Source organism: Actinosynnema sp. NPDC020468 (genome assembly GCF_040642015.1).
Lineage (GTDB): Bacteria > Actinomycetota > Actinomycetes > Mycobacteriales > Pseudonocardiaceae > Actinosynnema.
Genome location: NZ_JBFAEO010000033.1, coordinates 1 through 94,771 on the forward strand (window position 1 = coordinate 1; position 94,771 = coordinate 94,771).

The 94,771-nt window shown below is 72.3% G+C and carries 82 protein-coding genes, 1 tRNA gene and 2 riboswitches; of the genes, 35 read left to right on the top strand and 48 right to left on the bottom strand.

The window, feature by feature from the left end; translation table 11 throughout:
* Positions 1-679: 679 nt before the first annotated feature.
* Together AB0G50_RS22965 and AB0G50_RS22970 are read right to left on the bottom strand one after the other, a co-directional pair.
* Complete coding sequence (locus AB0G50_RS22965; RefSeq protein ID WP_360111966.1) at positions 680-1,171, bottom strand: carbonic anhydrase; 492 nt, start codon at positions 1,169-1,171, stop codon at positions 680-682.
* Positions 1,172-1,342: 171 nt separating this feature from the next.
* Complete coding sequence (locus AB0G50_RS22970; RefSeq protein WP_360111968.1) at positions 1,343-1,654, bottom strand: hypothetical protein; 312 nt, start codon at positions 1,652-1,654, stop codon at positions 1,343-1,345.
* On the opposite strand from AB0G50_RS22970, the gene AB0G50_RS22975 reads away from it, so the two are divergent.
* Complete coding sequence (locus tag AB0G50_RS22975; protein WP_360111970.1) at positions 1,647-1,946, top strand: hypothetical protein; 300 nt, start codon at positions 1,647-1,649, stop codon at positions 1,944-1,946. The genes AB0G50_RS22970 and AB0G50_RS22975 overlap by 8 nt on opposite strands.
* A gap of 19 nt (positions 1,947-1,965) precedes the next feature.
* On the opposite strand, the gene AB0G50_RS22980 is transcribed toward AB0G50_RS22975, so the two are convergent.
* Positions 1,966-3,069, bottom strand: a complete 1,104-nt coding sequence (locus tag AB0G50_RS22980; protein ID WP_360111972.1) for a LacI family DNA-binding transcriptional regulator — start codon at positions 3,067-3,069, stop codon at positions 1,966-1,968.
* A gap of 122 nt (positions 3,070-3,191) precedes the next feature.
* Positions 3,192-4,235: a LacI family DNA-binding transcriptional regulator gene (locus AB0G50_RS22985; RefSeq protein WP_360111974.1), complete on the bottom strand. Its 1,044-nt coding sequence runs from the start codon at positions 4,233-4,235 to the stop codon at positions 3,192-3,194.
* Between the two features lie 227 nt (positions 4,236-4,462).
* On the opposite strand from AB0G50_RS22985, the gene AB0G50_RS22990 reads away from it, so the two are divergent.
* The 7 genes from AB0G50_RS22990 (at position 4,463) to AB0G50_RS23020 (ending at position 11,420) form a co-directional block, all read left to right on the top strand.
* Positions 4,463-5,716, top strand: coding sequence for an extracellular solute-binding protein (locus AB0G50_RS22990; protein ID WP_360111976.1), 1,254 nt, complete (start codon positions 4,463-4,465; stop codon positions 5,714-5,716).
* Positions 5,717-5,732: 16 nt separating this feature from the next.
* Positions 5,733-6,650 carry a sugar ABC transporter permease gene (locus AB0G50_RS22995; RefSeq protein WP_360111978.1) on the top strand — a complete coding sequence of 306 codons (918 nt, stop codon included), beginning with the start codon at positions 5,733-5,735 and terminating at the stop codon, positions 6,648-6,650.
* The gene (locus AB0G50_RS23000) at positions 6,650-7,489 is read left to right on the top strand and encodes a carbohydrate ABC transporter permease (RefSeq protein WP_360111979.1); all 840 of its coding nucleotides are present in this window, start codon (positions 6,650-6,652) and stop codon (positions 7,487-7,489) included. The genes AB0G50_RS22995 and AB0G50_RS23000 overlap by 1 nt, the downstream gene beginning before the upstream one ends.
* An 82-nt stretch (positions 7,490-7,571) precedes the next feature.
* Positions 7,572-8,672: a sn-glycerol-3-phosphate ABC transporter ATP-binding protein UgpC gene (ugpC, locus tag AB0G50_RS23005; RefSeq protein WP_360111981.1), complete on the top strand. Its 1,101-nt coding sequence runs from the start codon at positions 7,572-7,574 to the stop codon at positions 8,670-8,672.
* Between the two features lie 188 nt (positions 8,673-8,860).
* Positions 8,861-9,772, top strand: a complete 912-nt coding sequence (locus AB0G50_RS23010) for a zinc ABC transporter substrate-binding protein (RefSeq protein ID WP_360111983.1) — start codon at positions 8,861-8,863, stop codon at positions 9,770-9,772.
* The gene (locus tag AB0G50_RS23015) at positions 9,769-10,584 is read left to right on the top strand and encodes an ATP-binding cassette domain-containing protein (protein ID WP_360111985.1); all 816 of its coding nucleotides are present in this window, start codon (positions 9,769-9,771) and stop codon (positions 10,582-10,584) included. Before AB0G50_RS23010 ends, AB0G50_RS23015 begins: the two co-directional genes overlap by 4 nt.
* A complete protein-coding gene (locus AB0G50_RS23020; RefSeq protein WP_360111987.1) occupies positions 10,584-11,420 on the top strand; it encodes a metal ABC transporter permease in 837 nt (278 codons plus the stop codon). The genes AB0G50_RS23015 and AB0G50_RS23020 overlap by 1 nt, the downstream gene beginning before the upstream one ends.
* A 207-nt stretch (positions 11,421-11,627) precedes the next feature.
* Here AB0G50_RS23020 and AB0G50_RS23025 read toward each other — a convergent pair whose 3' ends face one another.
* From AB0G50_RS23025 to AB0G50_RS23050, 6 genes are all read right to left on the bottom strand, one after another.
* Positions 11,628-12,866 (bottom strand): GGDEF domain-containing protein, encoded by a 1,239-nt coding sequence (locus AB0G50_RS23025; RefSeq protein WP_360112113.1) that lies wholly within the window; start codon positions 12,864-12,866, stop codon positions 11,628-11,630.
* 442 nt (positions 12,867-13,308) lie between these two features.
* Complete coding sequence (locus AB0G50_RS23030) at positions 13,309-14,517, bottom strand: MFS transporter (protein ID WP_360111989.1); 1,209 nt, start codon at positions 14,515-14,517, stop codon at positions 13,309-13,311.
* 378 nt (positions 14,518-14,895) lie between these two features.
* Positions 14,896-16,326: an MBOAT family protein gene (locus AB0G50_RS23035; RefSeq protein ID WP_360111991.1), complete on the bottom strand. Its 1,431-nt coding sequence runs from the start codon at positions 16,324-16,326 to the stop codon at positions 14,896-14,898.
* A gap of 258 nt (positions 16,327-16,584) precedes the next feature.
* Complete coding sequence (gene rlmB, locus AB0G50_RS23040) at positions 16,585-17,553, bottom strand: 23S rRNA (guanosine(2251)-2'-O)-methyltransferase RlmB (RefSeq protein ID WP_360111993.1); 969 nt, start codon at positions 17,551-17,553, stop codon at positions 16,585-16,587.
* A gap of 3 nt (positions 17,554-17,556) precedes the next feature.
* A complete protein-coding gene (gene cysS / locus AB0G50_RS23045; protein ID WP_360111995.1) occupies positions 17,557-18,942 on the bottom strand; it encodes a cysteine--tRNA ligase in 1,386 nt (461 codons plus the stop codon).
* Between the two features lie 45 nt (positions 18,943-18,987).
* Positions 18,988-19,599 carry an HAD family hydrolase gene (locus AB0G50_RS23050; protein ID WP_360111997.1) on the bottom strand — a complete coding sequence of 204 codons (612 nt, stop codon included), beginning with the start codon at positions 19,597-19,599 and terminating at the stop codon, positions 18,988-18,990.
* A 108-nt stretch (positions 19,600-19,707) separates the two neighbouring features.
* Here AB0G50_RS23050 and AB0G50_RS23055 point away from each other — a divergent pair, with 108 nt between their 5' ends.
* A complete protein-coding gene (locus AB0G50_RS23055) occupies positions 19,708-21,921 on the top strand; it encodes a toll/interleukin-1 receptor domain-containing protein (RefSeq protein ID WP_360111999.1) in 2,214 nt (737 codons plus the stop codon).
* A gap of 4 nt (positions 21,922-21,925) precedes the next feature.
* On the opposite strand, the gene AB0G50_RS23060 is transcribed toward AB0G50_RS23055, so the two are convergent.
* The 4 genes from AB0G50_RS23060 to AB0G50_RS23075 are packed head-to-tail and all read right to left on the bottom strand — an operon-like array spanning position 21,926 to position 24,015.
* Positions 21,926-22,321, bottom strand: coding sequence for a PPOX class F420-dependent oxidoreductase (locus tag AB0G50_RS23060; protein WP_360112000.1), 396 nt, complete (start codon positions 22,319-22,321; stop codon positions 21,926-21,928).
* A gap of 5 nt (positions 22,322-22,326) precedes the next feature.
* Complete coding sequence (gene ispF / locus AB0G50_RS23065; RefSeq protein WP_360112002.1) at positions 22,327-22,809, bottom strand: 2-C-methyl-D-erythritol 2,4-cyclodiphosphate synthase; 483 nt, start codon at positions 22,807-22,809, stop codon at positions 22,327-22,329.
* Positions 22,806-23,498, bottom strand: a complete 693-nt coding sequence (gene ispD, locus AB0G50_RS23070; RefSeq protein ID WP_360112004.1) for a 2-C-methyl-D-erythritol 4-phosphate cytidylyltransferase — start codon at positions 23,496-23,498, stop codon at positions 22,806-22,808. The genes ispF and ispD overlap by 4 nt, the downstream gene beginning before the upstream one ends.
* A 28-nt stretch (positions 23,499-23,526) precedes the next feature.
* Complete coding sequence (locus AB0G50_RS23075; RefSeq protein ID WP_012782996.1) at positions 23,527-24,015, bottom strand: CarD family transcriptional regulator; 489 nt, start codon at positions 24,013-24,015, stop codon at positions 23,527-23,529.
* A gap of 422 nt (positions 24,016-24,437) precedes the next feature.
* Between AB0G50_RS23075 and AB0G50_RS23080 the strand changes: the two genes are divergently transcribed.
* On the top strand, positions 24,438-25,067 hold the full coding sequence (locus tag AB0G50_RS23080; RefSeq protein ID WP_360112006.1) for a hypothetical protein: 630 nt from the start codon (positions 24,438-24,440) through the stop codon (positions 25,065-25,067).
* Between the two features lie 101 nt (positions 25,068-25,168).
* Positions 25,169-26,530, top strand: coding sequence for a DNA repair protein RadA (radA, locus tag AB0G50_RS23085; RefSeq protein WP_360112008.1), 1,362 nt, complete (start codon positions 25,169-25,171; stop codon positions 26,528-26,530).
* A gap of 197 nt (positions 26,531-26,727) precedes the next feature.
* Here radA and otsB read toward each other — a convergent pair whose 3' ends face one another.
* The 3 genes from otsB to AB0G50_RS23100 form a co-directional block, all read right to left on the bottom strand.
* Entirely contained in the window at positions 26,728-29,259 is a 2,532-nt protein-coding gene (otsB, locus tag AB0G50_RS23090; RefSeq protein ID WP_360112010.1) for a trehalose-phosphatase, read from the bottom strand.
* 52 nt (positions 29,260-29,311) lie between these two features.
* Positions 29,312-30,748 (bottom strand): trehalose-6-phosphate synthase, encoded by a 1,437-nt coding sequence (locus tag AB0G50_RS23095; RefSeq protein WP_360112012.1) that lies wholly within the window; start codon positions 30,746-30,748, stop codon positions 29,312-29,314.
* 148 nt (positions 30,749-30,896) lie between these two features.
* The gene (locus AB0G50_RS23100; RefSeq protein WP_360112014.1) at positions 30,897-32,252 is read right to left on the bottom strand and encodes a threonine/serine exporter family protein; all 1,356 of its coding nucleotides are present in this window, start codon (positions 32,250-32,252) and stop codon (positions 30,897-30,899) included.
* Positions 32,253-32,528: 276 nt separating this feature from the next.
* On the opposite strand from AB0G50_RS23100, the gene AB0G50_RS23105 reads away from it, so the two are divergent.
* From AB0G50_RS23105 to AB0G50_RS23125, 5 genes are all read left to right on the top strand, one after another.
* Positions 32,529-32,604, top strand: a tRNA-Thr gene (locus tag AB0G50_RS23105).
* A gap of 363 nt (positions 32,605-32,967) precedes the next feature.
* Positions 32,968-33,345, top strand: coding sequence for a GntR family transcriptional regulator (locus tag AB0G50_RS23110; protein WP_360112115.1), 378 nt, complete (start codon positions 32,968-32,970; stop codon positions 33,343-33,345).
* A 17-nt stretch (positions 33,346-33,362) separates the two neighbouring features.
* Positions 33,363-34,187, top strand: coding sequence for an ABC transporter ATP-binding protein (locus tag AB0G50_RS23115; RefSeq protein WP_360112016.1), 825 nt, complete (start codon positions 33,363-33,365; stop codon positions 34,185-34,187).
* Entirely contained in the window at positions 34,184-35,203 is a 1,020-nt protein-coding gene (locus AB0G50_RS23120) for a hypothetical protein (RefSeq protein ID WP_360112018.1), read from the top strand. Before AB0G50_RS23115 ends, AB0G50_RS23120 begins: the two co-directional genes overlap by 4 nt.
* 212 nt (positions 35,204-35,415) lie before the next feature.
* Positions 35,416-36,534: a glycosyltransferase 87 family protein gene (locus AB0G50_RS23125; RefSeq protein WP_360112020.1), complete on the top strand. Its 1,119-nt coding sequence runs from the start codon at positions 35,416-35,418 to the stop codon at positions 36,532-36,534.
* A 53-nt stretch (positions 36,535-36,587) separates the two neighbouring features.
* Here the strand turns inward: AB0G50_RS23125 and AB0G50_RS23130 are convergent, their stop codons facing one another.
* Positions 36,588-38,213: a vWA domain-containing protein gene (locus AB0G50_RS23130; protein ID WP_360112022.1), complete on the bottom strand. Its 1,626-nt coding sequence runs from the start codon at positions 38,211-38,213 to the stop codon at positions 36,588-36,590.
* Between the two features lie 179 nt (positions 38,214-38,392).
* Here AB0G50_RS23130 and mgrA point away from each other — a divergent pair, with 179 nt between their 5' ends.
* The gene (mgrA, locus tag AB0G50_RS23135; protein WP_360112024.1) at positions 38,393-39,418 is read left to right on the top strand and encodes an L-glyceraldehyde 3-phosphate reductase; all 1,026 of its coding nucleotides are present in this window, start codon (positions 38,393-38,395) and stop codon (positions 39,416-39,418) included.
* Here mgrA and AB0G50_RS23140 read toward each other — a convergent pair.
* From AB0G50_RS23140 to AB0G50_RS23150, 3 genes are all read right to left on the bottom strand, one after another.
* Positions 39,401-40,777, bottom strand: coding sequence for a HAMP domain-containing sensor histidine kinase (locus tag AB0G50_RS23140; protein ID WP_360112026.1), 1,377 nt, complete (start codon positions 40,775-40,777; stop codon positions 39,401-39,403). The genes mgrA and AB0G50_RS23140 overlap by 18 nt on opposite strands.
* A complete protein-coding gene (locus AB0G50_RS23145) occupies positions 40,774-41,475 on the bottom strand; it encodes a response regulator transcription factor (RefSeq protein WP_360112028.1) in 702 nt (233 codons plus the stop codon). Before AB0G50_RS23145 ends, AB0G50_RS23140 begins: the two co-directional genes overlap by 4 nt.
* 409 nt (positions 41,476-41,884) lie before the next feature.
* The gene (locus AB0G50_RS23150) at positions 41,885-42,925 is read right to left on the bottom strand and encodes an ADP-ribosylglycohydrolase family protein (RefSeq protein ID WP_360112030.1); all 1,041 of its coding nucleotides are present in this window, start codon (positions 42,923-42,925) and stop codon (positions 41,885-41,887) included.
* A gap of 189 nt (positions 42,926-43,114) precedes the next feature.
* Here AB0G50_RS23150 and AB0G50_RS23155 point away from each other — a divergent pair, with 189 nt between their 5' ends.
* Positions 43,115-45,901 carry a BTAD domain-containing putative transcriptional regulator gene (locus tag AB0G50_RS23155; RefSeq protein WP_360112032.1) on the top strand — a complete coding sequence of 929 codons (2,787 nt, stop codon included), beginning with the start codon at positions 43,115-43,117 and terminating at the stop codon, positions 45,899-45,901.
* Positions 45,902-46,164: 263 nt separating this feature from the next.
* Here the strand turns inward: AB0G50_RS23155 and AB0G50_RS23160 are convergent, their stop codons facing one another.
* The 7 genes from AB0G50_RS23160 to AB0G50_RS23190 all read right to left on the bottom strand — a co-directional run bounded on the left by AB0G50_RS23160 (position 46,165) and on the right by AB0G50_RS23190 (position 53,959).
* Positions 46,165-46,977, bottom strand: coding sequence for an SGNH/GDSL hydrolase family protein (locus AB0G50_RS23160; protein ID WP_360112034.1), 813 nt, complete (start codon positions 46,975-46,977; stop codon positions 46,165-46,167).
* A gap of 302 nt (positions 46,978-47,279) precedes the next feature.
* Entirely contained in the window at positions 47,280-48,275 is a 996-nt protein-coding gene (locus tag AB0G50_RS23165) for a BadF/BadG/BcrA/BcrD ATPase family protein (RefSeq protein ID WP_360112117.1), read from the bottom strand.
* 5 nt (positions 48,276-48,280) lie between these two features.
* Positions 48,281-49,555, bottom strand: a complete 1,275-nt coding sequence (locus AB0G50_RS23170; protein WP_360112036.1) for a 6-phospho-beta-glucosidase — start codon at positions 49,553-49,555, stop codon at positions 48,281-48,283.
* Positions 49,552-50,403, bottom strand: coding sequence for a carbohydrate ABC transporter permease (locus tag AB0G50_RS23175; RefSeq protein WP_360112038.1), 852 nt, complete (start codon positions 50,401-50,403; stop codon positions 49,552-49,554). The genes AB0G50_RS23170 and AB0G50_RS23175 overlap by 4 nt, the downstream gene beginning before the upstream one ends.
* Positions 50,400-51,389, bottom strand: a complete 990-nt coding sequence (locus AB0G50_RS23180; RefSeq protein ID WP_360112040.1) for a sugar ABC transporter permease — start codon at positions 51,387-51,389, stop codon at positions 50,400-50,402. The genes AB0G50_RS23175 and AB0G50_RS23180 overlap by 4 nt, the downstream gene beginning before the upstream one ends.
* Entirely contained in the window at positions 51,390-52,715 is a 1,326-nt protein-coding gene (locus AB0G50_RS23185) for an ABC transporter substrate-binding protein (protein ID WP_360112042.1), read from the bottom strand.
* A gap of 14 nt (positions 52,716-52,729) precedes the next feature.
* Positions 52,730-53,959, bottom strand: coding sequence for an ROK family transcriptional regulator (locus AB0G50_RS23190; protein WP_360112044.1), 1,230 nt, complete (start codon positions 53,957-53,959; stop codon positions 52,730-52,732).
* A gap of 127 nt (positions 53,960-54,086) precedes the next feature.
* On the opposite strand from AB0G50_RS23190, the gene AB0G50_RS23195 reads away from it, so the two are divergent.
* On the top strand, positions 54,087-54,728 hold the full coding sequence (locus AB0G50_RS23195; RefSeq protein ID WP_360112045.1) for a DUF3159 domain-containing protein: 642 nt from the start codon (positions 54,087-54,089) through the stop codon (positions 54,726-54,728).
* A gap of 91 nt (positions 54,729-54,819) precedes the next feature.
* Here AB0G50_RS23195 and AB0G50_RS23200 read toward each other — a convergent pair whose 3' ends face one another.
* Both AB0G50_RS23200 and AB0G50_RS23205 read right to left on the bottom strand, forming a co-directional pair.
* Positions 54,820-55,725, bottom strand: coding sequence for a BadF/BadG/BcrA/BcrD ATPase family protein (locus tag AB0G50_RS23200; protein WP_360112047.1), 906 nt, complete (start codon positions 55,723-55,725; stop codon positions 54,820-54,822).
* Positions 55,726-55,776: 51 nt separating this feature from the next.
* Complete coding sequence (locus AB0G50_RS23205; protein WP_360112049.1) at positions 55,777-59,028, bottom strand: S8 family serine peptidase; 3,252 nt, start codon at positions 59,026-59,028, stop codon at positions 55,777-55,779.
* A gap of 451 nt (positions 59,029-59,479) precedes the next feature.
* Here AB0G50_RS23205 and AB0G50_RS23210 point away from each other — a divergent pair, with 451 nt between their 5' ends.
* Positions 59,480-60,121: a hypothetical protein gene (locus tag AB0G50_RS23210; RefSeq protein WP_360112051.1), complete on the top strand. Its 642-nt coding sequence runs from the start codon at positions 59,480-59,482 to the stop codon at positions 60,119-60,121.
* A gap of 118 nt (positions 60,122-60,239) precedes the next feature.
* Here the strand turns inward: AB0G50_RS23210 and AB0G50_RS23215 are convergent, their stop codons facing one another.
* Positions 60,240-60,905 (bottom strand): FadR/GntR family transcriptional regulator, encoded by a 666-nt coding sequence (locus tag AB0G50_RS23215; RefSeq protein WP_360112053.1) that lies wholly within the window; start codon positions 60,903-60,905, stop codon positions 60,240-60,242.
* 196 nt (positions 60,906-61,101) lie between these two features.
* Between AB0G50_RS23215 and nagA the strand changes: the two genes are divergently transcribed.
* A complete protein-coding gene (gene nagA, locus AB0G50_RS23220) occupies positions 61,102-62,295 on the top strand; it encodes an N-acetylglucosamine-6-phosphate deacetylase (protein ID WP_360112055.1) in 1,194 nt (397 codons plus the stop codon).
* A 375-nt stretch (positions 62,296-62,670) separates the two neighbouring features.
* Here the strand turns inward: nagA and AB0G50_RS23225 are convergent, their stop codons facing one another.
* The 5 genes from AB0G50_RS23225 to AB0G50_RS23245 are packed head-to-tail and all read right to left on the bottom strand — an operon-like array spanning position 62,671 to position 68,253.
* Positions 62,671-63,714 (bottom strand): SIS domain-containing protein, encoded by a 1,044-nt coding sequence (locus AB0G50_RS23225; protein WP_360112057.1) that lies wholly within the window; start codon positions 63,712-63,714, stop codon positions 62,671-62,673.
* Between the two features lie 14 nt (positions 63,715-63,728).
* Positions 63,729-65,144, bottom strand: a complete 1,416-nt coding sequence (locus AB0G50_RS23230) for a glycoside hydrolase family 3 N-terminal domain-containing protein (RefSeq protein ID WP_360112058.1) — start codon at positions 65,142-65,144, stop codon at positions 63,729-63,731.
* A gap of 3 nt (positions 65,145-65,147) precedes the next feature.
* Positions 65,148-65,969, bottom strand: a complete 822-nt coding sequence (locus AB0G50_RS23235; RefSeq protein ID WP_360112060.1) for a carbohydrate ABC transporter permease — start codon at positions 65,967-65,969, stop codon at positions 65,148-65,150.
* On the bottom strand, positions 65,966-66,958 hold the full coding sequence (locus AB0G50_RS23240) for a sugar ABC transporter permease (RefSeq protein WP_360112062.1): 993 nt from the start codon (positions 66,956-66,958) through the stop codon (positions 65,966-65,968). Before AB0G50_RS23240 ends, AB0G50_RS23235 begins: the two co-directional genes overlap by 4 nt.
* 8 nt (positions 66,959-66,966) lie before the next feature.
* Positions 66,967-68,253, bottom strand: a complete 1,287-nt coding sequence (locus tag AB0G50_RS23245; protein ID WP_360112064.1) for a sugar ABC transporter substrate-binding protein — start codon at positions 68,251-68,253, stop codon at positions 66,967-66,969.
* A gap of 228 nt (positions 68,254-68,481) precedes the next feature.
* On the opposite strand from AB0G50_RS23245, the gene AB0G50_RS23250 reads away from it, so the two are divergent.
* Both AB0G50_RS23250 and AB0G50_RS23255 read left to right on the top strand, forming a co-directional pair.
* Positions 68,482-69,243, top strand: coding sequence for a GntR family transcriptional regulator (locus AB0G50_RS23250; protein WP_360112066.1), 762 nt, complete (start codon positions 68,482-68,484; stop codon positions 69,241-69,243).
* A gap of 176 nt (positions 69,244-69,419) precedes the next feature.
* Positions 69,420-70,877 carry an MFS transporter gene (locus AB0G50_RS23255; protein ID WP_360112068.1) on the top strand — a complete coding sequence of 486 codons (1,458 nt, stop codon included), beginning with the start codon at positions 69,420-69,422 and terminating at the stop codon, positions 70,875-70,877.
* Here the strand turns inward: AB0G50_RS23255 and AB0G50_RS23260 are convergent.
* The gene (locus tag AB0G50_RS23260; protein WP_360112070.1) at positions 70,874-71,794 is read right to left on the bottom strand and encodes a threonine/serine dehydratase; all 921 of its coding nucleotides are present in this window, start codon (positions 71,792-71,794) and stop codon (positions 70,874-70,876) included. The genes AB0G50_RS23255 and AB0G50_RS23260 overlap by 4 nt on opposite strands.
* A 620-nt stretch (positions 71,795-72,414) precedes the next feature.
* On the opposite strand from AB0G50_RS23260, the gene AB0G50_RS23265 reads away from it, so the two are divergent.
* A complete protein-coding gene (locus AB0G50_RS23265) occupies positions 72,415-73,470 on the top strand; it encodes a S1 family peptidase (RefSeq protein ID WP_360112072.1) in 1,056 nt (351 codons plus the stop codon).
* Between the two features lie 114 nt (positions 73,471-73,584).
* Here the strand turns inward: AB0G50_RS23265 and AB0G50_RS23270 are convergent, their stop codons facing one another.
* Together AB0G50_RS23270 and thiE are read right to left on the bottom strand one after the other, a co-directional pair.
* Entirely contained in the window at positions 73,585-74,343 is a 759-nt protein-coding gene (locus AB0G50_RS23270) for a class III extradiol ring-cleavage dioxygenase (protein WP_360112074.1), read from the bottom strand.
* Complete coding sequence (thiE, locus tag AB0G50_RS23275; RefSeq protein ID WP_360112076.1) at positions 74,343-75,002, bottom strand: thiamine phosphate synthase; 660 nt, start codon at positions 75,000-75,002, stop codon at positions 74,343-74,345. Before thiE ends, AB0G50_RS23270 begins: the two co-directional genes overlap by 1 nt.
* Before the next feature lie 44 nt (positions 75,003-75,046).
* Positions 75,047-75,158: riboswitch (TPP riboswitch) on the top strand.
* On the opposite strand from thiE, the gene AB0G50_RS23280 reads away from it, so the two are divergent.
* The 4 genes from AB0G50_RS23280 to AB0G50_RS23295 all read left to right on the top strand — a co-directional run bounded on the left by AB0G50_RS23280 (position 75,144) and on the right by AB0G50_RS23295 (position 77,801).
* Positions 75,144-76,322 carry an FAD-dependent oxidoreductase gene (locus AB0G50_RS23280; protein WP_360112078.1) on the top strand — a complete coding sequence of 393 codons (1,179 nt, stop codon included), beginning with the start codon at positions 75,144-75,146 and terminating at the stop codon, positions 76,320-76,322. (Overlaps the previous riboswitch by 15 nt.)
* The gene (gene thiS / locus AB0G50_RS23285) at positions 76,319-76,519 is read left to right on the top strand and encodes a sulfur carrier protein ThiS (RefSeq protein WP_360112119.1); all 201 of its coding nucleotides are present in this window, start codon (positions 76,319-76,321) and stop codon (positions 76,517-76,519) included. The genes AB0G50_RS23280 and thiS overlap by 4 nt, the downstream gene beginning before the upstream one ends.
* Before the next feature lie 4 nt (positions 76,520-76,523).
* Complete coding sequence (locus AB0G50_RS23290; RefSeq protein WP_360112079.1) at positions 76,524-77,285, top strand: thiazole synthase; 762 nt, start codon at positions 76,524-76,526, stop codon at positions 77,283-77,285.
* 84 nt (positions 77,286-77,369) lie between these two features.
* Positions 77,370-77,801, top strand: coding sequence for a MarR family transcriptional regulator (locus tag AB0G50_RS23295; protein WP_360112081.1), 432 nt, complete (start codon positions 77,370-77,372; stop codon positions 77,799-77,801).
* Positions 77,802-77,847: 46 nt separating this feature from the next.
* Here the strand turns inward: AB0G50_RS23295 and thiD are convergent, their stop codons facing one another.
* Together thiD and thiC are read right to left on the bottom strand one after the other, a co-directional pair.
* Positions 77,848-78,663, bottom strand: coding sequence for a bifunctional hydroxymethylpyrimidine kinase/phosphomethylpyrimidine kinase (thiD, locus tag AB0G50_RS23300; RefSeq protein ID WP_360112083.1), 816 nt, complete (start codon positions 78,661-78,663; stop codon positions 77,848-77,850).
* Positions 78,660-80,318: a phosphomethylpyrimidine synthase ThiC gene (thiC, locus tag AB0G50_RS23305; RefSeq protein ID WP_360112085.1), complete on the bottom strand. Its 1,659-nt coding sequence runs from the start codon at positions 80,316-80,318 to the stop codon at positions 78,660-78,662. The genes thiD and thiC overlap by 4 nt, the downstream gene beginning before the upstream one ends.
* A riboswitch (TPP riboswitch) is annotated at positions 80,309-80,423 on the bottom strand. (Overlaps the previous gene by 10 nt.)
* A gap of 102 nt (positions 80,424-80,525) precedes the next feature.
* Here thiC and AB0G50_RS23310 point away from each other — a divergent pair.
* On the top strand, positions 80,526-81,278 hold the full coding sequence (locus AB0G50_RS23310) for a hypothetical protein (protein ID WP_360112087.1): 753 nt from the start codon (positions 80,526-80,528) through the stop codon (positions 81,276-81,278).
* On the opposite strand, the gene AB0G50_RS23315 is transcribed toward AB0G50_RS23310, so the two are convergent.
* Together AB0G50_RS23315 and AB0G50_RS23320 are read right to left on the bottom strand one after the other, a co-directional pair.
* On the bottom strand, positions 81,165-81,761 hold the full coding sequence (locus AB0G50_RS23315) for a LysE family translocator (RefSeq protein ID WP_360112088.1): 597 nt from the start codon (positions 81,759-81,761) through the stop codon (positions 81,165-81,167). The two genes, AB0G50_RS23310 and AB0G50_RS23315, sit on opposite strands and share 114 nt — an antisense overlap.
* A gap of 46 nt (positions 81,762-81,807) precedes the next feature.
* Complete coding sequence (locus AB0G50_RS23320; protein WP_360112090.1) at positions 81,808-82,389, bottom strand: peptide deformylase; 582 nt, start codon at positions 82,387-82,389, stop codon at positions 81,808-81,810.
* A gap of 113 nt (positions 82,390-82,502) precedes the next feature.
* Here AB0G50_RS23320 and AB0G50_RS23325 point away from each other — a divergent pair, with 113 nt between their 5' ends.
* Positions 82,503-82,799 (top strand): DUF3263 domain-containing protein, encoded by a 297-nt coding sequence (locus AB0G50_RS23325; protein ID WP_360112092.1) that lies wholly within the window; start codon positions 82,503-82,505, stop codon positions 82,797-82,799.
* The gene (locus AB0G50_RS23330; protein WP_360112094.1) at positions 82,796-83,455 is read left to right on the top strand and encodes a LytR C-terminal domain-containing protein; all 660 of its coding nucleotides are present in this window, start codon (positions 82,796-82,798) and stop codon (positions 83,453-83,455) included. Before AB0G50_RS23325 ends, AB0G50_RS23330 begins: the two co-directional genes overlap by 4 nt.
* Positions 83,456-83,493: 38 nt before the next feature.
* On the opposite strand, the gene AB0G50_RS23335 is transcribed toward AB0G50_RS23330, so the two are convergent.
* The 5 genes from AB0G50_RS23335 to glp form a co-directional block, all read right to left on the bottom strand.
* Entirely contained in the window at positions 83,494-85,680 is a 2,187-nt protein-coding gene (locus AB0G50_RS23335; protein ID WP_360112096.1) for an AAA family ATPase, read from the bottom strand.
* A gap of 16 nt (positions 85,681-85,696) precedes the next feature.
* Positions 85,697-86,665: a CDP-diacylglycerol--serine O-phosphatidyltransferase gene (gene pssA / locus AB0G50_RS23340; protein ID WP_360112098.1), complete on the bottom strand. Its 969-nt coding sequence runs from the start codon at positions 86,663-86,665 to the stop codon at positions 85,697-85,699.
* Positions 86,666-87,376 carry a phosphatidylserine decarboxylase gene (locus tag AB0G50_RS23345; protein ID WP_360112100.1) on the bottom strand — a complete coding sequence of 237 codons (711 nt, stop codon included), beginning with the start codon at positions 87,374-87,376 and terminating at the stop codon, positions 86,666-86,668.
* Positions 87,377-87,529: 153 nt separating this feature from the next.
* The gene (locus AB0G50_RS23350; RefSeq protein WP_360112102.1) at positions 87,530-88,972 is read right to left on the bottom strand and encodes a M48 family metallopeptidase; all 1,443 of its coding nucleotides are present in this window, start codon (positions 88,970-88,972) and stop codon (positions 87,530-87,532) included.
* Between the two features lie 86 nt (positions 88,973-89,058).
* Positions 89,059-90,264 carry a gephyrin-like molybdotransferase Glp gene (gene glp, locus AB0G50_RS23355; RefSeq protein ID WP_360112104.1) on the bottom strand — a complete coding sequence of 402 codons (1,206 nt, stop codon included), beginning with the start codon at positions 90,262-90,264 and terminating at the stop codon, positions 89,059-89,061.
* Between the two features lie 57 nt (positions 90,265-90,321).
* On the opposite strand from glp, the gene AB0G50_RS23360 reads away from it, so the two are divergent.
* The 4 genes from AB0G50_RS23360 (at position 90,322) to groL (ending at position 94,430) form a co-directional block, all read left to right on the top strand.
* Positions 90,322-90,966, top strand: coding sequence for an AIM24 family protein (locus tag AB0G50_RS23360; RefSeq protein ID WP_360112106.1), 645 nt, complete (start codon positions 90,322-90,324; stop codon positions 90,964-90,966).
* Between the two features lie 80 nt (positions 90,967-91,046).
* Complete coding sequence (locus tag AB0G50_RS23365) at positions 91,047-91,253, top strand: cold-shock protein (RefSeq protein ID WP_033432301.1); 207 nt, start codon at positions 91,047-91,049, stop codon at positions 91,251-91,253.
* Between the two features lie 87 nt (positions 91,254-91,340).
* A complete protein-coding gene (locus AB0G50_RS23370) occupies positions 91,341-92,588 on the top strand; it encodes a serine/threonine-protein kinase (protein ID WP_360112109.1) in 1,248 nt (415 codons plus the stop codon).
* 219 nt (positions 92,589-92,807) lie between these two features.
* On the top strand, positions 92,808-94,430 hold the full coding sequence (gene groL / locus AB0G50_RS23375) for a chaperonin GroEL (RefSeq protein WP_360112111.1): 1,623 nt from the start codon (positions 92,808-92,810) through the stop codon (positions 94,428-94,430).
* Positions 94,431-94,771 lie beyond the last annotated feature (341 nt).

Below are 94,771 nucleotides of genomic sequence, written 5' to 3' on the forward strand. Positions count from 1 at the left end.
AGTCGCCCACCGCCGCGACGGCCGGGATCTGCGCCAGCGCCTTGAGCCCGAACACCACCAGGTTCACCGTGCTCGCCAGCTGCTGCCGCCGCCGCTCGCCCGCCGCCGCTCGCCCGCCGCCGCTCGCCGGCCACCGACCACCGCCGCCCGCCGGGCTGAGTGGGGCTGGGTCGAGTTGGGCCGGGTCGAGCTGGGCTGGGCGAAGGTGGGGCGATTAGAGCCGTGGGGTGGGTGGGTCGTGCGGCGGCGGTGTGCGACAGCGGGGGGCGTCGGTGGCAGCGGCGGCCATTGGTGACTGGCGGTGACTGGCGGTGGTGGTGACTGGCGGTGGTGGTGGTGGCCGAAGTTGGGAACGGGTGCGGGGTGATGGTGGTTGTTCGGGGGCCTGGTGATTTTGGAAGGTGGGTTCGTGGTGAGGCGTCGGCGTGGCCAACTCCCGTACGGACGCTGCCTGTCTGAAACTCGCCGCGTCGTGCCCGCTGGGCCGCGCTGCGTGCGGTGGGGGATTGTTGGATTGTAGGACGATCTTGTGGTTCAACGAGGGAGTGTGTCTTTTGTTGAACAAGAGGGCAAAGTAAAAGCCACGCGGGTCGTGGGATTGTTGAACAATCCTACGACCCGCGTGGTGGGAGTGAGAAGAGCCGCAGTGGGGCGCGGAGGGCCTGGCGGCGTGGGGGAGTTACACGACCTCGGTGAGGGCGCCGGTGTGGACGTCGTAGACGAAACCTCGGACCTGGTCGCGGTGGGGGAGGAACGGGCTGTGGCGGACTCGGTTCATCGAGCCCTTCACCGAGTCCTTCGCTTCGCGGAAAGCTTCCACCGACCACATCGGGCGCAGACCCGAGTCCGACTCGAGTTCGTCCTTGAAGTCGTCCTCCGTGACCATTTCCAGGCCGCAGTTCGTGTGGTGCACCAACAGCACCTCGCGCGTGCCCAGCTTCCGCTGGCTCAGCGCCAACGACCGGATCACGTCGTCGGTCACCACACCGCCGGCGTTGCGCAGCACGTGCGCCTCACCCTGCTTCAACCCGAAGATCTCGAACACCCTGATCCGGGAGTCCATGCACGTCAGGATGGCCACCTTCAACGACGGCCGGGCCGTGGAGCGATCACCCGCGATGGCGTCGCCCAGAAGCGAGTTGCGGCGTAGGAGCTCGTCGATCGACGTCATTTCCACCTCCAAGTCCCCAGGATTGGAACCTCTGCCCGGGGGGTCGGCAATAGGTTCGATACGGGGATCACGTTCACCACATCGGGTTACTACCGCCTGCGTACGAAAAGACCAACGCCCGGTTACCTTCGGTCGCGTGACCGAGCCCACAGGCCCGCATCCGCCGACCGTCTACTGGCGCCGCCGCGTCGTCGCGATCGCCCTCGGGGTGGTCGCGCTCGTGGCCGCGGTCTGGACGACGGCGGCCCTCGTGGGGCGGGGCGAGCCGGGGTCCTCCCCACAACCGGGCGGCACCTCGAACCCTCCCACGCCGAGCAGCACCGTGCCCGCCACGAGCAGCAGCAGCACCACGAGCCCGGCACCGACGACGGCCACGCCCACCCCGCCGCCGGGGCCGCCGCAACCGTGCGAGGACAGGCAGTTCAAGGTCACGGCCGAGGCGAAGACCGAGCGGCAGCCGGAGTTCAGGATCGTGGTGACCAACACCGGGACCCTGCCGTGCACCAGGGAGATCGGGCGGCACGTCCGCGAGCTGAAGGTCATGACGGCGGACGGCGGCACGCGCCTGTGGTCGAGCAACGACTGCTACGACACGGAGGGCTCGGAGGTCCGGGTGATCAAACCCGGCGAGCGGTTCGAGTTCGGGCTCACCTGGCTCGGCACGACGTCGGAGCCGGGGTGCGGGCCGCGGACCAGGCTCGGTCCGGGCGACTACCTACTGGTGGCGACGGTCGCGGGCGTGTCGAGCGACCCGGTGGTCTTCCGCACCACGTGAACACCACCGGGTCGAACCGTCAGGGACCGAACCAGCGCTCTTCGGCGACGCCCTTGGGCGAACCCGCCGTGGAGCCGACGACCAGCTCCGTCGCGAGCAGCACCTGCCGCGGCCGGGTGCGCTCCGCCGAGTCCATCAGCAGCTTGCCCGCCGCGCGACCCTTCTCCAGCACGGGCTGCCGCACGGTGGTCAACCCGGCCTGCTCGGCCTCGCGGATCCCGTCGAACCCGGTCACCGTGAGGTCGGCCGGCACCCGCAGCCCGCGCCGCCGCGCCTCGTTCAACGCGCCCAGCGCCAGGATGTCCGACGTGCAGATCAACGCCGTGATCTGCGGGTCGCGCTCGAGCACCTGCCCGGCCGCCGAGGCGCCCGAGGACATCGTGTGGTCGAACCGCTCCGCGACCGGCACCGTGCTCCAGTCCACGCCCGCCTCGGTGAACGCCTGCTCCAGCCCGGCGAGCCGGGACCGCTGCACGTGGAAGTGCGCCGTCCGCTGCCGTTCCGGCGTGACGAAACCGTCGTTGCGGTCCCGCCCGAGCCGCATGCACACGACCCCGATCCGCCGGTGCCCCAACGAGATCAGGTGCCGGGCCAGCTCGGTCATCGCGGCCCGGTCGTCGATGCCGACCCGGTCGACGTTGCCGAGGTCCGGCTGGTCGCACACGACCGTGGGCACCGGGCGCTCCAACACCGCCGCCAGGTGCGGGTCGTCGTCCGGGACCGAGTACACGACGAAGCCGTCCACACCTGCCCGGTGGACCGCCGCGACGTCTTCCCGCTCCGGGTTCGCCGGCACCAGCAACAACCCCGTGCCCGCGTCCTCGCAGGCCAGCGCCAGGCCCTCGAGGAAGCCGAGCGCGGCGGGGTCGCGGAACGCGTAGGACAGGTTCTCGGTGAGCAACAGGCCCACCGCGCCCGCCTTGCGTGTCCGCAGGGAACGGGCCACCGGGTCGGGGCCCGGGTACCCGAGTCTTCTCGCTGTCTCCAACACCCGGCGTCGCAGCTCAGGGGAGAGCTGGTCGGGACGGTTGTACGCGTTGGACACCGTTGTCCGGGAAACACCCAGCTCGGCGGCCAAGGAGGCCAGCGTCGCCGGGCGTCGCACATGCATCGACCGCGCCATGAAGTGACCGTAACGGTTCAGAACCAATTACAGAAGTAGGGGTGACCGGCGTCCCTCAAAAATTCCATAACCGCAGGTCAAGGTGGGTCAACGGTCAACGCTTTGGTCCAGACCAATCGGCCTTAACGCGGTGGCGCAGACGATTCCCTGACCACGAGTCGCGGTCGGAACACCCGCGTGTAGTTGCCGGAGTGCCGACGCCGCCGATCGGGGTCCAGCCGGTGCACCAGTTCGTCCACCGCGGCCACCGCCATCTCCTCGATCGGCTGGGCCAGCGTGGTCAACGACGGCGAGCAGTAGGACGCCAGCGGGATGTCGTCGAAGCCCACCACGGACAGCTCGCCCGGCACCGACAGCCCGCGCCGGTGCGCCTCCCGCAGCACGCCGATCGCCATGTGGTCGGACGAGCAGATCACCGCCGTCGGCCGGATCGTGTCCAGCAGCGCCGCCACCGCCGCCGCGCCGCCCTCCGGCCCAAACGGCGCGTGCGCCACGAAGTCCGACTCGGCGGGCAGCCCGTCCTCCTCCAGCGCCGCCGCCCACCCGGCGCGCTTGAGCCGCGACGGCAGCGAGCGCGCCGGTCCCGACACGAAGCCGATCCGCCGGTGCCCCAGCTCCACCAGGTGCCTGGTCGCGGCGTACCCGGCGTGCTGCTCGTCCACCGTCACGTCCGGCACGTCCAGCGACGGTGTCGCGCCGTTGAGGAACACCATGTGCACCCCGTCGGCCAGCAGCTTCGCGTAGTACGACGGCCGCGGCGCCTGGCCGAGCGGCACCTCGACGTTGGTGATCTCCGGCGACACGAACACCATGCCCTCGACGCCGCGCGCGAGCAGCATCCGGACGTACTCCTCCTCGCCCATCGCCGCGTTGCCGGTGGCCCGCGTGTTGCACAGCAGCGACGAGTAGCCCAGCCGCGCCGCGCGCACCTCCAGCGCCTCGGCGAACGCCGGGAACACCGGGTTGGACAGCTCCGGCACCAGCAGCCCGATGACGCCGGTGCGCTGCAACGCGCCGAGGCCGCGCGGGGTGTAGGGCATCTCGGCGAGCACGGCCAGAACCCGCTGGCGGGTTTCGTCGTTGACACCGGGACGCCGGTTGAGGACCCGGCTCACCGTGGAGATGCTGACGCCCGCCGCCCTGGCGATCTCGGACAGACCGGGCACGGGTGCCTCCTCGGGTCGCTGATCGGTGACGTGCAGCCTGCCGGTGTCGGCAAATTTTTGCAACGGCCGGCCGGATTTCGCCCGTTCGCACGCCGCCATTACGGCGTTGTCGCGGCGCTTCCCTTGACGCGCAACCGGTCACGGGTATGCACTCCGCGGCAACGTTTTCGCAAGTTCTTGCACCCCACCTCGTCCGACGAGGTCCGCAGGAAGGGACGACAGCGACGATGCGCCGAACCCTCTTCACCGCCGTGGCGGCCGGTTTAGCCGGCACCCTCGTCCTCACCGCGTGCGGCGGTGGCGGCGGGGGCGCACCCGACTCGGGCGAGGTGACCTTCTGGGACACCTCCGGCCCGAACGAGAGCCCGGTGTTCGCCAGGATCGCGCAGGACTGCGCCGGCAAGGGCGGTTTCCGGGTGAAGACCGAGACGGTCGCCTTCGACCAGGCTCTCAACAACTACAAGACCGCGGCGCAGGGCGGACAGGGGCCGGACGTGTTCCGCGCCGAGGTCGCCTGGGTGCCCCAGCTGGCCAAGCTCGGCTACGTGCGGGACCTGACCGGCACCGACCTCCTCGCCGACACCGCCGACTTCCTGGGAACACCACTCGGTTCCACGAAGTACGAGGGTCGCGGGTACGGCGTGCCGCAGGTGACCGACTCGCTCGCCCTGTTCTACAACCGGAAGCTGCTGGCCGCGGCCGGCGTCGAACCGCCCCGGACGTGGGCCGAGCTCAAGGCCGCGGCACCGAGGCTCGGCGGCGAGAAGGCGTTCTTCGTCAACAACGACGCCTACTACGCGCTGCCGTTCCTCTACGGCGAGGGCGGCGACCTGGTCGACGCGGCGGCGAAGCGGATCGTGGTGAACTCGGCGGCCAACGTGCGGGCGCTCGAGACCGCGAAGGACCTGCTGACCTCGAAGTCGGCCGGCACCGCGCTGGACCCGGGCAACTCCTACTCGAACATGCAGGCCGCGTTCGGCGCGGGCGAGGTGGCCATGGTGGTCAACGGGCCGTGGTCGGTCGCCGACTACCTCAAGGGCGCCGCGTTCGCCGACGCCGCGAACCTCGGCATCGCGCCGGTGCCCGGTGTCACGGCGGGCAAGGGCTCGGCGCCGGTCGGCGGGCACGACTACGTGATCCGGCAGGGCAGCAGGGCGCCGGACTCGGCGGTGAAGTTCGTCGCCTGCATGAGCGGCACCGGGGCGCAGGCCGCGGTGGCGCGGGAACTCGGGCTGCTGCCGACCCGGAAGTCCGCCTACGACGATCCGGGCGTGCGGGCGAACGCGGTGGTGTCCGCGTTCCGACCGGTGGCCGACGCGGCGCACCCCCGGCCGTGGATCCCGGAGGGAGGCCAGTTGTTCGACCCGCTCAAGATCGCCTACGCGGACGTGCTGGCGGGCCGCGAGGACGCGAAGTCCGCGCTGGACGCGGTCGCGAAGGCCTACAAGGACCAGATCCTGCCCGAGTACTCGATCGGCTGACCCGGGGAGGGCTTCGGTGCGCAGGTTCCTGGAACGGCACTGGTACGCCTACGCGATGGTGCTGCCGGTCGTGGTGGTCGTCGGGGCGCTCGTGCTCTACCCGCTCGCGCAGGGCGTCTACTTCACCTTCACCGACGTCAACGAGGCGTCCATCGCGAACCCGGTGCTCGACCGGCCCGCGACCTACGTCGGCGTCGGGCTGCGCAACTACCTGAACGTGCTGTCCGGCGACCCCGCCTACGGCTCGTTCTGGTCGACGCTGGCGCGCACGCTGGTGTGGACGTTCGGCTGCGTGTTCTTCCACTACACCATCGGGTTGGCGCTCGCGCTGCTGCTGAACCGGCCGGTGCGCGGCCGCGCGGTGTACCGGGTGCTGCTGATGCTGCCGTGGGCGGTGCCCGCGTTCATCAGCGCGTTCGCCTGGAAGTACCTGTTCAACGCGAAGTACGGGCTCGTCAACCAGGCCCTGGGCGCCCTCGGCCTGCCGGGACCGGTGTGGCTCGGCCAGTCGGACTGGGCGCTCGTCGCGGTCGTGATCGTGAACGTGTGGCTGGGCGTGCCGTTCATGATGGTCGCGCTGCTGGGCGGGTTGCAGGCCATCCCGGGCGATCTCTTCGAGGCGGCCGAGGTCGACGGCGCGTCGGCGTGGCAGCGGTTCCGGCACGTGACGCTGCCCGGGCTGCGGTCGGTGTCGTCCACGGTGGTGCTGCTGGGCGTGATCTGGACGTTCAACATGTTCGCGGTGGTCTACCTGGTCACCGGCGCCAACCCGAACACCCGGATCCTGGTGACCTACGCCTTCGAGCGGTTCTTCTCCGGCGCGACGAGGGACTTCGCGATCGCGTCGACCTACGGCGTGCTGATCCTGTCGGTGCTGCTGGTGTTCGCCGCCGCCCACCGGCGCGCGCTGCGGGCGGGCGGGGAGGTGTGGTGATGGCACGACGGCGCAGGCTCGCGTCGGTCGGGTTGCACGCGGCGCTCGGGACGGCGTCGCTGATCGCGGTGTTCCCGGTGTTCTGGGTGCTGGTCACGTCGTTCAAGCCGGACGCGCGGGCGGTGGGCACCTCGCCGAGGCTGCTCGACGAGTCCACTGTGGACAACTACGTCCGGGTGCTGTCCGGCGAGAAGGGCGATTTCCTCGCCTGGTTCGGGAACTCGGTGCAGATCGCGGCGCTCACCACGGTGCTGTCGGTGTTCCTGTCCGCGACCACGGGGTACGCGGTGTCCCGCTTCCGGTTCCCGGGCAAGCGGTCGCTGATGCTGTCGTTCCTGGTGGTGCAGATGTTCCCGTTCGCGGTGCTGATCGTGCCGCTGTACGACATCCTGCTGGCGCTGGGGTTGCAGGGCACGTCGCTCGGCCTGGTGCTGGTGTACTGCACGACCGCGGTGCCGTTCTGCACCTACCTGCTCAAGGGGTACTTCGACACCATCCCGACCGACCTGGACGAGGCGGGCCGGGTCGACGGGCTCTCGCCGTTCGGCGTCTTCTGGCGGCTGATCCTGCCGCTGGCCAGGCCGGGGCTCGCGGTGACCGCGTTCTACGCGTTCCTGACCGCGTGGGGCGAGGTGGCGTTCGCGTCGGCGTTCCTGTCCGCGGCGGACGGGTCGAAGACGCTCGCGGTGGGCCTCCAGGTGTTCGTGCAGCAGAACCGGACCGAGTGGGGTCACCTCGCCGCCGCGTCGATCCTGGTGGCGGTGCCCGCGGTGGTCGTGTTCTACCTGGTGCAGCGGCACCTGGTGGCCGGCCTGTCGGCGGGCGCGGTGAAGGGGTAGTGGACTAGACCAATGGGGGTGTTCCCGTAAGCGCTTGCAATGCCTAGCGTTGCCCGAAAGCGTGTTCTCGAAAGGTGTGGCGATGGCTGAGGTCTCCTACGTCAAGGCTTCGCGGGTCTACTCCGGCAACCCGCCGGTGCGCGCGGTCGACGAACTGTCCCTGGACGTGCCCGACGGCGAGTTCCTGGTGCTCGTCGGCCCGTCCGGCTCGGGCAAGTCGACCGCGCTGCGGATGCTCGCGGGGCTGGAGGACGTGGACGAGGGCGCCATCCACATCGGCGGCAAGGACGTCACCAACGTGCCGCCGAAGGGCCGGGACATCGCGATGGTGTTCCAGTCCTACGCGCTGTACCCGCACATGACCGTGGCCGAGAACATGGGCTTCGCGCTCAAGCTGCGCGGCGTGAACAAGGCCGAGGTGCGCAAGAAGGTCGAAGAGGCCGCGGGCATGCTCGACCTGAACAAGTACCTGGACCGCAAGCCGAAGGCGCTCTCCGGCGGTCAGCGGCAGCGTGTCGCGATGGGTCGCGCCATCGTCCGCGAGCCCTCCGTGTTCCTCATGGACGAGCCGCTGTCCAACCTGGACGCCAAGCTGCGCGTCGAGACCCGGGCCAACATCGCCGCGCTCCAGCAGCGCCTGGGCACGACGATGATCTACGTGACGCACGACCAGATCGAGGCCATGACCATGGGCCACCGGGTCGCGGTGCTCAAGGACGGCCTGCTCCAGCAGTGCGACACCCCGCGCGCGCTCTACGACCGGCCGGCCAACGCGTTCGTCGCGGGCTTCATGGGCTCGCCGGCGATGAACCTCAAGACCGTGCCGCTGACCTCCGAGGGCGTGAAGCTCGACGGTCTCGTGGTGCCGCTGGACCGCCGCGCGCTCGACCGGGCCGCCCGCGAGGGCCTGCGCGAGGTCACGTTCGGTGTCCGCCCCGAGTCGCTCGCGCTCGTCCCGGCGCACGAGTACGGCATGGACATGACCGTCGAACTGGTCGAGGAACTCGGCGCGGACGCGCTCGTGCACGGCGCGGTGCGCATCGGCAACGCCTCCGAGCGCTTCGTGGTCCGCGTCGACGGCCGGACCCCGCCCGCCCTGGGCAACCGCGTCAAGGTCGCGGTGCGCGGCGCCGGCGAGATCCACCTGTTCCACCCGGAGTCGGGCCTTCGGCTGACCGACTGACCGTCGGGTCGACCCGCACATGTCAGGGCCACCCCCGTGCGGCCGGGGGTGGCCCTGACGCGTGTCCGGGAGCACGGATGTGGCAACGAGAACACCCGGTCGGTGGACAAACCGGCAGCACAGCGTTCTAAACTGAACTCGACAACGGTTTCCATTGCCTGTTGATCCGCCTGTCGAGGAGTGGGTAGATGACTGTCCGTAACGCGTTGCTCGGCGCGGTGGCCGCCGTGACCGCCGTCGCCCTGACCGCCTGCGGTCAGTCCGCGCCCACCGCCGCGAGCGGGAAGATCAAGGTGGTGTCCTCCACCAACGTGTGGGGCAGCGTGGTCAAGGCGGTGGGCGGCGACGAGGTCGACGTCACCGCGATCATCAGCGACCCCTCCGGCGATCCGCACTCCTACGAGGGCAAGCCGTCCGACGTGACCGCCGTGCACGACGCCAAGCTGGTGATCTTCAACGGCGGCGGCTACGACGACTTCTTCGCCACGCTGCTCGACGCCCAGACCGAGGACGCCCGCAAGATCGAGACGTTCGTGCTGTCCGGCAAGGCGGCGGGCCACGACGACCAGGGCGAGAAGCACGAGGTCAACGAGCACGTCTGGTACGACCTCGCGACCGTCCACAAGGTCGCCGACCAGGCCGCGTCCGACCTGTCCGAGATCGCGCCCGACCGCAAGGCGACCTTCGAGGCGAACGCCGATCGGTTCGGGCGCAAGCTGGACGAGCTGAAGACCGAGCTCGAGGGCAAGGGCAAGGACCGCAAGGTGCTCCAGACCGAGCCCGTGTCGCACTACCTGCTCGACACGGCCGGCGTGGACGACGTGACGCCCGCGTCGTTCAGCGAGGCCGTCGAGTCCGAAACGGACATCCCCGCCGCGGCGCTGGCCGACGTGCTGGGACTGGTGGGCCGCAAGGAGGTCGTGGCGCTGGTGAACAACGTGCAGACGGAGAACGCGGCGACGAACCAGGTCGTGGCGAAGGCGAAGGAGGTGGGCGTGCCGGTGGTCGAGGTCACCGAGACGCTCCCGGCCGGCGCCACCGGTTACCTTGACTGGATGACGAAACAGGTGGACGCGCTCGTGGTCGCGCTCGGCGCATGACCACGCGGGTGGCGGCCCGGGTGGACGCGGCGGTGGCGCTGCGCGGCGCGCGACTGTCCTACGGGGACCGGGTGCTGTGGGACGGCCTCGACCTCGACGTCGCGCCGGGCGAGTTCATCGCGGTGCTCGGGCCCAACGGGTCGGGCAAGACGAGCCTGATGAAGGTGCTGCTCGGCCTCCAGCCGCTGGCCGCCGGCACCGTCGAGGTGGTCGGCGGGCCGCGCCGGATCGGCTACATCCCCCAGCAGCGGGCGCTCGACGCCACGCTCACCCTGCGCGGTCGCGACCTCGTCGGCTTCGGCCTCGACGGGCACCGCTGGGGCATCGGGTGGCGTGGCCGCGCGGTGCGCCGGGAACGGGTCGACGCCGCGCTGGAGGCCGTCGGCGCGACCCGGTACGCGGACTCGCCGATCGGGCTGCTGTCCGGCGGCGAGCAGCAGCGGCTGCGGGTGGCGCAGGCCCTCGTCGGCGACCCGGGCGTGCTGCTGTGCGACGAGCCGCTGCTCTCGCTCGACCTCGCCCACCAGCGGGTGGTCAGCGACCTGATCGACCGGCGGCGGCGCGAGGCGGACACCGCCGTGCTGTTCGTGACGCACGAGATCAACCCGGTGCTGCCGCTGGTGGACCGGGTGCTGTACCTGGTGGACGGCCGGTTCCGGATCGGCACGCCCGCCGAGGTGATGACGTCCGCGACGCTGTCCGAGCTGTACCGCACGAACGTGGAGGTGGTCCGCGTGCGCGACCAGATCCACGTGGTGGGCGCCCAGCACGTGTGCGAGGACGAGCCGCACCACGTCGAGGAAGAGGGCTGATGGGGGAGTTCTTCGACTGGGGGCTCACCGCGCAGCTCCTGGGCTACGGGTTCGTGCAGCAGATGCTCGTGGCGGGCGCCGTGCTCGGCGCGGTCGCGGGCCTGCTGGGGCCGCTGGTCGTGACGCGGAAGATGGCGTTCGCCGTGCACGGCACGAGCGAGCTGGCGTTCACCGGCGGCGCGGCGGCCCTGCTGGTCGGCGTCGGCGTGGGGTACGGGGCGCTGGCGGGGTCCGTGGTGGCCGCGCTGCTGCTGGGGCTGCTGTCCCGGCGCGACTCGGACCGGGACTCGGTGATCGGCGCGATCCTGGCGTTCGGGCTCGGGCTCGGCGTGCTGTTCCTGTACCTCTACAAGGGCCGCTCGGCGAACAAGTTCGGGTTGTTGACCGGGCAGATCGTCAGCGTCGGCTCGACCGACCTGTGGCTGCTGATCGGCGCGTCGGTGGTCGTGCTCGGCGTGCTGGCGGCGATCTACCGGCCGCTGCACTTCGCGTCCGTGGACGCCGCCGTGGCGACCGCGCGCGGCGTGCCGGTGCGCACGCTCTCCGTGGTGTTCGCGGTCCTGGTGGGCATCGCCACGGCGCTGAGCGTGCAGATCGTCGGCGCGCTGCTGGTGCTGTCGCTGATGATCACCCCGGCCGCCGCGGCCGCCCGGGTGACCGCCTCGCCGGTCCGCGCCACGCTGCTGGCCGTGCTGTTCGCCGAACTCGCCGTGGTCGGCGGGATCCTGCTCTCCCTGGCGCCCGGCGTGCCGGTGAGCGCGTTCGTCACGGCCATCTCGTTCCTCACCTACCTGCTGTGCCGGGGCTTCGGCACGCCGCAAACCAGGACCGTCTAGAAAACTTCGCCCGATCGGGTTTGGCCGGGTTCGCAGCGGGTAGCCCACCCTCGACCGACCTACCCGGGGTTGGCGCTGCGCTGAATCGAGCGCCGGATGCCGAGGACACGAGCACCCAGCACGCCGGTGATCGCGCGTCCCCACTGTGAACACCCTGCGTTACACCGCGACGACGGTCCGTGCCCGGTGTCCGGGTGGGACGGTCGGTCAGGCGGAGCGGGTGACCTCGGGCTCGTCCACCCGCGGCGCCGGCAGCCTGCGGGGGTGGAAGTCGACACCGGCCACGCGGACCTGGTTGCGGCCGTTCTCCTTGGCCGCGTAGAGCGCCGCGTCGGCGCTGTGCTGGCCCGCCGCCAGGGTGTCGCCGTTCTCCGGCAGCACGGCGACGCCGATCGACGCGGAGATGGCGCGCACCTCGGGGCCGTCGGCGTTGAGCGGCAGGTTGCGGCCGCGCAGCGTCACGTTGTTGCGGTGCTTGTCGGTCGTCTCGACGGTCATCTCGCCGATCGCCTCGCGCACCCGCTCGGCGATCGCGGTGCCCGCGGCGACGCCCGTGTCGGCCAGCACGACCACGAACTCCTCGCCGCCGTCCCGACCCGCCACGTCGCCCGGGCGCAGCTTCTCGCGCAGGATGCGGCCCACCTCGGCCAGCACCGCGTTGCCCGCCGGGTGGCCCCAGGTGTCGTTGATCTTCTTGAAGTGGTCGAGGTCGATCGCGAGCACGGTCACCTGGGTGCCGTCGCGGCCGCACCGCTCGGTCAGCCGGGACGCGTACTCGTTCAGGCCCGTGGTGTTCAGCAGGCCGGTGCGGAAGTCGGTGTGCGCGTCCTCGGTGAGCCGGGCCTGGACCTGCTCCTGCTCGCGCAGCAGCCGCTCGAGGTGCGCCCGGCGCTCGGCCGCGTGGTAGAGCAGCGAGTTCACCAGGATGACCGGGAACACCAGCAGCAGCGGCCCGACCCAGTGCGTCGTCATCAGCATGCCGAGCATGGCGCCCGCGCCGAGCGTGCTCAGCTCGAGCATGTTGTCCGCGCGCGAGCCGAGGAACTCGACGATCCGGGTGTGCGGGGTGACGATCTTCAGCGCGACCGCGATGTTCATGCCCTGCGCGGACCAGTTCAGCACCGCGGCGGCGATCAGCACGAGCACGAGGCTCAGGTCTTTCCACACGTTGCCGGTCGCCAACAACGTGAATCCCGACAGGTGGACCACGGCCCACGCGAGCAGAGTTCCACCGAGGATGCTCGCCGTGCTGAACACGAACCGGTGCGGCTGTCGGCGGGCGATCGGCTGCACCAGGATGCGCATCCAGATCGTCACCAGCACGACCAGCGCGCCGGGCAGCGCGATGGCCGCCGCGAAGGTCCACACCGAGGTCAGGTCGATGTGCGGTCCGGACGATTCGTCACGACGCGACTCCTCTGCGCGACGAACGATCGTCAAGTGCACCGTGATGGCGAACATGACGGCGCCGAACCGCATCCAATCGGCTTGCCCGATCGTTCCCAGAGATGTCAGCAGCCAAATGGCCGCACCGCCTACCGCCGATTCGATCACCAGGAAGTAGGCGAGCGCAGCAGGCCGCAGCGACCAGAGATCCCAGTTCCGAATCGAGGCCCAGCCGACTGCCCGGGATGCCTTTCCGTCAGTCAAACTGTTCTCCACCACGACCCCCTACCCGGCAGGCAACGTGACGCCGCGCGCGCTCGCGAGGCCGGTCGCGGCTCCACGCCGAACCGCACAAAGGAGGCGTTCGCCATGCGCAACCGCGACATGTGAGACCACCTTCTCCTCATCCGGTCCGAATGTTCACCGTACGTGCCCGCTCACTGGCGGGCCGCAGCCGAGGGGCCCTTCATGTTTGACAATCGCGACATGTGATGACTCCGTTTCAGATCGCCACCGCCTCCGGGCCATTCCGGACGCGTGCCCGTCGCCAGGCTACGGTCGCCTGGGTGGCGAGCAGGAGGCCGATGCCTCCGGCGCCCGCGATCGTCGCGGTGACCGATCCGATGGAGTGCGCCACCACGCCGGCAACCGCCATGCCGCCGCCCTGCGAGGAGCGCAGCGCGGCACGGCCGATGCCGTAGGCCCGACCCCGGTAGGCGTCGGGCAGGATCCGCATCCACGCCGAGCGGGCGGGCGTGTGGTACGCGCCGGCCATCCCCGCGATGACCAGCAGCGCGATGGTCCACGTCAGGTTCGGGTTCAGCGCGAACATGATCAACGGCGCCAGTGACAGGATGGCGAGCGGACCGATCAGCCGCTCGCGCTTCGCCGGGTCGCGGACCAGGCGGAACAGCACGGCCACGCCCAGCACGTTCGCCGCGGGTTCGATGGCCAGGATGAGCCCGACCGCCCAGACGGCGCCGAGGTCGGCGGCCAGCGGCACGGCGAGACCCTCGGGCACCATCGCGAGTCCGGCGAGCAGCCGCATGCCCATCAGCGAGCGCAGCCGGGGCTCCGTGACCAGCAGTGTGAACGCGCCCTTGGGACCTTCGGGATCCCGATTCCGGCTCCCGTGCGGGTCGGCGGCCGGCCGGAACCTCACCGACAGCTGCACCAGGACCGCCACGAGCACGAACGACGCGGCGTTCGCGGCCAGCGCCACGTTCGGCCCGGCCGCGGTCACCAGGAAGCCCGCGCCCGCGAGCCCGGCCATCTGCGCCACGTCCACCGAGGTGCCGAACAGCGCGACGCCATCGTCGTACCGGTCGCCCGGCAGCACCGAGGGCAGGCTCGCCTCCTGCGCCGCGAGGAACGGCGAGGAGATCATCAGCACCGACACCAGCAGCACGATCATGGCCCACAGCGGCACGCCCGGCACGGCCATCAGACCCATCAGGGCGGCCTGGAGCCAGGCGCAGCAGATCATCACCGTCCGGCGCGGGTAGCGGTCGGCCACCCAGCCCAGCAGCGGGCCGGAGACCAGTGGCGGGAACAGCGTCAGCGACCACGTCAGGGCCGTCCAGGCGGCCGACTGCGTGCGCTCGAACACCAGCAGCGACAGCGCGACGGCGGCCAGCTGGTCGCCCGCGGTCGACACCGTCGAACCGATCCACAGCCCGCGGAACTCGCGGTTGCCCACGAGCGCGCGCACCGCGCCACCCGGCGTCACGACGACCCCGGGAGTTCAGTCCCCGATGAGTGAGTCACGTTACCCCCACCCGAAGTAACAATTTCCTCGGTTAGCACGGTAGAAGCTGCTGGTTGTGCAATCTCTGTCCTACCACAGTGTGTACCCGAACGGACCAGATCAGTTACATAAAGTAGTTACATCGGCAAAAAGACTGCTGTCCATTCTTGACAGTTGACCGTACGTGCCCCGGCGCGAGCAATGCCCGCCTACCCTACGTCAGGGTGACCTCCATTGGCTCCGGGACCGCTGGGCCGACCGGTCCAGTGCGTTCGTGCGTGCCGACGAGTCCCGTTGGGCCGCCCGATCGGCAATTGTTGCGGCGCCGACCGGTGCCGATCTTCAGAACTGGTAGTACAGGAACGGGCTGAACGTCCCACCCGCGACCAGGATCGCGGAGTAGGCGACACCCGCCGTCATCAGGGACACCCTAGCGGCCGTGGCGACGCGGTCGCGTGAGGACTCCAGGTATGGCCCGGTCACCGGGTGGTCGGGCAGCACCAGAATGATCAACCCGATCAGCAGGAGCACGATCCGCTGATTCGTGGCGGCCGCCGAGACGGTCTCGCCGAGACCGCCGAAATCGGGGACCAGAAGATGACCGATCATGGTCAGCGCGGCACCGAGGTCGGCCGACCGGAAGAACACCCAGCCGATTACCACGAGCAACGTCGTGAGCGCCCGCCGGGCAATTGCCGGGCCTTTCCGGCGCGGTCCCGAATCCCAGCCGAAACGCCGTTCCACGATCAACAGCGCGCCGTGGAACAAACCCCAGACGAGAAACGTCCAGTTCGCGCCGTGCCAGAAACCGGTGAGCACGAATACGATTCCGAGGTTCCGGTAGGTGCGCGCCACGCCGTGCCGGTTGCCGCCCAGCGGGATGTAGACGTAGTCCCGGAACCACCGGGACAGCGACATGTGCCAGCGCCGCCAGAACTCGGTGATCGTCACCGACGAGTAGGGCCGGGCGAAGTTCTCCGGCAACCGGAATCCCAGCATCCGGCCGAGCCCGATCGCCATGTCCGAGTAGCCGGAGAAGTCGAAGTAGAGCTGGAGCGTGTAGCCGATCGCGCCGATCCAGGCGATGCCCGAGGTCATCCGGTCGCCGGGGGTGGCGAAGCACGCGTCGACCAGCGGCGCCAGCGAGTCGGCGATCACGACCTTCTTGCACAGCCCGAGCGCGAACCGCGGGAAGCCCGCCGCGATGTCGTCCAGCCGGTGCGTGCGCCGCTGCGGCAACTGGTCCGCGATCTCCCGGTACCGCACGATCGGGCCCGCGATGAGCTGCGGGAACATCGCGATGTAGGTCACGAACGACACGGGGTCGCGCAGCGCGCGCCGCTCGCCCCGGTACACGTCCACGACGTAGGAGATGTGGTGGAACGTGTAGAACGAGATGCCGATCGGCAGCGCCAGGTGCACCACCGGCAGGTCCGCGCCGACCAGCGACGCGATCGCGTGCGCCTGCTCGGTCGCGAAGCCCAGGTACTTCCACACCACCAGCACGGCCAGGTCGAACACGACCACGCCGACCAGCAGCCCGCGCCGCGAGCCCTCGGGCCGGGTGTCGTCGGGCTCCAGCCGCCGCCCGGCCAGGAAGTTCACCACCACGCACGCCAGCAGCAGGAACGTCGTGCCGCCCGCGCCGGTCGCGTAGAACAGCACACTGGCGATCGCCACGACCAGGTTGCGCCGGTTCCGGGGTGCGGCGAGGAGTGCCGCCAGCACGAGCGGCAGGAACAACCACAGGAACAGGGGCGAGGCGAACGACATCGCCCGTGACCCTATCCGGCGACCGAGCGCGATGTCTCGAACACGGCGCGAAGAGCGCACCACGACCCGGAGTCGCCACCCGACCCCGCTCGGTGGCGTGCGGGCGGCCACGGTGGCGTTCGGGGCCGGTTGCGGTGCCCTGGGGGCGAGGTGCCTCAGGGCGGGCACGCCACCGGGGTCGGCGTCGCACGTGATCCCGGTCGGTGATCACGTGCGACGGTCCGAAACTGCTACGCCCGGACTTCTACGCCCGGACTGCTAGCCGCGGGCGGCGACGCGGCGGCGGCGGGCCACCTCGGCCAGGACCACGCCGGCGGCGACCGAGGCGTTCAGCGACTCCACGCCCGGCGACATCGGGATCGACACCGTCTGGTCGCACGTCTCGCGCACCAGCCGGGACAGCCCCCGACCCTCCGAGCCGACGACCACGACCAGCGGACCGGTGGCGAGCTCGAGGCCGTCCACGTCCACGTCGCCGTCCGCGTCCAGGCCGACGACCATCAGCCCGGCCTCGGCCCACTCGCGCAGCTGGCGGGTCAGGTTGGTGGCGATCGCGATCGGCATCCGCGCCGCGGTGCCCGCGCTGGTGCGCCACGCCACGGCCGTGATGCTCGCCGAACGCCGCTGCGGCAGCACGACGCCGTGCGCGCCGAACGCCGCCGCCGACCGCACGACCGCGCCCAGGTTGCGCGGGTCGGTCACGCCGTCCAGCGCGACCAGCAGCGGCGGGTTGCCCGACTGCTGCGCGGTCTTGAGCAGCTCGCGCGGCTCGGCGTACTCGTACGGCGGCACCTGGAGGCCGAGGCCCTGGTGCATCGCGCCGCCGGTGATCCGGTCCAGCTCGCCGCGCGCGACCTCGAGCACCGAGATGCCCCGGGTCGCGGCCAGCCGCACGGCCTCGGCCACCCGGTCGTCGCTGTCGATGCCCAGCGCCACGTACAGCGCCGTCGCCGGGATCTCCGCGCGGAGGCACTCCACGACGGGGTTGCGGCCCGCCACGGTCTCCGGCTGGTTCTCCGCGACACGACGGCGCTGCGTGCGCGCCTGCTCGACCTTCGCGGTCGCCTGCGCGCGCTTGTAGGCCGGGTGGTTCGGCCGGTCCGACGCCTTGGGCGTCGGACCCTTGCCCTGCAAGCCCTTCGACTTCTGCCCGCCGGACCCGACGACCGCGCCCTTCTTGGAGCCCGGGTTGCGCATCGCACCCCGGCGCTTGGAATTCCCTGCCACGGTCTAGTCGTCCTTCAACGTCCAAAGCGGACCGTCGGGGGTGTCCTCGACGGCGATCCCGGCCAGGAGCAGGTGGTCGCGCAAGGCGTCAGCCCGCGCGAAGTCCCGGTCCCTGCGGGCTTTCTGGCGTTCCTCGAGCAACTGCTCGACCAACGCCGCCAGCGCCTTGCGGCCACTGTCGTCCCGGGCCGAATCGGTCCACGACAACGGGTCGAGGCCCAGCACCCCGGTCATCGCGCGCACCGACGAGGCCGCCGCGCGCGCGGTCAGGTCGTCGCCCGCCTCCAGCGCGGTGTTGCCCTCGCGGACCCGCTTGTGGATCGCGGCGAGCGCGCCCGGCGTGCCCATGTCGTCGTCCATCGACGCCACGAACGCCGGGGTGTACGAGCCGTCGTCGGAGACCGAGCCGGTCCGCTCGACCACCCGGCGCAGGAACGACTCCACCCGCCGGTAGCCGGAGACCGAGTCCTCCAGCGCCGTCTCGGAGTACTCGATCGTGGACCGGTAGTGCGGCCCCACGAGGTAGTAGCGCAGCTCGGCCGCGCGCACCCGCTTGAGCATCTCCGGGATCGACACCACGTTGCCCAGCGACTTGGACATCTTCTCGCCGCTCATGGTGACCCAGGCGTTGTGCATCCAGTACTCGGCGAAGTGGTCGCCCGCCGCGCGCGACTGCGCCTGCTCGTTCTCGTGGTGCGGGAAGATCAGGTCGATGCCGCCGCCGTGGATGTCGAACCGCGGCCCGAGGTACGCGGTCGCCATCGCCGAGCACTCCAGGTGCCAGCCCGGCCGGCCGGGGCCCCACGGCGTCGGCCACGACGGCTCGCCCGGCTTCGCCGCCTTCCACAGCGTGAAGTCGCGCGGGTCGCGCTTGCCGGTGGCCGCCGACTCGCCCTGGTGCACCTCGTCCAGCTTCTGGCCGGACAGCGCGCCGTACGCCGGGAACGACCGCACCGCGAAGTACACGTCGCCGTCCGCGGCGTACGCGTGGCCCTTGTCGATCAACCGCGCCATCAGGTCGACCATCTGGGTCGTGTGACCGGTCGCGCGCGGCTCGTAGGACGGCGGCAGGCAGCCGAGCGCGGTGTAGGCGTCGGCGAACGCGCGCTCGTGCGTCAGCGCCCACTCCCACCACGGCCGGCCCGCCTGCGCCGCCTTCGCGAGGATCTTGTCGTCGATGTCGGTGACGTTGCGCACCAACCGGACGTCCGCGCCGTCGCGCGCCAGCCAGCGCCGCAGCACGTCGAAGTTCAGCCCGCTGCGCACGTGGCCGATGTGCGGCACGCCCTGCACGGTCGCCCCACACACGTAGATCGACGCCGTTCCGCTGACCTGCGGGAGGAACTCCCGCGTTGACCGGGTCGCGGTGTCGAAGAGGTGGAGGCTCACACGCAGATGGTACGGGCGTTGGCCACAGAGGGTTGAATCGCCTTATCAGATGTGCTTGCGCAGCACTTCCAGCAGGGCGTCGGGGCGTTCGCCGGTCGGGTCCGGCGGCACGATCTCGACCCGGCAGCCGACCGCCGCCGCGCCGCCGTCGGCCTCCTCGCTGTCCCCGACCATCAGAGCCTCGGAGGGGTGCACGCCGAGCCGCTCGCAGGCGATCCGGAAGATCTTCGGGTCGGGCTTGACCACGCCCTCCTCGTAGGAGAGCACGTACTCGTCGACCAGGTGGCGCACGCCGTGCCGGTCGAAGACGCGCCGGATGTCCCACCCGATGTTGCTCACCACGGCGGTCGGGATCGCGGTGCCGAGCGCGGCCGCGGTGTCCGGGTAGGGCTGCCAGAACGGCGGGCTGATCAGGTTGTCGTAGAAGCCGTGCGGGTCGGCCGCGCCGGCGTTCGCCAGGGCGGTCACGTGCAGCGAGCGGTGCAGGTCGGCGTCGAGGTCGCGGCGTTCCCACTCCTCGGGCGACACGTCGAGGCCCTCGACCACGCCCACGGGCGCGGTGAGCGCCCGCATCAGTTCGGCGTGCTCGTGCAGCGAGTCGTGCTCCAGGCGGAAGAGGGTGCCGGAGAAGTCGAAGAGGACGGCGCGGATCGTCACCCCACGAACCTACGTGGTCTGGACCTTTCCGTCGACCAGCCGATGGTGACCGCCACGTTCCGCAAATGTGCGCTTACCGGGTCGCCCCGGTGCCGTTGGATGGCAGGGGTGTCGACGGCGGATTTCTTCGTGTCCTACACCGGCGAGGACCAGTCCTGGGCCGACTGGGTGGCGTGGCGGCTGGAGGCGGACGGCCACACCGTGCTCATCCAGGCCTGGGACATGCTCCCCGGCCGCAACTGGGTGCACCGGATGGCCACCGGGGTGCGGGAGGCGGAGCGCGTCGTCGTGCTGCTGTCCGAGGCCTACCTGGCGTCGGTGTGGGGCTCGCCGGACTGGCGGGCGGCGTGGCGCGACGACCCCCTGGGCGAGCGGCGCAAGCTGGTCGTGCTGCGGGTGGAGGACTGCCCGACGCCCGGCGCGCTCGGCTCGGCGCCCGGCGAGGACCTGTTCGGCGTCGGCGAGGGCGTGATCCGCCGCCGGCTGCACGACGTGGTGCGCGGCGCCCTGGCGTCCCGACCCGAGCGCGACGCGGCCCCGACCTTCCCCGGCGGCGCGCCGTCGTTCCCCGGCGCGCTGCCGGAGATCTGGGACGTGCCGCCGCGCAACCCGCTGTTCGTCGGCCGGGAGGCGGAGCTGGCGCTGCTGGACCGCGCGTTCCGCCGGGTCGCCCGACCGCAGGTGCTTGTCGGTCCGACCGGCGTCGGCAAGTCCGAACTGGTGGTCGAGTACGCGCACCGGCACTCGTCCGCGTTCGACGTGGTCTGGTGGGTGCCCTCGGCCGAGCCCGCGCTGGTGCCGGACCACCTGGCCCGGTTGCGCCGCAGGCTCGGCGGGCGGCGCCACGACGGGTGGCGGTCGCTGATCGTCTTCGACGGCGCCACCAGCCCGCTCGCGCTGCACGACCACCTGCTCGACCACGACCGGGTGGTGATCACCACCCGGTCGACGGAGTTCGGCTCGCTCGGGCGCGTCGTGCCCGTCGGCCCGTTCGACGTCGACACCTCGATCGCCCTGCTGCGCCGCCGGTTGCCGTCGCTCGACGGCGCGACCGCCGCCCGGTTCGCCGAGCAGTGCGGCGGCCTGCCCGCCGTCATCGCCACCGCGACCCAGCTCGCCGAGCAGTACGGGTCGGCGGACCCGGCCGCGCGGCTGGCCCGCCTCGAGCGCGCCCACCCGGCCGCGTTCCTGCTGGTGTGCCTGCTCGCCCGGCTCGCGCCGGACCCGGTGCCGATGGACCTGTTCACCCGGCACGCCGAACTGCTGCCCGCGCCGCTGGCCGACGTCGCGGCGAGGCCCGAGCAGTTCGTGGACGTCGTGGGCGTGCTCGTGGAGCACTCGCTGGTCACCCGCACCGCCGACCGCGTCACGCTGCTCGACACCGGGCTCCGGGAGGCCCTGCGGGCCCGGGAGGACCACGCGGCCGTCGTGCCGGCGCTGCTCGCCGCGGACGTGCCCGCCCGGATCACCGGCGAACCCGCGCACCGGCCGCGCTGGCAGCTGCTGCTGCCGCACGTGCTGGCCGCGTGCGGCAAGGGCACCGGCGTCAGCCCGGTGTGCGGGTGGCTGCTCGACCGCGCGGCGACGTTCCTCCAGACCCAGGGCCAGCTCACGGCCGCGCTCGAGCTGTTCGAGCGGGCGCTCGCGATCGTGGAGGTCGTCTACGGGCCCGAGCACCCCGACCACGCCACCTGCGCCACGAACCTGGCCCGCGCGCTGCGCGAGTCCGGCCGGCCCGAACCGGCCGAAGCCCTGCTGCGCCAGGCACTCCTGGTCGCGCCCTGCTGGTTCGCGCACAACGAGCTGGGTCTGGTGCTGTTGGACCTCGGCCGGCCCGCGGAGGCGTTGGCGAGCCTGGAGGCGGCCGGGCCGTGCCGGCGGGACCCGGAGCGGTTCGTCGCGTACCTGAACAACACCGGCGCCGCGCTGGCCGCCGTCGGCGACCTCGCCGAGGCGCGGGCGCGGCTGGGCAAGTCGTTGCGGCTGGCCGAGCAGCACTACGGCGTGGGCGACCCGGAGGTGGCCGTGCGCCTGCACAACCTGGGCCGGGTGCTGCTCGCGCGGGGCAGGCCTGCCGAGGCCGTCGAGCTCCTGCGCGCCGCCGTGGAGATCAACTCGGCGTGCTTCGACCCGACCCACATCAGGGTCGGCGTGTCGCTGGAGGGACTCGGCACGGCGCTCGTCGCGGCCCGCGAGCACGCCGAGGCGGGCCCGCTGCTGGAACGGGCGCTGGAGGTGTTCGAGAACGCCTACGGACCCGGCGACCACCGACTGGTGCCGTGCATGGAGGGCTTGTCGGAGGTGCGCCGGGCGCTCGGCTAGCCGCTCAGGTGGTGTGGCCGGTCACCCTGTCCACCGAAACCCGGAGCACGACCCGCACCGAACCGGGCGCCTCCTCGGGGAAGGGCTTGCCGGTGTACTTGTGCGCCAGCGCGTCCTTCACCGCGCCGCCCTCGTCCTCGGTGATCGTCACGGTGCCGCGCAACTCCGCGTAGGACTCCGGGCCGTCCTGGTCCCAGACCGACACGCTCACCCGCGGGTCGCGCCGGAGGTTGCGCTCCTTCTTGCGGCCCTGGAGCGTCGAGAACAGCAGGTCCTCGCCGTCCCGGGTGATCCACATGACCGCGCTGTGCGGGCTGCCGTCGGCGTTGACCGTGGAGATCGTGGCGAAGTTGCGGCCGTCGACCAGGGCCTTGACCGCCTCGCTGAGAGTAACCGCCATGGTGATCAGGCTACGGGGACCAGCAGGGCCGTCGCCACGGCCGCGATCCCCTCGTTCCGCCCCGTGAGACCGAGCCCGTCGGTCGTCGTGCCGCTGACCGACACCGGCCCGCCGACCGCCGCCGACAGCACCTCCTGCGCCTCGGCCCGCCGCCTGCCGACCTTGGGCGAGGTGCAGATCACCTGCACGGCCGCGTTGCCGACCCGGTAGCCGGCCTCCTCGACCAGCCTGCGCACCTCGGCCAGGAACTCGACGCCGTGCCGGCCCGACCAGCGCGGGTCGCTCGTGCCGAAGATCGCGCCGAGGTCGCCGAGACCGGCCGCCGACAGCAGCGCGTCGCACAGCGCGTGCGCCGCCACGTCGCCGTCCGAGTGGCCCGCGCAGCCGTCCGCGTCGTCCCAGCGCAACCCGGCGAGCCAGCACTCCCGGCCGGCTTCGATCGGGTGCACGTCGGTGCCGACGCCGACCCTGGGCGTGCCGGTGGTCATCGTCCGTCCTCCGGGAACAGTGCCCGCGCGACCGCGAGGTCGAACGGGGTGGTGATCTTCAGGGCGTCCTGGTGGCCGGGCACCGTCAGCACGGGCACGCCCAACCGCTCCACGAGGCCCGCGTCGTCGGTCGCGTGCAACCCGGACTCGTGCGCCCGCAGCAGCACGTCGGCCGCGAAACCCTGTGGTGTCTGCACGATCCGCAGTCGCGCCCGGTCCGGAGTGGACGTCACGACACCCCGGTCGTCCACTTCCTTCACCGTGTCGGTGACCGGCAGCACCGGCACGACCGCGGGGTGTCCCGCCTCGACCGCGTCGACCACCGCGGCGACGACCGCCGACGGGGTGAAGGCGCGCGCGGCGTCGTGCACGAGGACGACGGTGGTGCCGGGGATCTCGCGCAGCGCGTACTCCAGCGCCAGCCGGACCGAGTCCGACCGCTCCGCGCCGCCCGCCACGACGTGAACCGCCCCGCCGGCCGAGGCCGACGGGGCGGTGACGGTGCTCACGACATCGACATCGGCGGGCGGCGCCGCGACGACCACGTGCCGCACGCGGCCGGAGTCGAGCAGACCGCGCACCGCGCGCACCAGCAGCGGGACGCCGTTGACCGGCACGAGAGCCTTGGGCATCCCGTAGCCCAGCCGTTCACCACGGCCCGCCGCGGGCACGAGCGCGACTACACCCATGTCCGTGTGTCAGTTTTTTCGAATCGGATCAGGACGCGGTGGCGAGGACCTCGTCGAGGAGGACCTCGGCCTTGTCCTCGTCGGTGCCCTCGGCGAGCGCCAGTTCGCTAACCAGTATCTGTCGAGCCTTCGCCAGCATCCGCTTCTCACCGGCGGACAGTCCGCGATCCTTCTCGCGCCGCCAGAGGTCGCGCACCACTTCGGCCACCTTGTTCACATCGCCGGAGGCGAGCTTCTCCAGGTTGGCCTTGTACCGCCGGGACCAGTTGGTCGGCTCCTCGGTGTGGGGAGCACGCAAGACCTCGAAGACCTTGTCGAGACCCTCTTGGCCCACCACGTCGCGCACGCCGACGATCTCGGCGTTGTCTGCGGGGACGCGAACCGTGAGGTCACCCTGGGCGACCTTGAGGACGAGGTACTTCTTCTCCTCGCCCTTGATCACGCGGGTCTCGATCGCTTCGATGAGAGCGGCACCGTGGTGCGGGTAGACGACGGTCTCTCCGACCTTGAAAACCATGTGTCCTCTGCCCCTTTCGCTAACCCCATCCTAACACGTCGAGCAATCCCCTCTTCGGCGTCCGGAGATCGGTTCGCGCTGGTCAGGGTCCTGGTGGGGGTTGACAAATCACCTGTTCGCATGCAACGCGCCGAGCCGATCTTGATCCACAGTGGACGGCGCGATCACTTGTGGGGCACCACGTGCCGCCGGGTCGCGGGCACCCGGTTAGGCTCCATCACCGGTGGTCGTGCCCCTTTCCGGGGAACGGCCCGGCCAGCCAGCACACCGGAAGGATCCGAGCAGCCGTGGGTCGCGCAGAGCACAAGACACCAGCGCCTCGCCGACTGGCCGTGGCGGCCGCGGTCGTCGCCGGCTTCGGTCTGGCCGCAGCGGGCTGTAGCGCAGGGCAGATCACCCAGACGGACCGCCAGGTCGCCGCGGTGAACGGCGCGAGCGGTCAGGCGGGGCAGATCGCCGTGCGCGACGCGCAGCTGAAGTTCCCGGTGGGGGACGGGCTGTACCGCTCCGGCGCCGACGCGCCGCTGGTGGTCACGATCGCGAACAACGGCCTGGACGCGGACAAGCTGGTCGAGGTGACCAGCGAGGAATCCGGCAAGGCGGCGCTGGAGGGCGACGTCGAGCTGGAGCCCGGCACCGCCGTCTCCGCCGGTGCGGACCAGGACGACGAGGGCAGCCACCCCACCACGACCACGACGGGCGCGAAGCCGTCGTCGTCGGCGTCCCCGTCGTCCGCCACCACGACCACCGTCGCGCCGACGTCGTCCCCCTCGGACTCCGGCACCCCGTCGACCACGGGTTCGGCCTCGGCCTCGGCCTCGGCTTCGGCGTCGGTGTCCGCGTCCGCCTCGGTGTCGGCCTCCAAGTCGGTCTCGGCCGCGCCGACCGTGCCGGGCAAGCTGAAGATCACCCTGAAGGGCCTCAAGAAGGAGGTCCGGCCGGGTGAGACGGTGAAGGTCACCTTCCTGTTCGAGAAGTCGGGTCCGGTCACCCTGACGCTGCCGATCGGCGCGACGCCGGAGCCCCGCAAGGAAGGCGCCTCCGAGCACTAGCCCCACCCGCTCCACCCCCGAAGCCCACCCGCCGCGCGGGTGGGCTTCGCCACACCTCGGGTGCGCGGGGGGTGTCAGTGGGTGTCAGTAGCCTCCACGCCGTGGTGAAGAGTGCGCGGACCGCTCGGGTGACCTACCGGTGTGCCGAGTGCGGGAACGAGGTCGCCAAGTGGGTCGGGCGGTGCCCCGAGTGCCAGGCGTGGGGCACGGTCGAGGAGCGGGGTGTCGCGCCGCAGCGGTTGGTGGCGGGCGCGCCGAGCTCGCAGGCGCGGCCCATCGGGCAGGTCGACATCGAGTCGGCCCGCGCGCTGCCGACCGGTGTCGGCGAGCTGGACCGGGTGCTCGGCGGCGGGTTGGTGCCGGGCGCGGTCGTGCTGCTGGCCGGCGAGCCCGGTGTCGGCAAGTCCACCCTCCTGCTGGAGGTCGCCCACCAGTGGGCCGCCACGGTCGGCCGGTGCCTGTACGTGACCGGTGAGGAGTCCGCCGGTCAGGTGCGGCTGCGCGCGGACCGCACGGGCAACCTGCACGACGAGATCTACCTGGCCGCCGAGAGCGACATCTCGGCCGTGCTGGGCCAGGTCGACCAGGTCCGGCCGAGCATGATGATCATCGACTCGGTGCAGACGATGTCCAGTCCCGCGGTCGACGGATCGCCCGGCGGGGTGAGCCAGGTGCGCGCGGTGACCAGCGGGTTGATCGCGGTCGCCAAGGAGCGGAACCTGCCGGTCGTCCTGGTGGGCCACGTGACCAAGGACGGCTCGGTGGCCGGGCCGCGGGTGCTGGAGCACCTGGTGGACGTGGTCCTCCAGTTCGAGGGCGACCGGCACTCGTCCCTGAGGTTGTTGCGCGGCATCAAGAACCGGTACGGCGCGGCCGACGAGGTCGGGTGCTTCGAGTTGCGCGACGACGGCATCGTCGGCGTGCCGGACCCGTCCGGCCTGTTCCTCAACCGGCGCGACCAGGACGTCACGGGGTGCGCCATCACGGTCGTGGTGGAGGGCAAGCGCCCGCTGCTGGGCGAGGTGCAGGCGCTCGTGACGCCGACCAGCCTGCCCGCGCCGCGCCGCGCGGTGAGCGGCCTGGACTCGGCCCGGGTCGCGATGATCATGGCCGTGCTGGAGAAGCGCGGCCGCGTGCCGTCGGGCAACAAGGACGTGTTCACCGCGACCGTCGGCGGCATGAGGCTGACCGAACCCGCCGTGGACCTCGCGGTGGCGCTCGCGGTGGCCTCCGCGGCCCTGGACCACCCGCTGCCGCACGACCTGGTCGTGGTGGGGGAGGTGGGGCTGTCCGGCGAACTGCGCCGCGTGACGGGCGTCGGGCGCAGGCTCAGCGAGGCCGCCAGGTTGGGCTACACGCGGGCGCTGGTGCCGCCGGACTCGGGCAAGCTGCCCAAGGAGACCAGGGCGCTGGTGGCCAACGACCTGGGCGAGGCGCTGAAGTTGCTCAAGCTGAAGCAGTGACGGCCGGGTGCGGCGGAGGTGTTCGGGCCGCGTGACGGTGCGGGCGCGCTCGGAGCGGCGGGGGGTTGGCCGCTCGCGTCGACCGCGCCCGGCGGCCGGATTTCGTGGCTGTGCACGGCCAAGGCCCCGCCTCCGGGTGGGAGGCGGGGCCTTGGCCGGGCTACTGCCGGTCCCCGCTGCGGAACAGGGCCGGTCGGCTAGCGGGCGGCCAGCAGCTGCGCGCAGCGGATCAGGCCGAGGTGGCTGTAGGCCTGGGGGTGGTTGCCCAGCGAGCGCTCCGCGATCGGGTCGTACTCCTCCGGCAGCAGGCCCGTCGGGCCGGCCGCGTCGACCATCTGCGCGAAGAGCTCCTCCGCCTCCGTGCGGCGGCCGGTGAGCAGGTAGGACTCGATCATCCACGCCGCGCACAGGTGGAAGCCGCCCTCGTCGCCGGGCAGGCCGTCGTCACGCCGGTAGCGGTACACCGTCGAGCCCGAGCGGAGTTCGGCCTCGATCGCCGTCACGGTGGCCTGGAAGCGGTCGTCCGTCGGGTCGATCAGGCCGGACAGGCCCACGTGCAGGGACGCCGCGTCGAGGTCGTCGCCGTCGTACGCCGTGGTGAACGACTGCGCCTCCTCGCTCCACCCGTGCTTGAGCACGTCGTTCGAGATCGTGTCCCGCAGCACCGGCCACGACGGGTCGACGTCGCGGCCGTAGGTCTCCGCCAGCCGCACCGCGCGGTCCAGCGTCACCCAGCACATGACCTTCGAGTACACGTGGTGGCGCGGCGCGTGCCGCTCCTCCCAGATGCCGTGGTCGGGCTCGTGCCAGCGCCGGGCGACGGCCTCGGCCATGGCCTGCACCATCGCCCAGTCCGGGTCGGTCAGCGCGCCGCGCGCGGCGGCGAGCTGCACCACCAGGTCCACCACCGGGCCGAACACGTCGAGCTGCACCTGCTGGTTCGCCAGGTTGCCGACGCGCACCGGCCGCGAGCCCGCGTACCCCGGCAGCGTGTCGATCACCGCCTCGGCGCCCAGCATGGTGCCCTGCAACGTGTACAGCGGGTGCAGCCGCTCCGGGCCGGGCAGCGTGGCCAGCACGCCGTGCACCCAGCCCAGGAACGCCTCGGCCTCGCCGACCGAGCCCACCGACACCAGTGCCTGCGCGGTCAGCGCCGCGTCGCGCAGCCAGCAGTACCGGTAGTCCCAGTTGCGGATGCCGCCCAGCTCCTCGGGCAGCGAGGTGGTGGCGGCGGCCATGATCGCGCCGGTCTCCTGGTGGACCAGACCCTTGAGGGTCAACGCCGACCGCAGCACCAGCTCCGGCTCGACGGTGGGCAGCTTCAGCGCCGCCGCCCAGTCCGACCAGTACGACCCGGCGCGCGCCCGCCGCTCCGGCTCGCCCACGGTGGACTCGGACAGGTCGTCCGTGCCGCAGCGCAGCTCGAGCAGGATCGGCGCGGACTCGCGCGGCCGCACGACCGCCGTGGCGGTCTCCTGGATGCCGTCCGAGGTGATCTGCCAGTCCACGCCCGGCGAGCGCAGCACCATCGGGTCCGACGTGCCGACGACCCGCAGGCCGTCGCGCTCGCGCAGCAGCCGCACCGGCACCTGGCCGAACTCCGGCCGCGGCGCGAACGTGATCAGCGCGTTGGTGGACCCGGAGATCCGCCGCACCAGGTCGGTGCGGTGCGAGGCCAGGTCGTGGTCGAGGTAGTCCGTGACGAGCAGCCGCGACCAGCGCGTCTCCACCGTCATGGTGCCCGGGATGTAGCGCTGGCCCAGCGGCAGCGAACCGTGCTCGGGCTTGATCGAGAAGTGCCCGGCCGACGGTCCGCCGAGCAGGTCGGCGAACACGGCCGCCGAGTCCGGCTCGGGGTGGCACAGCCAGTTGACCCGGGCATCCGGGGTCAGCAGCGCCACCGAGCGCTCGTTGGCGAGCATGGTCAGCCGCTCGATCGGCACGGCCTGGTCGCCGTGCAGCCAGGCGCGCCGCTCCTCGAGCAGGAACGCCAGCACGGTCGCGACGTCGCCGGTGTCCGACACCCGGTACTCGGCCAGCGACTGGCCGTCGCCGACCTTGATGCCCAGGTCGGGACCGGAGATCCGGGCGAAGGCCCGCTCGTCGGTCACGTCGTCGCCGACGAACACCGCCGCGGTGGCCGACACGCGGTGCCGCAGCACGTCCAGGGCGTGGCCCTTGTCCGACTGCACCACGGCCAGCTCGACCACGGCCTTGCCCTCGGTCACCTGCACGCCCGCCCAGGTGCACGGCCCCTGCCGCACCACCTCCAGGACCCGGTCGCCGACCTCGGCGGCGGCCCGGCGGACGTGCACCGCGATGCTCGCGGGCTTGACCTCGAGCGCCACACCCTCGTGGCCCTCGACGATCTTTTCCAGCTCGGCTTCCAGCCGGCGGTGCAGCGCCCTCGCGTCGTCATCGATGGCGTGCACGAAGCCGACGTCGAATTCGGAGCCGTGCGAGCCGACCAGGTGCACCTCGGAGGGCAGCCTGGACAGTGTCGCCAGGTCCCTCAGGGCGCGCCCGGAGATCACGGCGGCGGTCGTCTCGTGCAGTCCGGCCAGCGAGCGCAGCGCGCCGACGGACTCTGTCGAGGGGCGTGCGTCCTCGGGGTTCGCCACGATCGGAGCCAATGTCCCGTCGTAGTCGCAGGCGACGAGCAGCCGCGGTGTCCGCGCCAGCTGGACGATCGCACGACGAAGTTCGGCGGGGAGGGCTTCGGCGGTCAACGCCCCTCCTCAATGCTCGGTGGGACAGGTCGGTAAACTGGTCTGAACTGATTCAGATCGAGCTTTGCGCGCCCAAGGCATCAAGGAACGAACGAGCCCAGCGGTCGACGTCGTGCGTGAGGACTTGGCGGCGCAGCGCGCGCATCCTACGGCGGCCTTCGGCCGGATCCAGCTTCAGGGCCGCGTCCAGGGCGTTCTTCACACCGTCGAGGTCGTGGGGGTTGACGAGGAACGCGGAGGTCAGTTCGGCCGCCGCGCCGGCGAACTCGGACAGCACGAGGGCGCCGCCGAGGTCGTAGCGGGTGGCGACGTACTCCTTGCACACGAGGTTCATGCCGTCCCGGACCGGGGTCACGACCATCACGTCCGCGGCCGTCATGAACGCGGTCAGCTCGCGCCGGTCGACCGATTGGTGCAGGTAGTGGACGACGGGGTGGCCCACGGTGGAGAACTCGCCGTTGATCCGGCCCACGATCTGCTCGATCTCGGCCCGCATGTGGATGTAGTGCTCGACCCGCTCGCGGCTCGGTGTCGCGAGCTGGATCATGGTGACCTCGCTCGGGTCGACGCGGCCGTCGGCGAGCAGTTCGTGCAGCGCGCGCAGCCGGACGTCGATGCCCTTGGTGTAGTCGAGCCTGTCCACGCCGAGCAGAATCTTCTTCGGGTTCCCGAGGTCTTCACGCAGTTTTCGGGCGTGCTTCTGGACCTCCTTGTCCCGGGCGAGCGCGTCGAGGCCCGCCGAGTCGATGGAGATCGGGAACGCGCCGACCCGGACCGTGCGGTCGCCGACCTGGACCACGCCGGGACGGGTGCGCACGCCGACCGCGCCGCGGCTGGGCTCGAGGCCGACCAGCCGGCGGGCCAGCCAGAGGAAGTTCTGCGCGCCGCCCGGCCGGTGGAAGCCGACCAGGTCCGCGCCGAGCAGGCCGCGGATGATCTCGGTCCGCCACGGCAGCTGCATGAACAGCTCCACCGGCGGGAACGGGATGTGCAGGAAGAAGCCGATCCGCAGGTCCGGGCGCAGCTCGCGGAGCATCGCGGGCACCAGCTGGAGCTGGTAGTCCTGCACCCACACGGTCGCGCCCTGCGCGGCCACCTTCGCCGTCACGTCGGCGAACCGCTGGTTCACCCGGACGTAGGTGTTCCACCAGTGGCGGTGGAACGCGGGCCGTTCGACCACGTCGTGGTAGAGCGGCCAGAGCGTGCCGTTGGAGAAACCCTCGTAGTAGTCCTGCACCTCGGTGGCGCTCAAGGTCACCGGGTGCAGCTGGAGGCCGTCCTCCTCGAACGCGTCGACCTCGGCGTCCGCGATGCCGGGCCACCCCACCCACGCGCCGCTGTGCGACCGGAGGAACGGTTCGAGCGCGCTCACCAGGCCGCCGGGGCTGTGCTTCCAGCGCTGCGTGCCGTCTTCGAGGCGCTCCAGGTCAACCGGCAGGCGGTTGGCCACGACCAGGAAGTCCGCGCCGTTCTCGCCGATGCTGCTCACCGGGTAGCGCCTCCTTTGGGGGATTCGTCTCGCCCACGTCGAAGGTTAGTGGGAACGCGCAGGCGGGATGCCCGGTCGTCGGCCCCGTCACACTGTGTTGACTTGACGAAAGTAGTCGAGGTGGGCGAAGTCACCTGGAAAGCGCGAGCTACCGGCGGCGGGCGCCGAGGCGGGTCAGGCCCGACCGCACGGGTCGTCCGAGGTGTTCACCCAGAACGACTCCCGCCGCCAGGGCGAGCGCGGTGCCGGCCGCCAGCACGAGGGTGGACAGGCCGGCCGCGTCGTCCTCGATCGTGAGCTGGTAGAGCGCCCGGTAGGTGAGCCAGCCGGGCAGCAGCGGCACCACGCCGGCCATCGCCACGACGAGCGGCGGGGTGGTGAGCCGGCGGGACAGGATCGCGCCGCCGAAGCCGATGGCGGTGGCCGCGATCGCGGCGCAGGTGATCGCGTTCGTGCCGGTGAGCGTGAGCAGTCCGTAACCGGCCGTGCCGGTCGCGCCCGCCGCCGCGGCCACCAGGACGGCCTTGGGCGGCGCGTACCCGGCCAGCGCGAAGAACGCGGACGTGGCCGCGCCCGCCGCGAACTGGAGCGGCACCGCGGAGATCAGCGGTGGCAGCGGGTCCGACACCGACGTGCGCACGCCGAACTGCACGCCGACGCGCAGGGTCAGCGCGACGCCCGCGATCAGCCCGGCGGTGAGCAGCGCGGCCTCGACCGTGCGGCCGGCGGCCGTGACGCTGTACCCGGTGATCGCGTCCTGCACGGTGCCGACCAGCGACAACCCGGACAGCAGCACCACGATGCCGACCGCGACCAGGAGCGAGGGCCGCACGCTCGGCAGCAGGTCGGTGGCGTAGATGGCCACCGCCACGGTGGTCGCCAGCGCGCCGCCGACGACCTGCTGGAAGAAGAACGGGAGCCGGCGCCGGTTGAGCAGCCGGCCGACCCGGTCCACCACCGCCGTCACCAGCGCCGCGGTGAGCGCGAGCAGCGCCGTGCCGCCGACGAGCAGCGCCACGCTGCCCGCCATGCCCGCGCGGGCGAGCGTGGCGACCCAGCGCGGGTACGGGTGGCCCGCGTTGACCACCTGGTCCAGCTCGGCGTAGGCCTCGCCCGCGTCGAGGCCGCCCGCGGTGATCCGGCGGACCAGCTCCTCGACGCTCGCCAGCCGCGTGTAGTCGATGCCGCGACCGCGGACCACGCGCATCGAGGTGATCGGCGCGGCCCGGTATCCGCGCCGGTGGGACACGGTGATGGAGGTGTAGGTGACGTCGACCTCGGTGTGCGGGAGTCCGTAGGCCGCCGTCACGTCGAGCATGGTCGCGGTGACGTCCGCGGCGCCCGCTCCGGACGCCAGCTGGGCTTCGCCGACGCGCAGCGCGAGGTCCAGTACGAGGTGGACGGTGGAGTCGTCCGGAAGGGACGGTCCCTCGGCGGGTCGGTACAGGTCAGGACGTGTTCCGGGGTCTCGGTACCGCCACCGCCGCGGGTTCACCGGCGTCATCTCCTCGCTGGTCGGGTGTTCGCCACGCCCGACGGTGCCACAACACGACCTGTGGCGTGCGCCACCCCCTGAAGGGGTACCCACCGAGGGTGATTCGATCTTGCTCGGCGCGACTCTGTTTACGCGCCTGACCTGGCCATATATGGTTTCCGGGCTCCGCTCGGCGGGTAGGGTTGCCTGCCGTACGGATCAATGTGAACCCGGCTTGAGAAGACCGTTCGCCGCAGGTAACACCCCGGGCGGGGATTTACGATGTTCCAGGTCTTCGACGGCCGTGCCGGTGTAGCTCAATTGGCAGAGCACTCGCCTTGTAAGCGAAAGGTTAGGGGTTCAAGTCCCCTCACCGGCTCCACGAGCCCTTGATCGGCCGCCTTCGGCCGGTCAGGGGTGGAGTCGATCGCGGCGCGCCGTTCGACCGGGGTGTTCCGGCGCGGTGCACATGATCATCTACCCCGGCGGCGCGTTCCGCAACTTGCCGCGCTCCCGTCCCGCTACCCTCGCACCCCGTTCGGCGAGTCCGGGTGGTCGCCGACCGCGCCGCAGTCGCCCGTGCTCCCGTCCGGCTACCCTCGCACCCCGTTCGGCGAGTCCGGGTGGTCGCCGACCGCGCCGCAGTCGGCCGTGCTCCCGTCCCGCTACCCTCGCACCCCGTTTGACAGCGGCCTGACGTGAGCGTATCAGTGGTTTCACTAGTCAGATAGTGAAAGGGTTGAGGTTGATCGAGTTCCGGATCGACCGGCGGTCCGGGGTCGCCACGTACCTCCAGCTCGTGCACCAGGTGAAGCAGGCGCTGCGCCTGGGCCTGCTCGGGCCCGGCGACCGGCTGCCCACCGCGCGCGAAGTGGTGGAGCAGACCGCGATCAACCCCAACACCGTGCTGAAGGCGTACCGCGAACTGGAACGCGAGGGGCTGGTGGAGCCACGCCCCGGACTGGGCACGTTCGTGCGCCGGTCGCTCGTCACGCCGGGCGTGGCCGAGGACTCGCCGTTGCGCGGCGACCTGCTGGAGTGGATGGAACGGGCGCGGGGTTACGGCATGGGCCGGGAGGACGTCGAGGCGTTGTTCCGCTCGGTGCTGGACCAGCGTTTCTGACGTACCAAACGGGAGACATGGTGAGCGTTGCCGTGCTGGCGCGCGGGCTCGGCCTGCGCCGTCGACGGGGAGAGGCGTCGCGGGACTGCTCGTTCGAGCTCGCGGCGGGTCGGGTCGCGGCGCTGGTCGGCGCGAACGGCGCGGGCAAGTCCACGCTGCTCAAGGTGCTCGCGGGACTGCTGCGGCCGGCCGCGGGCGTGGTCGAGGTGACCGGCGAGGTGGGTTTCGTCGCGCAGGAGAAGCCGCTCTACCGCTCGTTCACCGTCGCCGAGACGCTGCGGTTCGGGCGGGTCGCCAACCCCGGCTGGGACGCCGACCGCGCCGACCGGCTGGTCGAGGAGGCGGGGCTGCCGCGCGAGGCCCGGGTGACCCGGTTGTCCGGCGGTCAGCGGGCCAGGCTGGCGGTGGTCGTCGCGCTCGCCCGCCGGCCGGACGTGCTGCTGCTGGACGAGCCGCTGTCCGAAATGGACCCCGTCGCCCGGCAGGAGACGTTGCGCGCCATCATGGTCGCGGTCGCCGAGACCGGGATGACCGTGGTGCTCTCGTCGCCGGTGATGGGTGAGCTCGAGGGCGTGTGCGACCACCTGCTGCTGCTCGACGACGGCGCCGTGCGGCTCGCGTGCGACGTCGAGACCCTGTTGGCGGACCACCGGATCGTCGTCGCGCCGCTGGGCGCCGACTTCGGGGCGCACCGGGTGGTCGAAACCCGCGAGGGCGAGCGGCAGGTCACCGCGATGCTGCGGGTGACCCCCGGGCTCGACCTGCCCGCCGGGCTGGTGTCCGAGCCGAGCCTGGACGAAGTCGTCGTCGCCCACCTGCGCCGCGCGGGGGTGGCCGCGTGATCTGGTTCGCCTGGCGGCAGCAGCGCCTGGCCCTGCTCGCCCTCGGCGGGTACGCGCTGGTGGTGGTCGCGGTGATGGTCCACCACCGGTTCACCATGCCCGGCAGGTTCGGCGACGAGGAGCTCCGGGCCTGCTTCGCGAGCCTGGCCTCGTCCTGCGGGATCACCGAGGACGGGTGGAACGCGAGCAGCGCGATCCGGGAGACGGCCGCCGGCCTGCGGTTCGGCGTGCTCGGGTTCGTCGCGCTGGCGGCGGTGTTCGCGGGCGCGCCCTCGCTGTCGCGCGAGTGGGAGCAGCACACGCACCTGCTGGCGCTGAGCCAGTCGGTAAGCCCGCGCCGGTGGTTCGCCGCGAAGGTCGGCGTGGTCGCGGTGCCGGCGGTGGTCCTCGCGGCCCTGCTCGGCGCGACCTACGCGTGGTGGACCTCCGGGCTCGGCGCCCTGATCGGGGCGCAGCAGCGGTTGCAGACCGGCAGGTTCGAGGCCCAGCCGCTGGTGATGGCCTCCTACGCGCTGTTCGCGGTGGTGCTGGGCGTCGTGGTGGGTCTGGTGGTCCGCCGCGTGGTGCCGGCGATGGCGGTGACCCTGGTCGGCTGGCTCGGCGCGCTGTACGCGGTGCGGTGGTACGTGCGACCGCACTACGCGACGCCGGTCGTGGAGCGGCTGGGCAACGGCGTCGCCGACGGCCGGTGGACCCTGCTCACCGGGTTCCTCGACCGGTCCGGCGGGTTCGTGGAGCAGGCGGTCGTGGACGGTCCGCTGCGGGCGTGCGCGCAGGGGGCGGGCAACCGGTTCGAGTCGTGCCTGGCCGAGCAGGGTCTGGTCGGGCGGGCGGTGCTGGCGCACCCGGCCGACCGGTTCTGGCTGTTCCAGGGCGTCGAGGCCGGGCTGTTCGCGGCGCTGGCCGGGGTGCTGCTGCTCGGCGCGTTCCGGTGGCTGCACCACCGTTACCGACAGCCGATCTCCCACCGACCGCCGTCCCGCGGACCACTGTCCCGCCAACCGGTTCCCCGATGACCCGCACCGCGCCCCGTCCGCCGATCGCCGCCCGGGAGGCCCGTTCCCGCCGCCCGCCCGCGCGGTCCGCGCCGATCTCCCCCTGACTTCCTCTCCGACCTCGTCCCCCTGATCCGCCCGCCGACCCGTGCCCCGCTCTGCCCGGGCGCGTGTCGAGCGCGGTTTTCGCAGGTCCCCATTCCACTAAGCAACTAGTGAAATAGGTAAGGCTGATGCTGCTGCTCCCCGCCCTGAAGACGCCGACGCGGCCCGTGCGGTCGGCCGCGGTCGCGGTCGTCGGGTCCCTCGCCCTCTACGTCACGCAGGCCGTCCTCTGGCCCGGCGAACGCTGGTACCTGTACGACCTGGAGATCTACCGGCTCGGCGGACGGGCGCTGCTCGACGGGACTTCGCTCTACACGGCCAGGTTCAACGGCCAGCCGTTCACCAACACCCCGTTCGGCGCGCTGCTCTTCGCGGGCTTCGCGCTCGTGCCGATGGACGTCGCCCGGCTGCTGATGACCGCGCTCACGCTCGCCGCGCTCGGGGTGTCGGCGTGGTGCGCGGCGCGGTTGACCGGGCGGGCGCTGCCGGTGGCGGCGGGCGCGGCGGCGCTGGGGCTGTGGCTCGAACCGGTGCAGGCGAGCCTCACCTACGGCCAGGTCAACGTCGTGCTGATGGCGTTGGTGCTGCTGGACTTCGCGCGTCCCGGCCGCTTCCAGGGCGTCGGGATCGGGCTCGCGGCGGCGGTGAAGCTGACACCCGGGCTCTTCGTCGTCTACCTGCTCGTGACGCGGCGGTTCCGGGCGGCGGCGGTCGCGGCGGGCACGACGGCGGCCACCGTCGCGGTGGGTTTCGCGGTCGCGCCGACCGAGTCCGCGCAGTACTGGGGCGGGGTGTTCCTGAAGTCGTCGCGGATCGGCGGCGACGTGTTCTACCTCGGCAACCAGTCGCTGCACGCGTTCCTCGGCCGGGCGGGCGAGGACGTGCTGTGGCTGCCGGCGGCGGTGCTCGTGGTGGTGGTCGGTACGCGGGTCGCGCTCCGGCTGCACCGGGCCGGCGACGAGTTGGGCGGCGTGCTCGTGTGCGCGCTGACGGCGCTGCTCGTCTCGCCGATCTCCTGGCACCACCACTGGGTCTGGTGCGCGCCGCTGCTGGTGCGGCTGTGGCCGAAGGTCGCGCTCGTGGTCGTGCCGCTGCTCGCGTGGCCGCTGCCCGGCGCGGCGGACTTCCCGCTGCCGCGCGGACTCCTGTGGATCGGCGGCCCGTTCGCGGACCTCTACACGTGGCTCGGCGTGCTCGCGCTCGGCCTGGCCTGGTGGACCTCCGACCCGGCGCGGAGGCGGGGGTGACCCGCGACGGGGCGGGACCACGTGCAGGTGGTCCCGCCCCGCCGCTTCGTGGATCAGCCCTTCTCGACGTTCACCTCGTAGGCGACGCCGCCGATGTCACGACCCTCCGAGTACTGCTGGACGGTCGTCACGTACGCGCCGGGCTCGGTCTGCGCGCCGGGCGTGAAGGTCAGCTCGACCTGGTACTGGTCGTCCGGGTTGATCAGCAGGCCGTGCAGCGCCGACTGCCTCGGGTCGGCGATCTCCACGCTGGTCTCGCCCACCTGCTTCACGCCGTCGGCCTGCGCGCCGCCCTGCCGCCACAGGTCGAACAGCTTCGGCCCGAGGTCGACCACGAGCCGCCCGCCGGTGGCCTGCAACGGCTTCTCGCCGCCGCGGAAGACCAGATCGCCCTTGATCGTGCGACCGGTGCCGTTGCCCAGGGTGAACCAGGACTTCACCGGCTTGGTCGGGACGGTGTGCGTGATGATGTAGTTGCGCCACGCGATGTTGTTGTTGTTGGCCGTGTTCAGGCCGATGTCCGTCGTCTCGGCCACCGACATCGGGTCGGTCGCCGACACCCAGCGCGCCACCAGGCAGAAGTGGCCGGGGCCGGGCACGTTGTTCCACGGGATCTTCGCCACCGTCACGCCGGCGGGCACGGTCAGCGTCTGCTGGCCGATGTAGGTCCACGCCGACTGCCACGGGATCGAGCCGCTCGCGTTGGCGAAGTACAGCTTCACCGAGCCGGTGCCCGGGCCGCTGCCGTACGGGCCGTTGTTGTTCAGCCGCACGTGGATGTAGACGTTCTGGCCGCCGGCCGGGGTGATGCCGTTGACGCCGCAGTCCGCGGTGGTCGGGCAGACCTTGATGTCCGGGCTCGCCCACAGGACCGGGTTGGTGCTCGGCTCGGTGCCGTTGTCGCCCGCCGTGTCCTTGATGAAGACGTCGGTGCGCTTGCAGTTGCGCAGGAACTCCTGGATCGCGGTCGCCACGCCGGTGCCGTTGGCCGCGGCCTGGGTGTACTGGCCGCCGGTCGTGGTGGCGTAGTTCTGCATCACCGGCGTGATCTGCGGGCTGTACGTGGTCGACGTCGGCACGTACACCGCGGAGATCTTGATGCCGTTGGTGACCGCGTTGTTGGCGTAGGTCGCCGCGTTGGCCGCGTCCGCCGCCGTGTAGGTGTCGTCGAAGCCGCCCGGGCGGGCGTCGGTGACCAGCACGACGAACTTCGTCGCGGTGGCGCGCCAGCCGCCGAAGTTGCCGACCTGCGGCCGACTCGCCGCGGGCAGGCTGTTGACCGCGGTGTTGACCGACTCGTCGGACGCCTCGGGCTCGTTGCCGCCGCCGCTCGCGGCCAGCGCGTTGACCGAGGTGGTGACCGGGCCCGCGTTGCCCGGCGCCAGGTTGTTCTTGACGGTGACGTTGTCCTTGAACGTGATCAGGCCGAGCTGGTAGTCACCCCCCGAGTTCACCTGGACGTCGTTGATGATCGTGTTGATGCCCGACTTCAGGTTGGTGATCGCGCCACCCATGCTGCCGGTGTCGTCGATCACGAACGCGACGTCGAGCGGTCCGCATCTGCTCGGCGCGGCCGGGGCAGGGGCTGCCGCGACGGCGGATCCGACCTGGAACGTGGACGCGGCCAGGGCCGCGACGGCGAAGGCGACCAGCGCGCCGCGCCGGCGGGAGGAATGCATCGTGGATGTCTCTTCTCGCTCGCACTGCCGGGCGCAGGGGAGGCCCGGGCGACCGGACGGCGATGTCCGTTCACACCAGGCGGAGCGTTTCGCCGCGGAACCGAATACATGCCGCGAAGAGCAACTTCGGGGCCTGTTTTTGTCCGGCGATCGGCCGCCGCGCGTGCCAGGGTGGTGAGATGAGCTACCAGCCTGACCAGTCGCGATACGACCGGATGACCTATCGGCGCTGTGGGCGCAGCGGACTGCGGCTGCCCGCGGTCTCCCTCGGTCTGTGGCACAACTTCGGCGACGACAAGCCCTACGAGCTCGGTCGGGCGATCGTGCGGCGGGCGTTCGACCTCGGCGTCACCCACCTCGACCTGGCGAACAACTACGGCCCGCCCTACGGCTCCGCCGAGCGCAACTTCGGCCGGATGCTCGAGCAGGACCTGCGGCCGTTCCGGGACGAGCTGGTGATCTCCACCAAGGCGGGCTACGACATGTGGCCCGGACCGTACGGCGAGTGGGGCTCGCGCAAGTACCTGCTCGCGTCGCTCGACCAGTCGCTGGCCCGGATGGGCCTGGACTACGTGGACATCTTCTACTCGCACCGGTTCGACCCGGACACCCCGTTGGAGGAGACGGTCGGCGCGCTCGTCAGCGCGGTGCACCAGGGCAAGGCGCTGTACGTGGGCATCTCGTCCTACTCGGCGGTCCGGACCCGCGAGGCGGCCGAGCTGCTGCGCTCGGCGGGCGTGCCGCTGCTGATCCACCAGCCGTCCTACTCGATGCTCAACCGGTGGGTCGAGGACGAGCTGCTCGACGCGCTGGGCGAGATCGGCGCGGGGTGCATCGCGTTCTCGCCGCTGGGTCAGGGGCTGCTGACCGACCGGTACCTGGCGGGCGTGCCGGACGGCTCGCGCGCCTCCCAGGGCAAGTCGCTGTCGACCGACCTGCTCGGCGAGGAGAACCTGGCGCGGGTGCGCGCGCTGGACGAGATCGCCTCCGGTCGGGGGCAAACGCTTGCGCAGCTGGCCCTGACCTGGGTCCTGCGCGACCCGCGCGTCACGTCGGCGCTGATCGGGGCGAGCAGCGTGCGGCAGCTGGAGGACAACGTGGCCGCGCTGGACGGTCCGCCGCTGACCGACGACGAGATCGCCGCGATCGACGTGCACGCGGTCGAGTCGGGCATCGACCTGTGGGCCTCATCCCACGCGGGGTAGCCGGATGGTGAACGTGGTGGAGCCGGGCCTGCTGTCCAGCTCCACCGTGCCGCCGTGCGCCGCGACCAGCGAGTGCGCGACCGACAGCCCGAGCCCGCTCCCGCCGCGGTCGCGGGTGCGGGAGTCGTCCACCCGGTGGAAGCGGTCGAAGATCCGGGACTGGTCCGCCGACGGCACGCCCGGCCCGGAGTCGCTCACCCGCAGCACCGCGTCGTCGTCCTCGACCGCCACCGACACGGACACCGCCGTGCCGGGCGGGGTGTGCAGGGCGGCGTTGGCGAGCAGGTTGTCGAGCACCTGGCGCAGCCGCAGCGGGTCGAACGACAGGAGCAGCGCCTCCGGCGCGGTCACGGTCAGCGGGTGGGTCGGGCGGGCCGCCTCGAACGCGTCCGCCGCCTCCCGGACCAGCGCGACGAGGTCGCCGCGCACCGGCCGCAACGGCGTCTCGGCCTCGGCCGCGTCCAATCGGGCGAGCAGCAGCAGGTCGTCCAGCAGCACGCTCATCCGGGCCGCCTCCGAGCGCAGCTTCTCCAGGTGCGCCTCGCGTTCCGCCGGCTCGTTCGCCGCCGCGTAGCGGAACAGGTCGGCGTACCCGCGGATCGAGGTCAGCGGGGTGCGCAGCTCGTGCGAGGCGTCCGCGACGAACCGGCGCAGCCGCTGCTCGGCGACCGTGCGGGCGGCCAGCGACGAGTCGATGTGGTCGAGCATGGTGTTGAACGCGGTCCGCAGCTCCTCGACCTCCACCCCCGCGTTGCGGCCCTCGGCGCGCAGCGGCAGGTGCGAGCTGAGGTCGTGCGAGGTGATGTCGTGCGCGGTGCGCGCCATGTCGCTCAACGGCCGCAGCCCGCGCCGCAGCAGCGCCCGGCCGAGCACCACCAGCGCGATCAGCGCCAGCAGGAACGCCACCCCCTCGACCAGCGCCAGCTGCCGGACCGTGGTGTCGATGTCGTCCATCGGGGCCGCGCTGACCAGCACCGCGCCGTCGCCGAGCGGGCAGCCGCGCACCCGGTACGTGCCGTCGCCCGCGAGGTCGGCGGTGCGGAACACCGCGTCCGTTCCGGTCACCAGCAGCGCGACCGAGGCCAGCTCGTCCTCGTCCTGCGGCAGGTCGCCGCCCGCGCGCGGGGTCGCCACGCCGTCGCGCACGTCGTACACCGCGGCGAACCAGCCGTACGCCGAGCGCCGCAGCGTGCCGCCCGCGACGTCCTTCTCCAGCTCGACCTGGGTGGTGCGCATCTGCTCGTCCAGCTTGTGCGCCAGGTACTCCCGCATGGACGTGGTCAGGACCGTGCCGACGACCGCGAAGACCACCAGCGCCAGCACGCCGAGGCCGAGCGCGAGCCGGGTGCCGAGTCTCACGTGGAGGCCCGGCGCAGCGCGTAGCCGACGCCGCGGACGGTGTGGATCAACGGCTCGTGCCCGTCGTCGAGCTTGCGCCGCAGGTGCGACACGACCAGTTCGACCACGTTGGACCGCCCGCCGAAGTCGTACTCCCACACGTGGTCCAGGATCTGCGCCTTGGTCAGCACGGCGGGCGAGCGGCGCATCAGGTACCGCAGCAGCTCGTACTCGGTGGGCGTGAGCGTCGCGAGCCGACCGGCCCGGCGCACCTCGCGGGTGTCCTCGTCCAGCGCGAGATCCGACACCTTCAGCACGGACCGCCGCGGCGCGCCGCCGGTGGTGCGCCGCAGCACCGCGCGCAGCCGCGCCATCAACTCCTCCACCGAGAACGGCTTCACCAGGTAGTCGTCGCCGCCCCTGGTCAACCCGGCCACCCGGTCCGCGGTCCCGTCGCGCGCGGTCAGGAACACCACCGGCACCATCGCGCCGGCGCCGCGCAGCCGGTCGAGCACGGTGAACCCGTCCACGTCCGGCAGCATCAGGTCCAGCACCACGATGTCCGGTCGGAACTCCGCCGCGGTCTCCAGCGCGGCCGTGCCGCTGGCCGCCGTCACCGCGCGCCACCCCTCGTAGCGCGCGACCGTCGCGACGAGGTCGGCGATGTGCGGCTCGTCGTCCACGACGAGCAGTCGGACCGGGTTCTCCACGGTCCTCATGGTGCGGTACGGCCCGGCGCCGCGCCGAGGTCGTGCGGGTCCGGGGCGCCGATCGACAGGAACCCGACAGCTTTCCGACAGCCCGTCGAGTGGGATCGGTCACATCCGTCGGGTGTGGTCGGTCGACTTCGGACGCGCGGCGGCTCCGGTTCGCGCGGAAACGGTGCTGTGGTCGGGTTTTCGCGGTCGCGCGGGTCCGGCGGGCGGGTCGACGGGCCGGACCTTTCGCAGCACGAAGGACGTGACCCCCCTGTCACCGGGCCGCAGCGCTCTGTTAGGGTCTTCGCCACGGGTAACCCCGCTCCACGCAGGTCAGCCGGGTTTCGCGCTCGGGGCGTGCCCCGGCGGTGATCACGTGGAGAGGCGGCCTCGGTCGCACGCATTCGGGAACGTGCGGCCGAGGCCGTCTTCACGCGTAGCGGTGCTCGTCGAACTCCAGACCCACCGCGGACCGGCCGAGGTCCATGCCCAGCCGGGTCAGCACGTCCGCCAGTTCCAGGGTCGCCATCCAGTCGCGGGGCAGTCCGGCCGTGCCGTGCAGCGCGCCCAGGATGTTGCCGGTGAGCGCGGCCGTCGCGTCGCTGCCGCCCGAGTGGTTCGCCGCGGCGCGCAACGCGTCCACGAACTCCGCGCGCCGGGGGTAGACCAGCACCGTGTGCACCGCGATCGCGAGCGCCTCCGGCCCGGTCCAGCCGCTGCCGAGCCGGTCGACCCGCACCGAGTCGAAGCCCAGCTGGTGGTGCTCCTCGGCGAACACGACGGCCCGGTTGAGGGTGTTCGCGGTGTACGGGTCGTCCCGCAGCACGCGCCCGATCACCTGGTCCACCGCCTCGCGGAACGGCCGGCCGCGCACCGCGACGAGGTGGATCAGCAGCGCGAACGCGCCGCCCGCCACCCAGCCGCCGGTGCCGCCGTGGGTCAGCGCGGCGAACCGGCACCCGAGGTCGTAGGCGATCTCCGCGCTCGGCGCGAAACCGGCGGGCGCGGTGCGGGTGACGCCGTTGCAGCCGGAGGACTCGTTGTGCGGCTCCTCCGGCGTGGGCGCGACGTCCGAGGCCAGGGCGCGCAGGCAGGTCAGACCGGGCGAGCGGCTCGAGTAGAGCCGCTCGTCGCCGAGCAGGCCCAGCGCGCCGAGTTCGGGCGCGGCGACCTGCTGGGTCACGAGCCAGCGCCGGTAGCTGTGCCACACCGTCTCGACCGGCTCCCACTCGCCGGTGGTGCGACCGCGCACCCAGGCGCGCAGGTAGCCGTCCGCGGTGAACAGGGTCAGCTGCGTGTCGTCGGTCACCAGGGCCGGTCGCGGCGGTTCGAGCACACCCTCCGGGCCGTGGTCTCGTTGGATGTCCGTCCACCCCAGGTACTGGACGGGTGCGCCAAGGGCATCGCCCAGCGCGCCGCCGAGCAGGCAGGCGGCGCCACGGTCGACCACGCTCATCGGCTCGCGCGGCACTTGCCCTCCTGCACTCGCCCAGTACCCGGCTGGGACCCTCCGGGGTCAAAACCCTAGCCGTCGCAAGGTCGTCCGGTCATGGGAGCACGTCTGTTTGACGAAACAACAACTACCCACAGGTATCCACCGGTCTACCGGCAGTACCTGATCCAGTGACCGGGGCAAGACGCAGGACGGCGGGGGAGGGGCATGGCTGAGAGCAGGAGCGGCCTGGAGTTCGGCGTGCTCGGTCCGTTGCAGGTGCTCGCGGACGGACGGCAACTCGTCATCGGTCGCAAGGGGATGCGCGGTCTGCTCGCCATGCTCGTGCTGGAGGCCAACCGGGTCGTGCCGATCGACGAGATCGTCGACTGCCTGTGGGCCGACGACCCGCCCGCGACCGCGCGGACCATCGTGCACGGCTACGTGTCGCGGCTGCGGCGGATGCTGGAGCAGGCCGACCCGGCGGGCTCGGCCCGGATCCTGACCACCCCGCCCGGTTACCAGCTCGCGGTGGACCCGTGGCGGCTGGACTTCCACCGGGCGCGCCAGTTGGTGTCCTCGGCGCGGGGCAAGCCGGCGCCGATCCGGGCGCAGTTGCTGCGCGAGTCGCTGGGGCTGTGGCGCGGGCAGGTGCTGGCGGACGTGCCGGGCGAGCCGATCACCACCGACCTGGAGGAGCTTCGGCTTGCCGCAGTGGAGGAGCGGATCGAGGCCGAGCTGGAACTGGGGCGCCACCTGGAACTCGTGGGCGAGCTCAGGCAGCTGGTCGGCGAGTACCCGTTCCGGGAACGGCTGGTCGCGCACAGCCTGCGCGCGCTGTACCGGTCCGGGCAGCGGGCCGACGCGCTGGAGGCCTACCAGCGGTTCCACCGCCGCGTGGTGGACGAGCTCGGCATCGACCCCGGTCCGGAGCTGCGGCTGCTGCACGAGCAGGTGCTGCGCGACGACCCGGCGCTGTCCTCGGCGCAGGAGCCGGTCGCGCTCGTGCCGCCGCGCGCGGGCGTGGTCGTGCCGGCGCTGCTGCCCGCCGCGGCCACCGGGTTCATCGGCCGGGACGAGGAGTTGGCGTGGCTCGACCGGTTGTGCGACTCGCGCGACCCCAACGCCACGACCATCGCGGTGCTCAGCGGCGCGCCGGGCATCGGCAAGAGCGAACTCGCGGTGACCTGGGGGCACCGGCGGGCCGAGCAGTTCCCGGACGGGCTGCTGTTCGCCGCCCTGAACGGGTTCTCGCCCGACCGGGACCCGGTGGAGCCCTCCGAGGTGTTGTCGCGCTTCCTGCTGGCGCTGGGGGTGCCGGCGGACGGCGTGCCGCGCGAGGTGGACGACCGCGTGGGGCTCTACCGGTCCGTGCTCGCCAAGCGGCGGGTGCTGGTCGTGCTGGACGACGCGTGGGAGCCCGAGCACGTGCGGATGCTGCTGCCGCCGGGCGCGGGTTCGGTGGTGCTGGTGACGTCGCGGCGGCGGATGGAGTCGCTCGTGGTGTCCAACGGCGCGCGGTTGCTGACGCTGGACACGCTGCACGAGGACGAGTCCGTGCGGCTGGTGGACCAGGTCGTCGGCAAGCCGGTGTCCGAGCAGGAGCCGGTGGCCGCGCGGATGCTCGTGGAGCTGTGCGGGAACCTGCCGCTGGCGCTGCGGATCGCGGCCGCGAAGCTGGTGTCCAGTCCGGAGTGGACGGTCGAGGCGCTGGTGGCCCAGCTGTCCCGGGACGACCTGCGACTGCGCGCGCTCGACCTGCCGGACACCGGCGTCGGCGTCGGCCGCGCGCTCGCGGTGTCCTACCGGAACCTGCCGCCGGAGCTGGCCGAGACGTTCCGGGCCGCCGGGCTGGTGCCCGGCAGGTGGGTGTCGCCGCACGCGGTGGCCGCCGTGTGCCGGGTGGACCTGGGCACCGCGGCGGGCCGGCTGGCCGACCTCGCCGACGCGCACCTGGTGGTCGAGCAGTGGCGCGGCGGGTACGTGCTGCACGACCTGGTCCGGTTGTACGCGCGGGAGGTCCTCGGCGACGGGCGGCCCGACCTGCGCCGGCTCGTCGACCACTACCTGGCGGCGTGCGACCACGCGCGGCGGCTGGTGCGGCCCGCGTCGGACGGGTTGGACTTCGCCTTCGAGAACGGGTCGGCGCGGCCGGCGACCGCGGCGCAGGCGTTGTCGTGGTTCGACAAGGAGTGGCCGAACCTCATCGCCCTGGTGCACGCCGGCGCGGAAGCGGGGCTGCACAGGGAGGTGTGGCAGCTGGTCCGTTTGGTCTACACCTATTGCGTGACCAGGCTGGTCGGCCGGGAGTGGCACGCGATCGCCGAGTTCGGGCTGGTGTCGGCGCGGGTCAGCGGCGACCGGCGCGGGGAGATGCTGGTGCTGCACGCGATGCACGCCATGAACCGCCGGCTCGGCACCGTGCGCGGCACGCTGCCGGATGCCTTGCTGGCGCACGAGATCGCGGTGTCGCTCGGCGATTCCCGTTACCTGGTCATGACGTTGGACCAGGTGGCGAGCGCGCTGTCGGCGGAGGAGCGGGACGCGGAGGCGTTGCGGTACCACCGGGAGGCCGTCGAGATCGCGCGCCGCGAGGGCGACGCGCTCGGCGAGGCGACCGTGCTGAACAACCTGGCGCAGGTGGAGCAGCGGCTCGGGCACCTGGAAGCGGCGGTGCGCCACCAGTTCCAGGCGATGGAGGTGCACCACCGCAACGGCGACGAGCGCGCCTACGCGTTGGCCGTGGACAACCTGGCGGAGCTGTACGCGGAGCTGGGGTTGACCGCCGAGGCGGAGGACCACGCCCGACAGGGTGTCGAACTGGCGCGCGGCGGCTCGATGCAGTTCGAGGAGGCGTTCGGTCGCCAGGTGCTCGGTTCGGTGCTCGCACAACGCGGGGAAACCGTTGCGGCGCAAGCGGAACTGGCCGAATCGCTTCGCCTGTTCGAACGCCTCGGCTCGCCGCGCGCGATGTTGGTCCGAACGGCTCTTGAAGCGTTGACCTCCGAGGTTTAGCGGCTGTTTAGCAGCGGGACCGCATTTCGTGGGAAGTTGTCCTTGCGCTGATCAAGATCGGCGCACCCGGGTGGTACTTGGAGGGGAGAGCCAGGGGGGAATACCACCCGACCGGCCGGCCGGCATTCGGGGGAGAGTGCCGGCCGGTCCGGTCACTTTCCGCGTTCCGGGCCGGCTGAGGCTGTCCCGGGCGGCACGTCCTCCCACCGCCCCGCGGGGTGTCGAACACTGTCGCGAGGCGCCGGGGTCCCGGTTCGCGCGGATCAGTCGTTGCCGCACACGGGGAGCAGTTCGGGGCGCTTGGGCGCCAGTCCGTCGCCCATGGACTCGCCGCGCAGGGTTCGGGCGATCCACGGCATCACGTGCTCGCGGGCCCACTTCAGGTCGTGGCGGCGCTGGGTCATCCAGTCCTCGTCCACGGTCGGGGGCCACGGGGTGTCCCAGCGCTCGCGGGTCGGCACGCCCAGGACCTCCGCCGCGCGCAGGGCCACCCGCTGGTGGCCCTCGCTGGACAGGTGCAGGCGGTCCTCGCTCCAGGCCCGGCGGTCGTGCAGCACCGGCATCGACCACAGGTCCACGACCTTGCAGTGGTAGCGCTCGGCGACCGACCACAGGTGGCTGTTGTAGATGGCGATCTTGCCGCGCAGCGAGCGCAGGATCGGCGTGTGCTTGGGGTCGAAACCGGTGAAGATGACGACCTCCGCGCCCGCCGCCCGCAGCTCGGCCACCGCGATCTCGTAGACCTCGGCCGTCGCGTCGGCGTCGGAACCGGGCACGAGCAGGTCGTTGCCGCCGCCGCAGAACGTCACGAGCTTCGGCTTCAGCGACACGGCCAGCGGGATCTGCTCGTCGATGATCTCCTGGAGCATCTTGCCCCGGATGGCCAGGTTCGCGTACCGGAAACCGCGGTGGCGCTGGGAGATCATCGCGGCGAGCCGGTCCGCCCACCCCACGTACCGGCCGTCCGGCGCCGGGTCGTCCAAACCCTCGGTGAAGCTGTCACCCACCGCGACGAAGCTGTCCACAGTCTCTGCTCCCCTCGGTCGCCACCCCCGTGAAACCGCGCTGAACAGCATGCCTCTCCGGGTCGACTCCGCGCCACCAGGTTGACGGGACGGCGTTACCGGCACGTCACTCGGTGGTGGTCAGTCCTGTCCTCAATGGGTGATTCGTAGCGGTAAGCGCCACTTTCCAGTGCGGGACATCACAAACGTAGACCCCCGGTGGTGCCGGGCGCGTGGCACCACCGGGGGTCGCACCCGTCCGCCGGTGCGGCCGCCGCCGACGAGCCGGCGGACGGGGGTCGTCGGCCGATCGCAGGGCCGCGCGCGGTCCGATCGCGCGGCCGGATCGATCACCCGGAGTGACCGGGGTCCGCTCAGGAGCCGGTCGGCGCCTCCAGCGGTTCGTACGCGGTGCGCAGGCGCAGTTCGGCGCCGGGCTCGGCGCCCAGCGCGTCCAGGCCGAGCAGCGCCGCGCCCACCACCGGCGGCACGTCCACCACCCGCACCGCGGCCAGCGGCGCGACCTCGGCGAGCCCCCGGGTCACCGCGTCCACCACGACGCCGGCCGAACCGGTCAGCACGCCGCCGCCGAGCACGACGTCCACCGGCTCGTCCAGCAGCGCGAGCCGCCGCAACGACACCGAGGCCAGCAGCACGACCTCCTCGACCATCCGGTCCACCACCGCCTTCGCCACCGCGTCACCCGACGCCGCCACCGCGAACAGCACGGGGCACAGCGGGTGCGGGTCGAACTCGACGTCGCCGAAGTGCAGCCGCTCCACCGCCTCGGCCAGCGTCGGCGTGCCGTAGTGCGCGATCAGCGCGGGCAGCAGCCCGGTCGGCGCGCCGCGACCGTCCTCGGCCCGGACGGCCAGCCACAGCGCCTCCGACCCGATGTGCCCGCCACCGCCCCAGTCGCCCGAGATCCGGCCCAGCGCGGGGAACCGGTGCGTGCGGCCGTCCGGCGCCACGGCCACGCAGTTGATCCCCGCGCCGCACACGACCGCCACCCCGATGCCGTCCGCCGTGCCCGCGCGCAGCAGCGCGAACGTGTCGTTGCCGACGACCGTGGTCTCCGACCAGCCGAGACCGGCGATCGCGGCCCGCAGGTCCTCCTCCTCCTGCGGCAGGTCCGCGCCCGCGAGGTAGGCGGCGGTGTGCGTGGCGATCCGCTCGTCGCGGCGCAGGCCCGCCCGCCGCGCGACGTCGCGGGCCAGGCCCTCGAACACCTCCAGGCTGCGCGGAAGGCCGACGTTCTGCGGCGACGCGCCGGGACCGCGCACCTGCGCGAGCACCCGTCCCTGCACGTCCACCAGCGCCACGGCGGTTTTGCTGTTCCCGCCGTCGATGGCGAGGACCCGGTCCGTCATGCCGCTCAAGCGCCACGACCCTTCGCCCACGGCAGGAAGTCCGCGTTGCGGGCCACCAGCTCGTCGGCCAGCCGGTCCGCGATCGCGTGCTGCCCGACCAGCGGGTGCGCGAGCAGCGCGTCCGCCACCCGGTCCCGACCGCCGCGCACCGCCGCGTCCAGCGCCAGGTACTCGTACGCCGTGACGTGCGAGATCAGGCCGGAGATCGTCGGCGGCACGGGCTCGACCGGCAGCGCGACCGCGCCGGCGGTGGTCACCTCGGCGGGCAGCTCCACCACCGCGTCGTCGGGCAGGAACGGCAGGGAACCGTTGTTGCGCACGTTCACCACGTGCTGCTCGGCGCCCTGACCGCCGGTGAGCGCGTGCACGAGCTGCACCGCCGCCTCGGAGTAGTACGCGCCGCCGCGCTGGGACAGCTGCTCCGGCTTGGTGACGACGTCGACGTCGCCGTAGACGTCGAGCAGTTCCTTCTCCACCGCCGCGACGACCTCGGCCCGGGGCGGTGCGGTCTTCTGGTGGGCCACGACGTCGTCGTGGTCGTAGAAGTACTTCAGGTAGTACGACGGGACCATGCCGAGTCTGCGCATCAGGTCGGCGGGCAGCCCGATGTGCGCGCCGAGCGCGTCGCCGTGCCGCTCCACGAGTTCCGGCAGCCGGTCGACGCCGTCCACGAACACGCCGGTCTCCCAGCTGAGGTGGTTGAGGCCCACGTGCCGCAGCCGCACCGCCGACGGGTCGACGCCCAGCAGCGCGGAGGTCCAGCGCTGGAAGGTGATCGCGACGTTGCACAGCCCGACGGCGCGGTGCCCGGCCTCGAGCAGCGCCCGCGTCACGATGCCGACCGGGTTGGTGAAGTCGACGATCCACGTGTCGTCGCCCGCGATCCGGCGCACCCGCTCGGCGATGTCCAGCACCACCGGCACCGTGCGCAGCGCCTTGGCCAACCCGCCCGCGCCGGTCGTCTCCTGCCCGACGCAGTCGCAGACCAGCGGGAACGTCTCGTCCGACGCGCGCGCGGCCTGGCCGCCGACCCGCAGTTGCAGCAGCACGGCCGACGCGCCGTCGACGCCGCGCTCCAGGTCGGACGTGGTGGTGATCTTCGCCGGGTGCCCGGCGTGCGCGAGCAACCGCTGCGAGAACGCCCCGACGGTCGCCAGGCGGTTCTCGTCCGGGTCGACCAGCACGATCTCGTCGACCGCGAGGCTGGTGCGCCTGCCCGCGATGCCGTCGATGAGTTCGGGCGTGTAGGTGGACCCGCCTCCGACAACGGTGAGCTTCATCCCTTGACTCCAGTGAAGGTGATGCCCTTGACGAACGAGCGTTGGGCGAAGACGAACAGCACCACGGCGGGGACCATGATCAGCAGCGTCACGGCCATCGCCAGGTTCCACTGCACGTGGTGCATTCCCTTGAACGACGACAGCGCGAGCGACAGCGTCCACTCGTCGGGCCGCTCGCCGGTGTAGAGCAGCGGGCCGAAGTAGTCGTTCCAGGTGTAGAGGAAGCAGAACAGCGCGGTCGCCGCGATGCCCGGACGCGCCATCGGCACGACGATCCGCACCAGCGCCTGGAACTCCGAGCACCCGTCCACCCTGGCCGCGTCCACGTAGGACTGCGGGATGGTCAGGATGAACTGGCGCAGCAGGAAGATGCTGAACGCGTCGAACAGGAAGTACGGGATGATCAACGGCCACAGCGTGCCGGTCAGGCCGAACGAGGACCAGGTGTCGTACAGCGGCACCGCGACCACCTGCGGCGGCAGCATCATCGCGCCCACCACGAGCAGGAACGCCACGTTGCGCCCGCGCCAGCGCAGCTTCGCCAGCGCGTAGGCCGCCGGTATCGAGGACAGCAGCATGCCCGCGGTCGCGAGCAGCGAGTACAGCAGGCTGTTGCCCAGGTACCGCAGCAGCGGCGCCTTGTCGAACACCTCGACGAAGTTGCCCCAGTGCCACTCGGTGGGCCACAGGTCCTTGGTGAACGCCTGGCTGTCCGACATCACCGCGGTCAGGAAGACGAACACGATGGGCAGCGCGAACATCAGGCCCAGCGCCAGGCCGAGCGCGTGCACCGCGACCCAGTCCAGCCACGCCCTGGTGCCGCGGGGTCTGTCCGCCACGGTGCTCACGCGCCGGGACCCCCTTCCTCCTGGTGCGAGCCCTTCCTCATGCGCTGCACGAGGAACGCCGTCGCGATGAACGAGATCACGAACAGCACGGTCGCCATCGCGGCCGCGTAGCCCATGTCGAAGTACCGGAAACCCTGCGTGTACAACCACACCGGGAAGGTCAGCGTCGAGTTCTCCGGGAAGCCCAGGATCCTGGTGCTGCCCGTGACGTCGGCCGAGCCGCTCGCCGCCGAGCCCGCCACCACGGCCTGGGTGAACAGCTGGAGCGCGAGGATGATCGAGTTCACCACGCCGAACAGCAGCACCGGGGAGATGGACGGCAGCGTGATGTGCCACCACCGCCGCACCGGACCGGCGCCGTCGAGCTCGGCCGCCTCGTACTGCTCCTGCGGCACGTCCAGGATCGCGGCCAGGATGATGATCATCAGGTCGCCGGACACCCACAGCATCACCGCGGTGATGCCGGGCTTGGACCAGTCCGGGTCGGAGAACCACAGCGGGCTGTCGACGCCGAACCAGCCGAGGAAGCCGTCCACCGGACCGCTGGGGCGCATCACCAGGAAGAACACCAGGGTCGCGGCCACCGGCGGCGCGAGCGACGGCAGGTAGCACAGCGTCCGCACCAGGCCCGCGCCGGACTTGAGCCGGGCCACGATCGACGCCACGCCGAGCGCGAACACCACCCGGGCGCCCGTCAGCACCACCACGAGCCACAGCGTGTTGTACACCGACGTGCGGAACAGCTTGTCGGAGAACATGTACGTGTAGTTCTCGACGCCGATGAACTCGGGCGGGTTGATCAGGTCGTACTTGGTGAACGAGAACACGACCGTGGCGACCAGCGGGTAGCCGAAGAACAGCAGGAACCCGAGGCCGGCCGGCGCCAGGAACGCCAGCACGGTCAGCCGGTTGCGGGCACGGGCGCGGGACCGCCCCTTCGCGGGGGCGGTCCGGCCGGGTGCCACGCCGTCGAGCGTGGCCGTCATCTACTTGCCGCTCTTGGCGATCTGGTCGTCGATCTGCTTGTCGACGTCCTTCAGCCCGGCCGCCAGGTCGGAGACCTTGCCCGACTGGTAGGTGGCGATGAAGTCGCCGACGGCCTTGATGTGCGCGTCGCCGATCGGGGTCACCGGGTTGCCCTGGAGCTTGCCGTTGCCCGCCATGTCGATGAACGTCTTGAAGTTCTCGTCCACCTCGAGCTTCGGGTCGGCCAGCGCCGCCTTGGTGTGCGGGATGTTCTTCAGGCCGTTGGCCAGCTGCACGATGGTGTCGGTGTCGAACGACAGGAACTTGACCAGCTCCCACGCCGCGCCGGTGTTCTTGGCGCCCTTGGGGACGCCGACGATCGTGCCGGTGGTGAAGCCCGTGCCGTACAGGTCCGGCTTGCTCGTGGGGAACGGCGCGGTGCCGTACTTCACGGTCGGCGCCTGGTCCTTGAGGAACGCGGTGCGGAACTCGCCGTCCACCATCATGGCGACCTTCTGCTGGTGGAACGCGTTGTCCGCGGAGTACTCCTGGCCAAGCCCCGAGCGGAAGCGCTCCAGGTTGTCGTAGCCGTAGAAGTCGATGAGGTCCTTCTGGAACTTCAGCATCTCCTGCCACTCCGGCGAGGAGACCGACGACTTGCCGTCCGCGGTCTGCCACTTGGCGCCGAAGACCGGTGCCCACATCTGCGGCCGGTTCTCGTAGAACGTGCTGGAGGGGATGAAGCCCGCGACCTCGATCGAGCCGTCGGCGGCCTTCTTGGTGGTGCGCTTGGCGAAGTCGAGCAGCTCGGCGGTCGTCTTGGGCGGCGCGGTGATGCCCGCGGCGGCCAGGATGTCCTTGTTGTAGTACAACCCGTACACGTCGCTGAGCACCGGCATCGCGCACCGGTTGCCCTTGTACTCGGTGTAGGAGCGCACCGCGTCGGGGATCTGGCCGAGGTCGACCTTGTCGCGGTCGATGTAGGGCTTCAGGTCCTGGAACGAGCCGCTGGAGCAGAACTGGCCGATGTTGTCGGTCGTGAACGACAGCGCGACGTCCGGCGGGTTGCCGCTGCGGATGCCCGCGGTGATCTTGTCGTCGTCCTGGCTGCCCTCGTGCTTGATCTCCGCGTTGGGGTACTTCTTCTTGAAGTTCTCCAAGGCCTTGGTGACGACGTCCTGCTCCCGGCCGGAGAAGTTGCTCCACACCGTCAAGGAGAACTTGTCGTCCTTGCCTGGTGCCGCCGCGGTTCCGGACTGGTCGCTCTTGCCCGCGCCTGCCGAACAGGCGGTCAGTGAGACCGCTGCGGCAACGCAAAGCAACGCTGCGCGGGAGATCTTGCGCATGTGCTCTCCTTCGATCAACGTGCGGACGGTGACGTTGGTGCGGTGCGCGACTCGTGTCGCGGACCGCGGAAGGGTTCGGTCGTGGCGGCGGGCAGACCGAACACCTGTTCCCTGGCGACCGAGAGAGCCGAGTGCAGTGCGCCCGAGCGCACCGGCTTCCCGGTCACCATGGCCGAGTGGACCGGGGTGCGGGGCACCACCAGTCGACGCAGCTCCGACGCGACCAGGTCGGCGAGCGTGGCGCCGCCTGCCTGGGCGATGTCGCCTGCGAGCAGGACCAACTCCGGGTCCAGCACGGACACGACGTTGGCGACGCCGGTCGCGACGCGCCTGGCCAGGTCGACCAGGAACTCGCGGCCCGCGGGGCCTTCACCGAGGGCCTTGCGCACGGCCGCCTGACCGGTGCGCGCCGAGACGCCGTGCGCGCGGGCGAGCCGGACGATGGCCGCGTTGTCGAGCAGGTCGCCGTAGCGACCGCCGGCGCGGGTGGTGCCGGTGTCGGCGTGCGCGTGGTCGGGGATCTGCATGGCGTCGATCTCGCCCGCGCCGCCGGTGTGGCCGCGCAGCAGGACCCCGTTGACCACGACCGCCGCGCCCACCGCGTCGGCGGGCCACAGCAGCACGAAGTCGCGCACCCCGGTGGCGCGGCCGGCGATCATCTCCTCCAGCGCCACCAGGTTGACGTCGTTCTCCACGGTGACCGGCGCGCCGATCAGCTCGTGCAGCCGGCCCGGGATGTCGAAGCCCTCCCAGCCGGGCATGTGCGGCGCGTAGGACAGCCTGCCGGTGGCCGGGTCGACCGCGCCGGGGCTGCCGACCACCACGTGGTGCAGCTCGTCGGGGCTCAACCCCACCTGGCCCGCGGCCTTGGCGACCGCGCCGTGGAACGGCTCCAGCACACCGGTGCGGGGCATCGGCGCGCTGTGCTCGGTGAGGATGGTGCCGGAGATGTCGGCGATCGCCACGTCGACCTGGTCGGGTGTGAGGTCGATCGCGGCGACGTGGGCGAGTGCGCCGTTGACGGTCCACAACTGCGCTCGCGGACCGCGTCCGCCTCCTCGCAGACCGTTGCGCAGCACGGTTCCCTCGGTTTCCAGCCGGGTCAGCAGCTGGGCCGTCGCGGGCTTGGAGAGACCGATGATCCCCTCCAGCTCCGCCCTGGTCAGGGGGCCGTTGCGGAGCAGCGCCTCGATGGCGGCGCGGTCGTTGATCTCGCGCAGCAGTCGGGGGCTACCGGCTCGCATCGTCTCTCCTGTCTGTTAACTTTCCAGACGATTTCGTGAGGACGGTAGTGAGCGCGGTCACTCGGGTCAATGGGCCGATGCCGGCCTGTTACCTGTGGTAAGGAAAGGCTAAGGCAAGCTGGAGGGCATGACCGACACGCGTGAGTCGCTTGGCCAGTTGCTGGGTGGCCGTGGTGGCGCCGTGGACGCGTCGCTGCCGCCGTTGGCCTTCGCCCTCGGCTGGCTGCTCGCGGGCCAGTCCGTCGAGTGGGGCGCGCTCGCCGCCGTGGCGTGCGGGCTGGTGATCGCCGTGATCCGGGTGGTGCGCGGCGACAAGCCGCGCGCCGTCGTGGTGAGCGTGGCGCTGATCGTGCTGGCCGCGTACGTGGCGCTGCGCACCGGCCGGGCCGAGGACTTCTTCCTGCTCCAGGTGTTCGTGAACGCGGCCAGCGCGCTGGTCTGGACCGCGTCCATCGTGGTGCGGTGGCCGCTGCTCGGCGTGGTCGTCGGCCTGCTGACCGGGCAGAAGTTCCGCTGGCGCCGCGACCCCGACCTGATGCGGGCCTACCGGGTCGCGTCCTGGCCGTGGGTCGGGCAGTACGTGGTGCGGGTGCTGGTGTTCGGCGCGCTGTGGGCGACCGGCCAGGTGGTCGCCCTCGCGGTCACCCGGGTCGTGCTGACGTGGCCGCTCCAGGTGCTGTGCATCGCGGTCAGCTGGTACCTGCTCCGCCGCTCGCTGCCTGCGGACCACCCCGGTCTGCGGCACCCCCGCGAGTCCGCGCCGTCCTGAGTCCCGGTGGTCGAGCCGGACGCGCGGTGCCGCGAGGCGCGACCGCCGCGGCACCGGTCGGGTCGCCGCGGGATCAGGTGTCGGACACGCCTCAGGCGGGGCGCGGCGCCTGCGCGCCCAGGGTGGCCACCGCGGCCAACCAGGCCGCGCCGGGCGCGCCGTTCGTGGTGGTGGTGATCGGACCCGGGCCCCGGCGGGCCAGGGAGCGCCGCAGTGCCGCGCCCAGCGGGTGGGCGTGGATCAGGCTGCCGGTCAGCACCAGGGGTGTGCCCGGGGTGTGGCCCGCGAGCGCCAGCGCGGTCAGGTGGGCGACCGCGGCCGAGATGATCGCGTCGGCCGCCGGGTCCGCCGCGTTCGCGGTGACCAGCGGGGCGTAGGTGGCGAGGACGACGGGCGCGACCGCGTTGACCGCCGCGATCAGCTGCCGCCGGGTGGTCGCCTTCGCCCGGCCCAGCACGGCTTTCGTCAACGGGCTCTCGGTGCCCGCCTCCAACGCGCGCAGGGTCGCGCGCACCGCCTCGCGGCCGAGCCAGTAGGCCGAACCCTCGTCGCCGAGCAGCCAGCCGTCGCCGCCGGTGGTCGAGGTCAGCCGGTGGTCCTCGATGCGCGCGCCGATCGAGCCGGTGCCGGCGATCAGCACGGTGCCGTCGGGCGCGGGGGAGCCGGACGCGAACGCGGCCTCCGCGTCGGTGATCACGCGCATCGGGCAGCGCAACCCCGAGGACGCCCAGGCCTGCTCGAACAGCACCGACACCCGCGGGTCGGCCATCCGACTGGTGCCCGCCATGCCCAGCACACCGGACTGGACCTTGCGCGCGTCCAACCCGTCCAGCGCGGCGCGCAGGGCCTGCTCCACGTGCTCGGCGGCCTTCTCCGGCGGGTGGGAGTGCGGGTTCGCGCCGCCCGCCACCCCCGCGCCCAACCGTGAGCCGTCGACGTCCAGCACCAGTGCCCTGGTGGCCGTGCCGCCCGCGTCAAGACCGACGAAGAAGCCCATTCGAGCGAGTATTCCGCCAAGAAACCGGAACCGGCACGTCCAAAGGGGTTGTCAGTCCGTCACGACCTGTGCCCGCGACCCGGACGCGTTGTGGTGCTGGAGCACCAGGAACCGCGCCGACGGCCCGTCGAGCGCCAGCGCCTCCTCGTCCCGCACCACGTCCAGCGCCACGCCCGACCTGCCGACGAACGACAGCGCCGCCGCGCCCGCCGCCCGCACCGACAAGCCCGGCCGCAGCACGTCGAACGAGAACGTGCCCGGGATCCGGTCGACGTACCCGCCCTCGTTGCCCGGCGCGGGGTAGGAGCCCGTCGTGCCGACGGTGTAGGAGATCCGGGCCGACGGCGCGGTCGGGTCGAGGCCCAGCGCCGCCACGCCCACCGGCAGCACCACGACGTCGGTGTCCATCACGTTGGTGTCGACGTTGCCGTACTGCCCGTTCAGCGGCTGCTGGTCGACCACCGCGCCGTCGGACAGCCGCACCGTCTCCGCGACCCACACGTCCGCCGTCACGTTCCCGGTCGGGTCGGTCGGCTTCGCCGCCTTCACCGAGAAGTCCGGCAGCCCGTCGCCGGTCGTGTCGATCCGCACGTCCGGCGTGTTGCCGACGCCCAGGGTGTACCAGTCGCCCCAGGTCGCGATCCCGAACGCCAGCAGCGGCCTGGCCTCGTCCACCGGCGCGGTCGAGGACACGCCCACGTAGCGCAGGTCGCCGCCCTTGGCCGAGGTGTTCACCGCGCAGTCGGTCTTCACCTCGTCCGAGCAGTCCGGCAGCCGCGGGCTCTCGCCCTGCAACTCGAAGACCGACACCAGCGACCGGTACGCCTCGGGCCCGCTGCCCTGCGCCAACCCCTCGCCGCGCAACCGCAGCTTCCCGCCCACCAGCACCGCCGACAGGTCCGACACCGGCTTCGGCGCGGCGTACACCGGAACCCGCAGCACCGTCGCGCCCGAGGACACCAGCACCCGCCCGGACACCTCGGCCAGGAACTGCCGCGCCACCCCGTTCTGGGTGCGCTCCACCGTCGGGTCGCCCACCTTGCGCAGGTCGCCGCCGGTGAGCCGGAGTGTCACGGTCACCTCGGCCGACCCGCCCGCCGGCACCCGCACCGCGGCCGGCGTCACGTCGACCACCGCGCCCGGCACCTCGGTCGCGGCCTCGTACCGCAGCGTCACCTCGCGGTCGGCCGACGACTTGTTCACCAGCCGGACCGCCTTGTGCGGCAACGCGTTGCGCGCCACCTCCACCGGTCCGAACGACACGCCGACGGCGCCGCGCGAGTCGGTGACCATGGCCAGCAGGTCGGTGCCGAGCGCGTCCACCGCGTCCACCCGGCCCGCGCCGACCCGCATCGGTGCCTCGGGTTGCCCGGTGCCGTGGTCGTCGCCCGAGGTCACGCCCGCGCCGGCGGTGTTCATGATCGCCGCCTTGACCTCCTCGGGCGTCCACCCCGGGTGCGCCTGCCGCACCAGCGCGCCGATGCCCGCCACGTGCGGCGAGGCCATCGAGGTGCCGCCCTTGGACAGCGCGCCGTTGCCGGTGCCGACGCCCGCGGACACGATGGTGTCGCCCGGCGCGGCCACGTCCGGTTTCGCCGCCTCCCGACCGCGGGCGCCGCGCGCCGACGACGGCGTGAGGGTGTCCGCGAGCGTGGGGTTGCGCGTCGGCACCGAGTTGCGCAGCTTGCCGGTCAGCCGGACCCGCAGCGTCCCGGCCTCCAGCGCCGGTCGCACGGCCGCCGTCGCGGTCGCGGTGAACTGGAACGTCGGCACCGCGTCGTTGCCCGCGATGGCCGCCGAGAACACGTCCGCGGTCGAGGACAGCAGCACCCCGTCCGCGCCCGCGTCGCGCGCGTGGTCGGCCCGGATCGCCGAGCCGCACTTGCGCGTCACGTCGTCCTCGTCCCACTCCAGCCACACCAGGCTGCCCTTGAGGTCCTGGGTGATCGGCGCGCAGCCGTCCGCGTTCGCGGTGTCCGCCACGGTCACCACCGGCCGGGTCAGGTCCAGCGCGGGGTAGGCGGTGAAGTTCTGGCCGTACTGGCCGGGCAGGTCGCCGATCCCCTCCGCGTTCGCGCCGTCCAGCAGCGCGTAGGCGTCCCGGGTGTTGGCGACCGCGAGCACCTCGGGGGTGTTGCCGGGCGCGCCGCCCACGTCGTAGAAGTCGCCGCCGTTGCCCGCCGAGGCCACCACCAGCACGCCGTGCTCCACGAGCTTGCGGGCGAACAGGCCGTCCGGGTCGTCCTGGCCGCCGTAGTCGGTGCCCAGCGACATGTTCACCACGTCGAGGTGGTCGGACGGGTCGCCGTCGCCGTCCGGGTCGAGCGCCCAGTCCATCGCCTGGCCGGACAGGTTGGTGGAACCCTTGCAGCCGAACACCTTCAGCGCGTAGAGCGACGCGCCCGGCGCCGTGCCCGGCCCGATCCGCATGGTGTCCAGCTGCGCGTCGGTCAGCGTCGTGTGGTCGCCGGTGAACGTGCTGCCGTCGGCGTTCTCGCCGTACCCGGCGGCGGTGCCCGCGACGTGCGTGCCGTGACCCTGGCAGTCCAGCGGGTTCGGGTCCGGCTTCGGGGTGGCGTGCGCCGGGTCGAGCGCGTCGTACTCGTCGCCCGAGAAGTCGTAGCCGCCGACGACCTTGCCGGTGGGCGTCCACGGCCCGGACCGGTCGACCGCGTCGAACGCCTCCGTCGTGCCGGTGCCGCCGAAGTCCGCGTGCGTGTAGTCCACGCCGGTGTCGATGATCCCGACCCGCAGGCCCTGCCCGGTCTTGCCGGTCTGCCGCCAGATCCGCGCGGCCCGGGTGAGCTGCACCGCGCTCGCGTTCTGCACGGACTTGGGCACGGCCAGCCGCACCGACCTCACCTCGGGCAGCGCGGCCAGTTCGCGCACCTTCGCCGCGTCGGCGGTGACCACCACGCCGGGCACCGCGTTGGCCGTCTTGGCCACCTCGCGGGTGCCGGCGTCCTTGCCCCGCAGCACGTCCACGACCTTGTCGGCCACCTCGCCGGTGTCCGCGCGGCTCTCCCGGGCCGAGGACGCGGCCTGCGCGTCGCCCGCGCCGCCCGCCTTCTCGTCGGCGAACACCTGGGACGCGGGCGTCGTGGCCAGCTCCACGAACGCGGTGACCGCGCCGGTCGCCGCCGCCAGGGTGGTGCCGATCCGTTCGGACGACCCGCTCGCGGGCGCCGGCAGCGTCGAGGCGGCCAGCGGTTCGGGACGTTCGTCGTCCGCGCCCGCCACACCCGACGCGGCGAGCGTGGCGACCAGGGCCGCGGCCAGCAGGGCCACGCGGTGTCGCTTCATCGACTTCCTTCGTTCGGGCATCCCACTCATCGGACGACTCGGCCCGTCCGGTCTGGACGACGACATCGGAACGGGCTATACATCCGATGTATGTCCGTACTTTCCCAGGAGGACCAGCCTTGCAGTTCCCGCGGGTCGGAACACCGGGTTCGCCACGTCCCGCCGGCCGCGCGACCGGCGGCACGACGGGCCACCGCGCCTCGCCGACCGCCGTCGCCGGCGGGCCGGAGCAGGATTCTTCCAGCCTGGACGTGATCTTCGGAGCCGCCGGGCCGGTGCGCTACCCGACCCGGTGCACCGTCCCTCGTCCTGGTGACGACTTCACCCCTGGCGTCGCGACCGGAGTCGCTCCCGGTCATCCGAAACCGCTGTCGCTCCGCCGAGCGGGTGACGCGGTCGAGCGGGAAATCGAGGGACCGGTCATGCGACGACACACCCCCGGACGCGGCTGATGGCCCGCGTGGTGGCGCTGGACGTGGCGGGCGAGCAGGTCGTGCTGCGGACCGACGAGGGGCCCGACGGGTACGGGCGCGCGCCGGAGGGCGTGGACTGGCAGGCGCTCGCGCCGCACGTGGTGGGCAGGCACGCGCCGGAGCGGCCGGACCAGCTCGTCGCGCTGCGGGCCGACCTCGCGGGCGCGGACGACGCGGCGTTGGCGGCGGTGGTCAACGCGGCGTGGGACCTGGCGGCCCGGCGGGCGGGCGTGCCGCTGTGGCGGTTCCTGGCCGGGTTGTCGCCGGAGGAGGTGGTGGCCCTGGTGGACTTCGCGCCGCTGTCCGGCCTGCTGACCCGCGAGGAGGCCCTCGACATCCTGCGCCGCGCCGAGCCGACGCGGGCCGAGCGGACCGCGATCCTGGCGCTGGAGGGCCTGCCCGCGGTCGGCGACGACGACCACGTGCTGCCGCTCGACGCGTCGGGTGTGGACGGGAACCTCGCCCTGCTGCTGCTCGCGGCGAAGTCCGGCGTGCCGGTGCGCGGCGTGCACGAGTGGAGCGGGCACCTGTCGGCGTTCGACTACGTCGCGGTGTCCGGCGCGGACTCCGGCGGCGTCGGCGACCGGTACCGCGCGCCGACGGAGCCCGGACTGTCCTGAGTGGACGGTCCGGGTCGGACGCGCGGGCACCCACCCGTGCGTCCGGCCCGGACCGCCGACACCGGTGCGTCCGGACGCGATCCGCGAGCGGATCATCCGACTACTGGCCGGGACCGCGCTAGGACAGCCAGTGCTCCACGCTCGCCACGTGCACCGTCGACCACGAGCGGGCCAGGTCGGCCTGGCGGTCGGCCAGGGCGTCCACGATCGCCCGGTGCTCGGAGACCGTCCGCTCCACCGCGCCGCCCTCCGCGATGCCGCGCCAGATCCGGGCCCGGACGGTGGGGCCCGCCATCGTGTCCAGCAGCTGGGCGAGGTAGGCGTTGCCCGAGCACCGCGCGATGGCCTGGTGGAACTCCAGGTCGTGCCGGACCAGGTCCTCGACCGACCGGGTGGTCTCCGCCTCGTCGCACAGCGCCCGCAGCGCGGCGACCTCCTCCGGGCCGACCCGCTGCGCGGCCATCGCGGTCGCGGCCGGCTCCAGGATGCGCCTGACCTCCAGCACCTCCAGCACGGACTCCTCGCCCCGGTGCAGCTCCAGCACGAACGACAGCGCGCCCAGCAGGTCGTCGGCGCGCAGGCTGGACACGTAGGTGCCGTCACCCTGGCGCACGTCCAGGACCCTGACCAGGGACAACGCCTTCACGGCCTCGCGCAGCGAGTTGCGCGACAACCCCAGCCGCTCGGCCAGGTCGGCCTCGCGCGGCAGGCGGTCGCCCGGCTTCAGCTCCCCGGTCACGATCATTTCCTTGACGCGCAGGATCGCGTCGTCGGTCACTGCCACGCCGAAACCTCGACTCGTCGGTAGACCTCGGATGTCTGGCGCCAAGTATGGGCCAACGATCCGCGTCCGCCGGACGGCCCCGCCGGTTTGGCGAGCATTTACCGGAATCGAATCAGTACGGTTATCTTCCAACTTATACGTGACGTCTTGCACTGATTGCGGCCATAATGGTCTGGACCATTTTGGAGGAGGGACCTTGGACACGGTTGTCGCAGCTCCGCGAGCACTGCTCGGTCGCACCATCACCGGTCCCGCCGGCGTGCGCATCAGGGCGGGCCGGATCGAGGAGGTCGTCCCGGGTGACCCACCCGCCGGCGCCGAGGTGCTGACCGGGGGGCTGCTCACCGCGGGCCTGGTGGACGTGCAGGTCAACGGCGCGGTCGGGATCGACTTCGCCGAGGTCGACGCCGCCGGCATGCTCGCGGTCGCGAGAGCGCTCCCGCGCACCGGGGTCACCCGGTTCCTGCCGACGCTGATCACCGCGCCCGTGCCGGTGGCGGTGCGCCAGGCGCGCGACGTGCTGACCGCCGCGGCGGCGCTGCCCGAGGGATCGGGCGCGAAGCCGCTGGGCATCCACCTGGAGGGCCCGTTCCTGTCGCCGAAGCGGCCGGGCGTGCACGACCCGTCGCTGATGGTGGAGCCCGGACCGGCCCAGTTGGACGAACTGCTGTCCGACGAACTGCTGCGCACCTCGCTGCGCATGGTGACGCTGGCGCCCGAGCAGCCGTTCGGCCTGGAGGCCGTGCGCCGGCTCGCCGAGGCGGGCGTGCTGGTGGCCGTGGGGCACAGCGACGCGACCGGCGAGCAGACCCGTGCCGCGGCCGAGGCCGGCGCGCGCATGGTGACGCACCTGTTCAACGCGCAGCGCCCGCTCGGGCACCGCGAGCCGGGCGTGCCGGGCGTCGCCCTGGTGGACGACCGCTTCACCCTGGGCCTGATCGCCGACCTGGCCCACGTGGGTCCGGACGTGTGCCGGCTCGTGTTCAACGCGGCCGGGCACCGGGTCGCGCTCGTGACGGACGCCGTGGCCGCCGCGGGCATGCCTCCGGGCCGGTACCAGTTGGGCGGTGCGGACGTCGTGCTGACCGAGGACGGCGTGCCGCGCTCGCCGGAGGGCACCATCGCGGGCAGCGCGCTGACCCTGGACCGCGCCGTGCGCAACATCGTGTCGGTGGGCGTGGACGTGGCCGCCGCCCTGTCGGCCGCGACGGTGATCCCGGCCGACGTGATCGGCGAGCCGACCCTGGGCCGCCTGGCGCCGGGCGCCGTGGCCGACCTGGTCTGGTGGACCGACGACCTGCGCCCCCGCCGGGTGTGGGTCGACGGCGAGGTCGTCTACGACGCCGACCAGGACGCCCGCCGGCCGCTGGAAGCCGCCACGGTCGCCTGACCCCGCCCGAGGGCTCGTGGCACCCGGCCGGAGGACTCGCGAATGCCCGCGCGAGTCCTCCACCCAGGCCCCACGAGCCCTCGGCACGGGCACCCGCTCGGCGAACCCGCCCGCCGAGCGCCGAACGCGCGTGTCGCGGTGCTCCGGGAAACCGGACCACCCCGACACGCGCGTTCGCCTTTCGGGCGAAGGCCTCGAGAGCCCGGCGGACGGTTCGGGGTTCCGCGCCGCCGCTTCGTGCCGGACCGCGCGGTCCGCGACGTCCGTGTTCGCCTCCCGCCCACGAACGCCGCCACGCCCGGCGTGCCCCCAAGACCCCCGGGCACGCGAAAGGGGCGGTGGCCGCCGCGGCCACCGCCCCCCTCGAAGTCCTGGTCAGCGGGTCTGGGTGACCTTCTTCAGGCCGCGCGGGGCGTCCGGGTCGCCGCCGCGCGCCAGGGACAGGCCGTGCGCCAGGCGCTGGACCGGGAGGATCTCCAGGATCGGGGCCACCTCCTCGGCCGTCTCCGCCACCGGGATCCGGAGCGCGGCGGGCACATCGGACGAAGCCGACCCCACGGCGACCACGTCCGCGCCGCGCCCGTGGACCACGTCCAGGACGTCGTGCAGGGCGTCGCCGCCCTTGCCCTTGCTCGTCACCGCCAGCACGGCGGTCTCGCCGTCCACGGCCGCCACCGGGCCGTGCAGCAGGTCCGCGCCGCTGTACGCGCGCGCGGCCAGGTACGAGGTCTCGGCGAGCTTCAGCGCCGACTCCAGCGCCGACGGCAGCGAGTAGCCGCGGCCGGTGGTCAGCACCCGGTCCACGAACCGGTACCGCTGCACGGCGTCGGCCACCGCCTCCTCGGAGGCGTCCAAAGTGGACTGCGCGAGCGCGCCCAGCGAGGCCGCCGCCGCTCCGTCGCCGCCGCGGATCGCGTCGACCAGCAGGTACAGCGCCAGCAGCGTCGCGGAGTACGTCTTGGTCGCCGCCACGGCCTTCTCCAGGCCCGCGCCGACGTCCACCGACAGCTCGGCCGCGCCGTTGAGCGGCGAGTCCGAGGTGTTGGTCACCGCCACGGTCAGCGCGCCGCGGGCCCGCGCCGACTGCGTCACCTCGAGCAGGTCGGGCGACCCGCCGGACTGGGACACCGAGACCAGCAGCACATCCCGCAGGTCGGGCTGGGCGCCGTAGAGCGTCGTGGTGGACGGGGACACCAACCCGGCGGGCAGCTGCAACAGCACCTCGGTGAGGTACTTGGCGTACAGCGCCGCGTGGTCGGACGACCCGCGCGCGGCCAGCAGCACGAACCGCGGCTGCCGCTCCCGGATCACGTCGGCGACGCCCGCGATCGCGGACCGCCGGTCGTACAGGTCGGAGAAGATCCCGGGCTGCTGGTCGATCTCGGCCGCCATGTGCCTGCCGGGCTGGTGGTCGGTCATCGCAATAACCCCTGTCAGATGCTGGCGGCGATGCGCTCTGCCGCGGCACGCAGGCACACCCGTGAACCGCCATGGGTGTCCACGCGGGCAGCAGTGCCCAGGTCGGGACCCGGAACGCCGGTTTCGACGTGCACTAGGTCTAGACCAATGTTAACCAACGAGGTCAGCAGATCGCGAGCCCACGGGAACCGGTGGACCTCCCGAGTGACGACCACCACGGTACGCCCGGCCGCGAACGCCGCCACCTCGTCGGCGGACGCCACCGGCGCCACCGCGGTGCCGGGCACCAGCTCGACCAGGTACGGCGCCAGACCCCACGGCACCTCGCCCACCGCGATGGACGCCTCCACCGGCAGGTCGAGCACCACGGGCGGCCCGGACAGCCGCAGCGCGCCGCGGACCTCCAGCGCCCGCCGCGCGGCCTCCTGGCCGAGCGCGACGTCCCGACCCTCGCCGACCCTCGGCGGGGTGCCGAGCGCCGCCGTCCGGCGGGCCGCCTCCTCGAGCCGCTCGCGGGACAGCCTGCCGTCGCCGACCGCCGCCACGATGCTCTCGACCAGCCACTCCAGGCCCGCGTCGTCCAGCGGCTCGCCGCCGAGGCACAGCGCGTCGACACCGGCCGCCAGGGCCTTGACCGAGCCCGCGGCCAGGTCGCCGCCCACGGCCTTCATGTCCAGCCCGTCGGTGATCACCGCGCCGGTGAAGCCGAGTTCGTCGCGCAGCGCCCGCACCGCCACCTCGTTCAGCGTGGCGGGCTCCGGACCCCACTCGGGCACGACCAGGTGCCCGGTCATGATCGACCGGGCGCCCGCCAGCACCGCCGCGTGGAACGGCACGAACTCGACCGCGCGGAGTTCCTCGACGGTGCGGGGCAGCACCGGCAGCGCCTCGTGCGAGTCCACAGTGGACGCACCGTGGCCGGGGAAGTGCTTCGCGCACGCCGCGACACCGGTGGCCTGCAACCCCTCGACGTAGGCCGCCACGTGCCGGCCCGCGTGCGCCGGGTCGGAGCCGAACGACCGCACCCCGATGACCGGGTCCTCGAGCGTGAGCACCAGGTCGGCCGAGGGCGCGAGGTTCAGCGAGACCCCGCACGCGGCCAGCCGCGCGCCGATCGACGTGGCGACGGCCCGGGTCAGCCCCGGGTCGTCGGCCGCGCCGAGCGCGTGGTTGCCCGGCACCTCGGAGCCGCGCCCGTAGTCGAGGCGGGTGACGTCGCCACCCTCCTCGTCGATCCCGATGACCACGTCCGGCCGCACGCCGCGCAGCTGTGCGGACAGCGCCGCCACCTGCTCGTCGGACTCGACGTTGCGGCCGAACAGCACCACACCGCCGAGGCCGTCGGCGACCCGCTCCAGCAGCCAGTCGGGAGCGGTGGTCCCGTGGAAGCCGGGCAGCAGCACGGCCGAGGCGAGTCGGTGTAACGACATCGGTTACCCCTTCACCGCGCCGGCCGTCACGCCGCCGACCATCTTGCGCTGCACGATCAGGAAGAACACCAGCACCGGCAGGGTGAACAGGGCGGACGCGGCCATCGCGCCACCCCAGTCGGTGCCGAAGTTGGTCTGGAAACCGCTCAGCCACACGGGCAGGGTCTCCTTCGTCTGGTCCTTCATCAGCGACAGCGCGAACAGGAACTCGTTCCACGCGGTCACGAACGCGAACACCGACGTGGCGACCAGGCCGGGGCCCAGCAGCGGCAGCGTGACGCGCCAGAACGCGCCCCACCGGCCGCAGCCGTCGACCATGGCCGCCTCTTCCAGCTCGAGCGGGATCCCGTTGACGAACCCGCGCAACGTCCACGCGCAGAACGGCAGCGTCACCGCGAAGTAGATCAGCGCGAGCGCCGGCAGCTTGTCCAGCAGGTCGAGGTCGCGCATCATCAGGAACATCGGGATCAGCAGCGCTTCGAACGGCGCCATCTGCGCGATCAGCATGAGCAGCACGAAGCCCTTGCGGCCCCGGAAGCGCAGGCGGGAAAGCGCGACCGCCGCGAGCAGGCCCACCACGAGGGCGGCCAGCACGGCGGCCAGGGACACGAACAGGCTGTTGCCCAGCGCGTTCAGGAAGCCCGGCTTGTTCCACGCGGTCGAGAAGTTGACGTTCGTCAACGAGAACGGGATCAGGTCGTACCCCGTCGACAGCAGGTCGATGCGCGGCTTCAGCGCCGTGGTCACCATCCAGTAGGTCGGGAAGGCGAAGAACACGGCGATGAGGATCGCCGCGACGTTCGCCGCCACCTTCTTGGGCCTCACAGCTCACCCTCCTGGGATCGCACCAGCCGGCGCAGGTACGCGACGGTCAGCAGGGCCAGCAACGCCACCATGACCACGCTGATCGCGGCCGCGACGCCGAAGTGGCTCTTGGAGATGCCCTCCAGGTACTGGTAGACGGGCAGCGTCGTGCTGCCGCCGTCCGGACCACCGCGCTTGAACGCCCAGATCTGCGCGAACACCTTGAAGTCCCACAGCATCGACAGGAACGTCACCATCAGCAGCAGCGGCTTCAGCTCCGGCCAGGTGACCGCGCGGAAGGTCTGCCACGCCGACGCGCCGTCGATGCCCGCCGCCTCGTACTGGTCCTTCGGGATGCCGATGGCGCCCGCGTACAGCGAGAAGGCGAGGAACGGGACCGCCTGCCAGACGATCAGCAGCCCGATCACGCCGAGCGTGGACGTGCCCGTGGTGAACCACGAGTGCCCGGCGAACGAGTCGAAGCCCAGCTTCACCAGGGTCTTGTTCAGGATCCCGTACTGCTGGTCGAACATCCACTGGTAGACGGTGGTCGCCGCGAGCAGCGGCATCGCCCAGGCCAGCAGCATCGCGACCTGGAGCGCGATCCGCGCCGCGGTGCCGACCCGGCGCATCAGCAGCGCGATCAGCAGGCCCGCGAGGACCGAGGCGACCACGACGAACGCGGTGAACAGCACCGTGCGGAGCGCGATGGTCCAGAACGTCGAGTCGCCGAGGATCTGCGCGTAGTTGTCGAAGCCGACCCACACGACCTCGCCGCGCGTGAGCTCCTTGAGGTTGAGCTTGCGGAAGCTGGTCACCAGCACGGAGAGCACGGGCCAGCCGATCAACCACAGGATCGAGATGACCGCTGGGGCCAGCAGCAGGTAGGGCAGCAACCGGTCGAAGGCGCTGCCCCGACGGCGACGGGCGCCGTCCGGTGCGGCACGGCGCGGTGCCGACGAGGAACGCCTCGCCGGCACCGCGCTGTCGGTCGTGTTCACGGCCGTCATTGCTTTCGTCAGCCTGCCAGGAGCTTCGACAGGGCCGTGTTGGCGTCACCGGTCGCCTGGTCGAGCGACTTCGCACCGGTCAGGTACGCGGTCAGCATGTCCTTCAGCGGGTTCTGGCCGGACTCGACGGCGGCCCAGGCGGGCGTGGTCGGGGTGACCTTGCCGTTGGGGGCGGAGGCGGCGAGCGCCTTGCCGACGGGCGTGGTGGCCAGCTTGGCGGTGTCGGTCGACGTGCCGGGGACGGAGCCGCCCTCGGCCAGCTGGTCCTGGTACTTCTTGGAGGACAGCAGCTTCAGGTACTCCTTGGCCAGGTCCTGGTTCTTGGAGCCGGCCGGCACGGCGAGGTTCGAGCCACCGAGGAACACCGGCGCGGTCTTGCCGGCGGTCTTCGACGGGATCGGGAACGCGCCGGTCTTGTCCTTCAGCGTCGGGTCGGCCTTCGCGGCGGTGCCGACCTCCCAGGGGAGACCGATCATCATCGCGACGTGGCCCTTGCCGTACACCTCGGACTGCTGCGGGGTCGCCTCGTCGACGTCCTTCGGAGCCTTGGTGGCGGACGCGTCGACGAGCTTCTTGTAGAAGTCGACGCCGGCCTTGGCCTGCGGGGTGTTCAGCGAGCCGGCCCACGCGGAGCCCTGCGCCTTGGCGACGTCGCCACCCTCGTCCCAGATGAAGGACAGCAGGGTGTACCAGGACTGACCAGGCAGGTACAGCGCCTGGAACTCCGGGTCGGACGCGTTCGCGGCCTTCAGCTTCTCGATCGCGGCCAGCCACTCGTCACGCGAGGTGGGAGCGGCGGTGATGCCCGCGGCCTGGAACATGTCCGTGCGGTACAGGACCGTGCGGTTGGCGGCGTAGAACGGAACGCCGTACTGCTTGCCGTCCCAGGTCAGCGAGTCCTTGAGGCCCGAGAGCCACTGGTCGCCGTTGAGGGAGGACACGTCACCGCTCAGGTCGAGCAGCGTCTGCTCGGCCGCGAACTTCGCCGTCTGGGTGTTGCCCAGCTCGATCACGTCCGGCGGGGTGTTGCTGGTCAGAGCGGTGGTCAGCTTCTCCTGGATGCCGTTCCACTTCTGGACCTCGTACTTGACGGTGACGCCGGCGTGCGTGTCCTGGAACTCCTTGTTCAGCGCGTCGGTCAAGGTGGTCGGCGCGGAACCGTCCATCAACCAGACCGTCAGCGTCTTGGGTTCGCCGGACTTGCCGCTGTCGCTGCTCGGCGTGCTCGTGCCACATCCGGCCACGGCCACCGCGACTGCGGCGGCACCGACGGCCAGTCCTCTCCAGCCCTTCACGTTGTGCGCCCTTTCCCAATGCCCGGTCCCAGCGACCGGACGCCCTGAGTGGTGTAGACCAATGCGGCCTAGAGTGTGCCTCGCCACAGGGCATGTCAAGGACGTTGCTGGACCGTTGCAAAGTCATCGGATCAATTTTCGTCGGTCTTGTCGGGGGTTCGAGTCCACGTTCCGACGTGGACAAGGCATCCTGTGTCTGGGAGCGCTGGCAAGGTCGAGGAGGAAGGCATGCTGGATACGAGCCCTGGGAGCGGCTTGGACGCCAGGTCGCGCGCACAGCGCGAGCCGAAGTACTGGGGACTCAAGCGCCACCTGCTCGACCTGCTGCGCGCGTTGCCGCCGGGTTCGCCGATACCGACCGAGAGGTCGTTGGCGGCGGAGTTCGACGTCTCGCGCACGACGGTCAGGCAGGCGTTGGCCGAGTTGACCGTCGAGGGCAGGTTGCTGCGGGTGCAGGGCAAGGGCACCTTCGCGGCGGAACCCAAAGTGGCACAACGGCTTCAACTGTCCTCGTACACAGAGGACATGCGGGCTCAGGGCAGGCAGCCGTCGTCGCGGCTGATCGAGGCGTCGGAACAGCCCGCCGAGGCGGAACTGGCCCGACTGCTCGGTGTTCGTGCCGGCGCGAAGGTGTTGCGCCTGCACCGGCTGCGGTTGGCCGACGGCGAGCCGATGGCGATCGAGACGACCCACCTCGCACTGGGTCGATTCAGAGGCCTGCGTCGCTACCTGGCTCCTGGTGCCTCGCTGTACCAGGTGCTCAAGGAGCGCTTCGGCGTGGAGATGGGCCACGCCGAGGAGACTATTGAGACCGCGCTGGCCTCGCCCGAGGAGGCCGAGTTGCTGGGTGCGGACATCGGGCTGCCGATGCTGCTGCTGTCCCGTCACTCGTTCGACACGGAGGGCAACCCGGTCGAGTGGGTGCGCTCGGTCTACCGCGGCGACCGCTACAAGTTCGTGGCGACGCTGAACCGGCCTGTGTCCGATTGACCTGCCTCCGGCAGGTCGGCGTGGCCGCCTGGAAGTCGGCAGGTCGCGACTGATTTCCGTCGATCGAAGAGCGTGATCGACGGAAATCGGCCACGACCTGCCGACGCGGCCCCGCGGAAGGGCGCGGGCCCGCGGGGAGATGGTGGTCGGCTGCCGGGTGGACGAGGATGTGCCCCATGGCGGACACGGTCGGGTGGGGTACGGCGCAGGCCCGGTTCGTGCTGGCCACGACCATCCTCGGGTCCGGCATGGCGATGCTGGACAGCACGATCGTCAACGTGGCGCTGCCGCGGATCGGCGTCGAGCTCGGCGCCTCGGTGTCCGGGCTCCAGTGGATCCTCGACGGGTACCTGCTGGCGCTCGCCTCGCTGATCCTGGTGGCCGGGTCGCTCGGCGACCGGTACGGCAGGCGGCGGGTGTTCACCTTCGGGGTGATCTGGTTCGGCGCGGCCTCGCTGCTGTGCGGGCTGGCGCCGACCACGGAACTGCTGGTCGCGGCACGGGTGCTTCAGGGCGTGGGCGGCGCGCTGCTCACGCCGGGGTCGCTCGCGATCCTCCAGTCGGCGTTCGCCCGCGAGGACCGGGCGCGGGCGATCGGGGCGTGGTCCGGGCTCACCGGCGTGGCCGCCGCAGTCGGGCCGCTGCTCGGAGGACTGCTCGTGCAGGCCTGGTCGTGGCGGCTCGCGTTCCTGGTGAACCTGCCGGTGGCGGTCCTCTGCGTGTGGCTCGCCCGGCGGCACGTGCCGGAGTCGCGCGACGAGCAGGTGACCGGTCACCCCAACATCGGGGAGTCAGTCCTCGGAGCACTGGGTCTGGCCGGGGTGACCGCCGCGCTGGTCGAGGCGCCGGGTCGCGGGCTCGACGCGCTCGTCGTCGCGGCCGGGGTCACCGGGGTCGCCGCGCTGGTCGCGTTCGTCGTCGTGCAACGGCGCGGGCGGGACCCGCTGGTGCCGCCCGTGCTGTTCCGGAACCGGACGTTCGTGCTGGCCAACGCCCTGACGTTCCTGATGTACGCGGCGCTGGGCGGCGTGCTGGTGCTGATGGTGCTGCAACTCCAGGTGTCGCTGGGCTACCCGCCCACCCTGGCCGGCCTCGCCGGGCTGCCGATCACGGTGATCATGCTCCTGGCCAGTGCCCGGTCGGGTCGGCTCGCCCAGAAGGTCGGCCCACGGGCCCAGCTGGTCATCGGACCTGTGGTCGTCGGCGTCGGCATGCTGCTGCTGCGCGGCGCCGAGCCGGGCGCGTCCTACCTGACCGGCGTGCTGCCGGGCGTGACGGTGTTCGGCGCCGGGTTGGCGCTGGTGGTCGCGCCGGTCACGGCCACCGTGCTCGCCGCCGCGCCCGACCGGTTCGCGGGCGTCGCCTCCGGGGTCAACAACGCGGTGGCCCGGACCGGCAGCCTGGTCGCGGTCGCCGTGCTCCCGGCCGTGGCGGGGTTGACCGGGTCCGCCTACACCGACCCGGCCGCCCTCACCGCCGGCTGGCAGACCGCGCTGCTGGTGTGCGCCGTCGCCTCGGCCGCGGGCGGTCTGCTCGCCCTCGGTACCGACAACGGGGTGCTCTCCCCGTCTCAACCGGCTCCGCCCCACAGCTGCCCGGTGGACGGCCCGCCCGCCCACCGGGCGGCGCGCTAGAGGAGCGCGGCGAGGACGTCCGGGTCCACGTTGCCGCCGGAGACGACCGCGACGGAGGCCGGCGAGCGCAGCCTGAGCCACGCGGCGACGGCCACCGCGCCCGAGGGTTCGGCGATGATCCGGGTCTGCCGGGCCAGCGCCCGGACCGCGTCGGCGATCTCCTCCTCCGTCACCGTCACCACGTCGTCCACGCGGGCGCGGATGTGGGCGAAGGTCAGGTCCGACAGCACGGCGCGCAGCCCGTCGGCGGAGGTCCGCGCGCGGTCCTCGGCGGGCCAGGACACGACGGCGCCGGTCCGGAACGACTCGGCGGCGTCCGCGGCCAGTTCCGGCTCCACGCCGATCACCCTGGCGCCCGGCGCGAGCGCCTTCACCGCCGTCGCCACGCCCGAGATCAGCCCGCCGCCGCTCACCGGCACCAGCACGGTGCCGACCTCGGGGAAGTCCTCGGCGATCTCGAGGCCGACGGTGCCCTGCCCGGCGATCACGTCCGGGTGGTCGAACGGCGGGATGAGCGCCGCCCCGGTTTCGGCCACGAGCTCGGCCGCCCGCGACTCGCGCTCCGCCATGGGCACAAGCTCGACCCTCGCTCCGTACGCGCGGGTGGCCGTGACTTTGATCACAGGGGCGTTTTCGGGCACCACGATCGTCGCCTGAATGCGAAAAAGTTTCGCTGCGTAGGCGACCGCTTGCGCGTGGTTGCCGCTCGAGTACGCCACCACGCCTCGGGCCCGGACGTCCTCGGGCAGTCGCGCGATCGCGTTCAGGGCGCCCCGGATCTTGAACGCGCCCACGGGTTGCAGCGATTCGGGCTTCACCGACAACCCGTCGGCGAACCGGAGGAGCGGGGTCCGCACGGCGGCGGGTCGGATCACGGCGGCGGCCGCGCGGATGTCGGCGAGGGTCACGAGGTCCATGGACTCCATGATCCGGTGCCGCTCATCGAGTCATCGGGGACCCGAAGCGGCTACGGAATGTCTCTCGTTGTCACCCGGTAAGACCAAGACTTTTCACAGTCGGGCTACGCGCACGCCCGGAACCCTTACTTCTGGCAAATCACCCCAAATCGGTGATCGAGTAACTACCTTGAGTGAGAGTTAACTGTCAACTGCTACACAGCGCAGTCAAGCCGGCGTGGTCTGTGACACACTTCAGCCCCGGATGGCCTGAGCCGTTATAGGTAACAGGCTGATAACGTCGCTCGAACGGGCGAATACCGGTCGGTAGTGACCGCGGAAAGGGGAGCGCCGATGGCGGACGCGCGGACGCTTCCCGCCCCATTCGGGCCTTTTGCGACGGGGAAGAAAAAAAGGGGTGGGGCGACCCCTGCCGCCGCCCCACCACCCGTCCCCCTAGAGCCCCCGAGAGAGGTCCCTGCAACCAGCCTCTCGGGTTCCCTGCACCCGAAGATGAGGGAGACGTCCATATGAACCGCACGAGTGCGGTCCGCCTCGCGGTGGCTGTCCTGCTCACCACCGGCGCGGCTTCGACTCTCAGCGTACCGGCGATCGCGGACCCCGCCGCCCCCGATGCGACGGTGGGATCCAACACGGAGAGCTACCCGGCCGAGTTGCTCCAAGCGGTGCAACGCGACCTCGGCCTGAACGCCGATCAGGCACGCGTCCGTCTGGCGAACGACGCCAGGGCGGGCGAAGTCGAGAGCAAGGCCCGCGCCGCCGTCGGCGACGCGTTCGCGGGCGCCTGGATCGACCGGTCCACGGGCCGGCTGACGGTCGGCGTGACCGACCCGGCGAAGACCAACGCGGCCCTGGCGGCGGGCGCCGACGTGAAGGTCCAGGCCTACTCGGCCCGGCAGCTCACCGGAACGAAGAACGTCCTCGACGCGCTGACGGCTCCGCTGTCCATCACCGGGTGGCGGGTCGACGACGAGGGCAACAAGGTCGTCGTGGAGGTCGACCGGTCGACCCGGGACGCGGCGGCGGAGAAGTTCCTGAGCGCGGCGAAGGCGCTCAGCCCGGCGGTCACCGTGGTCGAGGTCACCGAGTCGCCCACCCCGCTGTACGACACCAGGGGCGGTGACGCGTACTACATCGGCAGCGGCAGCCGCTGCTCGATCGGCTTCGCGGTCACCGGCGGGTTCGTCTCGGCGGGCCACTGCGGCAAGTCCGGCAACACCACCACGGGCTTCAACCGCGCGGCGCAGGGCACGTTCCGCGGCTCGTCCTTCCCGGGCAACGACTACTCCTGGGTCGCGACGAACTCGAGCTGGACGTCCCAGCCGTGGGTCAACCGCTACAACGGCACCAACGTGATCATCAAGGGCTCCACCGAGGCCGCGGTCGGCGCGTCGATCTGCCGCTCCGGCTCCACCACGAACTGGCGCTGCGGCACCGTGCAGCAGAAGAACTCCACGGTGAACTACCCGCAGGGCTCGGTGTCCGGCCTCACCCGCACGAACGCGTGCGCCGAGCCGGGCGACTCGGGCGGCTCGTGGGTGGCGGGCACCGGCTTCGGCCAGGCCCAGGGCGTCACGTCCGGCGGTTCGGGCAACTGCTCGTCGGGCGGCACCACGTACTTCCAGCCGGTGGGCGAGATCCTCAGCGCGTACAACCTGAGGCTCACCACGGGCTGACGCACGGCGGAGCGCGGTCGACCACCCCTGCGGACCGCGCACCCGGTTGGAAAAGGACACCCCTCGGGCCGGCACCCGAACTCTCCCCCTCGGCCCGGGGGTGTCCCCTCCCCGTCAGTCGAACTGCACGGACCGCTTGGACAGCCCGTACCAGAAGCCGTCGACGGTCGTCGTCGGCGCGTCCCGGTCGGCGCTCGCGCCCAGCGCCACGAACAGCGGCGCGAGGTGCTCGGTGCGCGGGTGCGCGATACCGGCCGCCGGCGCCTTGTGCGCGAAGTCGAGCAGAGAGTCCACGTCGCCCGCGGCGAGCGCGCGGCCGGCCCAGTCGTCGAACTCCGCCGACCACGAGGGCGGCAGGTGGTCGGGGGCTCGGCCCAGGTCGACGCAGCTCAGGTTGTGCGTCATGAACCCCGAGCCGACGACCAGGACTCCCTGGTCCCGCAACGGCTTCAGCCGGCGGCCGATCTCGAACAGCCGGCGCGGGTCGAGCGTCGGCATCGACATCTGGAGCACCGGGACGTCGGCGTCCGGGTACATCTCCTTCAGTGGCACGTAGGCGCCGTGGTCGAGGCCGCGGTCCTCGTCGTGCGCGACCGGCTCGGCGACCAGCTTCGCCACGTCGGCGGCCAGGTCGGGCGCGCCGGGCGCGGTGTAGGTCACGTCGTAGAACCGCTGCGGGAAGCCCCGGAAGTCGTAGGTCAGCGGCACGGTGCGGGTCGCGCCCAGGGTCAGCGGGTCGTTCTCCCAGTGCGCGGACACGACCAGGATCGACTCCGGGCGCGGCAGCGCCGCGGACCAGGCCGCCAGCTCGCCGGTCCACCGCTCGTCGTCGGCCAGCGGGGGAGCCCCGTGGCCCAGGTACAGCACAGGCATCACGAGGACGACTGTACGCCCCTTAGTTGAAGTTTCAACCAGGCGGCCGCGGCCCGGGGGTCCTCGGCCTCGGTGATCGCGCGCACCACGACCACCCGCGTCGCGCCCGCCGCCAGCACCTCGGGCAGCCGCTCCCGGTCGATCCCGCCGATCGCGAACCACGGCCGGTCGGTGGTGCCGGCGGTGGCGCGGACCAGGTCCAACCCCGGCGCGGGCCGACCCGGCTTGGTCGGCGTCGGCCAGCACGGCCCGGTGCAGAAGTAGTCGACGCCCGGTTCCGCGGCCGCCGCGCGGGCCTGCGCCACGTCGTGCGTCGAGCGGCCGATCACCACGCGCTCGCCCAGCACCCGGCGGGCGAGCGGCACCGGCAGGTCGTCCTGGCCCAGGTGCAGCACGTCGGCGTCCACCGCGAGCGCCACGTCCGCGCGGTCGTTCACCGCCAGCAGCGCGCCGTGCCGCGCGCACGCCTCGGCGAGCACCTCCAGCGCGGCGATCTCCTGCCTGGCCTCGATCCCCTTGTGCCGCAACTGGATCACGTCGACCCCGCCGGCCAGCGCGGCGTCGGCGAACTCGGCGAGGTCCGGTCGGTCGGCGGTGCAGAGGTAGAGCCGGGCGTCGGCGAGGCGGGTTCTGGTCGTGGTGGCGTCGAGTCCTGGCACGGGCCGCACGGTAACCGCCGGCTCGTGGCGTGCGCTACGGTGGAACCGGTCCGCACGGGAGCCTGGAGAACACCGGGCTGAGAGGGAGCGTGGTTCGCTCCGACCGTCGAACCTGATCCGGGTCATGCCGGCGCAGGGAGCGTGAGTGCTGTGGGTGTCCGAGTGATCGGCGGCGGGGTCATCGGGTTGTCGGTGGCCTGGTTCGCCGCGCGTGCCGGGTTCGCCGTGACGGTGGTCGACCGGCCCTCGCCGCACGGCGGCTCGTGGGTCGCGGGCGGCATGCTCGCGCCGATCACCGAGGCCTGGCCCGGCGAGGAGGACGTGCTCGACCTGGGCGTCGAGTCCCTGACCCGCTGGCCGGACTTCGCCCGCGACCTGGGCGTTCCGCTGAGCGACCGCGGCACCCTGGCGGTGGCGGTGGACTCGGCCGACGTCGAGGTGCTCGACCAGCTGCGCTCCTACCTGACCGCGCGCGGCCGCGCCGCGGAACGCCTGACCGGCCGCGAACTCCGCGCCCGCGAACCGGGCTTCGGCCGTTCGGTCCGAAGTGGACTGTCGGTGCCGGGCGACGTGTCGGTGGACAACAGGGTGCTGCTGCGCGCTTTGCGCGACGCGTGCACCGCGCACGGCGTGCGCTTCGAGCCCGACACCCCCGATCCCGCGACCTCCTCCGAGGCGGACGCACCCGAGGCCCCGGCCCGATCCGCCGGACCGGGGACGTCGAACGGCCCGGCCCGCGGCGTCCGGCACGCCCCCGAACCCGTCGACGCCCCGGCACCCGGGTCCGACCGCGCGCGCCGCCCCTCCCGGTCCGCCGGTCCCGATCTCCCGACACCCGACGTCACGGTGATCGCCGCCGGTGCCTGGAGCGGTGGGCTGCACCCCTTGCTGCGCAACGTGATCCGTCCCCTCAAAGGCGAGATCGTCCGGCTGGCCGCCCGGCCCGGCGCGCTGCCGCCGCCGGCGCACACCCTGCGTGCCCACGTCGAGGGCCGGCCCCTCTACCTGGTGCCCCGCGCGGGCGGGTTGGTGCTCGGCGCCACGCAGTACGAGGCCGGGTTCGACGGGGCCGCCACGGCCGGCGGGGTGTTGACGCTGCTGCGCGACGCGGAGGTGGTGTGGCCCGGTGTCGCGGAGTACGCGGTCGTCGAGACCGCCGCCGGGTTCCGGGCCGGGAGTCCCGACAACGCGCCGGTCATCCGATGGCTGGAGCCCGGGGTGCTCGCCGCGACCGGCCACCACCGCAACGGTCTGCTGCTCGCGCCGGTCACGGCCGAGCGCGTGCTCACCCTGCTCCGCGAAGGAGGACCGCGTTGCTGACGGCGAAGGTCAACGGCCGGGAGCGGGAGTTGCCCGACGGGGCGACCGTGACCACCGTGCTCGAACTGCTGGGCGCGCCCGCGACGGGGGTGGCGGTGGCGCTGGACGGCGAGGTCGTGCCGCGCGCCGCGTGGGCCGCGACACCGGTGCCCGCCGGCGCGGCCGTCGAGGTGCTGACCGCGGTGCAGGGAGGCTGAGGACGTGGACGACCCCTTGGTGATCGCCGGACGGGAGTTCGGGTCGCGGCTGGTGATGGGCACCGGCGGCGCGGCGAACCTGTCCGTGCTGGAGCGGGCGCTCGTCGCGTCCGGCACCGAGTTGACCACCGTCGCGCTGCGCCGGATGGACGCGGGCGGCGGCACGGGCGTGCTGGAGCTGTTGCGGCGCCTGGGCATCGCGGCCCTGCCGAACACCGCGGGCTGCCGGACCGCCGCCGAGGCCGTGCTGACCGCGTGGTTGGCGCGCGAGGCGCTGGAGACCGACTGGGTCAAGCTCGAGGTGGTGCACGACGACCGCACGCTGCTGCCCGACCCCGTCGAACTGCTCGACGCGGCGGAACGCCTGGTGGACGACGGTTTCGTGGTGCTGCCCTACACCAACGACGACCCGGTGCTGGCCCGCCGGCTCGAAGACCTCGGCTGCGCCGCGGTGATGCCGCTCGGCTCGCCCATCGGCACCGGGCTCGGCATCCGCAACCCGCACAACATCGAGCTGATCGTGGCGCGGGCCGGGGTGCCGGTGGTGCTGGACGCGGGCGTCGGCACGGCGTCGGACGCCGCGTTGGCCATGGAACTCGGCTGTGCCGCGGTGTTGCTGGCGACGGCCGTGACGCGGGCCCAGGACCCGGAGCGGATGGCGGCCGCGATGCGCGCCGGCGTGGAGGCCGGTCGCCTGGCCAAACTCGCGGGCCGGATACCCAAGCGGTTCTGGGCGCAGGCCTCGTCACCGGTGTCCGACGGCTGAAACGGCGATCACCCGACGGGCGGTGGTCGGGCGGCACGGCATGATGGATGCTGAACCACCCACCCCGCCCGAGGAGGACATGCCGTGACGGCCGACCCCGTCGAGGACGCCACCGCGCGGCTCTACCTCGCCATCGGCAGGCTTTCCCGACTGCTGCGCCGGACCGGTTCGCCGGGCCTCGGCCCGGGCGCGGTGAGCGCGCTGGCCACGTTGGCGCGGTGCGGCCCGATGCGGTTGGGCGACCTCGCGAACAAGGAGGGCGTCGCGCCGCCCACCCTGTCCCGCATCGTCGCGGCGCTGGTGGAGGCGGGCTACGTCAAGCGCGAACCCGACCCCCAGGACGGCCGGGCCTGGCTCGCGACACCGACACCCGAGGGCGAGACGATGGTGTCCGGCGTCCGCTCGGCGCGCGTCCAGGAACTCCAGCGCCGCATCGAGGACCTGACCCCGGAACACCGGGACGCCCTCGTCAACGCCCTCCCCGCCCTGGAGGTCCTGGTGGGCGAAGCGGGCTGACCGCGCCCGGACCCCGCGCCCGGTTCCCCGGGCGCGGGACGCGCGGTCATTCGGCGGGCAGCCGCCAGAGCGGGGAGACCGGGCCCACGCCCGCACCCAGCGGGTAGGCCGCGGCCACCGAGCGGACGATGAAGGACTTGCCGTAGGCGACCGCCGTCGGCACGTCCTCGCCGCGCGCCAACCGGGAGCAGATCGCCGACGCCAGGGTGTCGCCGCTGCCGTGGGTGTGCTTCACGTCGTAGCGCGGTCCGGGGAACTCGTGGAACCGGTCGCCGTCGTAGAGCAGGTCGACGCACTCCGGGTCGCTCCACAGGTGACCGCCCTTGACCAGCGCCCACGCCGGGCCCATCGCGTGCAGCGCCTCGGCCGCCCGGTACTGGTCCCGCCGGTCGGCCACCTCGATGCCGGTGATCAGCCGCACCTCGTCCAGGTTCGGCGTCACCAGCGTCGCGCGCGGGAACAGCTCGGTGCGCAACGCGTCCAGCGCGTCGTCGGCCAGCAGCTGCTGACCGTGCATCGACGCCGCGACCGGGTCCACCACGAACGGGATCGTCCGTCCGATGTGGACCTCGTCGCACGCCGCCGCGACCGCCTCGATGATGGCCGCCGACGCGAGCATGCCCGTCTTCGCCGCGTCCACCCCGATGTCCGAGGCGACCGCGACGATCTGCGCGGCCACCACGTCCGGCGGGATCTCGGTGAACCCGGTCACACCCAGCGAGTTCTGCACCGTCACCGCGGTGACCGCGGTCATCCCGTGCACCCCGCACGCGAACAGCGCGCGCAGGTCGGCCTGGAGGCCCGCACCACCGCCGGAGTCGGACCCGGCGATGGTGAGGACCTTGGGTGGGGCGACCGTCATCGGTCGAGCACCTCCTGACCGACCACCGGCAGGTAGACCTTGTTGCCCTGCTCGGCGAACTCGTCGGACTTCGCCGACATGCCCGCCTCGATGGCGTCCACTGTGGACAGACCGTGCTCCTCGGCGTAGCGCCGCACGTCCTGGGTGATCTTCATCGAGCAGAACTTCGGCCCGCACATCGAGCAGAAGTGCGCCGTCTTGGCCGGTTGGGCGGGCAGCGTCTCGTCGTGGAACGAGCGCGCGGTGTCCGGGTCCAGCGAGAGGTTGAACTGGTCCTCCCACCGGAACTCGAAGCGCGCCTTGGACAGCGCGTCGTCCCAGTCCTGCACGCCGGGGTGTCCCTTGGCCAGGTCCGCCGAGTGCGCCGCGATCTTGTAGGTGATCACGCCGGTCTTCACGTCGTCCCGGTTCGGCAGGCCGAGGTGTTCCTTCGGGGTCACGTAGCAGAGCATCGCGGTGCCGAGCCAGCCGATCTGCGCCGCGCCGATCGCCGAGGTGATGTGGTCGTAGGCCGGCGCCACGTCGGTCGCCAGCGGCCCGAGGGTGTAGAACGGCGCCTCGCCGCACCACTCCTCCTCCAGCCGCACGTTCTCCGCGATCTTGTGCATCGGCACGTGACCCGGTCCCTCGATCATCACCTGCACGTCCTTCGCGCGGGCCACGTGGGTCAGCTCGCCCAGCGTGCGCAGCTCGGCGAACTGGGCCTCGTCGTTGGCGTCCGCGATGGAACCCGGCCGCAGCCCGTCGCCCAGCGAGAACGTCACGTCGTAGGTCCGCAGGATGTCGCACAGCTCCTCGAAGTGCGTGTAGAGGAAGCTCTCCTTGTGGTGCGCGAGGCACCACGCGGCCATGATCGACCCGCCGCGCGACACGATGCCCGTGACGCGCTTCGCGGTCAGCGGCACGTACCGCAGCAGCACGCCCGCGTGCACCGTCATGTAGTCGACGCCCTGCTCGGCCTGCTCGACCACGGTGTCCCGGTAGACCTCCCAGGACAGCGCCGCCGGGTCGCCGTTCACCTTCTCCAGCGCCTGGTAGATCGGCACCGTCCCGATCGGCACCGGCGAGTTGCGCAGGATCCACTCGCGCGTCTCGTGGATCCGCCTGCCGGTCGACAGGTCCATGATGGTGTCCGCGCCCCAGCGGGACGCCCACACCATCTTCTCCACCTCGTCCTCGATGGAGGAGGACACGGCGGAGTTGCCGATGTTCGCGTTGATCTTCACGAGGAACTTCTTGCCGATGATCATCGGCTCGGCCTCGGGGTGGTTGCGGTTGAGCGGGATCACCGCCCGGCCGATCGCGACCTCGTCGCGCACGAACTCCGGGCTCATGCCCTCGCGCGCGGCGACGAACGCCATCTCGGGGGTGACGATCCCGGCCTTGGCGTACGCGAGCTGCGTCACCGCGCCGCCGACCGGGTCCTTCGCCCAGGTCTCCCGAAGCCTGGGAAGTCCACTGTGGACGTCGATGGTCGCGTCCGCATCGGTGTACGGACCGGAAGTGTCGTACAGGTCGACGTGCTCGCCGTTCGTCAGCTCCACCCGGCGGACGGGCACCCGCAGGTCGCCCACCTCCCGGTAGACCTTCCGCGAGCCGGAGAGCGGTCCCGTGGTGATGTTGGGCCGCACCGAACGGTCGTCAAGTGCCGTCACGACATTCCTCCCTACGCCGGCATTACCCGGTCAGGTTCCGGCGGTCGGTGGCGCGCTCAGCCACCCTCTCAGCCCGCTCCGGCGCGAGCTCCCGCGTGTGTTGAGTTGTCAGTTCGGGGTGTCCCCGGTCGCTGACCCTAGCCACGCCCCGGTTCCGATGCCAAGGAGCGGATGCCAAGCGGCCCCGTTTCGGGCTACCGTGCCCGCGTGGCTGATCACCGGCCGTTCCCGCCGGGCGCGCGGCGCGTGACCCGCCCGGCCGCCGTCGCGCCCTGCCCGTCGTGCGGCGACCTCGGCGGGCGCGGCTACCCCGGCTGCCGGTTCTGCGCCGAACTGGTGGACCAGCGCTGGCTGGTCGACTGGCAGGAGCTGCTGGCCGCCGAACAGCTCGCCGAGGGCGGCGCGGGCGAGCGCGAACTGGCCGAGCTGGTGCTGGCCGACGAGGTCGGCTGCCACCCGTGGACCTGCACGGACTGGGCGATGGCGCTGACCTCGTGCTCCCAGTGCGGCGAGGAGTTGGGCACCGGTCCGGTCGACTGCGTGCGCTGCGCGCTGGCCGACGAGCTGCGCTGGTCGTGGGACCACGAGGGGCACCCGCGGTCGATGACCGGCGGCGAGCACGCGCTCCGGGTGGCCCGCGCGACGTTGCGCGCACCGCACCGCCGCCGGGTCGCCGTCGTCGGCACCTGGCGCCTGCTGCTGCCGTTCCTGCTGGTCGGCGACCTGCCGACGACCGGCCAGGTGCTCCGGCTGCGGGCGCACGTGCTGGCCGGCGGCTACGACGCGCTCCTCGGGTGCGCGACCCACGTCGACCTGGTCGGGCTGCCGGAGCTGCCCTGGCGGCGGTCAGCGTGCGTCGAGCACCAGCCGAAGCCCCAGCGCGACGAGGACGCCGCCGGAGACGCGCTCCAGGGCGCGCCGGACCCCCGACCGGGAGAGCACGCCGCGGATCCGGTCTAGCAGCGTCACCAGCACCAGGTACCAGGCCGTGTCGACGGCCACCCAGACCAGTGCGAACACCACCAGCACGCCCTTGCCCGCGTCGACGGGCAGGAACTGCGGCAGGAACGACACCGCGAACACGCCGAGCTTCGGGTTGGCCAGGTTCACCACGAGCCCGGACCGGAACGCCGCGCTCGTCGGCGGCTCGACCGAGGGCGGCCGGGACGCGGACAGGAACGCCTTCACGCCCAGGTAGACCAGGAACAGCGCGCCCGCGATCCGCAGCGCGTGGTAGGCGACCTCCGACGCGGTGAGCAGCACCGAGAGCCCGAGCGCGGCGGCCACCGCCCAACAGGCGACCCCGACCTCCATGCCCGCCACCGTCGCCAGCGCGCTGCCCCGACCCCGCACGGACTGGCGCAGGACCATGGCGGTGCCGGGTCCGGGCGACAGCGCGATCAGGAACGAGGCCGCGACGAACGCGGTGAGGTGACTCCACATGCGGCCATCGTCACCCGCCTGTCCAGCGGTTATCGGGCCGGCCCGGTCAGTCCTCGTCGTCCGCGAACGGGTCCTCGGACACGGCCGGGTCCCAGGTCAGGCCCGGCACGCCCCAGTCGTTGGCCTTGAGCATCTTGCGCGCGGCGCGCTTGTGCCTGCCGACCAGCCGGTCGAGGTAGAGGAAACCGTCGAGGTGGTCGGTCTCGTGCTGGAGGCAGCGCGCGAAGAAGCCGGTGCCCTCGACCTCGATCGGCTTGCCGTCGAGGTCCGCGCCGGTGACCTTGGCCCACGTCGCGCGACCCGTCGGGTAGGACTCGCCGGGCGCCGACAGGCAGCCCTCGAAGTCGTCGTCCGGGTCGGGCATGCCGAGCGGGACCTCCGAGGTCTCCAGCACCGGGTTGACCACCACGCCGCGGTGCCGCACGCCCTCGTCGTCCGGGCAGTCGTAGACGAACACCCGGAGGTCCACGCCGATCTGGTTCGCCGCCAGCCCGACGCCGTGCGCGGCGGCCATCGTCTCGTACATGTCGTCGACCAGCGTGCGGAGCGCGTCGTCGAACACCTCGACCGGTCGGGTCGGGTGGTGGAGCACAGGCTCGCCGGCGATGACGATCGGGTGAACTGCCATGCGCGCAAGCCTATCCGGCGTGCCGGGGGAGACGCGCCGACCGATGAACCGACGACGACCAAGATCACGTGATGTAATTGCCCGGGACGCACGCGACACGGCTAGGGAGCCAGATGGACGCCGCAGAGGCACTGGCGCCGGCGGAGGGGCCGGACGACGGCCTGAACGACCGGGAACGCGAGATCCTGGCCTTCGAACGCCAGTGGTGGAAGTACGCGGGCGCCAAGGAACAGGCCATCAAGGAGCTGTTCGACATGTCGGCGACCCGGTACTACCAGCTGCTCAACGCGTTGATCGACAAGGAGGCCGCCGTCGCCGCCGATCCCATGCTCGTCAAGCGGTTGCGCAAGTCAAGGTCGGGCCGTCAACGCGCCCGCGCGGCGAAGCGGCTGGGTGTAGAGAACCGATGACCAACCCCGAATCCACGGGTTCCGCCCATCCCGCGCGCGCCGCGGGCATCGTGCTGCTCGGCGTCGCCGCGGTGGCCCTGGTGATCGGCGTGACCAGCCTGTTCCTCGGCGGCGGCGACCAGCAGGGCGCCCAACCCGACCCGTCGGGCACCAGCGCGACCGCCGGCACGTCCACCGGCGAGCCCGGCACCAGCGCCGGCACCCCGACCTCCGGTCCGGCCCAGGACACGTCCACGCAGGGCACGCCCGGCCAGACCACCGCCGCGCCGCCCACGACCGGCGCGCCGCCGACCGCGGGCACGGCGGGCACCACCGCGCCGCCCGCGACGGGTCAGCCGCCGGCGGGCACGAAGCCGCAGGTGCGGGTGTACAACAACAGCACCATGGCCGGGTTGGCCGCGCGCGCGTCCGAGGACGTCAAGCGCGCCGGCTGGGACGTCGCCGAAACCGGCAACTACTCCCAGGGCCAGATCCCGACCACCACGGTCTACTTCCGCCCGGGCACCGACGAGGAAGCCGCGGCCCAGCAGCTCGGCACCACCATCAAGGCCCGCGTCGAACCCCGCTTCCAGGGCATCCAGAGCGCGCACGCCGGGATCATCGTCATCGTCACCAACGACTACCAGGGCTCGTCGGCGGGCAAGGTCGGCTCGTAGGGCCGGGTGCCGCGGCCCTGGTCGCGTTGCCCGGCCGCTCAGCCCCGGCGGGCCTCGGCGTACGCGGCCAGCGACGCCAGCTGCGCCGGGTCGAGCGAGGGCCGCACGACCGTGCGCGCGGTCGCCAGGTGGGTCGCCGTCACCGACGCCGCCGCCAGGGACTCGCGCATCGCGGTCAGCGCCGCCTCCCGCACCAGCGCCGCGCAGTCGGCCGCCGAGTAGCCGTCCAGGTCCTCGGCCAGCGCGGTCAGGTCGACGTCGTCGCCCAGCGGGGTGTTGCGGGCCGACGCGCGCAGGATCGCGGCCCGCGCGTCCGCGTCCGGCGGCGGCACGTACACCAGGCGCTCCAACCGCCCCGGCCGCAGCAGGGCCGGGTCGATCAGCTCGGGCCGGTTCGTCGCGCCGAGCACCACCACGTCCCGCAGCGGCTCCACACCGTCCAGTTCGGTCAGCAGCGCGGCGACCACCCGGTCGCCGACGCCCGAGTCCGACGACTGGCCGCGCCGGGGGGCGAGCGCGTCGACCTCGTCCAGGAACACCAGCGCCGGCGCGGCCTCCGCGGCGCGGCGGAACAGCTCGCGCACCGCGCGCTCGGACTCGCCGACGAACTTGTCCATCAGCTCGGCGCCCTTGACCGAGAGCACGTTCAGCCGGCCCGACCCGGCGAGCGCCCGCACCAGGAACGTCTTGCCGCAGCCGGGCGGGCCGTACAGCAGCAGGCCGCGCGGCGGCGCGACACCCAGGCGGGCGAACGAGTCCGGGTACTGGAGCGGCCACAGCGCGGCCTCCGTCAGGGCCTGCTTGACCTCGGTCATGTCGCCGACGTCGTCCAGCGTCAGGCCGCCGGTGCGCAGGGTGTCCGAAGTGGACATCGAGATCGGCCGCACCGTGTCCAGCGCGCCGACGAGGTCCTCCTGCGCCACCCTCGGCTCGGCCTCGCCGCGCTGCCGCAACGCCGACCGCACGGCCGCCTCGCGGCGCAGGGCCACCAGGTCCGCCGCGACGAAACCCGGTGTGCGGTCGGCGACCGCGCCGAAGTCCACGTCGGACTCCAGCGGCACGTCGCGCAGCAGCACGCGGAGCAGTTCGGTGCGCACCACGCCGTCCGGCAGCGGCAGCACGAGTTCGCGGTCCACCAGGCCGGGCACCCGCAGCCGGGGGTCGATCGCCTCGGGGTGCGCGCTCGTCACCACGAGCGCGCAGGTCGGCGTCACGGCGGCGCGCAGCGCGTCCAGCACCGTGGTCGCCACCGGCGGCGGCGAGGACGCGGGCAGCAGCGCCTCCACGTCGGTCAGCAGCAGCACCGACGGTCCGGTGACCGCGTGCGCGGCGGCGATCGTGTCGGCCAGCCGGGACACCACCGCGTTCGGCTCGAGCACCGCGATGCCGGGCGCCGCGAGTTCGACCACGGTCGCCGACACCTCCTGCGCGACGGCCCGCGTCAAGGTCGTCTTGCCGACCCCCTCCGGTCCGCTCACCAGCGCGGCGAGACCGGGCGCGGCGCCGAGGCGGGCCAGCAGTTCGGGGTGGGTGAACGTGAGGTCGAGCCACTCGCCGAGCCGCCGGGCCGCGTCGTGCTGACCGACGAGATCGGCCAGGGGCACCGCGGGCGGCGCCTCGGCGACGACGACCGGTGGCGCGGCGGGAGGTTCGGGCACCTCGGCGTCGACCACGACGTCGTCCCGCCACCGCACCACGGTCGAGGAGCCGACGGCCACCGGCGCGCCCGCCGGTTCCACCGACGTGATGGTGAGCAGTTCGTTGGTCCAGGTCATGCCGATCGCGTTGGCGAGCGACCGGCGCGTCGCGCCGACGTCCAGACCGGGCGGCGGCGCGAGGTCCTGCGGCAGCAGCGACACCGCGTCGCCGACGGTCAACACCTTGCCGGTCAACGCCATCCGCAGCGTGCCGGGGGTGAGCGAGGTGCTCGCGAGCCGGGAGCCCGCGACCGTGACCGCGCGCGCCGGCGCGACCTCCACCGGCGCCACGACGACCTCGGAGCCTTCCACGAGACCGAGGTTGGACAGCGTCACGTCGTCCACCAGCACCACGCCGGGCGGTCCGTCGCCGGCCGCCGCGAGCGCCGCGCTGACCCGCGCGCCGGTCAACCGCACCGCGTCCCAGGCCCGCAGGCCGAGCGCGTCCAGCACCTCGGGGTGCAGTCGGACCACCCCGCGCCGGGTGTCCAGCGCGGACGGGGACAGGCGCGCGGTCAGCGTGATCACGCGGTCAGCGTAGTAGTCACGGACGCTGGTCGCGGCGCAGTCCCAGGTGTCGCCACCCACGCCTGCGCTGAGGCTGTTCCCCGGTCTCCGCAGGCCTGGTCTGCTCCGCCGCGCGCCGGGGCCTGCGCACCGCGCGCATGGCCGCGCCCGCGACCCGACCGCCGAGCGGGCGGCGCAGGCCGAGCCTGCGCGCCGCCACGCCGTGGGCGCGCTTGATGGCACGGCGGTCCGCCGCCGGCACCGACCACGCCTCGGGGTGCCGGGACAGCCAGTGGTAGCGGCGCACCGAGTACGGCAGGTGGCTCAGGTAGATCAGCATCGCCGCGATCAGCGCGACCAGCGGGAAGGTGATCACCGCCGCCGCGAGCAGGCCGACGACCACCAGCAGCGGCGCGATCAGCCGCGGCGGCACCTTGATCGACTTCACGGACAGCGTCGGTATCCGGCTCACCAGCAGCAGCGCGACGCCGACCGTCCACACGCCGACCACCCAGGGCGCCGACCACCACCCGCCCTCGCGGACCTGCTCGTCCACGATCAGCGGCAGCAGGAGCAGCAGGCCGCCCGCCGGCGCGGGCACGCCGACGAAGAACTCCTTGGCGAACGGCGGCTGCTCCACGTCCAGCAGCGTGTTGAACCTGGCCAGCCGCAACACCATGCACACCGCGAAGATCAGGCACACGACCCAGCCGATCCGGTCGCGGGAACCCTCGAACTTCCACAGGTACACCACCAGCGCGGGCGCCACGCCGAAGGACACCGCGTCGGCGAGCGAGTCCAGTTCGGCGCCCATCCGGCTGGTCGCGTCCAGCAGCCGGGCGAGCCGGCCGTCCAACCCGTCGAACACCGCGGCCGCCGCGATGGAGCCGATCGACGCGCCCCACATGCCGATGCTCGCGAAGTACACGGAGGACAACCCCGCGCACATCGCGAGCACGGTGATCGCGTTGGGCAGCAGCCGGATCCCCGGTCCGCTGGGCGCCATCTACAGCTCCGGGAGCGTGGCGAGGACGGTTTCGCCGCCGATGGTCTTCTGGCCCGCCTCGACCAGGACCGTGCTGCCGGCCGGCACGTACAGGTCGACCCGCGAGCCGAACCGGATCAGGCCGTAGGTCGCGCCGGCCGCCACCTTGTCGCCCTCGGCGGCCGAGCACACGATGCGCCGCGCGACGAGGCCCGCGATCTGCACGACCACGACGTCGTGGCCCTCGAAGGACCGCAGCCACACCGTGTTGCGCTCGTTGTCGTCGCTGGCCTTGTCCAGGTCGGCGGACAGGAACTTGCCCGGCCGGTAGGACACCTCGCGCACCACGCCCGACACCGGCACGCGCTGCACGTGCACGTCGAACACCGAGAGGAAGACGCTGATCCGGGTCATCGGCACGGGCCCGAGGCCCAGTTCGGCCGGCGGCACGGCCTCCACGACGTGCGAGACGGTCCCGTCCGCCGGCGCGACGGCGATGTTGGGCCGAGTGGGGGTCACCCGTTTGGGTTCGCGGAAGAACCACGCCACCCAGGCCGTGAGCAGCGCGCCCACGACGCCCGCGCGCTTGGACAGCCGGCGCACGAGGAGCGTCGCCACGGCGGCGCCCAGGACGAACGGGCGGCCCGCCGGGTTCATCGGGGGGACGATCCCCTTGGCCAGGTCTACGAAGTGGGACACGGCACCACTGTGCTGGTCGCGATCGGAGGTCATGACTCTTCCGTCAGAGGGCGGACGTGGAATGGCACACGCTACGCCGGCGCGGGTGGACCGCGTCCGGCCTGTCCGTGCGTCCCCCGACGAACGCACGGACAGGCCGGACGGGTGACCTGCCAGTGTAATCCACGTCACATGGAGTGACCAGCGTCAGGCCGTCACGACCCCGTCACGCAGGTCGCGGATCCTGGCACGCACGTCGGGCACCGCCCCCGGGTCCCGCACCGCGGGCGCGACCAGCGCGGACTCGTCCACCGGCGTCCCGTCGGCGGTCACCAACCGCCACGGGCCGCCCCAGTTCACCACGATCGACGCCCGGCCGGAGGACACCAGTTCGTGGACCACGGTCGCGGCCAGCAACTCCGTCACGACCTCCACCAGCGCCTCGCGGTCGTGCTGGACCTCGGGCCGCAGCACGTGCGGGCGCAACGCCTCGAGCCGGCCCTGCTCCAGCGCGTCCAACACCGAGTCCAGCGTGCCGCCGACACCCGCCTCGACACCGGCGTCGGACAGCACCCGGGCGTACCGCGCCACGTGCGTCGCGCCCGCCCGCGCCACGATCTCCGGCCAGTCGGCCACCGGGCCGAGGTCGCCGCGCACCATCCCGCGCTCCAGCTCGGGCACCCCGGCGACGAGCACCCACGCCGGCCGGTCGTCGGCCGGCACGTCCGGCGACGGCAGCGCCTCCATCGCGGCCACCCGCTCGCGGATCGGCGGGTGGCTGTCGAACACCGACTTCGCCTGCTCGTCCACCAGCCGGTCCTGGAGTGCGCCCAGCTCGGCGCCGCGGGTCGGGTCGTCGAGGAACGCCCGGAACCCGCCCAGCACCTGCGGCGTGCGGCCGGCGTCCAGTGCCAGCGAGACGTAGTCGCGGTGGTAGCCGTTCCACGCGGCGGCCAGCGAGGGCAGCCTGCGCAGCGCGGACTGGGCCGTGGCGCGGCCGGCGGCGGTCACCGACGCCTGGTCGGCGGACAGTTCCTGCGCGCGGTTCGCCGACGCCGCGACCATCGCGTAGAGCTTGGCGTACCAGCCGAGCGGGCGGCGCAGCACGTTGTCGCCCAGGTTGTCCACGGTGAGCGCCAGCGCGTTCTTCGCCCGGTAGGTCAGCGCGGACAACGTGGTGTGCCCGCCGCCGTAGTGGCCGAGCTCGTGCGCCAGCACCGAACGCAGCTCGCCCACCGACAACCCCGCGAGCAGCGGCAACCCGATCATCAGGTAGCGCGGGCCCGGCTTGAGGCCGAGCCAGCCGGTCTTCTCCCAGACCGCCGCGTTGACCTCCGGCACCAACCTGATGTCGTCCGGCGACCGGGTGCCCGCGACGACCGCCAGTTCGTCGACGACCCGCCACAGCTCCGGCTGCCCGGCGCGGGTCAGCGGCACGCCCTCCGGCTCCTGGCGCAGCCGGATCGCCTTGTACAGCGCGCCGCCGAGGGCGGCGACGACGACCAGGGTGAAGAACCCGGCCTTGATCCCGGCCGCGGCGGAGTGGCCGACGGTGAATCCGAGGACGGTGAGCGTGCCCAGTCCGAGGACCAGTCCGAGCACGATCACGAAGAACCCGACGAGCATGGCGACGGCGAGAAACGCGCGCATGGTGGTGAAACCCCTGGAAGACAGGCCGGCCCCCCGTGAATCGACCGGCGTGAGGGGGGAATCGTAAGCGGCGCGCGAGCCCGGACCTACAGGAACCGGACGGAAACCTCCGCGCCCGCGTCGAGTTCCGTCACGTCCTCGGGCACCTCGATCAGGCAGTCGCTCAGCGCCAGCGCGGACAGCAGGTGCGAACCGGGCCCGCCGACCGGCGTGACGACGCGACCCGACTCCGGGTCGTACCGGCCGCGGCGGAACTGGGTGCGGCCGGGCGGCGAGGTGAGCGGTGCGCTCAGGAACGCCCGCGCGGTGGGCCGCTGCACGTCGGACAGCCCCATCGCGGCGCGCAGCGCGGGCCGCACGAACACCTCGAAGGACACCTGCGCGCTCACCGGGTTGCCGGGCAGCGTGGCGACCGCGACACCTTGGTAGCGCCCGGAACCCTGCGGTCCGCCCGGCTGCATCGCGACCCGGGTGAACTCGACGCCGCGCCCGGTGAACGCGTCCTTCACCACCTCGTACGCGCCCGCGCTCACCCCGCCCGAGGTGAGCAGCAGGTCCACCGCCGCGAGCCGGTCGGCGATGGCCGCGTGGAAGGAGGCCACGTCGTCGGGCACGAACCGGAGCAGCTCGGCCTCGCCGCCCGCCTCGCGCACCGCCGCCGCCAGCATCACCCCGTTGGACTCGTAGATCTGCCCCGGCGCCAGGGGTTCGCCCGCCGCGACCAGCTCCGAGCCGGTGGACAGCACCAGCACCCGGACCCGCCGGCGCACCGGCAGCGCGCCGAAACCCAGTGCCGCGGCCAACCCCAGCTGCGCCGGGCCGAGCCGGGTGCCCGCGCGGAGCACCGTCGTGCCGACCGCGACGTCGTCCGCCGCCCGGCGCACGTTCTGGTCCGCGACCACGCCCCGGTCGACGCGCACCTCCCCGGTGCCCGCGTCGGTCCACTCGACCTGCACCACCGCGTCCGCGCCCGCCGGCAGCGGCGCGCCGGTCATGATCCGGTGCGCGGTGCCCGGCTCCAGCGGCGGCACGTCGGTGCGCCCGGCCGGGATGTCCGCCGCGACGGGCAGCACCACCGGCGTCGTCGCGACGTCGGCCGCGCGCACCGCGTAGCCGTCCATCGCCGAGTTGTCGAACAGCGGCAGCGGCACCGGCGCGACCAGGTCCGCGCCGAGCACCAGGCCCAGCGCGTCGGAGGTCGGCACGTCGACCACCGGCGTCGTGCCGACGAGGGCGGCGACGGTCGCCTGGTGCTCGGCGACCGTGGTGAGTGGTTGGGACACGCCACCCATCCTGCACCGGCCGTGCCAGACTGCCCGGACCGGTCGATCACCCGCCGAGGGGGAGCAGTGCAGGTCCGCACCCGCCACACACCGACGTTCGGAGTGGCCAGGCTGGTGCTCGCGCCGGCCGAACCCGTGCTGGTCGACCGCGCGTCGCTGGTCGCCACCAGCTACGGCGTGGCGTTCGACACCAGGGCCAAGGTCGGCGGCGTCGCCGGCACCGTGTGCACCGCCGGTCCCGAGGGCGGCTGGGTCGACGTCGCGCCCGCGTTGCCCGGCGACCTGCACGTGATGGAGCTGGACGGCAACGGCGGCTGGTGCGTCGCGCGCAACAGCTGGCTGGCCGCCGCCGGCACCGTGGCGATGGACCCGTCCGCGCCGCCGGTGCGCGCGCTGCACGGCGGCGACAACGGTTTCCTGCACTACCTCTACGGCACCGGACCCGTGGTGCTCGCGTGCTACGGCGTGCTGGACCTCGTGACGCTGGACGCGGGCGAGCTGGTCACCCTGGAGAGCGGGCACGTCGTCGGATTCGCGGACACCGTGCAATGCCGCCTCCGGGCCGTTTCGCCGGGCTCTTTCCAATCGGTGCGGAATGGTGAGGGCCTGGTCCTCGACTTCGCCGGTCCCGGCCTCGTGCTGACCAGGACGCGCAGTCCGCGCAGTCTCGTCACTTGGTTGCGGGACAACGGATTCAGCGCTCGCTCATGACTCCATAAGGAGGTATCGGCGAACCCCTCCGTGGCTCTAGCGTGGCGGTTTCGCTCAGGTATTTCTCGAAGGAGGACGTCTTGGCTGTCGGCACGGTCAAGTGGTTCAACTCGGAGAAGGGGTACGGCTTCATCGCCGCCGACGGTGGGCCGGACGTCTTCGTCCACTACTCGGCGATCCAGATGGAGGGTTTCCGCACGCTGGCCGAGGGCGACCGCGTGGAGTTCGAGATCCAGGCCGGCCGGGACGGCCGCAGCCAGGCGTCGGACGTCCGGAAGGCCTCGTGACCTCCGCCCGGCCCGCCGGCGCGGCGGGTCGGGCGTTTCCGGTGAACCGTGCGCGTGTCGCAAGTCGAGGACGTTAGGCTCCCACGCGTGTCGGAGGACCTGAGCGGGCGACGACTGGGCCACTACCGGATCGACGGTGTGCTCGGGCGCGGTGGCATGAGCGTGACCTACCGGGCCACGGACGTCCGGCTCGGCCGCAAGGTGGCCCTCAAGGTCATCGGCGAGCACCTGACCGCCGACGCCGAGTTCCGCGAGCGCTTCGTGGACGAGGCCCGCAACACCTCGGCCATCGACCACGCGAACATCGTCCCGCTCTACGACTTCGATGAAGTCGACGGCCTCCTCTACATCGCGATGCGCCTGGTCGACGGCCAGGACCTCGCCTCGCACATCAAGGACGGCCCGCTGACGCCCGCGCGCACCCTGGTGCTGCTCGGCCAGGTCGCCGAGGCGCTGGACATGCTGCACGGCAAGGGCCTCGTGCACCTGGACGTGAAGCCGGCGAACGTGCTGGTCACGACCAAGGAGGCGGTGCGCGAGCACGTCTACCTGGCCGACTTCGGGCTGACCAGGCGCGGCGCGACCGGGCACCGGACCCGCACCGGCGACTTCCTCGGCTCGCCCACCTACGCCGCGCCCGAGCACCTGCGCGGCGAGCCGTTGGACGGCCGCACCGACCAGTACGCGCTCGCCTGCATGCTCTTCGCCTGCCTGTCCGGCCGGCCGCCGTTCCAGGGCGGGGTGCAGGACGTGATCCAGGGGCACCTCAACACCGAGATCCCGGCGCTGACCTCGCTGGTCGCGCTGCCGCCCGCCATCGACGACGTGCTGCGCCGCGGCACGGCCAAGGACCCCAACCAGCGGTTCGGGTCCTGTCAGGAGTTGATCTCGGCGGCCCGCGCGGCGCTGGCGAACGCGCCCCAGCAGGCCGTGCCGGCGCCACCGCAGCAGGCCCGCCCGGTCGGTCCGGCGCACCCGCACACCGGCGGGCTGCCCGTGCAGCAGCCGCCGCCCGGCTACCGGCCGCCGCAGCCCCAGCAGCAGTACCAGCCGGGCTTCCCGGCCGAGCCGGTCCGGCTGCGCCCGCCCGCGCCGGTCGGGGTGAACGCGTTCGGCACCACCCGCAGGCCGCGTCCCGCGTGGGTCGCGCCGGTCGTCGTGGGCGGCGTGGCGATCGTGCTGATCGTCGTGTTGATCCTCATCCTCACCCCCAAGGACGAGAAGCCGACCGGTGGCGGCTCGACCACCACCACGGGCCAGTCGATCCAGGTCGGGGACTCCACGTCCGGGTCGAAACCCCTCCCGACGAGCGTGTCGGTGCGCCCGTCCAGGTGACCCCTCTCCTTGCACTCTCCGCCGTCGAGTGCTAAACACGGAACTGGCACTCGGGCCATCCGAGTGCCAGACACGCCGGCTGGGTTGGTGAGGCGCGGGTCCTTCGGGCCCGGGTCGTCCGTCGCGGGCACCGCACCTGGCCAAGCACCGTGTTCCGCTGCGGGCGACTAGTCCGCAGTGGCCCCACAAGACGGACACAAGGCGGAGGAACACACCGCAATGGCCAAGATGATCGCGTTCGACGAGGACGCCCGCCGCGGTCTTGAGCGTGGCATGAACACTCTCGCGGACGCCGTCAAGGTGACGCTGGGTCCCAAGGGTCGCAACGTCGTGCTCGAGAAGAAGTGGGGCGCGCCGACCATCACCAACGACGGCGTCTCCATCGCCAAGGAGATCGAGCTCGAGGACCCGTGGGAGAAGATCGGGGCCGAGCTCGTCAAGGAAGTGGCGAAGAAGACCGACGACGTCGCCGGTGACGGCACGACGACGGCCACCGTGCTGGCTCAGGCCCTGGTCCGCGAGGGCCTGCGCAACGTGGCCGCCGGCGCCAACCCGCTGGGTCTCAAGCGCGGCATCGAGCAGGCCGTCGAGGCCGTCATCGAGCAGCTGCACAAGACCGCCAAGGAGGTCGAGACCAAGGAGCAGATCGCCGCCACGGCGTCCATCTCCGCGGGCGACTCGACCATCGGCGAGCTCATCGCCGAGGCCATGGACAAGGTCGGCAAGGAAGGCGTCATCACCGTCGAGGAGAGCAACGCTCTCGGGCTCGAGCTCGAGCTCACCGAGGGCATGCGCTTCGACAAGGGCTACATCTCCGGGTACTTCGTGACCGACCCCGAGCGTCAGGAAGCGGTCCTCGAGGACCCGTACATCCTGCTCTACGGCTCGAAGATCGCGTCCGTGAAGGACCTGCTCCCGCTGCTGGAGAAGGTCATGCAGGGCGGCAAGCCGCTGCTGATCATCTCCGAGGACGTCGAGGGCGAGGCCCTGGCCACGCTCGTCGTGAACAAGATCCGCGGCACCTTCAAGTCCGTCGCCGTCAAGGCGCCGGGCTTCGGCGACCGCCGCAAGGCGATCCTCCAGGACATCGCGATCCTCACCGGTGGTCAGGTCATCACCGAGGACGTCGGCCTCAAGCTGGAGAACGCCGACCTGTCGCTGCTGGGCAAGGCCCGCAAGGTCGTCGTGACCAAGGACGAGACCACGGTCGTCGAGGGTGCGGGTGACGCCGAGCAGATCCAGGGCCGCGTCAACCAGATCCGCGCCGAGATCGACAAGTCCGACTCGGACTACGACCGCGAGAAGCTCCAGGAGCGCCTGGCGAAGCTCGCCGGCGGTGTCGCGGTCATCAAGGCCGGCGCCGCCACCGAGGTGGAGCTCAAGGAGCGCAAGCACCGCATCGAGGACGCGGTGCGCAACGCCAAGGCCGCCGTGGAAGAGGGCATCGTCGCCGGCGGCGGCGTGGCCCTGCTCCAGGCCGCCGAGGCCGCCTTCGCGGGCCTGAAGCTCGAGGGCGACGAGGCCACGGGCGCCAACATCGTGAAGGTCGCGGTCGAGGCCCCGCTGAAGCAGATCGCCATCAACGCCGGCCTCGAGGGCGGCGTCGTGGTGGAGAAGGTCAAGGGCCTCCCCGTCGGCCACGGCCTCAACGCCGCGACCGGCGTCTACGAGGACCTGCTCGCCGCGGGCGTCCCGGACCCGACGAAGGTCACCCGCTCGGCCCTCCAGAACGCCGCGTCGATCGCCGCGCTGTTCCTGACGACGGAAGCCGTCGTCGCCGACAAGCCGGAAAAGGCGGGCTCCGCCCCGGCCGTCCCGGACGCCGGCGGCATGGACTTCTGAGTCCAGGCACCGAGCACAGCACCACCAGCACCACCTGAACGACGGAAAGGCCCGGCCCCCCAGTGGGAGCCGGGCCTTTCCCGTACCCCCACCCGCCTACCCACTCACGCTCCACCCTCCGCCGGCCAAGCCCCCAGCACCCCAACCGGACAGCCAAGCCCCCCAGCACCCAATCCGGCAGCCAAGCCCCCAACACCGATCCAACAGCCGTCCTCACGCGCCAGAGGCGCGCACGCCTAACGCCGCGGCCTCGTGTTCTCCCCGTATGGCCTGGGCGAAGCCCAACCGCATTTGGCACGGGGGCGCCGAGAACTCAGGACCGCCGCCCAATCTCGAAAAGC

Coding starts and splice junctions, on each gene's coding strand:
- thiD (WP_360112083.1), bottom strand. CDS start 78,663: ATGACGGTCGCCCCACCCAAGGTCCTCACCATCGCCGGGTCCGACTCC.
- AB0G50_RS23315 (WP_360112088.1), bottom strand. CDS start 81,761: ATGTGGAGTCACCTCACCGCGTTCGTCGCGGCCTCGTTCCTGATCGCG.
- AB0G50_RS23060 (WP_360112000.1), bottom strand. CDS start 22,321: ATGGCGGTTACTCTCAGCGAGGCGGTCAAGGCCCTGGTCGACGGCCGC.
- AB0G50_RS23015 (WP_360111985.1), top strand. CDS start 9,769: ATGACCACGCGGGTGGCGGCCCGGGTGGACGCGGCGGTGGCGCTGCGC.
- AB0G50_RS23125 (WP_360112020.1), top strand. CDS start 35,416: ATGCTGCTGCTCCCCGCCCTGAAGACGCCGACGCGGCCCGTGCGGTCG.
- AB0G50_RS23165 (WP_360112117.1), bottom strand. CDS start 48,275: ATGACGGACCGGGTCCTCGCCATCGACGGCGGGAACAGCAAAACCGCC.
- AB0G50_RS23210 (WP_360112051.1), top strand. CDS start 59,480: ATGGCCCGCGTGGTGGCGCTGGACGTGGCGGGCGAGCAGGTCGTGCTG.
- pssA (WP_360112098.1), bottom strand. CDS start 86,665: ATGGCGCCCAGCGGACCGGGGATCCGGCTGCTGCCCAACGCGATCACC.
- AB0G50_RS23130 (WP_360112022.1), bottom strand. CDS start 38,213: ATGCATTCCTCCCGCCGGCGCGGCGCGCTGGTCGCCTTCGCCGTCGCG.
- AB0G50_RS23170 (WP_360112036.1), bottom strand. CDS start 49,555: ATGAAGCTCACCGTTGTCGGAGGCGGGTCCACCTACACGCCCGAACTC.
- AB0G50_RS23160 (WP_360112034.1), bottom strand. CDS start 46,977: ATGCTGTTCAGCGCGGTTTCACGGGGGTGGCGACCGAGGGGAGCAGAG.
- ispF (WP_360112002.1), bottom strand. CDS start 22,809: ATGACCACCGGCACGCCCAGGGTCGGCGTCGGCACCGACGTGCACCCG.
- AB0G50_RS23115 (WP_360112016.1), top strand. CDS start 33,363: ATGGTGAGCGTTGCCGTGCTGGCGCGCGGGCTCGGCCTGCGCCGTCGA.
- AB0G50_RS23195 (WP_360112045.1), top strand. CDS start 54,087: ATGACCGACACGCGTGAGTCGCTTGGCCAGTTGCTGGGTGGCCGTGGT.
- AB0G50_RS23185 (WP_360112042.1), bottom strand. CDS start 52,715: ATGCGCAAGATCTCCCGCGCAGCGTTGCTTTGCGTTGCCGCAGCGGTC.
- ugpC (WP_360111981.1), top strand. CDS start 7,572: ATGGCTGAGGTCTCCTACGTCAAGGCTTCGCGGGTCTACTCCGGCAAC.
- AB0G50_RS23205 (WP_360112049.1), bottom strand. CDS start 59,028: ATGAAGCGACACCGCGTGGCCCTGCTGGCCGCGGCCCTGGTCGCCACG.
- AB0G50_RS23325 (WP_360112092.1), top strand. CDS start 82,503: ATGGACGCCGCAGAGGCACTGGCGCCGGCGGAGGGGCCGGACGACGGC.
- AB0G50_RS23000 (WP_360111979.1), top strand. CDS start 6,650: ATGGCACGACGGCGCAGGCTCGCGTCGGTCGGGTTGCACGCGGCGCTC.
- AB0G50_RS23155 (WP_360112032.1), top strand. CDS start 43,115: ATGGCTGAGAGCAGGAGCGGCCTGGAGTTCGGCGTGCTCGGTCCGTTG.
- AB0G50_RS23100 (WP_360112014.1), bottom strand. CDS start 32,252: ATGACGCCGGTGAACCCGCGGCGGTGGCGGTACCGAGACCCCGGAACA.
- AB0G50_RS23270 (WP_360112074.1), bottom strand. CDS start 74,343: ATGCCTGTGCTGTACCTGGGCCACGGGGCTCCCCCGCTGGCCGACGAC.
- AB0G50_RS23350 (WP_360112102.1), bottom strand. CDS start 88,972: ATGCGCGCGTTTCTCGCCGTCGCCATGCTCGTCGGGTTCTTCGTGATC.
- AB0G50_RS23145 (WP_360112028.1), bottom strand. CDS start 41,475: ATGAGGACCGTGGAGAACCCGGTCCGACTGCTCGTCGTGGACGACGAG.
- groL (WP_360112111.1), top strand. CDS start 92,808: ATGGCCAAGATGATCGCGTTCGACGAGGACGCCCGCCGCGGTCTTGAG.
- ispD (WP_360112004.1), bottom strand. CDS start 23,498: ATGGGTGTAGTCGCGCTCGTGCCCGCGGCGGGCCGTGGTGAACGGCTG.
- AB0G50_RS23255 (WP_360112068.1), top strand. CDS start 69,420: ATGGCGGACACGGTCGGGTGGGGTACGGCGCAGGCCCGGTTCGTGCTG.
- AB0G50_RS23250 (WP_360112066.1), top strand. CDS start 68,482: ATGCTGGATACGAGCCCTGGGAGCGGCTTGGACGCCAGGTCGCGCGCA.
- AB0G50_RS23330 (WP_360112094.1), top strand. CDS start 82,796: ATGACCAACCCCGAATCCACGGGTTCCGCCCATCCCGCGCGCGCCGCG.
- AB0G50_RS23180 (WP_360112040.1), bottom strand. CDS start 51,389: ATGACGGCCACGCTCGACGGCGTGGCACCCGGCCGGACCGCCCCCGCG.
- glp (WP_360112104.1), bottom strand. CDS start 90,264: ATGGGTGGCGTGTCCCAACCACTCACCACGGTCGCCGAGCACCAGGCG.
- AB0G50_RS23240 (WP_360112062.1), bottom strand. CDS start 66,958: ATGACGGCCGTGAACACGACCGACAGCGCGGTGCCGGCGAGGCGTTCC.
- AB0G50_RS23230 (WP_360112058.1), bottom strand. CDS start 65,144: ATGTCGTTACACCGACTCGCCTCGGCCGTGCTGCTGCCCGGCTTCCAC.
- mgrA (WP_360112024.1), top strand. CDS start 38,393: ATGAGCTACCAGCCTGACCAGTCGCGATACGACCGGATGACCTATCGG.
- AB0G50_RS23200 (WP_360112047.1), bottom strand. CDS start 55,725: ATGGGCTTCTTCGTCGGTCTTGACGCGGGCGGCACGGCCACCAGGGCA.
- AB0G50_RS23225 (WP_360112057.1), bottom strand. CDS start 63,714: ATGACCGACCACCAGCCCGGCAGGCACATGGCGGCCGAGATCGACCAG.
- AB0G50_RS22980 (WP_360111972.1), bottom strand. CDS start 3,069: ATGGCGCGGTCGATGCATGTGCGACGCCCGGCGACGCTGGCCTCCTTG.
- AB0G50_RS22965 (WP_360111966.1), bottom strand. CDS start 1,171: ATGACGTCGATCGACGAGCTCCTACGCCGCAACTCGCTTCTGGGCGAC.
- AB0G50_RS23190 (WP_360112044.1), bottom strand. CDS start 53,959: ATGCGAGCCGGTAGCCCCCGACTGCTGCGCGAGATCAACGACCGCGCC.
- AB0G50_RS23020 (WP_360111987.1), top strand. CDS start 10,584: ATGGGGGAGTTCTTCGACTGGGGGCTCACCGCGCAGCTCCTGGGCTAC.
- AB0G50_RS23345 (WP_360112100.1), bottom strand. CDS start 87,376: ATGACCTCCGATCGCGACCAGCACAGTGGTGCCGTGTCCCACTTCGTA.
- AB0G50_RS23260 (WP_360112070.1), bottom strand. CDS start 71,794: ATGGACCTCGTGACCCTCGCCGACATCCGCGCGGCCGCCGCCGTGATC.
- AB0G50_RS23035 (WP_360111991.1), bottom strand. CDS start 16,326: ATGTCGTTCGCCTCGCCCCTGTTCCTGTGGTTGTTCCTGCCGCTCGTG.
- AB0G50_RS23010 (WP_360111983.1), top strand. CDS start 8,861: ATGACTGTCCGTAACGCGTTGCTCGGCGCGGTGGCCGCCGTGACCGCC.
- AB0G50_RS23075 (WP_012782996.1), bottom strand. CDS start 24,015: ATGGTTTTCAAGGTCGGAGAGACCGTCGTCTACCCGCACCACGGTGCC.
- AB0G50_RS23320 (WP_360112090.1), bottom strand. CDS start 82,389: ATGGCAGTTCACCCGATCGTCATCGCCGGCGAGCCTGTGCTCCACCAC.
- AB0G50_RS22990 (WP_360111976.1), top strand. CDS start 4,463: ATGCGCCGAACCCTCTTCACCGCCGTGGCGGCCGGTTTAGCCGGCACC.